Raw genomic sequence first — 114076 nt, 5'->3', positions numbered from 1 at the left:
ACTGAGCGTCGACAACGTCCCCGACCCAAAAATCGAGGAACCAACCGACGCGGTCATCAAGATCACCTCGACAGCCATCTGCGGATCCGACCTGCACCTTTACGAAGTCCTCGGACCGTTCATGGAGCAAGGCGATATCCTCGGACACGAGCCGATGGGGATCGTCGAGGAAACCGGCAGCGCCGTCACCAACCTCTCGGTCGGGGACCGCGTGGTCATTCCGTTCAACGTTGCCTGCGGCCACTGCTGGATGTGTGACCGCGGCCTGCAGTCGCAGTGCGAAACGACGCAGGTGCGCAAGTTCGGCAGCGGTGCGGCCATGCTCGGCTATTCCAAACTTTACGGTGCCGTCCCCGGCGGCCAGGCGGAGTATCTGCGCGTACCGCATGCGGACTACGGACCCATCAAGGTCAATGCCGGTCCCGACGACGAGCAGTATCTGTTCCTCTCCGACATTCTTCCCACGGCCTGGCAGGGTGTGAAGTATGCCAACGTGCCCGACGGCGGCACCCTCGCCGTGATGGGACTGGGGCCGGTGGGCCAATTCGCCGCCCGCGTCGGCAAGTATCTCGGTTACCGGGTCCTCGCCGTCGACCCCGTTCCGGAACGCCGCGCCATGGCCGAGCGTCACGGCGTCGAAACAATGGACCTGAACCGCCATCTCAAGGACGCCATGAAGGACAGCACCGACGGCCGCGGGCCGGATTCCGTCGTTGAGGCTGTCGGCATGGAAGCGCACGGATCGCCGGTTGGCAAATTCGCCCAGACTGCCGTTGGATTCCTGCCGGACAAGGCCGCCCAGAAGGCGATGAGCATGGCTGGGCTGGACCGGATGAATTCCCTGCACACCAGCATCGACGTCGTCCGGCGCGGCGGTACGGTCTCGATCAGCGGCGTGTTCGGCGGGCAGACGGATCCGATGCCGATGCTGTCCATGTTCGACAAGCAGCTGCAGTTCCGGATGGGGCAGTGCAACGTCAAGCACTGGATCGACGATCTGCTGCCGTTAGTGGAGGATCCCTCCGATCCGATGGGTGTGAAGGACCTGACCACGCACACCGTTTCGCTCGACGAGGCCCCCGCATACTACGAGAAGTTCCAGAAGAAGGAAGACGGCTGCATCAAGGTCGTCCTCAAGCCATAGGTTCGGAGATGCCCGCCGCGATAGGGCACACTTAAGGCAATATGACGAACAGTATCTCCGCGCTCCTGCCCGCCCAGACATCGGATCCCACGAACAATCTCTCCGGGGTTGCGCAGTGGGCGGTCGACCTGATGGAGACCATCGGTGCCCCCGGGGCAGGCTTGGCCATCGCGTTGGAGAACCTGTTCCCACCCCTGCCCAGCGAGGTCATCCTTCCGCTGGCGGGCTTTACCGCCAGCCGGGGCAATTTCACGCTCTTTGAGGCCATTCTCTGGACCACCATAGGCTCGGTCGTCGGTGCATGGGTGCTCTACGGAATTGGTGCAGCGCTCGGACGGCACCGGATGCGGGTGCTGGTCGGCAAGGTTCCCCTGGTGGACATCGAGGACATCGACAAGGTCGAGGCGTGGTTCAACCGGCACGGCTACATGGCCGTGTTCTTTGGCCGGATGATTCCGCTGTTCCGCAGCCTGATCTCCGTCCCGGCCGGCATTGAACGAATGCCGGTCTGGATATTCCTCGGACTGACGACGGCGGGAAGCCTGATCTGGAACACGATCTTCGTCCTGGCCGGATTCTACCTCGGGGAGAACTGGCACATCGTCGAGCAATATTCGGAGATCTTCAAGAACATCGTCATCGTTATCGTGGTGCTGGCGTTCGCCTACTGGCTGGCAACCGCGATCAGGAAATACCGCCGCAAGCGCGCCAGTGAAAGCAATGGTCCGCCGCTCTGATCTTTCGTCGAATCGCGATCCACGCCGTGCCGCTGGCAAGCTGAGGTTCGCTCCGGGGGTAGCCTTGAGGGCGTGTCACTGGACTTTACTGCGATCGATTTTGAGACGGCCAACGGATTTCGCGGCTCTCCCTGCGCAGTAGGCCTCAGCAAGGTCCGCGGCGGACGGATCGTCGAAGAGGCGTCCTGGCTGATGCGGCCGCCCGAGGGGCACGACTACTTCGATCCGCGCAATGTCCGGATCCACGGCATCGAATCGCACATGGTGGCGCGGCGGCCGCGCTTCTGTGACCTCTTCGCCGAAATTGGCGGCTTTATCGGCGGTGACACGCTCGTCGCCCATAATGCGGCCTTCGACATGGGCGTCATCCGTTCCGCCCTGGAGGTTTCCGAACTGGCCGGCCCCGCCTACGAATATGCCTGCACGGTGATGCTGTCCCGCCGCAACTACAGCCTGGTCTCGTACTCCCTGCCGTTCGTCGCGGAGGCGGCCGGCGTTCCGCTGCTCAACCACCACGACGCCGTCGAAGATGCCCGGGCGTGTGCCGGCATCATGATCGATATCGCGGCCAGGAATGAAGCCGCCAGCCTGGCCGAACTCTATCTGGCGATGAACCTGCAGGCGTCCAGGGCCGAGCAGTACGTCCCGGGAATGGGCCAGGTCTCCAAGCCCACCAGAACCGCACTCGAACGGCTGGCGAACGGCACTCCAGCCTTTACCGGCTGGAGCGGCTGGCCCGAGGAGGGCCCCAATCCGGAACCCAATCCCGACGCCGACAGCTCACACCCGCTGTATGGCCAGATCGTGGTGTTCACCGGAAACCTCGGCATGGCCAGAACCGAAGCGAAGCAACGCGCCGCCCACCTTGGCGCCCAGCCGGCCAGCGGCGTTACCCGCAAGACATCGGTGCTGGTGGTTGGTGACGGCTTCGTCGCCGCGGACCTCATGTCCGGCCGGGTGACCGCCAAGGCCCGCCGGGTGATGGATCTGCATAACCGGGGACAGCAGATCGAGGTGCTCTCCGAAGGCGAGTTCCTGCAGATGACGGGCGGCCACTGGCCGGCCGCGGCAAGCTAGGTTTGTTGACCAAGACCGTTGGCCACGGCGGTTGACCACGGCGGAGGCCATTACGATGCACCCTTACGATCCCGAGGTGGCCTTCACCAGGGAGCCGGCCATGGTCCTGATCACGTCCTGCCCCTCCAACCCATCGAGCCACTCCGGCGGCAGCGCTTCCCCGCCATAGAGTGCGCCCAGCAGGTTGCCGGTAATGGAACCCGTCGCATCTCCTTTGCCCTCGTGATTAACGGATAGAACGACGGCGGCACGGAAGTGCGCTTCGGCCGCGCCGGGTGCATCGGAAGCCGCCGATGCTTCGGAAGCCCCTGATGCTTCGGAAGCCGCGGTTGTTTCGGGAGCCCCTGATGCTGACTCCGTCTTGGCGACTGCCGCCGCGGTTTCGGTAGCGAGAGTTTCGGTAGCGAGAGCTGCGTAGAGACCGATTGCCAGGGCTTCCTCCGCCAGTTGTCCGGTTCCCAGTTCCGCATTCAGATCCTCCGGTTCGAGCGGCGCCTGGTTCCCCAGTTTGAGAGCCTGCTCAAGCCGCTGCAGGACGGCCGGCTCCGGTGATGGCTCCCGCCTGAGCCGCTCCACAGCCGAAGCGGTGGCGCTGGCCAGCGTGCCGCCGTCGTGCATGATGTGGTGGATTATCCAGCTGAAAGCTGCTGCACTTTGCCGGGCTGCAGGATGCCCGTGAGTCAACGATGCGGTGTCCGTGCTGAGCTTGTACGCCATTTCAGGGCCAACATATGGCAGCAGTCCGAACGGTGCGGAGCGGACCACCGTGCCGAAGCCGCGTTCGTCCGGATTCACCGGCCGGGCTGCGGTCCCCATCTCCCCGGAACCGAGCCCGGTCAGGCAGGCTTCGTCGGGGTCACGGCGGTGCTGCATTACCGGCTGCTGGTCAAGCCATTCCGGTGGCGGCACGGGTGCGTCCTCGGGAAGACGGACGTCCTGGGTCCGGAGCCAGCGCAGATAGGCGAGCCAGAGACATGCTTTCTCGTCGGCGGGAACTCCATCATTGGCCCAGCGCAGTGCCTCGAGCAATCCGTCGACGGCGAACAATGTCAGCTGTGTCTCATCGGAGAAGGCGGCCGGAGCAGCCAGTTGGGACAAGTCCGTATGCCGGCCCGTGCGGAAGTTTCCGCTAGCCTGCCCAAGACTGGAGGACCGAACGGCGTAACCGAGCGCGTCGCCCAGGGCCCCGCCGAGCAGGCAACCATGGACACGGGCGGCAAAGGCGGGTAACTGCTGCATGACTTCAGGCTACCAACGGACTCAACGGCCCCAATTAAGACTAGGCTTTGTGGAGCGACCACCATACCCGCCGCCGGCAACCGACGCGGACGGGGATGAGGAATGGCAGGATTGAACACGTCCGGACCGGAAACGTTCCGGACAACCGACGAGAAAGTTGACGAATCGTAATGGCAGAGAAGCACCACAGCGTCCCGGCGCGGCCCGCCACGCCTGCTGAACGGACCGGTTCCGAGCCCGGATCCACTGTCTCAACATCAGGTACCGGACCAGCGAAGCCATTGCACCAGTCCGGACTGCTGACCCGGTCGGCGGCCGAGGCCTTCGGCGCCTTCGTGCTGATCCTCGGCGGTGTCAGTATCTCCATGTTCGGTGGCCAGGCCGGGATCCCCGGTGCGTTGGCATTCGGTTTGCTGTTCATCGCCGCCATCATCGCCGTCGGACACGTTTCCGGCGGCCACTTCAACCCGGCGTTGACCCTCGGATTTGCCTTTGCCGGCCGGCTCTCCTGGAAGGATGTCCTTCCATACATCATCGCCCAGGTCATCGGCGGCATCGCAGCGATGGGTCTACTCTGGGTGGTGCTCAGCGGCGGGCCGCCACAGATTGTCGAGCAAATCGAGGCACTCTTCGGCTCCGTCTCAAGCGGATACGGCCAGAACTCTCCCAGCCAGTTCCCGCTGACCAGCGTGTTGCTGCTGGTGGTCATTCTCACCGCGATTCTGATGGGTATCTACCTGGGAGCAACGAGCAGCAGGGCCAACAAGGCCCTGGCGCCGTTTGCCGCCGGCCTGACTTACGCGGCGGTTCTGCAGGTCGCGCTCCCGGTCAGCGGCGGCGGATTGAACCCTGCCCGCGCCACGGCGACAGTTCTGTTCGGCGAAGCCGCTGCGGCCGGCCAGCTGTGGCTGTTCTGGGTCGCGCCGCTGGCGGGCGCCGCGATAGCCGGCCTGATCGCCCGCAGCTTCGAACCGGCTCCGGCCGCCAATGGCCTCGACGACTCCTACGACGACGAGACCACCGCGCCGGCCGCAGGCACCGCCACCGCGCCAGTCTCGGGCACGGCCAGCGCGCCAGCCGGCACGACGGACCGCGGCGTATCGGACGAGTCCGCCTCGCCGCAGAGCCCTGCGGGTGGCGCCCCTGTTGGGGGACCGATAGTCGAGGAACGCGACGGAAATCCGTATCGCCGGAGCGAGGAAAACCCGGATCGCCGGAACGAGAACGACGCCCGCGACTTCTTCGACGGCAAAGACAAAAAGTAGCTGCTGTACGCGGTTTACTCCGCCGGTATTCCCCGACACGGGAGTGCCGGCGGAGTTTTTGTCGGTGCCAGCATCTAGGTTAAAAATATGCGGATACTTCATACCTCGGACTGGCATCTCGGACGTTCGTTCCACGGCGTCGGGATGCTCGATGCCCAACGCCGGTTTGTCGACCAGCTCGTTACGACGGTGGTGGAAGAAGAGATCAGCGTCGTCCTGATTTCCGGCGACGTCTATGACCGTGCCCTGCCTGCGGTGGATGTGGTAAATCTGCTGGACGACGCGCTGGTACGGATCACCTCGACCGGGGCGCGGGTTGTACTCACCAGCGGCAATCACGACTCCGCTTCGCGTCTTGGCTTTGCGAGCCGCGTACTCGAACAGGGTGGTGTTCACCTGCGCACCCGTGTGGCAGACATCGATTCTCCCGTGATAATCGACGACGGCGAAGTCCAATTGGCGGTATACGGCATTCCGTACCTGGAACCACGCCTGGTGGCTGAGGAGCTGGGCGTGGAATCGGCGACGCACGCGTCCGTCACTGCCGCCGCCCTGCAACGGATCCATGCTGATCTGGAACGGCGCAGGGATGCTGGGGAACAACCCGTATCGTTCGTACTGGCGCACACATTCGCCAGCGGCGGGATCAGCTCCGACAGCGAGCGGGACTTGGCCGTCGGAGGAGTCGGAGCAGTGCCGCTCGACCTTTTTGACGACATTGATTATGTGGCGCTCGGGCACCTGCATGGACGGCAGCGGCTAAGCGAATCCGTGCGCTATTCGGGTTCACCATTGCCGTATTCGTTTTCGGAGGCCAGGCAGGACAAAGGCGGGTGGCTGGTCGAGGCCGGTCCTGCCGGCATCAAGAACGTGGAATCCATCGTCTGGCCCGGTGCGCGCCGGCTGGAAATCCTCCGCGGCACGCTGGACGATCTCCTCGGCACGGACCGATACGTTGCCGCCGAGGATGCGTTTTGCCAGATCACGCTCACCGACGCCGAACGGCCGAAGAATGCGATGGAGCGCGTCCGGTCCCGTTTCCCACACACTTTGGTGCTCGGTTTCGAGCCCGAAGGCGGTGATCAACGATCCGCGGAAACCTACGGTGCCCGGATTGGGCGGGCGGCCGATGACCTGGAGATCTGTTGCGGCTTCGTCGAACACGTCCGCGGACGCAGTATCGAGAGCGGCGAACGGGACATGCTGCGCGGCGCCCTCGAGCGGTCGCGGGAAGCCGAGCAAAGCCGATGAGGATCAGCAGACTCGAGATCCAGGCATTTGGCCCCTTTGCCAACCGCGAGGTCATCGACTTCGATCAACTGAGCTCCCAGGGGCTCTTCCTCCTGAACGGTCCGACCGGAGCAGGCAAAACCAGTGTGCTCGATGCGATCTGCTTCGCGCTCTATGGCACCGTGCCTGGGGCGAGGCAGGACGGCAAGCGTCTGCGCAGCGACCATGCGGATGCCGTCACGGTTCCGGAAGTAGTCTGTAAATTCAGCGCCAGTGGCCGCACCTTCGAGGTCACCCGCAGTCCCGCCTGGCAGCGGCCGTCGAGCCGCGCGGCCAAGGGTACGACGCCGGAGCAAGCCAAAACACTGTTGCGCGAGCTGGTCGACGGCGAATGGGTGGAGAAATCCAGCCGGAACGACGAGGCTGGCCAGGAAATCACTGACCTGTTGGGCATGACCGCTAAACAGTTCACCCGTGTGGTGATGCTCCCGCAGGGGGAATTCGCCGCTTTCCTCCGCTCGGATGCCAAGGACCGGCAGGAGCTGCTGCAGCAGCTGTTCGGCACGGAGCGCTTCAAGTCCGTCGAACAGCAATTGCTGGCGGACGCCGCGGCCGCGAAGGATCAGCTCTCCCGCGCCGAATCCGGCGTTGAACTCATCCTCCACAAAGCCGGTGACGAAGCAGCCAAGTACCCTGCACCCGAGGCAGTCGAAGTCGACGGGGACGGGACGACCGGGGAACTGGACGAAAGGGCTCGACTCGCCGGTTGGGTGCAGCAGATTGCCGGATTCGCCCAGGCTGCCGCAGATCAATCAGCACAGGCCCGCGCCCGTGCCGCTGCTGCCAGAACCGAGCATCAGGAACTATCCGGGCGGCTGGCCAGATTCGACAAATTAACCGCCGCCCGGCGTGCCCGGGAAGACCTGGCCGGCCAAGCCGAACTACATGCGGACAGAATTGGATACCGCCGCCTCCACCGCGCTGCAGAACTGCTTCAGAGCCGGCTGTCGTCGGCCGAAGAAGCTGTCTCCGCACACACAAAATGCGCAGAGTTGTCTGCCGACCGGCGGCGGTCCCTCCTGGGCCATCCCTCCTGCGCCGGGATCCTGACAAGTCCCGGCGGGGAAAACGGGCAGACGCTCAGCGTGGAACTGCTGAGTGAGTCCGAACGTGCTCTCAATGGACAGCTTGCAGTGCTCGAGGCACTTGTGCCTGAGGAACGGGACCTGCAGGAGAAGCAGGACCGGCTGGTCCGGCTGGAAGGCGAAGAAACCGCGGCCCTGGACAAAGCCGAACGGATGAGGCTCCGCGGTGCTGAGCTCGATCCGGAAATTGCAGCCGCGAAGTTGCGGTTCGACGAGTGCAGGGCACTGGCGGCCACGGTGGAACAGGCGAAGGCTGAAGAGCAACGTGCCCGCGCTGTCGTGGCAGCTATTCGCAGTTGTGCCGTGAAACAGGAGCAGGAACAGCAACTATCGGCCGAATACCGGCAGCTGCAGGACGGCTACCTTGGCGCGAAATCCCGGTGGCTGGAGCTGCTGCGGAAGCGGCTCGAACATGCAGCCGGCGAACTGGCTGCCTCACTACAGGATGACGCCCCCTGTCCGGTCTGTGGCAGCACGGAACACCCGAAGCCCTCCGAACTGAGAGCTGCTGCCCGCAATGCCGGAGAGGACGAGGAGAACGCGCGCCAGGAACAGGAAACGGCCGAGCTTCGGGCAAAGGAAGCCGAGACCCGGTGGCGCTCGGTGCAGCAGGAAGCCGCGGTCCTCGAGTCGCAGGGCGGGGGTCTGGACCTGGCGGATGCCGGGTCGCAGGCGGCACAGGCAACCGCTTCGGCCGAAGCGGCGGCCGAAGCGGAGCGGCAACAAGCAATTGCGGCGAAGACGCTCAGTGCGCTGGAAGAGGAGGCCCGGACGGTTGCGCAGTCCGGACAGGAGCTTACGGCCGCCGCAGCGGAGCTGCGGATGGAAATGAAGTCCATCAGGGCCGGAATACAGACTCTTGAAGAAAAGCTCACTCTCGCCCGCGGCAGCCATGGCAGTCTGCAGGAGAGGGTCGAGGACTTCCGCGGCCTGGGGCAGCAGATGGCAGGATGCCTGCAGGCGTTGCGGGCCGAAGAAAATGCTGCGATCCAAATGGAGAAGCTGTCCACGGAGCTGACTGACGCCATCGCAGGTTCTGCCTTCCAAAGCGCCGATGAAGCCAGAACGGCACTGTTGCCGGCTGACGATGCCGCCGATTTGGAGGCGGCAATCGACGCTTACGAATCAGAGCAGCACCGCGTTCGGGCACTCTTCGAAGATGCGGAGGTCGTCCGGGCGGTCGAGGAAGAGACGGCCGCTGAGACCGTGCCGGACGAGAGTCAGGTGACGCAACAGCTGGAAATTGTGCATTCCTGCACCGAATCTTCCGAGGAAGCGGCACTGGAGCAACGGATGCTGGAAGCATCATTGCTGCAACTGAACACGTTGCAGAGCAAATTGGACGAGGCGCTGACCGCCGTCGAACCGGTGCGTGAGCATTGCGGGTTACTCTCCGGCCTCGCCGACCTTGCCCGGGGCTCCGGTGAAAACGGCTACAAAATGACCTTGAACGCGTATGTTCTGGCTGCACGGCTGGAACAGGTTGCGCTTTGTGCCACGGAGCGTCTCGCCACCATGACTTCGGGCCGGTACAGTCTCGTTTACGATGATTCCCGTGCTGCCCGTGGCGCTAAATCCGGGCTGGGACTGCAGGTGGTGGACGAATGGACCGGACATCAGAGGGATACCTCGACGCTGTCCGGCGGCGAATCCTTCATGGCATCGCTGGCTCTGGCGCTCGGCCTGGCGGATGTGGTCCAGCACGAGTCCGGCGGAGTGGACATCGAGACGCTCTTCGTCGATGAAGGATTTGGCAGCCTGGATGAGGACGCGCTGGAGCAGGTCATGGACGCCCTCGAAGGACTGCGCGACGGCGGACGGGTGGTTGGGCTGGTCAGCCACGTGCCGGAGATGAAGTTACGTATTCCCGCCCAGTTGCAGGTCCTGAAGTCCCGGACCGGGTCCACATTGAGAATGCGCGAACCGGCGCTGGCCTAAGTCCTGACCTCCGGGCGTCGAATCGACCGGGGGCAGCCCAGGCAGTAGAATTGCCGTGTATCCGGGTCGTGCGCATCGGGTGGTGGGACGATGCGCTGCTACAAGGGAACCTGAACCAGTGAACGTCTCAATCAGTAAAGGCGCGTCCGAAAATGCCTCCCATCCACCGGAAGCTCCATCCACCCCGCATCCGCCTGATGCTCCATCCAAAAAGAGCCCACTCGGCCGCTTCGGCCGTCTCCCGGAGTTGGCCGGACCGGGCTTCCTGCCATTGGGCCTCTTTGCCCGGCTCCCGCTTGCGATGCTCACCATCGGTGCGCTGGCCCTGGTCCAAGCGGTCAGCCAGTCCTACGCCATCGGCGGTTATGCAGCCGGCGCAGTCGGCGTCGGTTCCGCCGTCGGTGCACCGGTCCTCGGTTTCCTCGCCGACAGATCCGGACAGCGCCCCGTCCTGCTGATCGCGGCAATGGCCAATACGCTGGCCATTGGTGGACTTATTGCTGCCACCTATCTGGTGCCGGACTTCAGCACACCATCCCTGCTGCTCATTCTGGCCGCGGCCCTGACCATGGGTGGGACATGTCCACAGGTGGGGCCGTTGGCCCGTGTGCGTTGGATGGCGTTGACAGGGAAGAGCCCGCGCCCAGGGGACCTGGATACCGCGATGTCCTATGAAAGCACCGCCGATGAGTTGACCTTCGTGATGGGACCGGCGCTGGTCGGGTTGCTGGCCAGTGCAATTTCACCATGGCTGCCATTGGCTTTGGCGGCGCTGATGACTATCACGCTGGTAAGTGCCTTCGCCATGCACCGCACCCATTATGCTGTGGTTCCCACCCGGAAGATCGTTGCGGGACATCAGCTCTCTGCTCCTGCCCGTACGACCAAGGCGGCCGACTGGTGGTTGGTCAGCATTCCGGTGCTTGGCATGGTCTGCATGGGGACATTCTTCGGCGGTACGCAGACGGCGTTGTTTGCTTTTGCCGGAGCCGGTTCCGGAACCGCGTCAGTGGGAGGCTTGCTCTATGCGGTTATGGGGCTCAGCTCGGCGGCGGCAGCCCTGAGCGTCGCTTACTGGCCCGCGAAGTTCCGCGATCCCGTCCGTTGGCTCGCCTCCGCCGCCGCGATGGCTGCCCTGACGCTGCTGTTGTTCCTGCCCGAGACGGCGGCGCCAATGTTGATTGCGCTTTTTGCCTTGGGTATTTCCGTTGGTCCGACGATGGTGACCATCTTCAACATCGGAGGCAAAGTTTCGCCGGAGAACCGGCTGGGGACAGTGATGACGATGCTCGCCAGCGGCATCGTGGCGGGCACGGCGATCGGCTCCGCCATTGCGGGGAGCCTGGCAGAGAACACTGGCCATGAGCTTGCGTTCCTGGTTTCAACCGGGGCAGCCACGGGACTTCTCATCCTCGGAGTGCTGACCGCCGTCGTCGTTGAACCGCGGGTACGCGCCGGACGTCAGCGCAACTGAACCTCGATTTCGCTGGCACTGCGGATCAGGCGTTCAGCGATGGGTGCCGTTTCCCTCGTGCCGCTGATATAGATGACGGCGATGGCCGCGGGCAGCTGCCCGGGAACGATAATCGGCACCGCCACGGATGATACGCCGGCTATGACCTCATCATGGCTGACGGCATAGCCGCGGTGTCCCGCTTCCTGCGCCTCGGTGCGGTACGGCAGACCAGGGGCAATGCGGTTCCAGTGCTCCTCGGTAAGCGCGGACTGGATGGCTATACCGGGTGCTCCGGCGCTGAATTGGTGCCGCGTCCCGGGCCGCTGTGCCAAGGTGGTTTCGGAATGCCGCGGCTCGACCGTCATCAGGGTGACGCAATCGTGCCGGTCCCATTCGGCAATAAAGGCCGTCATCTGCAGACCGTTGGCGACGTCGGTCAGCTCCGGCAGCGCCGCCGTCTGCAGGTCGCGTGAAACACCCCGGGCGAGGGCGGCCAGGCCTGGTCCGGCCTGCACCAGCCCCGCCTCGGTTCGCATCAATAGCGAGTGATCCTCCAAGGTCCGCAGAATCCGGTAGGCAATGGAGCGGTGCACCCCCAGGGCCGAGGACAGCTCGGCAATACTCATCGGCGCCTGGGCCTCCGCCAGGATCTCCAGGGCACGGATGCCCCTCGAAAGAGTCTGGGAATGCTTGGAACCACCTGATCCCTGAAAGGGTTCGGTCACCGTCATAGATGCCTCCTGATACTGCGCCGTTAGCGGGCGTTAAGACTGGCGGGAACCGGCTGCTTCGCTTTCGGGCGTTCGGTTCAGCAGGATGGGGGAGAAGAACGCTGCCAGCTCGTCCCTCGCGGTCAGTGGCAGCACGTTCGCCACATATTGATCCGGACGTACGACGACGACGACGCCATCGCGGCTGAGTCCCCGTGCGTCGAAGATATCGTCGTCGGCCAACGTGCCGTAGACCTTCTCCAGATTGGTCAGCTGGAAGGGACCGACCTGCGGTTTGAACACAGCAGGTACGGCGTTGATGTCCACGTTCTTGTGGTCCTGCTGGTAGATGACTTTCACATCGAACCAGGCGTCGCGGTCGGCGCCCTCCGGCGTTGCCGCCAGCGGTGAGCCCGGGGCGGTATCAAACCAATCAGCGAATTCCGCGGCACGCGAGGGCGCTCCGGCCGGTGGCTCGTCGGCGAAGACGTAGATCCGCCAGCGCCCGTCCGCACGTGCCTGGTGTCCAAGGTGCAAGGGGTTGGTGTCGCAGATCCGGACCACGTTTGCGGACTTGAAGCGCTTGCCAACCGGGAACCCGGTGGCCAAGTCCTGATGGGTAGCTTCAGCGGTGAGCATCGAGGGTGCATACTCGGTCATGAATCCGGCAGGGAATTCGGCGGTTTGCACGTAGAAGTTCTCGAGTTCGGAAGGGTCGTCGAACTCCTCCGGCTTCATCGCCATCATCGTTGACCACTTCTTATCGAAGTCAATGAGGTCCTTTGCGACCACCTGGCGCTCCGCCGAGTACGTGGACAGCAGTGACTCGGGCGCGCGGCCGTCGAGTACATGCCCGAGTTTCCAGCCCAGGTTGAACGCGTCCTGCATGGAGACGTTCATGCCTTGTCCGGCCTTGGCGCTGTGGGTGTGGCAGGCGTCGCCGGCGATGAAAACGCGGGGAGTTCGGGTGCCGATCTCCTCGAGCAGGACGTCGTCGAACCGGTCAGTCAGCCGGTGTCCCACCTCGTAGACGCTGTGCCAGGCGACACTGCGGACGTCGAGCGAATAAGGGTGAATAATCGCATTGGCATGGGCAATAATCTCGTCAATGGTGGTGCTGCGGATGGCCCGCTTGTTATCGGCTTCGACCTCGCCAAGGTCGACGTACATGCGGAAGAGGTAGCCACCTTCGCGCGGGATCAGCAGGATGGATCCGCCGGAGCCGGACTGGATGGCGCACTTGGTGCGGATATCGGGGAAGTCCGTGTTGGCCAGCACATCCATGACGCCCCACGCATGGTTGGCCTGGTTGCCCTTCATCGTGCAGCCGATCGACTCGCGGACCTTGCTGCGCGCACCGTCGCCTCCGAGAACATACTTGGCCCGGATGGTGCGCTCCTGACTCTCATTTTCACCTGAGGTGTGGGCGAGGGTCACTGTGACGGGGTACTCGCCCTCGTCCTCCACCTTCAGGCCGCGGAACTCGTAGCCGTAGTCCGGCTTCATCCGGGCGGGGGAGTTGGCCATGAACTTGGCGAAGTGGTCCAGAACCCGGGCCTGATTGACAATCAAGTGCCGGAATTCGCTGATGTCGCCGGTCTCATCGTCGACGGCGCGGCCGGAGCGGAAGATCTTGCTGGGGTCTTCGGGGTTCGGCTTCCAGAAATTCATCTCAGTGATCCAGTACGCTTCGGCCGTAAGTTCCTCGGCGAAGCCGAAAGCTTGGAAGGTCTCGACACTGCGGGCCTGGATGCCATCGGCCTGGCCGATCTCCAGCCGCCCGGGGCGACGTTCGACTATCCGCGTCGTCACATTCGGGAACTGTGCGAGCTGGGCGGCGGTCACCATGCCCGCGGGCCCGGTGCCCACAATCAGCACATCAACTTCGTCGGGCAGCTCTTCGGGCCGGTCGATTCCGACGCCGGTGGCGGGCTCGGTCTTCGGATCGCCGGATACATAGCCGTGGTGGTGAAACTGCACCGTTCTTCCTCACTTCGATGTTATAGCCTGTCTTGCGGATGTGTTCGCTATTAGAATTTAGCTTTCTATTATTGAACAACTCTGGTTGAAACTATACGATGAATATGACGTGGGTTACAAGGACGGCCATAGAGGTATTGGGACTGGGCAACGCGAATTGTTGTAACGATCCCCTTATATGGGTGTGCCGGAGCCCACATGTATGTATTATGTTCTGAGTCACACTAACTGACCGTTCTGTCAGTAATTCGGTTCGTGTTCCACCTACATGCCATTAACAACGGAGTTTTCCATGTCATCATCAACATCCGCAGTCGGGGGACGGCAGCGCATGTCGGCGGAGGACCGCAAGGTCGTCGCCGGAACCATGATCGGTACCACGATCGAGTGGTACGACTTTTTCATCTTCGCCCAGGCGGCGGGGCTGATCTTTGCCGGTCTCTACTTTGATCCCCTGAACGAGGGCAGCCCAGGACTGGCCCAGCTTGTTGCCTGGGCCACCATCGGCATCAGCTTCTTCTTCCGGCCGCTGGGTGCCATCGTCGCCGGACACCTCGGTGACCGTATTGGCCGCAAGACCATGCTGGTGTTCACCTTGGTGATGATGGGCGGCGCGACGGCGTTGATCGGCTTGCTGCCAACCTACGCACAGATTGGTTTCTGGGCGCCGCTGCTGCTCATCTTTCTCCGGATCCTGCAGGGATTCTCTGCCGGTGGCGAATGGGGCGGGGCCGCCCTGATGGCCGTGGAACACGCTCCAGTCAACAAGCGCGGCTTCTGGGGCGCCTATCCGCAGATTGGTGTTCCGGTCGGCATGATCCTGGCTACCCTGGTGATTCTTGTGCTGCGCGCCTCGATGACTCCGGAGCAGTTCCTCGCCTACGGATGGCGTATTCCGTTCCTCATTTCCGTGATTCTGATCGGCATTGGCTATGTCATCCGTAAGCGCGTCGCTGAGAGCCCGGTTTTTGCCGAGATGCAGCAGCGCAAAGCGGAGTCTGCCGCACCGTTGGGACAGTTGTTCAAGCACAATACGAAGCAGGTTGTCCTGACGGCCCTGATCTTCATCGCCAATAACGCGGCGGGGTACCTTCTGATCGCGTTCTTCTCGGCGTACGCCATCGGTCTGGGGATGAATCCGTCCGCGGTGCTGTTCGCAACTCTGCTGGCCTCATTCGGCTGGCTCATCTTCACCATGTACGGCGGGATGCTCTCCGACAAGATCGGCCGCGTACGGACCTTCAAGATCGGCTACGCCATCATCTTCGTCTGGATGATTCCGCTGTTCATGTTGATCGATACCCAGAACATCTGGTTGTACGGAATCGCCCTGTTTGTGTTGACCATCGGGCTCGGCCTTTCCTATGGACCGATGTCGGCCATGTACGCGGAGATGTTCCCCGTGCACGTCCGCTACTCCGGAATTTCGATTGGCTACGCACTGGGTGCCATTCTGGGCGGCGCGTTTGCCGCCCTAATATCCCAGTGGCTGCTCAACCAGACCGGATGGTCCGGATCCGTGGCGATTTACATCATGGTCCTCTGCGTCATCTCCTTCGTGGGTGTATCCATGGTCAAGGAGACCAAGGGCAACAACCTGCGGGTCAAAGACGTCGAGATTTAGCCTCCAGGGAATACACGTCACCGACTGACCGCAACTCAGTTACTGACTGCTCCATCTGTTGTGGCCATCAACCGTCCGGTTGATGGCCACAACTATTTGCGGCGCAAGACGGACCGTCCCACTCAACCCTGCTGCCGTCGTCGTCCGCTTAACGGCACTGGCTTCCTGCCGCAACACGGGCCGCTCCGCTTTGGTTGGCCGGGCAGAGCAGGATAAGAATAAGGAATGAGCAGTCACGACGATCCGGAAGCGCATGCGCCGGATCCGGCGCGTTGGCGGGTGCTGTCGGTCCTGCTCGTGACGATTTTCATGTCGCTGGTGGGAGTGAGCATCGTCAACGTTGCCCTGCCGTCCATCCAGCAGGGCCTTGGGGCAACTCAGTCCGATATTCAATGGGTGCTGTCCGGCTATGCGCTCACCTTCGGCGTCGTCCTCGTCGCGGCCGGACGTGCCGGCGACATTTTGGGTCGTGGGCCGCTGTTCATCGCCGGCGTCGCGGTCTTTACGCTGTCCTCGGTTGCGGCGGGGTTGGCGCCCGATCCGTTGTCGCTGAATATTGCCCGCTTCGTCCAGGGTGTGGGTTCCGGCCTGCTGAATCCGCAGGCGGTCGGCATGATCCAGCAGTACTTCCGGGGAGCGGAGCGCGGCAGGGCGTTCGGCTACTTCGGCACGGTTGTGGGCCTTTCGGTGGCGGTGGGACCGTTGCTCGGAGGTCTGCTCATCGAGCTCGGAGGAGTGGAGAACGGGTGGCGCTGGACCTTCCTGGTCAACGTTCCAGTCGGTATTCTCGCCATCGTCCTGGCCCTGCGGTGGTTTCCACGGCCGTTGCGGGCCAGCCTCATGGGCAGACGGCCGCGGGACCTGGACCCAATCGGGGCGTTGTTGCTTGGTACGGCGGTATTGACAGTTCTGCTGCCATTCGTGGAGACGGATTCATCTGCCTGGATCTGGGCACTGCTGCCTGCATCGGCCCTGCTGGTGCTGCTGTGGGCATTGTGGGAGCGCCGCTACAAGGCACGAGGCCGCAGCCCGATGGTCGACCTGGCTCTCTTCCGCACGGCGAGCTTCTCCAACGGTGCGTTGCTCGTCAGCCTGTACTTCATGGGAATGACGAGCATCTTCGTCCTGATCGCGCTCTACTTCCAGGAAGGGCTCGGACACAGCGCCCTGGAAAGCGGGGCAGTGGGTGTGCCAAGCGCTATTCTCGGTGCCGTTGCCGCGAATTGGGGCGGCAAGGTCGTGATGCGCTTCGGCCGGAAACTGGTGATCGGTGGGATGTTCTGCGCGTTGGCCGGGCTGGCCCTGAGCATTCTGGTGATCCAGCTGGCTGCGGCGGGCACGATCAGCGAGTGGTGGTTGCTGGCGAGTCTCGGTCTCGTCGGTGTTGGTCAGGGCGCGGTCATCACTCCTAACCAGACACTCACGCTGGCTGACGTACCGCTCGAGTATGCCGGAAGTTCGGGCGGCATCATGCAGACCGGCCAGCGGATCGGCACATCGGTCGGCATTGCCATGGTCACCGCCGTCGCCTTCGCCGTTCTGGGGGTGAGTAATTGGCCGCAAGCCATCACCGCCGGATTCATCGTGATAGGAATAGTGATCCTGCTGGCCCTGGCCGTGGCCTTCCACGATCTGCACCGGCGTCAACGGAATCTGGAGAAGGTGGTCTGAGTGGATCGTCCTGGGAAATGGGACCGGCTGTCGATAGCGGCGGCATCGCTGCCTGTCGCCGGCGCGCTGACGGTCGGGATCTTCGCTGAGTTTTTGCTCCGGTCATCCGGCGGTGCCGCGCTTCTTGCCGGATTGGCCAGCCTCCTCATCGTCGCCCTCATCGTGTTGGACGTGCCTGCGGCGATAGACGCCATCGAAGGCAACACCTTCAGTGAACTGTTGCGGATCGGCGGACGCCAGCTGGCTGTCTTTCCCTGGACAATTGGCATTTTCGCCGGCCGCTGGTTCCATCCCCTCGACGGGCTGGATCCGTTCGGCGCACAAGGCCATGTCGCCCTTATAGTGGTGACGTTCGTCGTCGTCGTTGGCAGCCACTTGATCCGGCGGCAGGACCGCTTTCTGCCGTCCTGGATTATCGTGGCGGTCGGATTGCTCGCCGGTGCTTTCCTGTGGCCGGTCGGATGATGCTGAACAGCCTGGTACAGGAGGCGCGGCGATGACGCGGAAGCTCATGACGACACTCGGTCTGGCCCTGGGGCCGGTGGCCCTGCTATTGGTGGATGTCATCTTCACCCAGACGAGTCCCGGTGAGGTGTTCAACGGTATCTTCGAACTGGTCCGTGCGACCGGGGTGGTGGCTTGGCCGGTCGGGGTCCTTATCGGCCACTGGTACGGGCCGCCGGGCATCGGGCCGGTTGTGCGTGGTGCCCTGAACTACGTCATATTGATTGGGGGCTCGCTGCTGGCTATGGGACTGTCCTTGTTCTTTCTCAATGTTCCCGGTGCTTCGCACATCGTTTCCACCATCGCTCTGTTCGCCGGCATGGTCGTTGGCGCCCTTTTCTGGACCATCGATGAACCCCGCGCGATCCGGGCGGACCGGGGACGTTCGGCCAATATCCGTCAGGACAGGGGCTGACGCTGGTACCTTAAGTTCATGCCGGAGATGCCTGAAGTGGCTGGACTCGTCGATTTTCTGCGCCGCAAACTGATTCCGGACGATGGGCCATCCGCCGTGGTCGCCGACGTCGAGGTGCTCTCCTTCTCCGTTCTCAAGACGGCCAAAGTACCGGTGGACGCGCTGCTGGGACTGGAGGTCGCCGCTGTCGAACGCTGGGGCAAATTTATCGCCGTGCAGGTGGGGGAGTTCTATCTGGTGATGCATCTGGCCCGGGCCGGATGGCTGCGCTGGTCCGACGCGTTCAAACCTGGGCGGCTCCGGCCGGGCAAGGGAGTTATAGCACTGCGGGTCAGATTTACGACGGCGGCCCCCGCCGGCGATGGACCCCCGGCTGAGGGTGCCGCGGCAAACCACGGCTTCGACTTGACCGAAGCCGGTACCAAAAAGTCGCTGGCGGTGTATGTCGTGGAGAACCTGGCGGAGGTTCCCGGCGTGGCACGCCTCGGACCGGATGCGCTGGAGCTGGACCGGCAGGCGTTTGGCGAGATTATTTCCGGACACCGGGGCCAGATTAAGGGGCTGCTGCGGGACCAATCAATCATCGCCGGAATCGGCAACGCCTACAGCGACGAGATTCTGCACGCTGCACGGTTGTCGCCCTTCACCCTGGTTACGGCCCTGGACGACGACCAGGTGACGAGTCTGTACGCGAGCATGCACGAGCTGCTGCGGTTCGCCGTCGAAACTGCAGCTGGACGTCCGGCCAATGAACTTAAGGATGCCAAGCGGCGGAACATGCGGGTCCATGGCAGGACAGGGGAAAGCTGCCCAGTTTGTTCGGACACTGTGCGCGAGGTGTCGTTCGCGGACTCGTCACTGCAGTATTGCCCGACCTGCCAGACCGGCGGCAAGCCGCTGGCCGACCGGCGTACATCGAAGTTCCTCAAGTAGCGCCGTCCGACGGAGCCTCCGTGGCCTTGGCAGGGTCAGTTCAACTCGGGCAGCCGTGCCTTGAGCCAGTCGAGGACCCATCGCTCGAGTCGCTCGGTGTCCCATCCCGGGGCGGTCACCAGCACCATCTCGCGGTCCTCCCTGTGCGCGGAGTCAACACCAGGTTGGGCAGCGAGGTCTTTGACCATCCGGTCCACCTTCCTTGAGTGCTCGTGGGCGATCTCATCGTGCAGCCCAACGTCGAAGACCCCTTCTTCTTCACCGACTTCAACGAGTGGTTCTTCCTCCGCCATGGGGATCTTCTCCACCTCGCCGCGCAGTGCGGCGATGAGTCTGCTTGCGTAGTCGGTGAACTCGCCCTCGGAGAACGGATCCATGCGCCGCCGCAGTCGGTTTGCGGTGACGGCGACCATGCCCGGAAGGTAGAGATGGCCGTCATTGTTGTCGGCCGGGCTAGTGAGCACCGGGTGGTTCTGAAGGTGGTAGGCCTTAATCCGGTGGTACCCGACCTGCCACGCTGCTTCCGGGGCGGCGGTCGTGACGACGTCTCCGAGATAGGAGATGAATCCGTCAAGCAGGGTCACGACTTCGTCCGGTGTGCCCAGGCGAAGGTCCGACGAGTACCGGGCCCACGAAGGCCACCGGGCAGGGGCCGGCGCATCCGGGTCGAAGGGGATGGGAGGATCGTCCTCCATCGTCATGATCCGGGTGGCAACCCACCCCCACAGCCGCGTGAGCGACGCGGGAGTGCCGTCGAGCAGCGTGTCCGGGTCCCGGTCGTCAGCGGTGAGCTCGTCCCGCAGGCGTTGCAGGGCCAAGGGGCGTTCGGCCAGGTACTCGGCCAGAGCAGTCGCAGCCTGACGTTTCGTCATCTTACGGTAGTAGGTCATCGCCATGCGGTGAACTCTACAGTGGCGTGTTGGGGGAGGAGGGTCTGGCTGCGGCAGAAGATGCAAGTGCCCGCTGTGGGACTTGCATCTTCTGCCGAATGAATCGCTGGCGGGTCAGGCCTGGTTGCCGAGCTTGAAGCCGGCGTCCACCTTCTGCCCGTCGGCTTCTTCCTTGCGGGTGTAGGAGAAACCGTCGGCGCCAATCGTCACATCGGATTCCCGGGTTTCCAGCCGTTCGACGACGTCGCGCACGTTGCCGTCCAGGTCCAGGACCTTGGATGCATTGGCATACCAGCTTGGCACCACGGGCGTGCCCCACCAGTCGCGTCGCTGGTTGTCGTGCACATCCCAGGTCAGCGTGGGATTGTCCGGGTCTCCGGTGTAGTAATCGTGCGTGTAGATCTCGATCCGGTGGCCGTCCGGGTCCAGCAGGTAGAGATAGAACGCGTTGGATACCCCGTGCCGTCCGGGTCCGCGCTCAATCTTGTCGCTCTCGCGCAGCGCCCCAAGGTGATCGCACAGGTGCAGGATCTGGCTGCGCTCATGCGTGGCGAAGGCGATGTGATGCAGCCGTGGCCCGTCGCCGCCGGTGAGGGCGACGTCGTGCACTGTGGCCTTGCGGTACATCCACGCCGCGTAGGTGGTGTCTTCTTCGTCCTTGATGTCCTCCGAGACCTTGAAGCCCAGACCCTCGTAGTAGCTGCGGGCAGCCGCGATATCCGGAGTCACCACGTTGAAGTGGTCCAGCCTGGAAATCGCGCCGGCGCCGTGGACGTCATAGCGCCGGGTAAAGCGCTCGACGTGGTCGGCATCGTAGAAGAATTCGACCGGGAAGCCGAGCGGATCCAGAATGCGGACGGCCTCGCCGATTCCGCGGGTGGCGCCGGCGGGACGGCGCTCAATACGCACGCACAGTTCGCGGTAGTACGCCTCGGCCACGTCCAGTTCCGCGGCGGAGCGGACCCGGTAGGCGATGACTGACATCGCGGCTTCCGGCCCCTTGCGCAGGATGAGGCTGTGGTGCAGGTATTCCTCGAAGGCGCGCAGGTAGATCGCGTCCTCGTCCTCGTGCGTGACGACCAGTCCCAGCACGCCGACGTAGAAGTCGCGGGACTTGGCCAGGTCGGTGACGATCAGTTCCGCGTAGGCGCAGCGGATAATATCCGGCGGGGAAATGCTTGGAGTGGGAATTGTTTCACTCATGGTGTGCTCTTTCTTGTCATGGCGGGGAGCCCAACGGCAATTGGTTACTGACCGAGTGTCTCGGCATCGGAGGCGCCGAACTTCGGGGTGTGCACCTCGTCGAGGGTGATGTGCACCGCCTGCTGGTCGGTGTAGAAATCGATGGAGCGGTAGCCGCCCTCATGGCCGAGGCCGGAGGACTTCACGCCACCGAACGGGGAACGCAGGTCGCGTACATTGTGGCTGTTGAGCCACACCATGCCGGCCTCCACGGACTGTGCGAAGTTGTGTCCACGCTTCAGATCGTTCGTCCACACGTAGGCCGCCAGTCCGTACTTGGTGTTGTTGGCCAGGTCCAGGGCTTCTCCATCGGTGTCGAACGGGGTGATCGCCACGACAGGACCGAAGATCTCCTCCTGGAAGATCCGGGCGTCGGGCGAGACGTCCGCGAAGACTGTCGGCGCCACGTAGGAACCGTTTTCCTGGCCCTCCGGCAGGTTCTCCGGACGGCCGCCGCCAGCCAGCAGTTTGCCTTCGTTCTTCCCGATCTCCACGTACGACATCACCTTGTCGTAGTGCTCGGGGTGCACCAGTGCGCCGACCTGCGTGTCGGGATCGTGCGGGTCACCGACCACGATGTTCCTGGCACGGGCGGCATACTTCTCGCAGAACTCGTCGTAGATGCCGCGGTGGACGAGGATGCGCGATCCGGCCGTGCAGCGCTCGCCATTCAGCGAAAAGACGCCGAACAGCGTGGAGTCGATGGCGGCATCCAGGTCGGCGTCGTCGAACACCACAGCCGGGGACTTGCCGCCCAGCTCCATGGACATGCCTTTAAGCCCCTCGGCACAGTTTCGGAAGATCGTCTGGCCGGTGGTGGATTCACCGGTGAAGGAGATCAGTGGCACGTCGGGATGCTTGACCAGGGCGTCGCCGGCGGTCTCGCCAAAGCCGTTGACCAGGTTGAACACACCTTCCGGCAGTCCAGCATCTTCGAAGATCTGCGCCCACAGCGATGCAGAAAGAGGAGTGAATTCGGCCGGCTTGAGGACCACGGTGCAACCGGAAGCGATGGCAGGGGCCAGCTTCCAGGATTCGAGCATGAACGGAGTGTTCCAAGGGGTAATGAGCCCGGCGACGCCGATCGGTTTCCGGTTCACGTAGTTCATCTGCGAGCCGGGGACCTTGAAGGCGTTGTCGTGCTGGGCGACGATCAGGTCGGCGAAGAAGCGGAAGTTCTCCGCAGCACGCCGGGCCTGGCCCCGGGCCTGGGTGATCGGCAGTCCGGTATCGAACGTTTCCATCTCGGCCAGCCGGTCCTCCTGGGCGACGACGGCGTCGGCGATCTTGTAAAGCACGTTGGCCCGCTCCCGGGACTTCATCCTCGGCCATGGGCCGTTGACGAAGGCGTCCCGGGCGGCTGCGACGGCGGCGTCGATGTCCGCCTGCTGGCCGGACGCAGCGGTGCAGTAGGTCTGGTTGGTGACCGGGTCGAGGATCTCGAAGGTCTCGCCGCCGGTTGAGTCGACGAACTTGCCGCCGATGTAGTGCTTCAGGTGTTCCGGCAGGTTCTCAGGAACGAAATGATTGCCTGTTGCCTGGGTCGTATTCTGTGTCATGGCCACTCTCCTTTATCTGTGGGGTGGTTACTTGGTGATTTGGAAGTCGTCGACGCTGGTCAGGTACTGCTCGCCCTCGGCCAGCAAGGCCTTGATCTTGGTTTGGCCGGCGTCGGTGGTGGTGATCAGCGGGGAGCGGACATGGTCTGAGGCGATTAGTCCGCGCTGGGCCATTACCCACTTGGACGGCGCCGGGTTGGTCTCCACGAAGAGCAGGTCGGCCAGTGGGTGCAGGCCGTAGTGAATCTCGCGGGCCTTCACCAGATCGCCGGCTTCCCACGCGTCATACATGTCCGCGATCGCCCGCGGCGCCATGTTGCCCAGTGCGGAGATGAAGCCAACGCCGCCGAGGGCCATCAACGGCAGGCAGAGCAGTTCAATGCCGGACCAGACGAGCAGTTCGGGGCCGCAGGCATGGATGACTCGGGAGAAGTGCTCGAAGTCCTTGGTCGTTTCCTTGATGCCGACAATGTTGTCGAAGTCCTTGAACAGCCGGGCGACAGTTTCCGGCGCGACGTCGACGGCGGTGCGGGAAGGCACGTTGTAAATGACGAACGGCATCTGGGGGAATTCGCGGGCGACCGTGGCATACCACTGGTACAGCGCTTCCTGTGTGGGTTTGGCGTAGTACGGCGTGATGATCATGGCCGCGTCGGCGCCGGCGTCGACGGCGGCCCGGGTCAGCTCGAGCGTTTCATCCATTTTGGCGGTGCCTGTACCGGGCATGAAGGGCGCCTTGTCGCCGATCTCGTCCGCGGCGGTCCGGATGGCAGCGGCGCGCTCTTCGATGGTCTGGGAGCCGGGTTCGCTGGTGGAACCGCCCAGGGTGATGCCGTCGGTGCCGTTGGCCAGCTGCCAGCGGATCATGTTCCGGAGGCTGTCGTGGTCCACCTCGCCCGTTTCGGTGAACGGGGTGAACAGGGCGGCCAGGGAGCCTTTGAGGTGCTGGGGGTCGTTACGGAATTTCATTTTTCTCCTTCGGCTGTGGATTCAGCGTGCTTCAAGTAGGCGGTTAAGGTTGCGGCGCGGTGGTTCCGCGCGGCGCGTTCAATCGAGTCGACGTCGGAGCCGGTCTCGATCAGGTGCAGCAGGTTTTCATGCTCGGCCACGGACTCCTGTGCGCGGCCCGGCACGTAGTTGAACGTGGATGAGCGAAGTGAGTTGAGCCGATTCCAGCCTCGGTGCACCAGGTCCAGAATGTGTGGATTGGGACAGTGCGTGAACAGCACGGAATGGAACTCAAGGTTCAGCGAGGTGAAGCGCACCGGGTCGAAATGGCTCAGGCACTCCCGCATCTGCTCGTTAATGGCGCGAGCCTTGGCGATTTCGACGTCGGTAATCAGCGGCGCTGACAACGCGGTCGCGGCCCCCTCGATAATGCTCAACGTCTGCATGGTGTGCAGGTACTCGGTGGGGTCGATTCCGGCAACGGTGGCGCCGATGTTGCGCTCGAAGGTGATGAGGCCCTCGGCCTCCAGCCGGCGGATTGCCTCCCGGACCGGAACGACGCTCACATCCAGTTCCTTGGCGATCCGGCCCAGCACCAGCCGGTAGCCGGCGCCGTAGGAACCGTCGGAAATCTTGGCCTTGACGGCGTCGTAGGCGAGCTGCGACTTGCTGGACTGCGGACTTCCGGCGGCAGTTGTTCCGGACGCCGCAGCCTGCACGCCGGTTCCAGCGTGCCCACTCCCCGCCCGAACGGTCATGATCCCGGCCGGCCCTGCTCATCGCCGGCGCGCACCTGCAGCCAGTCGTGGTACTTGGCTTTCCAGTGTGAGTTCATCGGGTAAAGGCCGTCGACGCTGTGTCCGGCTCCGACCATCTCGGCAATGAACGTCTCCTGGCGCTCCTGCTCAACCGAATCCTCGGCCAGCTCGGCGGCAAGCGCCGGCGGAATCACCAGGATGCCGTCTGCGTCGGCCACGATGATGTCACCCGGCTGGACCGTGGTGCCGCCGCAGCCGATGGTGGTGTCGACTTCCCAGGGAATGTGTTTGCGGCCAAGCACCGCCGGATGGGCGTTGGCGAAATAGGTCGGCATGTCCAGTGCTGCCACGGCTTCGACGTCGCGGACACCGCCGTCGGTAATGAGTGCCGCCGCGCCGTTGACCTGGGCCCGGAGCGCGAGGATGTCGCCAACGGTGCCGCAGCTCTTGTCGCCGCGGGCCTCCATGATCAAGATGTCGCCGTCGCCCAGTGAATCGATGACCCGCTTTTGGGCATTGAAACCGGCGCCGTGGGCCTTGAACAGGTCTTCGCGGTTGGGTACGTAGCGCAGCGTCCTGGCCACGCCGACCACACGCTGCTGCGGCCTGGTGGACTGCAGACCGTCGATGCTGACGTTATTGAGGCCGCGCTTGCGCAACTGCGAACTCAGCGTGGCCGTGGCGACCGAGGCGAGTTGTTCCTTCAGCTCCGGCGTCAGTACCTGTGCGGAATCCTGGGCGGGAGTTGAGGTGCCATAGGCTTCGGCCCTTTCCTTCTCGTTGATTTTCGGGCGCGCGCCGAATTCCGCCAGCTTGATATCGGAGTCGACCACCGTCGTCGAGAGCCGGCCGGTGCTCAGGCTCCTGCCGGGGTAATCCACTTCAACTTCGACGACGTCGCGGGGGACTGCGACGGAGGCGCCGGCCGGGGTGCCGGTCAGGATGATATCGCCGGGTTCCAGAGTGATCAGCTGGGACAGGTCCGCGACCAGGCGGGCGAAGGGGAACAGCAGGGTTCCGGTGCTGTCTTCCTGCACCAGTCCGCCGTTGAGCCAGGTGCGGACGCGCAGTTTGTCGGGATCGACGTCGGCGGCGTGGATCAGGCCCGGGCCGATCGGCGTGAAGCCGTCGCCTCCCTTGGAGCGCAGGTTGGAACCCTTGTCCGCATAGCGCAGGTCGTAGATACCCAGGTCGTTGCTGGCGGTGATGTGGCCGACGTGGCTCCAGGCATCCTCAAGGCTGACGCGGCGGGCACGGGTGCCGATGACGAGGGCGATTTCGCCCTCGAACGCGAGCAGCTCACAACCGGCGGGACGTTCGACGACGGCGCCCGAGAGGCTCAGCGACGAGCCAGGCTTGAGGAAGTAGGAGGGCTGCTCCGGGGTCCGGCCGCGCTGGGCGGCCCGGCTGGGATAGTTGATATGGACGGCGATGACCTTGCCCGCGTCCTCGATCGTCTGCTCGGAGACCTGCTCCATGAATGGCCTGCTTCCTATCGACTGCATCAGGTACGAAATCGTATACGATCTAGTTAACCTTGTGCAGGGAGTCGCGTCAAGAGGGGTTCAGCAGCTTGGTTGAGATTGATTCGGGAAATAGCCCCGCCCGCTGGCAGTGCCATCGGTGACGGTGGTGGGCCGCGAGGGTGGTCCGGCGCGCCGGGAACGGTGCTGCTCAGCACCGTTTTCGCAGGTGAGGACCGTCGTCGGTGCTGGTTATGTTCGGAGCTACATCTCCTGACGAAAGTGTGTCTAACCCGCGCCGACACTGGGCGCGCGGTTCGGCGGACTCGGAATGTGTACATTGCCCGTCGTGCTGCCGCCGGTGTGCGGATCGTCCCCTGCCGCATCATGGCTGGGGGAGCGGTGCAGATGGGACGGTGCGGTGGGTTCGGCATCGGAAGTCGAGTTGCCTTGGAACCATTGCCGCAGGCGCAGCGCAACCTGGTGTGCATCGGGACGATCCGCCGCGTCGCGGGCCGTCATGATGGTCAGCAACTCGACCCATTCCGGCCCCAGTGAGGCGGGAATTTCAGGATCGCGGAGCAGCCGCGCAACGGCCGCTTCCACCACGGGGCCGGGGAATGCCTTCTCGCCGGTCAAGCATTCAAGTAACACCAGCCCCAGTGAGTAAATGTCACTTGAGGCAACTACCTTTGTGCCTTCGGCCTGCTCCGGACTGAGGTAGTTCGCGGTTCCGATGGTGGCCCCGTGTGCGGTGGCCAGAGTCGATTCCATCACCCGGGCAATGCCGAAGTCGGTCAGCTTGGCGGTCAGTCTGGTGTCCTGCTCTTCTTCTCCGGAGACCAAGATGTTGGCCGGTTTTACGTCCCGGTGGACGACACCGTTTTGATGGATGTAATTCAGTGCGTCTGCGAGGTCGGCGCCGAGTTCCGCGACGGCTTCGGGCGCCAGCGGACCGGACTTCAGCCGTTTGCGCAGGTCCGCGCCCTCGACGAGTTCCATCACGAGATAGCTGGCCATGGCGCCGGTGTCGTCGGTGTGCAGGCCGGCGTCGTGCAGGGTTACCAGACCGGGATGGTTCAAGGTGGCCAACAGCTGCATTTCGGTGTGCTGGCGGCGGTAGTCATCGTCGTCGGCAGTGGCCGGTGCGAACATTTTCACGGCGACTTCGCGGCCGAGGGATTCATCCGCAGCCCGGTAGACCGAGGCACCCCCGCCGGTGCCCAAAAGGTCCTGCGCACGATAGCGCCCACCCAGAAGTAAATCCACGTAGTACCCTTGGTCTCTCATAAAAATAAGCGTGCTGACGATCCACCACAATCCTAACGTGTTACGCATGGGACTCCCATTGACTTGGCTAACGATTCGATCTCAGCCCGCATCAACGGTGTTCTCCAGCTCAGGCGCCGGGTCCGTGGCAGTAGTTCACCCCGGCACATCGGCCGGGGTGGACAGCATTAGTTTACCCCGGCCGATGGATTGGTCCGAATTCAGCGATCCCTCGGTGCGCGCGATCCCTCGGCGCGCGGAGACCGGACCACCGGCATTGCCCGCGAAACCGGGATGCCCGTCAGCTCTGCCGGGAGAGGAAGTCGATGGCGGCATTCTTGAAGCCGCGGGAGGTGACGGCATTGGTGTGCGAACGGGCCGGCAACACCAGCGTTTCGGCCTTGGGGCTCAGTCCGGCGAGGTCGTGCATCGTCGCCGCCAGTTCATCTTTTTCGCCCGCTACCAGGAGGATCGGCATGTGCGGCACCGCCTCCGATGGCGTAAACGGTTCGGATTTGATGGCCTCGACCATGCTCAGCAGCGAAAAGATGTTATTGGAGGGCACCATTTGCGCCATCTTCAACAGGCTGTAGCTTTGCTCATCGGCCATGGGCGTGCCATCCGCGAGGTACTTCTGGGCGCCGGCGAGGTCGAAATCGGCCAGCGGATCCTGGGTGGAAGGCCCGCCGAGGACCATGCGATGCACCAGTTCCGGTTGGGTGGCGCCGAACTCCCAGGCCAGCCGCGAACCGAGCGAGTAGCCGATCAGATCAACCCCCGAAGCGGCATTGCCCTCTTCGAACGGGCGGACATGGCTGTCGTATAGAACCTGCAGGATGTCGGCGCGCATCCGGCTCGGCGCGTAGGCATCGAGCTCGTCCGGCGAACCGCTCCGCCCGTGTCCGGGCAGGTCCACGGTGATCACACGTCGGCCGGCGCCGCTCAACGCCGTTAACCAGCCGGCGTCGTACCAGTTCAACTTTGATGAGGAGGCGAAGCCGTGGAGCAGCAGCACCGGCCGGGCGGGGCCGTCCGGCCCGGATCCTTCGGCTGGTTCGTGGATTTCGACATGCAACTGCGCGTCGGAACCCTCAACGATCTGGTGCTCGGGAACGGTCACTGCTTAGTCCTCGTCGTCGGGCAGGGCGCTGAGCCGGACCCGGCGCTTGGGTGCTTCTTCCTTGGGCACCGTGCCGACAATACCGGCGGTGTCGTCGGCAACTTCGAACACGATCAGCGGCTCACCGACATTGATCTTCCCGCCGGGCTCGCCGTACGTCTTGACGACCTTGCCGGCCTGCGGCGAAGGGAGCTCGACGGCGGACTTGGAAGTCTCAACCTCAACCAGAGGTTGATTGCGCTCAATCTGGTCGCCCTCGGACACCAGCCATTCCAGCACGGTTGCCTCAATCAGGCCCTCGCCCAGATCCGGGAGCGGGAAGGAAATTTCAGCCACGGCGATACTCCAATACTCGCTGGATCCCGAAGAGGATCCGATCAATGTTGGGGATGTACTCATCTTCGAGGTCACCTGATGGGTACGGTACATCGAAACCGGTGACCCGCTCAACGGGCGCGCGCAGCGTGCGGAAGCAGCGCTCATTAATAATGGAAGCTACCTCGGCGCCCAGCCCGGACGTCCGCGGAGCTTCATGGACGACGACGGCGCGCCGCGTCTTGGACACGGAAGCGGCCAGACCTTCGGCGTCAATGGGCTTGAGCCAGCGCAGGTCCAGCACTTCCAGCTCGATCCCGTCCTCGGCGGCCAGTTCGGCAACCTGCAGGCAGCGGGATACCATCGCGCCCCAGGCCACCAGGGTCGCATGCTTGCCTTCACGGACGACGAGGGACCCGGTGCGTTCACCGGCGCTGTCCAGATCGACCTTGCCCTTCTGCCAGTAGCGCGACTTCGGCTCCATGAAGATCACCGGATCGGGCCGGGACGCCGCGTACTTCAGCTGGTGGTATGCCTCGTGCGGGGTCGACGGCGAGACGACCTTCAGCCCGGGAACATGCGCGAACAGCGCCTCCAGCGATTCACCGTGGTGTTCGGGGGCGCGGATTCCGCCGAAACTGGGAACCCGCAGCGTGATCGGCATCGGCATGGTGCCGCGGCTGCGGTAGTTCATCCGGCCGATCTGGCAGACGATCTGGTTGATCGCCGGATAGGCGAAACCGTCGAACTGCACCTCCGGAATGGAGTGCCAGCCGGCCATCGCCAGCCCGACCGACATGCCAAGGATGCCCGATTCGGCCAGCGGAGTGTCGAAGACGCGGTCGGTACCGAACTTGGCCTGTAGGCCGTCGGTGATCCGGAAGACACCACCGAGCCGGCCCACGTCCTCACCGAAAACCAAGGTCTTCGGATCGCGTTCGAGGGTTTCCATCAGGGCACGGTTCAGCGCCTGCTGCATGGACATTTCGACGACGTTGGCCGCTGTGTCCTGCCGGTCCTGCTGCACCGGCGTCGTCGCGGCGTCCGTTCCGGCAGCGACTGCTGCGGCCGCGGCTTCACTCTGGGCAGCGTTCGCCTGCGCGGCCTGAGTGTCGCTGGTCGTTTCGTGCTCCATCGTCGTATTCTCCTGGTCGTCCTTATACATGCTCGGACTCCTCCCGCCACTGGCGTGCCTGCTCATCGAGGGCAGGGGTCGATTCCTGGAAGACGTAGTCGAACATCTCGGATCCGGGGCGGGAACCGAGTGCTTCGACGCCGGCACGGATCTGCTCCTCTTCCGCCTTGGCTGCTTCGAGCGCTTCAGCGAAGAACGCCGCATCCGCGACGCCGTCGGCCTCCAGCTGTTTGCGGAACCGTTCGACCGGGTCCTCGCCGGCGTCGTCCCGCTCTTCATCGAGGGTGCGGTACCGTCCGGGATCGTCGCTGGTGGAGTGAGGGCCGCGGCGGTAGGTCATTGCCTCCACCAACACTGGTCCGTTTCCTGTCCGGGCGTGTGCAAAGGCGCGCGACGTCGCTTCGGCAACCGCGACGACGTCGTCCCCGTCCACCTTGATTGATTCCATCCCGTAGCCGGCCGCGCGTGCTGCGACCGAGCCGCCGGCGACCTGGCGTTCGGTCGGGACGGAGATGGCCCAGCCGTTGTTCTGTACGAAGAACACGACCGGCGCCTTCATCACGGCGGCGAAGTTCATCGCCTCATGGATGTCGCCCTGCGAGCTTGCGCCGTCGCCAAAGTACGTCATGGCAACCGGGTACGTCCCGTCGTCGGCCGGTCCATTGAGCCTCGCCCCGTGGGCCCAGCCGACGGCGTGCAGCACCGAGCCGGCGACGACGGCCTGGATGGGGGCGAGGCGGGATTCGGCCGGGTTGTAGAGTCCGCCGTGCCAGGTTGCTTTGTGCGTGGACATGTACTCGACCATGTTCACACCCATCGCGCGGGCGACGCCCATTTCCCGGTAGGTCGGGAAGACGAAGTCGCGGGCGGTGTCGACGACGTAGCCGCTGCCGACCTGCGCGGCTTCCTGCCCTAGTTCCGGTGCGTAGCCGGGGATCAGGCCCTGCCGCTGCCAGGAAACCGCAGAACGGTCGAGCTGGCGGACGGTGACCATCAGCCGGTAGAGCTCCCTGAGTTGATCTTTACCGAGGTTCATACTGATTCCTTTCTACAGCTGCTCCGCCTGCTGCTGCTTCGCGGCGGGCGTTGCGCCGGTCGCGAAGCAGGCACCAGACGGCGATGCCGACGGTGAGGGCCGACGTCGCCAGAAGCTGGTTGCGGGCGGCCGGGTCGAAGAAAGCGAGGGTGACGATGGCGGCGAGGATCGCCAGTGCCGCGTAGGACAGGTAGGGGAAGGCCCACATCTTCAGCGGCAGTTTCACATCCGGGTCCCGGTCCGCCCGGCGGCGCAGGATAATCTGCGAGACGATCGCGGCACCCCAAATCACCAGGATGGTGGAACCCACTGCGTTGAGCAGAAGCCGGAGCACGGTTTCGGGCCAGAGATAGTTCAACACGACGGTAATGAAGCCGAAACCGACCGAGGCGAGCACCGCGGCCTGGGGCACTTTCCTGGCGGAGAGCTTGGACAGGCCGGCCGGAGCGCGTCCGCGCTGGCTGAGCGAGAAGATCATCCGTGAAGCACCGTAGAGATTCGCGTTCAGGGCGGAGAGCAGCGCGATGGCGATGACGACACCCATGGCGGTTTGCATGCCGGGAAGGCCGGCGAAGGTCAGGACGGCGACGAACGGGCTGGCGCCCAGTTCCTCGGATTTCCAGGGCAGGACGGTAATCATGATCAGCACCGAGCCGATGTAGAACACCAGGATCCGCCACACCACGGTACGGATGGCCTTGCCGACATTGCGCTCGGGGTTTTCGGTTTCTGCCGCCGCGACGGTCACGATCTCGGTGCCGCCGAAGGCGAAGATGACCACCAGCAGGCCGGCGGCGATACCGCTGAACCCGTTGGGCATGAAGCCGCCGTGGCCAACGAGGTTGCTGAAACCGGGGGAGTTGGCGGTGGGCAGCAGGCCCAGAATCAGCGCCGTTCCGATGGCCAGGAAGACCACGATGGCGGCAATCTTCAGGACGGCGAACCAGAATTCCATTTCACCGAACTTGGAGACACCGAAGAGGTTGATTGCGGTGAAGCCGGCGATGAACACCAGCGCCAGGGCCCATTGCGGCAGGACCGGCCACATCGTGTGCAGGATTGCCGCCGACGCCGTTGCTTCGGCCGCGACGACGACCACCAGTTGGATCCACCACAGCCAGCCGACGGTGGAGCCGGCGGTGCGGCCCATGGCCTTTTCCGCGTAGACCGAGAAGGCGCCGCTGTTGGGATTGGCCGCGGCCATCTCGCCCAGCATCCGCATCACGAGGATCACCAGCGTGCTGGCGACCACGAAGGACAGCAGCACCGCCGGGCCGGCGGCGGCGATTCCTGCACCCGTGCCCACGAAGAGGCCGGTGCCGATGGCGCTGCCCAGGCTCATCATGACCAGATGGCGGGACTTCATCTTCCGGCCGAGTCCACCGTTTTGGGTGGCGGGGGCGGCGTCGGAAGTGGTTTGTTGTGAAGACGTGGCTGTCACCGTTGAAAGCTCCGTAAGGCTAGGGGACGACGGGCGGGCTTCGCCCTGGCGTACAGTGTGACACTAGACACCCGGGTAAGTGGTTGCAATCTCACTCGATTCCTTTGTGCACTATGTGCAGTATGGATGGCTGGACCGCCAATATGGTGTGCAGAATGTATAGGAGGCGCAGTGGATATAGACGAGCTCGACGCAAGGATCATAACCCTGTTCACTGAGCAACCCCGGATTTCGGTTCTGGAGGCATCGCGGATTCTTGCAGTAGCCCGGGCAACGGTGCAGGCGAGGCTGGACCGGATGATCCGCAATGGCGTGATCAGCGGATGGGGGCCCAGGATCGACCCGTCGAAATTCGGTTACCCCGTCGTCGCATTCTGCTCCCTGACAATCATGCAGGACGCCGGCCACGATGCCGTCGCGGAAAAGCTCGCCTCGATCCCGGAGGTTCAGGAGATCCATACCGTTTCCGGCGGCAGCGACCTGCTGACCAAAGTGGTTGCGAAATCCAATGCCGACCTGCAACGGGTGATCGACAGCATCGTCGCCACCAAGACGGTGGAGCGTTCATCCTCCACGATCGTGCTGAACACGCACTTCCAGGACCGGACCCTGCCTCTTATCCAGACCTCGGGGTTGCCCTGAACCTTGGGGGGGGTACCATCGGGATATGGGAGCGGCCTCCAGGGCAGGTGCAGCGGGTGCGGCGATCCTTGGCGCGCTGCTGCTGAGCGGATGTTTCCCTGCCCACTGTCACAACTACGCTGCGGGGGAACCGAAGATGCGGGCCGCCTGTGCGGTGTCTTTGAACTTTGAGGGCGGGTGGTATTTGGCCCAGCCCGTGGACATCCGGGTAGAGGGGCGGCCGATGGATCGGGTGGCAACCAACCCACCGTGCCACGACCAAGGACGGCCATGTACCGAGGAGGATCCGTCGGATTATCCAACCCGGGAGATAGCGCGGATACCCGGGATTGATCCTGATCAGGCCTTTATTGCACCTTCCAGCGATCCGCGCGCGCTGTACATCAACAACCGGCTCAGCGATAAGCAGGCCAGGGATGTCTACGACCGGGCCGTCGAAGCTTTGAAGGAAGCCAAGTAACGCCCTGAGCCCCGGTGCCGGTCAGTTGTCCTGAGTATTCCGGTCGTCGGCGTCGTCCATCTGCGTCACATCCGCACCCGCACGTCACATCCGCACGTGCAATTGGTGCAGCCGGCACTCCGGGTCTAGAATGACTTAAAGTCAAACTGACCTTTACTCATGGAGCAGGCGTGTATTTCAGTTCAGCGAACGTTACCGAGCGGGAGTTCGTGCCGCCGTCGCTGGCTATTTCCACCGTTATCTTCGCCCTGAGGCCCAGCGCCACGTCCGGCCGGCCGACGCTGTGGTTGCCGCTGGTGCGCCGCATCCGCCAACCGTACCGGGGGCTCTGGGCACTGCCAGGAGGCCCGCTTGCCCGAAGTGAATCCCTGGTCGCAGCCGCCGCGAGGAACCTGAAGGAAACCACCCGGCTGGAGCCGCAGTATCTGGAGCAGCTCTACTGTTTTGGAGCGGTGGACCGGTCGCCCGCTGAACGGGTGGTGTCCATCGTGTACTGGGCGCTTGTGCATGCCGACCAGGCCGCCATCGCCCAGGAAACGGACAACGTCCGCTGGTTTCGGGCCGACCGGCTCGGTGAACTGGCCTTCGACCACAACGAGATCGTCGATTACGCGCTCTGGCGGCTCAGGAACAAGGTCGAGTACGGGTCGATCGCCTACCACCTGTTGGGCGAACGCTTCACGCTCGCGCAGTTGCGTGAAGTCTACGAAGCTGTGCTGGACAAGCGGCTGGACCCAGCCAATTTCCGACGACGGCTCCGGGACGCTCCGGACATCGAACCGACAGATGAATACCTCCAGGGCGGCCGGCACCGGCCTCCGCGGCTGTACCGCTACAAAGACGCAACCGGCCCTCCAACCACCGAAAGCGGCCCTCCCACCACCGAAAGCGGCCCAGCCGCCGTCGAACCTCTACAAACAGCAAACGATACGGAGTAGACCATGTCCGTCACGAGCACTATCGACCTCATCACCCGCGAGCAGGCTGAGCAGGCCGCGCAGGGAACAGCCGCAGCAAAGGAAGCCGCCACCTCAACCTGCAGCCCGGAGCTGGCCAAGGGCCCGTGGGACTTCGACCTTCCCGGCGCGCCTTCCTATGGTCCCGGGGCGTCGATGAAGGACACCGCGCCGCCGGCCACGCCCCGCCAGGGCCAGTTACCGGAGGAATACCGCAACGCCTCTCAGGAGGAACTGGATGCCAGAATCCGTGCCGCCAAGGAGACGCTGGGGAACAAACTGGTGATCCTCGGCCACTTCTACCAGCGCGACGAAGTGGTCCAGTACGCGGACTTCGTCGGCGATTCCTTCCAGCTCGCCCGCGCCGCCAAAGAGAAGCCCGAAGCGGAGGCGATCGTATTCTGCGGCGTGCATTTCATGGCGGAAACGGCGGACCTGCTGTCCGGCCCGGACCAAAAAGTGATCCTGCCAAACCTGGCCGCCGGGTGCTCGATGGCGGACATGGCCGATATCGACTCCGTCACCGAATGCTGGGAGGAGCTGGAGGAACTGTTCGGCACCGAGCCCGATGAGCAGGGCCGGATGCCGGTGATGCCCGTAACCTACATGAATTCCTCTGCTGCGCTGAAGGGGTTCTGCGGCGACCATGGCGGTATCGTCTGCACCTCATCCAACGCCGCCACGGTACTGGAATGGGCATTCGAGCGGGCCCAGCGGGTGCTGTTTTTCCCGGACCAGCACCTCGGCCGCAACACCGCCAAGGCAATGGGGATCGGACTGGAGCAGATGCCGATGTGGAGTCCGCGCAAACCGTTCGGCGGTACCGACGAACAGACCCTGCAGGACTCAAAGGTCATCCTCTGGCACGGATTCTGCTCGGTGCATAAGCGGTTCAACGTCGGCCAGATCGACAAGGCCCGGGCGGAATATCCCGGCGTGCGTGTAATCGTCCACCCCGAATGTCCGATGTCGGTGGTCGATGCCGCGGATGAGTCTGGTTCGACCGACTACATCCGCAAGGCCATCGCAGCGGCCACCGAACCAACCACGTTCGCAATCGGCACCGAAATCAATATGGTGAACCGGCTCAACAGCGAGTATCCGCAACACCACATTTTCTGCCTGGACCCGGTGATCTGCCCGTGTTCGACGATGTACCGGATCCACCCGGGCTATCTGGCCTGGGTGCTGGAGGGACTCGTCCGCGGCGAAGTGCTGAACCAAATCACCGTGCCGGACGACGTCGCCGGCCCCGCCCGTACTGCGCTCGAGCGGATGCTGGCGGCCAAGCCATGAGCGCGCAGTCACAGGTGCGGCACGTCGTCGTCGCAGGTTCCGGAATTGCCGGACTCTACGCCGCGCTCCTCGCTGCCGGGCAGGGCGATACCCGCGTCACGTTGATCAGTAAATCCGCGCTGCCGGAGAGCAACACCTACTTCGCCCAGGGTGGGATTTCGGCCGTCCTGCCGCAACAGCAGGCGGCGTCCGGCGACACCGTCCAGGCCCACATCGCGGACACCTTGGCCGCGGGCGCGGGATTGAACAAGTACGACGCCGTTGAGCTGCTGTGTGCCTCGGCGCAGGAAGAAGTCGGCCAACTGAGCCGGTTCGGCGTTGGGTTCGACGGGTCGACCTTCGGCACCGAACACTTTTACGCGCTGGGGCTCGAAGCCGCCCACTCGGCACCGCGGATCCTGCATTCCGGCGGGGACGCGACAGGCGCCTCCATGGCCAACGCGCTGATCGCCGCCGTCCGGCAACGTACGGACGACGGCGCGATCACCGTTCTTGAGCACACCTTCCTGACCGACATTCTCCGATCGGGTGAGCGTGCGGCCGGCGTTGCCGTGCTGCGCAATGGTGCCACTGAAGCGATCCCGGCCGACGCCGTCGTCCTCGCCACAGGGGGAGCCGGGCAGTTGTTCGAGCACACCACGAATCCGAAGGTCGCCACGGCCGATGGACTCGCGGCGGCGTGGCGTGCCGGTGCTGCGCTGAGCGATCTGGAGTTCTTCCAGTTCCATCCCACCGCCCTGGACGTTCCCGGCAGTTTCATGATTTCGGAAGCCGTCCGGGGCGAGGGCGCGGTGTTGCGGGATGCCAGCGGTCACCGGTTCATGTCTGCCGTCCACCCCGACGCCGAATTGGCGCCCCGCGACGTCGTCTCGCGCGGAATCGCCGAGCACCTGCGGACGCTTGCCGCGGCGGGCAAGGAATCACGCGTGTTCCTGGATGCGACCGGAGTGGCGGCGCGCCGCGGACCGGATTTCCTGGCCCGGCGGTTTCCGACCATTGACCGCCGCACGCGTGAGCTGGGGTTCGACTGGAACACCGGGTGGCTGCCGGTCCGGCCTGCGGCGCATTACTGGATGGGTGGCATCAGCACGGACCTGTGGGGGAGAACATCCGTCCCCAACCTGTATGCAGCCGGGGAAGCGGCCTGTACCGGCGTCCACGGCGCCAACCGTCTCGCCTCGAACTCGCTGCTGGAGGGGCTGGTTTTCGCCCGCCGCGCGGTCCAGTACATTTCAGGACAGGCGGCGGATCCGGGTAGGTGGCCGGACTTCGGTGCGAAGTCACTGCATCTGGGCGAAGACCTGAGCGGAGCAGCTTCTTCCATGGCTGGGACGTTATCCTCCCGCGAAGACGGCTCCCAGAGTGAAGATTTCACCCGAGCGGAACTGCAGCGCTTGATGGCAGCCAACGCGGCACTGGTGCGCGACGGCGGTGCACTGGCCGTGGCGGCGAAACAACTGGAACAGTGGCGGCGCCAACCGGTCACTGTTGCAGATCACGAAGACGCCAATCTGCTCCTCGCCGCCCGCCTGCTGGTGACTGCTTCACGACGGCGCGAAGAATCCGTAGGTGCTCATTTCCGCTCCGACCACCCCGGCCACGACTGGCCGCATACCCGGCACCTGACCTATGTCAATGCGGACCATTAGTAGAAAGCGGGCAGCAGAAACCGTGGCAGAACAACTGGAAATCCTCCCGATGGAAGCGGCCGCCGTCGACGCGTTGGTGTCGGCCGCCCTCGCCGAGGATGCACCGTGGGGCGACATCACCTCCACCGCTCTGATCCCCGCGCAGGCACAGGCAACCGCTCAGCTGGTGGCCCGCGAACCCGGTGTGCTCAGCGGCAGCGCTTTCTTCGCCGCCGCCATGCGGTTGACCGACGCCGGAATCCGCACCAGGTTCTGGATCGAGGATGGTGAAACGTTCGACGCCGGTACCCGGCTCGCGGAGGTGTCTGGACCGGCGCGGCCACTGCTGACAGCGGAGCGGGTGGGCCTGAACATGCTGCAGCGGCTGAGCGGCATCGCCACCGAGACCGCCCGCTACGTTGTGGAAACCGAGGGCACGAAAGCGCGGATCGTGGATACCCGGAAGACCACGCCCGGGCTGCGTTTCGCCGAACGGTACGCCGTGCGCTGCGGCGGCGGACACAACCACCGGTTCAGCCTTTCGGACGCGGTGATGGCCAAGGACAATCACCTGGCCGTCCTCACCCAGAACGGAACGGTCGACCTGACGCACGCCTTGCGGCAGGTCCGGGCGAAGCTCCCACACACCATGCACTTCGAGGTGGAGGTCGACCGGCTGGACCAGATCGAAGCCGTAGCCGCCGCCGGTGTGGATACCATCATGCTGGACAACTTTTCCCCGGCGGAACTGGTGGAGGGAGTGACGCTCATCGCGGGCCGGGCGCTGGTCGAGGCAAGCGGCGGGGTCAATCTGGAAACGGTCGGCGCCATCGCGCGGACCGGCGTCGACGTTATCTCCGTCGGCGCGCTGACCCACAGCGTCCGGGCGCTCGACCTGGGACTGGATATCGACGTCGAACCCCACCCGGCGGACCCAGCCATGGGCGCTCTGGGTTAGGACCGGCCATGCTCTATCTGGATGCCGCCGCCACGACACCGGTCCGCCGCGAAGCGCTCGAGGCCATGTGGCCCTACCTGACCGGAGACTTCGGCAACCCATCGAGCCACCACACTGTCGGCGAATCCGCGGCAGCGGCGCTCGAGACCGCCCGCGGACGGGTGGCGCGCATACTGGGCTGCCGGCCGGGCGAAGTAACTTTCACCTCCGGCGGCACCGAGGCGGACAACCAGGCAGTCAAAGGAATCGCGCTGGCGAACCCCGGCCCCCGTCACATCGTGACCAGCAGTATCGAACACCCCGCGGTGGAGGAGTCATGCGGGTACCTCGTCCGCCACCACGGCTTCCGCGTCACCAGGGTCGAGGTCGACGTCGACGGGCTGGTGAAACTGGACATCCTCCGCCAGGCGCTCGCCGAGGGCGCGACACTGTGCACCATCATGTACGCCAATAACGAGGTCGGAACCGTCCAGTCGATCGCGGGGATCGCGCGGCTCGCAAAGGAATACGGGGTTCCATTCCACACCGATGCGGTGCAGGCCGCCGGTTGGGAACCACTGAACGTCAAGGATCTAGGTGTCGATGCGCTGAGCCTGTCCGGGCATAAACTCGGCGCGCCGAAGGGATGCGGCGCCCTGTACCTGCGCGGCAGGCTGCACACGGAACCGCTCATCCACGGCGGCGGACAACAGCGGGGGCTCCGGTCCGGCACCGAGAACGTTGCCGGAGCTGTCGCGCTCGCCACCGCGTTGAGTCTGGCGGAGGAGCAACGCATACAAACCGCCGGATCAGTCACTGAGCTGCGGGACCGGTTCATCCAGCACGTGCTCGACGGCGTCGATGGCGCGATGCTGACCGGTCACCGGAACAACCGGCTGCCCTCCATCGCTTCGTTCTGCTTTCCGGGCACGAGCGGGGAATCAGTGCTGCTGGAGTTGGAGCGTCTGGGGGTCGTGTGCTCCAGTGGTTCCGCGTGCGCGGCGGGTTCGGACGAACCCTCGCCCGTGCTCACGGCGATGGGAATCGAGCCGTCAGTCGCACAGACCGCAGTACGGTTCAGCTTTACCTCCACCGTCACCACCGCGGAGCTGGATGCGGCGGCCGATGCAGTGATCGCCGCCGTCGCAACAATACGCGGACTAGGCTAGTCCGCTAGGGACTTCAGACCGCCGCGAGGTCCGGATACCTCACGCCGGTGAGTTCTTCGCTCTTTTCCCACAGCCGGCGCCCGGTTTCCTCGTCCAGTACCTGCTGTACCGGAGCGACCAAGGCCACATTCCCGCGCCGCTCGCCAACGCCGTCGGGCCCGTAAAAATCCCCGCCCTCGACTTCCGGAGCGGTGGCGGCGTAGAGAATGGGCAGTGCGCCGGCCGAATCCGACTGGCCCATCAACCGGACGAATCCGGCCATGACGTCCGCTGCGGGACGGAAGCCGCCGGTGTTGGCAAACAATCTGGTGCTGGCCAAACCCGGATGCGCGGCGACGGCGGTAATGTCCTCGCCGCGGGCCTGCAGACGCTTGCTGAACTCGACGGTGTAGTACAAATTGGCAATCTTGCTTTGGCCATAGGCACCCCACCGACGGTAGCGGCTCTCGCTGTTCAGATCGGAGAAATCAATCGATCCGCGCTTGTGCGCCAAGCTCGACACGGCCACAACCCGCGCGCTGCCTGCCTGGCGAAGGTTCTCCAGCAACAGCCCGCCGAGGGCGAAATGACCCAGGTGGTTGATGCCCAGCTGCTGCTCGAATCCGTCCTCGGTGCGGGTCAGGGGAGTGGCCATCACGCCGGCGTTGTTGACCAGAATGTCCAGCGGCCCTTCCCATCCCTCGGCGAAGGACCGGACGGAATCCAGACTGGCCAGGTCCAGCTCACGCGCATCGCAGACGGTGGACTCCGTTGCTTCGCGGACATGTTCCAACGCACGGGTGCCGCGGTCCATGTTCCGGCAGGCCAACGTCACGGCCGCACCTTTGGCGGCCAAAGCCAGGCTGGTTTGCAGCCCGAGGCCGCTGTTGGCGCCGGTGACAATCACACGTCGGCCGGTCAAATCCGGAATATCGCCGGGGCGGAAAGATTTCACGCGGATCTCCTGTTCGGTTCCTCTCAGCATAGGCGGGTAGGCTGGGCAATGGATTCAGCCGTTTCCGGAACAGTCCACGGAACCGTCCACATCCAACACCGCACCCCAAGGAGCACATTGCCGATGGAACGCGTCGTTTCGGCCCACCTGGCCTTCACCACCACACACAATACGTCTATTGCGATGGCTGTGGCGGCTGCCGGGAACAAAGGATTCCATTCCTTCGACGAAACGCTTAATGTCACAGTCGACGGCCTGCCCGCGACGATGCACGAAATCGCTGATCTACATAGTGGCCGGATGCACACGATCACGCTGGAACAGCCCGCGAAAGTGGTCGTGGACTACAGCGCTGAGATCGCCGGCACCGAACGGGCCGAACCCATCGACGAAATGGATCTGATCCGGTACGTCCGGCCGAGCCGCTACTGCGAATCGGACCGATTGCTGCCCGTCTCCTTTGCAGAGTTCGGCGACATGCAGGGTATGGACCTGCTTGTTGCTGTGCGCCAGTGGGTGAACCGGGAGCTGAGCTACGTCGCGGGTTCTTCACGGCCCACCGACGGCGCGGTCGAGACATTCCTGGGCCGCCAGGGCGTTTGCCGCGACTATGCCCATCTGGTCATCTCGCTGCTGCGTGCCAAAGACGTCCCTGCCCGGCTGGCCGCGGTGTACGCCCCCGGGCTCAGCCCAATGGACTTTCATGCTGTGGTCGAGGCTTATGTCGACGGCGTCTGGCACGTCATCGATGCCACCGGTCTCGCCCCGCGGGAGTCAATGCTTCGCATCACCACAGGCCGCGACGCCTCCGACACTGCGTTCCTTTCCACCGTCGGCGGCAGGCTGCAGTTGCAGGAGGTCCGCGTCACCGCGACAGTCAATGAACTGCCCATGGACGACGCCGGCAAGCTCACCCAATTGCGATAGTCACCGGATACTCGCACGTAGCTTCATCGTCAGCGCTTGGAGCTGGGTGAGTTCCTCCGGGCTCAAAGCTCCACCGACTATCCGGCCGATGCTGCGCACGTGTTCGCGTCCGATGGTCTTCTGCAACTCGGCGCCTTCCTGGGTCAAGCCAATCAGCACGCCGCGGTGATCCTCCGGCGCCTGCTTGCGGTCCAGCAGACCGCGCGCTTCAAGCCGGTCGACCATCCGGCTCAGGCTTGGCTGGCTCATCAAGAGCAGCGCGTTCAAGTCGTTGAGCCGGAGCCAGCCGGTGGGGCAACGGGAGAGATTGAACAAGACATCGTACTCGCGCATGTTCAGATTCCGGAACGCCGCATCGGCCTGGAGCAGCCGCATCACCGACACCTGTGCACGGAACAACGACTCCCAGGCGTCGGTGGCCGCGCGGATATGCGCGGTACCAACTGCGTGGTCAGAACTAGTTGAGGGACTGTTGCTGCTTCTCACGCTCCGCCTTCCTGCTCTCGAATGTTGGGGCCTCCGGAACATGTGCCGGCTTGCGGGCCTCGAATTCCTTCCGCAAGGTCGGCACGACCTCGGAGCCCAGGAGGTCCAGCTGTTCAAGCACTGTCTTCAGCGGCAGGCCGGCATGGTCCACCAGGAAGAGCTGGCGCTGGTAGTCGCCGAAGTACTCCCGGAAGGTCAGCGTCTTGTCGATAACTTCCTGCGGGCTGCCGACGGTAAGCGGCGTCTGTGAGGTGAAGTCCTCCAGCGAGGGGCCGTGACCATAGACGGGTGCGTTATCGAAGTAGGGGCGGAATTCGTTCACTGCGTCCTGTGAATTCCTGCGCATAAACACCTGACCGCCGAGGCCGACAATGGCCTGATCCGCCGAGCCGTGTCCGTAGTGTTCGTAGCGCTCCCGGTAGAGCCGGATGAGCTGGATGTAGTGCTCCTTCGGCCAGAAAATGTTGTTGGCGAAGAATCCGTCGCCGTAGTATGCGGCCTGCTCGGCGATCTGCGGACTGCGGATCGAGCCGTGCCAGACAAACGGAGGGAGATCATCGAGCGGGCGGGGTGTAGAAACGAAGCCTTGTAGCGGCGTGCGGTACTGCCCCTGCCAGTTCACTACTTCCTCATCCCAGAGCCGGCGCAGCAGGTGGTAATTCTCCACCGCGAGCTCGATGCCCTTTTGGATGTCCTTGCCGAACCAGGGATAGACCGGGGGAGTATTGCCGCGGCCCATCATGACGTCGACCCGGCCGTCGGCGAGGTGCTGGAGCATGGCGAAATCCTCTGCAATTTTCACCGGGTCGTTCGTGGTGATCAGCGTCGTAGATGTCGAGAGGATGAGCCGCTCGGTCTGTGCGGCAATGTAGCCGAGCATCGTCGTCGGCGAACTCGGGACGAACGGCGGATTGTGGTGCTCGCCGGTGGCAAAGACGTCCAGTCCAACGTCCTCGGCGTGCTTGGCGATTGTCACCATCGCCTTGATACGCTCATGTTCGGTCGGCGCGGTGTCGTTGGTAGGATCAGGCGTCACGTCTCCGACGGTGAAGATACCGATCTGCATGGGAAGTCCTTTCTCGGCTGTCGGAACGTTGGGGTATTTGCATCGCCTGTGAGCAATGTGGGCGTCGGTGTAAGTGCCCCAGGGCCAAGCTTAGTGCCGAAATCCATATATATGCATTTGCATCTACTGGTACAACTCGGCCATCGCCGAATATGTTCCCGCCCCTAATCGTCATCGTTGGAGACAATCCGGCGTCGTGCACTCAAAAGTTCGAGCTCCGGACGGTATGCCACAAACTGTTCCACCGCATCGAGGACTTCGACGACGTGAGCCCGGCTGTCAGCGACCAGCCCGGCCCCGATCACGGTGCGGCGATACAGGGCCTGGGCATCCACCTCCGCGGCGGAAACTGAATATTTGCGCTTGACATCGCTGACCAGCGGCCGGACGATGGAGCGTTTCCCCTTCAGGGAATGGACATCCCCAAGCAGCAGATCAAGCTCAATCCAGCCGATCCACATGATTTGGCTTAGCTGCCGCCGTCGCCGTCCCGCCTGTCCTTGGCATCGTCCGGTCCGTGTTCGGGATCTTCCTCTTCCTCGAAGGTGTTCGCCTCGTCGGTCGACGTTGCGCCGACGCCGTCCTTTGGATTGGGGATTGTGCCACCGGAGTCCTTCGTGCCCTTGGAGTCCGTGGCGCCATCGTCGTCGACTTTCTTGCCCGATTCCTGGTTCATTGCATCCTCCTGAAATGACGTTCTTTTCTATACAAAGTACCCTTATTACCGGGTACGGTGAAGATATGACTCCGTATTCGACCGTGGATCCCCCCGCAACTGCTGAAGCAAAGTACGGCATGGACGAATTCGTGAACCAGAAACTGATCCGAGACCCGGCGGTCAAGCCCTCCAAGCCGAAGAGTTGACGTATGCGGCCGGGGTAGAAGGATCCTGCAAGGTGCAAAAGAGGGTGCAGAACAATGAAGCAACGTTATCGGGACCGGCAGGAGGCTGGCCAGGCCCTTGCCGCCGACGTGAAGCAGACATTGGCTGAAGAAGCACCCGATCGGCCCACGGAAGGGCGTCCGCTGGTCCTCGCCCTTCCCCGCGGCGGTCTGCCGGTAGCGGCCGTAGTGGCGGAGGAATTGGGCGCCGAACTCGATGTCCTGGTCGTACGCAAGATTGGTGTTCCGGCGCATCCGGAACTGGCAATGGGAGCGCTTGCCCTGCTGGCCGACACCGTTGAAGTAGTGCGAAACGATACCGTGTTGGAGCAATTGCCGGGAGTCGATAAGCCCGGTGGCGCTTTCGACACGGTCGCCACAACGGAACGAGAAGAACTCCTGCGAAGGGAAGAAACGTACCGCAGCGGCCGTCCGCCTGTTGACCTCATCGGACGTGCGGTGATCATCGTCGATGACGGGCTCGCTACCGGTTCGACGATGAAGGCCGCATTGATTGTCGCCCGCCGCTACTCGCCCGGACGGTTGGTTGCCGCCATCCCCGTAGGTGCCCGGCAGACTTGCGCAGAATTGCAGGAGCTGGCCGACGACGTCGTTTGTACCTGGGCAACCGACGACCTGGGCTCGGTTGGCTCCGCCTACGAGAAGTTCACGCAAACCACCAACGAGGAAGTCCGCGAAATTCTCGACGCTCATTAAAGCAAGGTTCTCGAGTCCCAGCCATGCCATGGAGGGGTCGATTTCAGCAGACACTCGGGGCATGGGTGTGGGCATGGTTCTACCCTGTGGCTGGTAGTGGGAGACTCGTTTGGTGGTGGCCGGTTGTGTGGGGTTTCCGGTCGAAGTAGTGGTTCCGTAGTGGTTTTTGGTAGGGGTCGACGTATTGGGGTGGGATGAACCAGGGGACCCCGTTTTCGACGTGGATCCGCCATTTTTCTTTGTGTATCAGGTGGTGGTGGAACGAGCATGCCAGAACACCGTTGTCTGTGCTGGTGGCACCGTTTTTGGACCAGTAGTCGATGTGGTGTGCTTCGCACCAGGAGGCGGGCATGTAGCAGCCGGGGAACGCGCAGCCGCCGTCGCGTGCGATGAGTGCTTTGCGCAGGTGTGGCGGGAAGAGGCGTTGGCCGGGTCCGGCGTCGAGGATCCGGCCCTCGCTGCTGAGGATCACGGGCATGATCTCCGCGTCGCAGGCGAGTTTGCGGATGTTCTGCGCGGTGACCGGACCCGTGTATGTGTACGAACCCGTGCCGGAGTCAAGGTCGAGGTCGTTGATCAGGTCCTGGTAGTCGATTACGGCCATTACCTGCGGACGGTGCCCACCCGTGGCAGGCATCCCACCGGCGGCGAGGGCGGCTTTGCAGGCGGCGACGAGACCATCGAGCAGTTTCTGTGGCCGCGACCGGCCATCCACCACACCCGCATCAGCACTGGCTTCATCTTCGTCGGCCCGGCTGACATCTGCTGGGTCGGGGTCCTCGATGCCGCAGCCGCGGGCACGCGGATTCGCGGCGGTATTGACCGTGGTGATGAGATGTTCGTATTGGTCGTCGGTGGCGAAGATCTCCAAATGATGCAGCCCGGCCCGTTTGGTGCGGGTGAAGATCCCCTGCCGGTGCCGCAGCACTTCCTCGGATGGTTCGGCGCCGTCCTGGTCGATGTGGTTCATCCACCGGGCCGCGGCGATATTGACGAAGTCGGGGTCCTGTTCCGCGGCGGTCGCCGTCAACGACTCCTCCATCCGCGCCAACGTCACCGGGTCAGCCAACGGTTTGGCCTTCCGCAGGGCCATGGTCACGGCCGTGGCGGCTTTGGTGGAGACGTCCCCGTCGGCCATCGCCTCCGCCAAATGTTCATGCACCGGCGGAACCGGTGCCCCCGTCATCCCCGTCGTCGGCAGCAGGGTCGCGGCGAGGCGGACGCGTTTAGCCGCTTCGCTGCGGCCGATCCGCAACGCGGCGCGGAGGTAGTCGGCGGTGTGCCGGTATTCCTGCTGCACCTTCCCATCCGCACTCACCCAAGACGTGGTCTTACCCTCGGATTCGGCGTCGGAGCGGACTTGTTCGAGCCGGCCGGCCGCGACGACCTGCAAATGCTCCACGGTGCGGGAGAGTTCCTCCACCCGGTGCGCGAACAACGCCGCCTCACCAGCCTCCACCACGCCCGCGGTGCCCGCAGCCGCCTGATGCGAGAGCACCCGCAACTCATCAGCCATGCCCTCCACCACAGCAGAACCAGCGGCGGCGCGGGATGCGGCTGTCGAATGAGTACCGGCCGTCGAACGAGCCAGCGCAGCAGCAGCGGAGCCGGCGGCGGTGCCGGATCCGGTGCTGAAACCTGCTGCGTTGTCCATGTCACCAACGCTACGACCCACCACCGACAGTATTCGAATATCTGGATGGATACATATCACGAAACGATAACGAAAAGTTGATGTGTCGGCCATTGGTTCCATGTTGTGGCCAACGAGGTGGCATATACCTATCCATTAGCAGCGAACGGTCCATCACCAAAGGGTTGGTTTCCGTGAGGCGGCTTTAATAATTCGTGAGGAACGAGCGAATTTTCGTTGCCGCCGGCGGAAGCCACCCGACGGGAGCCACCCGGCGGAAGCCAGCCGAAGACGAACAACAGGCGAACGACCACGGGGGCCGCCCGCGGAAGCCACCGCCGTCGAAAGCTACCCACACCAACCGGTTCTATACGCGCGGTGCCCGCATCAGGAGCCCGGTTCCGCCAGTGAACGTAGTCGTGTGGAACTTCGATGCACGGGCTGCCTCTACAAAGTTCCATTTTCGGTGTAGCGCAATGGAGCTGAGGTTCCCGGCATTTACTACATACCAAGCATCAGCACTGCGTTGCCAGATCCACTGCAGGCGCGCTTCAGTCAGCGCGGTGCCGATCCCGCTTCGTCGCCATGCCGGCAGGACAGTCACTCCTCCAAGATAGTGCCCAGCGGGTGCGGGATCATCCGCGTAGTCCCAGTAATGGGTCTTTCCCCATCCGACGACGGAGCCGCCAGCTTCCGCAACGACGATGTGCCGGTTCGGATCGGCCACCGCCGCTTCAAGAGCAGAAGCGTCTCCAGGGGCTCGTCCACTTAGCTCGTCGACTGAATTGATCGCCTGGATGTCGCCGGGAAGGGCACTCCGTACGCCCACCTCAATCCGGGAGGAGCCGCCGCTCCCGGAGCTTTCCTCGAAGTCCGCGAATCCGTTGCTGCTCATGCGGAACTCCCCTCGGGCTCAGTGTTCAATGGTCCCCGGGCAACGCGGAATCCGAGATCGTCGATGCGAAGACCGGGGTAGCTGCCGCGCCGTACGGACGCCCGGCAACTCCAATGCTCGTCGAACCATCCACCGCCGCGCATCACCCTATAGGTACCGTACCGTTCGGTATCGGAGAAGTCCCAGCACCATTCCCAAACGTTACCCAACAGGTCATGCAGGCCCCACTCATTTGGCCTCTTACCGCCGACTTGATGTGGCCGCTCGTCCGAGTTGTGGCGATACCAGCCTATTGAGTCGAGGTCACCATAGCGTGGTCCCGTCGTTCCTGCCCTGCAGGCATACTCCCATTCAGCCTCCGTCGGCAACCGGTAGCCATTTGCCGAAACATCCCATACGACGTCGTCGCCAATTATGCGGTAGACGGAGACAAAGCCGGCCTGCTCGGATAGAGCGTTGCAGAACCGGGTCGCATCCCACCACGACACACCGTCGACCGGTAACCGTTCCCCGCGCGCAGCTCCTGGCCATTCACCAGTGATTCCGGCATACTCGTCCTGCGTCACTGGACTGATACCAAGTTCGAACGGAGCCACATCCACAAACCAGGTTCTGCGGCTGCGTGCATCGGACAAGGCAACTCGTCCCGCCGTGATGCCAGCCATCGCGGGGGATACGGTTACGTCCATCCTGAGAGCGTAGCTGAAGGGGTTGGCTCCCGTGAGGCGGCTTTAATAATTCGTGAGGAAGGAGCGAATTTTCGTTGCCGCCGGCGGGAGCCACCCGAAAGCGGACCGAACCGCACGATCAGGACGTAGCCGGAGCGTCCGGATCCGAAACGGAGGCATGGCGCCCGCGGTGGTGACTGCCGCCGTCGGCACCCCCGCGATGGTCGCCGTCAGAGTCCCCCTCGCGCTCGGCCCGCTCCAGAGCCCGCCGTTCACGCCGCCCCTCCAGCAGCCGGTACAACACCGGAACCAGGATCAGCGTCAGCGCGGTTGAGGAAATCAGCCCGCCCACGACGACGATAGCCAGCGGCTGCGAGATGAAACCACCCTCGCCCGTCAGGCCCAACGCCATGGGTGTCAGCGCGAAAATCGTCGCCAGCGCAGTCATCAGGATCGGCCGCAGACGCTGCCGGGCGCCATGGGTGATCGCGTCCGCGACGGACATCCCCGGTGAGCCATCGTGTGGCCGACGGTACTGGTTGATCAGGTCGATCAGCACAATCGCGTTGGTGACGACAATCCCGACGAGCATCAGCATGCCGATCAGCGAGGGCAGCCCGAGCGGAACCTGGGTCACCAGCAGCAGCGCGATGGCACCCGTCGCGGCGAAAGGCACCGACACGAGCAGAATCAGCGGCTGCGCGAGCGACTTGAAGGTGGCCACCATGATCACGTAGACAATCGCGACGGCGGCGAGCAGCGCCAGGCCCAGTTGTGCGAACGACTCCGCCTGTTCCGTCGTCGCACCGCCCAGTGTCGCCGTCGTCCCCGCCGGCAGGTCCGCCGAATCCACGCGTTCCTGGATTTCCGTGCTGAGTGCACCCAGGTTGTCGTTGGCTGGAGTGATCGATACACGTGCGGTGCGTTGGCCGTCGGAACTTGTGATGGTGGTCGGGATTTCGACTTCCCGGACCTCGGCGACGCTGGTCAGGGCGATCGGACCGGAGGCGGTGGGCAGCTGGAGGTTCCGGAGTTCGTCGACACTGTCGAATTCGCGTCCCTCGCCGATCAGCACCGGATAGTTATCGGTCTCGATGCGCACCGTTCCGGCGGGCAGCGGACTGACGGTGGAAGCGAGCAGCCCGGAAATCTGCTCCTCGTTCAGGCCGGCTTCGGCGGCAGCGGCGCGGTCCACGTTCACCTGCACCACCGGCTGCGAGGAGGACAAATTGCTGCTGATCTCGCCTGCCCCATCGACTCCGGTGACAGAGTCGACGACGGCGTCTGTCGCCGCGCGCAGGTCGTCGGCGTTGGAGGCGGTGATGTCGACGTCGATATTGCTTGCCGTGCCGAAGCCACCCCGCGCCGCGGACACGGTGATATCGCCGGGGACCTCATTCTCCAGGTTCTGCCGGACCCTGTCCTGCAATGCAGGCTGGTCTGCTTCCGGATCGGTGATGACGGTGAAATTCGCCTCCGAGGCGCCACCGGAAACCTGGGCGGCAAATCCGCCGGTGGCGTTGCCGATCGTCACCTGCACCTCTCTGATGCCGGTGGTCTCGGCGAGAACATCCTCCACATCCGCGGCCGCTTCCGACGTCGTCTCCAGACTTGTCCCCGGCGGCAATGCCTGCGTGATGCCGAAACTGTTCTGCCCGGAATCGCCCAACAGGTTCGTCTGCAGCAGGGGAGTCATCGCCAGCGTTCCGCCCAGCACCAGCACGCCCGCGATCAGGGTAATAACGGGGTGCTTCTGCGTCTTGCCCAGGACAGGCAGGTAGCCGCGCTGCAGCCAGGATTTCCGTTCCCGCTGCTCGGCTGCGGTGCGCACTTGGGCCGGATCGACGTCGTGCCGGGGGCTTTTCAGGAACCAGTAGGCGAGCACGGGAACGATGGTGAGCGCGACGGCGAGCGACCCGAGCAGCGCAATGGTGACAGTCAGCGCGAACGGCCGGAACAGCTCGCCCGCCAGGTCCCCGACGAACGCGATCGGCAGGAACACGGCGACGGTGGTCAGCGTCGAGGCGGTGATGGCGCCGGCGACTTCGCGGATGGCGGTGAGGATGGCGTGCCGCTTTTCCTCGCCGTAGCTCAGGTGACGCTTGATGTTTTCGATCACCACAATCGAGTCATCCACCACCCGGCCGATCGAGATGGTCAGCGCGCCCAGCGTGATGATGTTCAGCGAATACCCGAATGTGTAAAGCCCGATGAACGTCACCAGCAGCGACAGCGGGATTGAGATCGCGGTGACCAGGGTGGAGCGCACGGAAAGCAGGAAAACCAGGATGACGACGACGGCGAACGCCAGACCCAGCAGGCCCTCGGTGGTCAGGTCGTCGATGGACTGCTCGATGAACGGAGCCTGGTCGAAAATCGTGGTGAATTCGGCTCCGGATCCGAGCTCCGCTTCGAGCTGCGGGAGCATGTCCGTGATGGCATGCGAAATAGCCACCGTGTCGCCGTCGGGCTTCTTCGTGACGGAGAGGGCGAGGGTTTCTTCGCCGTTGGTGCGGGTGATCGAGGTGGCTTCGTCGTCGACAATGTCTACGCTCGCGACGTCGCCGATCGTCACGACGCCGGAGGCCGACTCAGTCTGGCCAGGCACTGAACCATCGCCAGGGAAACCTTGGCCGCCGGCGGCAGTGCCCGGGTCGTCCGCACCGGCGTCGCCGCTTTGCAGGGGGAGCGAGCGGATGGCCTCGAGGGAGTCGAGCGGACTGCCGATTTGCACGGTGAGGGACTTGTCGCCCTCTTCGATCGTGCCCACCGGCACCAGTTCACCGCTGTTCTCCAACGCCTCGCGAATATCGGTAACGGCCAATCCAGTGGCGGCGAGGCCGTCGTCGTCGGGCAGGATTTCGATGTGCTGGGTGGCACCGCCGGTGACTTCAGCGCTGCGTACGCCTTCGATTTTCTGCAGTGCAGGCACTGTTAGGCGTTCCAGATCCGATTTCAGCTGGCTGAGCGATTCGTTGGACGAGACTGCCATAAACAGGATCGGGAAGTCGCTGATACTTCCGGCAAGCGGCTGGGGGTCGACGTCGTCGGGCAGTTCCCGTCCGGCGTTGGAGATGGCGCGGTCGACCTGGCTGCGGGCGCGGTCAAGATTGGTCCCGTAGGCGAAAGTCAGGTTGATGGTGGAGACGCCGGTGCGGGAGGTGGCGCTGGAGGATTCGAGTCCTTCAACGGCCTGCAGGGCGCTTTCGAGCGGTTCGCTGACCTGCTCGTCGACGACCTGGGGCGAGGCACCTGGCATAGAGCTAATGACGGTGACCTGCGGGAACTCCAGGGACGGGATGAGCTCCTGCTTCAGCGAGCCCATGGAGATCACGCCGAACACCGCGACGAAAACGGTGATCAGCGCGATCAGCGCCCGGTTAGCGAGCGATAGTTTCGCCAATCGGAACATGGAAGTCTTTCAGGAGGACTTGAGCTGAGGGCTAGAGCTGAAGGACCTTGGCGGTTTCGGACATGATTTCACGGGCCAGTTGTGGGTTCTCGTTCAGCTTCACGCCGTAGCCGGGGATCATTTCCTTGAGCTTGGGCTGCCAGGACGCGGCCTGCTGCGGGAAGCAACGTTCCAGCATCTCGAACATGATCGGCGCCGCAGTGGAAGCTCCGGGGGAGGCACCGAGCAGGGCACCGATGGATCCATCCGCGGACGTGATCATCTCCGTGCCGAACTGCAGGATGCCGCCCTTCTTGGGGTGCTTCTTGATCACCTGCACACGCTGGCCTGCGGTGATCAACTCCCAGGCGTCGCCGTTGGCCTGCGGGTAGTAATCCTTCAGGCCCTCGTCTTTGGACTCACGGCTCTTGAGTACTTCCGTGATCAGGTACTTGGTCAGGTCCATGTTGTCTTTGCCGACCGCGAGCATGGGAATCAGGTTGCTGGGCCGCAAGGACAACGGAAGGTCGAGCAGGGAACCGCGCTTGAGGAACTTGGTGGAGAAGCCGGCGTAGGGACCGAAGAGCAGGGACCGCTTGCCATTGACGAACCTGGTGTCCAGGTGCGGAACAGACATCGGCGGTGCTCCGACGGAGGCCTGGCCGTAGACTTTGGCGTTGTGCTGATTGACGATCTCTTCATTACCGCAGCGCAGGAACTGCCCGCCGACCGGGAAACCGCCGAAGCCTTTGCCCTCGGGAATGCCGGTCTGCTGCAGCAGATGCAGGGCACCGCCGCCGGCGCCGATGAAGACGAAACGTGCCCGGACGGTGGTTTCCTCGTCGGTTGCCCGGTCCTTGACCGAGACTTCCCAGCGGCCATCCGTTCCCCGGGCGACGTCGGTGACATCCGTGCCGAAGTTGAGGTCGACGTCGTTCTTCTCCATGAAGCCGGTCAACTCACGGGTCAGGGAGCCGAAGTCAATGTCGGTTCCGCCTGCCACCCGGGATGCGGCGACGCGCTGCTGCGGATCACGGCCGCCCATCACCAGCGGGGTCCATTCCGCCAGCTTGGCGTGGTCTTCCGAGTGCTCCATCGTCTCGAACAGCGGCTGTGGCTTCAGCGCATCGTACCGGCGGCGCAGATAGTCGGCCGGGCCATCGCCCCAGACGAAGCTCATGTGCGGAATCGGATTGATGAATTTGCGGGGCGCGCCGATGTGGCCACCCGCGACCATGTGCGACCAGAACTGGCGGGAGACCTGGAACTGTTCGTTGATCTTGATCGCCTTGGCGGGGTCGACCGAACCGTCGGCTGACGCAGGGCTGTAATTCAGCTCGCAGAGGGCGGAGTGTCCGGTGCCGGCGTTGTTCCAGGGGTCCGAGCTTTCCATCCCTGCCCGGTCCAGGCGCTCGTACAACGAAATATCCCAACCCGGTTCCAGTTGCCGGATAATGGAGCCCAACGTGGCGCTCATGATGCCGCCGCCAATAAGAACGACGTCGGCAGTTTTGGTGTGTTTCACAGCATGGGTCCTGGCAGTCAAATTCTTCTCCAATGGCACGGCGCTAGCCTAATGAGCGTACCGCGCAGGCCGCCCGATCCATAAATTCGCCACCGCCCTGACGGCTGGCTATTCGACCAGGACGATGTCGTTAAAGACTTCATCCAGAACCGGGCTGACCGGGTAGCTTTCCACCCGCGGCGAGAGCGCGAGTGCCGAAATGGGATAGGCAAGCGGAACGGCCGGTATCCCGTCGGCGACTGCTTCCTGGATCTCCTTGTAGGCCTCCACCCGTTCTTCGCCGATGGGCAGCTTGCGCGCCCGGTCGATCATGCTGAACAACTGGGGGTTGGAGAAACCGAACTCCTCCGTTTCGGCCCGGAACAGCGGACTGACGAAATTGTCCGGGTCCCGGTAGCTTCCACTCCAGCCGAGGAGGTGGAGCCCGTGCGGCCCGTCCGACTGAACCTTTTGCAGGTAGCCGTCCGACCACTCAATCGGGACAGGTTCCAGATTGAATCCCGCTGCGGTGAGCTGGCGGCTGAGCTTGGCGTAGACCTTTTCCGGGCTGGGCAAATAGGCGCGGGTGACGTCCAGCGGATAGTAGAACGGGATTTCTTCACCGTCGTAGCTGGACTCTTCCAAAAGTGCCTTGGCCTCCTGCAAGTCGTATTCGTACGACGGCGATTCGGCGGCCTGCATGTCGAAAATCTGCGGCAGGAAGCTGTGGGCCGTTTCGGTGCCGTCGATAAACAAATCCTCAACGATGGCCTGCTTATCCACCGCATGGGCCATGGCTTCCCGGACCAGCGGGTCATCGAGGGGTTCGTAACCCTGGTTGATACCCATGTACAAAACGGAGAACGGGTCCCTGAGCAGCACCTTCATGCCGGCACGGGTCAGCGGTTCGAAATTGTCGACGGTAACCAGATCGTAGCCGTCGACGCGCCCGTCCTTGAGGGCTTCAAGCCGGAGTGCCGGGTCGGAGATCGTCGTGAAGATGACTTTCCGGACCTGGCCGCGGTCCCCCCAGTAACCCGGATAAGACTCAAGCACGACGTCGTCGCCCGCCCAGGATTCGAGGGTGAAAGGCCCGGTACCGACCGGATGCATCGCATATCTGGAAAGTTTCCGGGCCCCGCGTTTTTCGCTCAAGACGTCGGCTTCCTTGGCTTTGAGCGCAGTGGGGGAGGAGATGCCGAACGCGGGCATGGTGAGCGCGCGGATGAGGCCGGTATAGCGCTCGTCGAGTTCAATGCTGACCCGCAGGGGACCGTCCACGATGCAGTCCTGATAGATAGACAGTTCGGGCGTGTCGGCAAAGCCTTTGAAGACTGTTTGGAACTGCAGCCCGGCCCGTTCGTCCCGCACCCGTTCCGGAAGAGTGAACCAGCGCTCAAAATTGGCGCAGACCGCCTCGGCGTTGAATTCGGTGCCGTCGTGGAAGGTGACGCCTTCGCGGAGTTCGAACGTATAGGAGAGCCCGTCGTCGTCTTGGCTCCAGCTGGTGGCCAGGTTCGGGATGGGCCCTCCGGTGACCGGGTCCACTCCAACGAGGGTTTCGAGGACCTGGCGGGTGACGCGGTACGACTCCGCATCGACTTCCAATGCTGGATCCAGTCCGGCAGGCCGGGCGGCCGTGGCAAACGTAAAGGTGGTGTCGACTTCGGGTGCTGAGCTGCCGGAACCGGTGATGGTGGCAGGGCCGCGGCTTCCGCCCGGGGCCGGCGGATCGACGGGAGGTGTGCAGGCAGCGAGGGACAATGCTGTACCGACGACGGCGACCTTCAGCAGTGCGCGTTGCCACACCGTTCGTCGCACTGTGTTATCACCTCGTCTGCCCCCAAATCCTCGACTCTTTAGTGTAAAGGACGGCGGCTCGATGACGTGGAGGAGCGGACGCCCCGGCCCCCTGCCTGAAACGTCCGCCCCATTGTCCCTGATCAATAAGAGGAGTCGATTCAGGGAGTCTCACTACATACCCGCCACAGATATGTAGTAAAGGTACTTCGGAGCCTTGGCTCAACCGGATGGGTTGGACAGGAAAAGTTTCTGGTTGGTGCGCGAGGCGGGACTTGAACCCGCACGTCCGAAGACACCAGAACCTAAATCTGGCGTGTATACCAATTTCACCACTCGCGCATTGGCAAAAACCGGAACGATTTCGTCGCGGTTGAATGCCAGACCCCAGTCTACCCGTTTGGACAGAGCAGCCAGGATCAGAAAATGGGCCTCCGGAGCCAGAGAGATAACCGGTTCCGGAAGACGGCCGATAGGTGCGGCTGACCGGTCAGTCCAGCTTGAGGTCCCGCCGCAGTTTTTCGACGTGTCCCTTGGCTTTCACGTTGTACTGCGCCAACGCAACCTTGCCATCGCCGTCGACCACTACGGTCGAACGGATCAGGCCTTCGTAAACTTTTCCATAGTTCTTCTTTTCGCCCCAGGCGCCCCAAGCTTCCGCGACAGAATGGTCTTCGTCCGACAGGAGCGGGAAATTCAAGGACTGTTCCTCCACGAATTTCGCGATCTTCTTCTCCGGGTCCGGTGATATGCCTAGCACGGTATATCCTGCGGACTTCAACGAATTCAGGTTGTCCCGGAAGTCACAGGCCTCAGTCGTGCAACCTGGCGTGGAGGCTGCGGGGTAGAAATAAACGACGACGTTGCTGCCGCGGAAATCCGGGAGGGACACGGTCTGACCGGTCGAATCATTCAGTGTGAATTCGGGTGCTGCATCGCCTGTGGAAAGTCGGTCGCTCATAGTTCTCCCTGCGGTCGGATTCGGCTGTGCCAGGAACTCAATCCAAATAAATATAAGGTTACTTAGCAGTTTTGGGCGATTTAGGCCCTCTTGCGGGTTATAGTGGCAAGTATGCCAGATATGGAATTGTGGCCTACAGGCCGCCTTCTCTCGACCGCAGCGCGTCTTGTTGAGCATGCGTGGAACGAGCAGCTGGCAAGCATCGGGGTCACCCACGCTGGGGTAATTGCTCTGGAAGTGCTTGCCGGCCACGGCACGATGACGCAGGCTCAGCTTGCCCAAATCGTGCATGTGCAGGCTCAGACCATGGGCAAAACTTTATCGCGCCTCGAAACCTACGGGCACATTGAACGTGTGCGCAGCAGCCAGGACAGACGCAGCCACCAGGTGTCGATCACTGATCATGGGCGATCGGTGCTCGGTTCGGCGCAGCACCTTGAAAAGTCACTCGTTCCGGGTGGCCAGCTCTCATCGGACGATCTGAGGGGCAAGTTGCAGGCCGTTATCAAGTCGTTGGCTGACTCCCGCTGGGACCTCAACTCGGACAAAGGTGTCGAAGAGGCCGTCAAGCATGCCGCTCCGGTGGCGGGAACTCCACCCGAGTTGGAGGAAAGCGCCAAGAAGAAGCTGGCGGAGGAACTTCCGGCGGATTCTCCACCAGAGAATGACGACGAACTTGGTGTTCTTAAGCAAAAGAACGGGACCACCGGCCACAACGAGTCCTAAGCCACTCACCGCCGTCGTGTGTGGAAAAAAGAAAGACCGTCCGACCGGGCATAACGCCTGGTCAGACGGTCTTTTTCGCTGTGCGCCCCCCGGGACTCGAACCCGGAACCCATTGATTAAGAGTCAATTGCTCTGCCAATTGAGCTAGAGGCGCATCTCGTTCCGCAATCCAATTTCCGGCGTGAGCCAGGCTGATGAATTGCGGCAACGACAAGTAACACTAGCAGGAATTTTCCCCGGGAGGGAAATCGGTTTGAGCAGGTGTGATCAACGTCCCTCGACACGGAGAATCCGCTGATTTTCCGCCCCGTCGGTGACGACCCACAACGCGCCTGCCGGGCCAGTGATGACATCCCGGAGCCGTCCATATTCGTCCCGGAAGTGGCTGATCGGGTTCCCCGCGGCGCCGTCGTTCAGCGGGACTTCCCACAGCCGTTGTCCACGCAAACCACCAATGTAGGCAATGTCGTCGACTATGGTCATCCCGCTGGGGGATGACGTGGCCGTTGAAGGCCACACCACCTGCGCATCGACGAATCCCTCAACACCGGGTGCTCCGGTGACGTCCGGCCAGCCGTAATTGTTTCCGGGTTCAATCAGGTTCAGCTCGTCATCGATGTCAGGACCGAATTCACTGGCCCACAGCCGCCCAGCGGAGTCCCATGCGAGTCCCTGCACATTGCGGTGTCCGAGACTGTAGACCGGATTGTCGCCGTACGGATTTCCTTCCGCCGGTTCGCCGTCGGGGGAGAGCCGCAGGATTTTGCCGGCCAGCGAATCCTCGTCCTGTGCTTCGTTCTGCAGAGTGGCATCGCCGGTGCCGGCATACAGCATTCCATCCGGACCGAACTTGATCCGGCCGCCGTTGTGGATGAACGACTTTGGGATGCCGTCCAGCAGCACTTCCTGCTCACCGAGTCCGCCGTCCGCACCTGTCCCGTCGTACTTCATCCGGACGATCCGGTTGTCGTTGGCGCTCGTGTAATACGCGTAGAGGTAGCGGTCCTGCTCGAAGGTGGGGGCAACCGCGATGCCGAGCAGGCCGCCTTCGCCGCCGGGCTGAACGTTGGCCACTGTTCCGACCATGCTGGCTACGCCGTCGTCGATGAGCTTAATGGCGGCGGTATCGCGCTCGGAGAGCAAGACCGTTCCGTTCGGCAGGAGTGCCATCGACCACGGCGAGCTGAGCCCATCGACTACCGTGCCGGTGACTGTCAGCTGACCGGCCAGGACACCGGTGCCGGTTTCGGGCGGGGTGTTTTCTGATGATCCGGGAGTGGAAGGAACTTGTGCGCCGCCGTCGCCGTTCGAGGACGCCGAACCGGTGCTTTCGGGTGCGTTGGGCGCGATCGGATCCGGCGAGCTGCAGCCGGAGAGCACGACGACGGCGATGGCCGCGGCGGCGAGCCAGCTCCGCCGTCGTGCCGGCAGGGGATTAGGGCGTTCCCTTGTCCCGGTCAGAGTCATTCCCGTTCTCCTGCGCGTCCTGCCTGGTCTGGCGGCGGGTACTAGGGGGAGTGGGGTCCTCTACTGCCGCATCATCGCCTTCGCCGAGGTTATGTGAACCGAGACTGTGGTGTCCGCGCTCGGTCTTTGGTCCGCCGATATTGCTCGAACCCATGCTGTCGTAATCCGGATCTCCCGGTTGATCTTCACCGATATTGGCTGAGCCAAGGCTGTCATCGTCCCGGTCGCCCGGGAGGTCTTCGCCGAGGTTGTGCCGGCCCATCGCGTTGTGTTCATCCTCCTGCCCGGCAGCTGGCACAGCACCCCGTCCGGCGGTATCGTCGACGGTTCCGTCAGCGGCCGTGGTGTGGCGTGAGCCGCGGTCCGGCGCGGTGGGGCGGTCGACAGGGTCAGACGAAGCGGTCTGCCAGCGCTCGTCATTGGCAGTGGCGGCATTGGTATCCCGCTCTGCTCCGGCTGCGGTTACTGAGCCAGCGGCGCCGGCTCCGGCTGTGCCGGCTGCGGGAGTGTTGCTTACCGGTGGTCCGGCCTCGACAATCGGTTCATTGGCACCGGACCCTGGCTGATTTCCCGGATGGCGCTGTTCAGGCGAGTTGCCACCCGAAGCCGGACCGGAATTCTTCCGCAGCATCCATACAACAATCGACACCACCGCAATGATTACGAGAATCCAGATAATCCACTCCATGACAAAAGCCCTTCTGTTGGGTCCGGCGTAATTGCCTTAACCCTGAACCTACGACCCAGCAGGGTTCATGTCCAGACCTTCCGCGCTTGAGACGCCGGATTCAGCGGTTCCCGCCGCCGTGGTTAAAGTAGCTGTTATGGCACTGAGCGAACAGATCATAAAGACCGTTACATTTCCCGACCGGGAATTGCTGGAAGCGGTTCGGCCGCTGCCTGAAGGAATGCGCGCCGCTGTTTGGGATTTGCAGAATCAGCCCGAAGATGTGGCGCTCGAGGAAATTGACGCCGTCGTACTTCCTTATATGGGGGCAAAGAATTTGGACGCCCTCGCCACCGCGCCGAACCTGAAATTGGTGCACACACAGACGACTGGTTACGACGGCGTTCCGCAGGCTGTCGGCGAGGATGTCGCCGTTGCCAGTGCCGCCGGAGTGCACGCGGCGTCGACGGCGGAGCTGGCCGTTGCGCTGATGCTCGCTTCGCTGCGCGGCATCGATACCGCGGTTAAAGATCAGGCCGAGTCGCGCTGGAACCCGCAGCGGTGGCTTTCACTGGCGGACAGGAAAGTGCTGTTGGTCGGTGTGGGCGGCATTGGGCAGGAGATCGCGAAACGGCTGGAACCGTTCGAGGTTGAACTGACACGGGTTGGCAGCACGGCGAGGGACGACGACGGCGGTCACGTCCATGGCGCGGACGAACTCGTGGAGCTGGCAGGGAAGACCGAAGTCATGGTTGTCATTACGCCGCTGTCGAAGGCGACGCATCAATTGATCAGCGCCGAGGTGCTGGCGGCCATGCCGGATGGTGCACTGGTTGTAAACGTGGCCCGCGGGGCAGTGGTGGATTCGGAGGCGCTGACCGCTGAGGTGTTATCCGGCAGGTTGCGGGCGGCTCTTGACGTATTCGATCCGGAACCAATCCCGGAGGATCACCCGCTGTGGAAGGCCGAAGGCGCCCTGATTACTCCCCACAATGGAGGCAATACATCGGCCTTCTCACCGCGGATCGTGAAGTTGTTGAAATCGCAGTTCGGCCAACTGGCCAGCGGGCAGGGTTTGGAGAATCTGGTGCGTCCCGGGCCCTTTGCCTGACCGTTTCGCTAGCCGGCAGCCCCGATCATGAAGAGGATGGATGCGATACCGAAACCGATAAGTCCGATGATCGTCTCCATCACGGTCCAGGTCTTCAACGTGGTTTTCACATCCATCTCGAAGAACTTGCCGACCAGCCAGAATCCGGAGTCGTTGACATGGCTGAGCATGACCGAACCGGCACTGAGCGCGAGCACGACAGCGACGATCTGGAGGGCGCTGTAGTCTCCGCCCGCCAACAGGGGCTGCATCAGGGCCGCCGAGGTAACCAAGGCGACAGTGGCCGATCCCTGGGCGACGCGTATGAGTGTGGAGACTACGAAGCCGGCCACAATCACCGGCAATCCGATGTTCTCCAGCGAACCGGCCAGGGCATCGCCAACACCACTGGTGACGAGAACTCCACCGAACATTCCGCCTGCACCGGTAATCAGGATGATCGCACAAATCGGGCCGAGTGAAGAGTCAAGCAGTTTCTCGATCGTTTCCCTGTTGCGGCCACGGCGCGTTCCCAGCACATACATTGCAACCAGCACCGCGATCAGCAATGCGACCGGGGTGGCGCCAAGTGTCGACAGCACACCTACCCAGTTGGCTTCCTCGTTCACGATGCCGGAGGTTCCCAGCGTGTCGAGGACCGTGTTGAAAGTGATCAGAAGGATCGGCAGCAACAGGATCAGCACCACGGTCATTGCCTTGGGCGGGTTGTCGTCGTGCGGGGCTTCCTTACCGCCGCTGATGAAATCAGGAACCGCCACGTCAATGCGCTTACCCGTCCAGATACCAAACAAGTAGCTGCTGAGATACCAGGTCGGGAGGGCGACAACGAGACCCACCAGCAACAGGATACCCACGTTGGCGTCCAGCAGTCCGGCCGCGGCGACAGGACCGGGGTGAGGCGGAACGTAGACGTGCATAACGGAGAATGCACCTGCCGCGGGAAGCCCATAGAGCAGGAGGCTTCCACCGAGCCTGCGAGCAACGGCGAAGACTACCGGCAGCATGACTACCAGACCGGCGTCGAAGAAGACCGGGAAACCGAAGATCAGGGAGGCAACGCCGAGGGCCAACGGCGCCCGTTTTTCACCAAACTTTCCCAGCAGGGTCTCGGCGAGTATCTGGGCACCACCACTGACCTCAACCATCCGGCCGAGCATGACACCCAGGCCGACCAGCAACGCGACGCTGGCTATGGTGTCCGCGAAACCGAATATCAGCACATCGACGATGCTGCTGGGCGGGATGCCGGTGACGAAGGCCGTAATCAAGCTGACCAGGATGAGCGCGACGAACGCGTGCATCCGCACCTTCATGATCAGGAACAGCAGCAGGGCTACTGCTGCGGCAGCGATCAGGAGCAGCGGTGCTGTCCCCAACGCCTGCGTCCAGTTTTCGATTTCCATACCTGTTTCCTTTGCCGCATTGTGTGCTTCTGGCTGATGGAGTTGGTGTTGGTTGTAGTCGTTGGGTTAAAGAGGGGAGTCAGGGTCCGCCGGCTGACGCCTGTGAATCGAGGTTCAGCTCTTTAAGGACTTTCGCGACGATCTCGTCGGGAGTGTTAGAGACGTCGGCCTTCACCCCGGCCTCCTCGGGGGCGAGTTCCTCCAACGTGTCGAACTGGGATTGCAGCAGGGACTTCGGCATGAAATGACCGCTGCGGCCTTCCATCCGCTCGGCAATCAGATCGATAGGACCGGTCAGCTCGATGAAAATCACCTTCGCGCTGGTTTCACGCAGCACGTCGCGGTAGACCCGTTTGAGAGCCGAACAAGTCACGACAGAGTTCTGCTCTTTGTCCTCCTGTTCGGAAAGATGATCACGGATGCTCCGAAGCCATGGCCACCGGTCCTCGTCGGTCAGGGGGATGCCGCGGGTCATCTTGTCGATGTTGGCAGGCTGATGAAACTCGTCGGCTTCGAAAGTGGCCCAGCCCAGCCGTTCGCCGAGCAATTCAGCAACGGTGGTCTTGCCGGTCCCGGATGGACCCATAACTACGAGTGCGGTCGTCTTTGGGCCTCCAGCCATGGGGCTCCCTCCGTTGGGCGTGCTTCTCTTGAGTAGTATCACCACATGAGAGAGGCCCGCAATGGGACGCGCAGGCGTTGTGGATAAAAGGGAAACTCAGGCCATTGCCACGAAAGCGGTCATGAAGGCTACGAAGTCCTCGTGATCCTCGCGCTGGTCGACGGTGTGCTCTGCTTCCGACGACGGTATGCCGCCGTACGGCTCGACGCCGAACCGGAATGTCTTGCCGGTGCTGGTGCCGACCTCGTAGTCACCGTCGGCCAATTCGAAGGCGTGGGACAGATTGGTCATATTGATTTCTGTCGGATCCCCGCCTGGGGTCAGTGTCCTGCCGTTAAACGGTGCGACGACGATTTCAGCCGGTTGCCACCGGTAACCGACAACGTAGTACTTGGGCGCACGCCCGCCGTGCGATTCCTTTCCGTTGTCTCCGGAGCGCTCGTTTGAGGCATAGACCAGGTTGTAATCCCCGTAATTGGGTATCTGGCTGTCAAAAATTCCGCGCAGGGCATCCTTGAATTCGTCGCTGGATGTCATTTCTTAGCAAACCTCGATTGCCCGGCCGCCTGTGAGCCGGAGCAATTGCTGATAGTCGGTGGGAAAGACGGTGTTCGGATGGCCAGCGGCTGCCCAGATTTCCGGGTACTGCTCCAGCGTACGGTCCACGAAGGTACGGACTGGAGCCGGATGGCCCAGCGGCGCAACGCCCCCAATCGGTTGCCCGGTCGCCTGGCGGACCACATCCGCACTTGCGCGCTTAAGCCTACCGCCCAGCTGCCGTCCGACCATTTCCGTATCCACACGGTGGCTGCCGGAGGTCATGATCAGCACCGGCTCGCCGTCGAGGGTGAAGACCAATGAATTGGCGATGGCGCCGACGTCGACCCCCTGCGCAGCCGCTGCGAGGGCGGCGGTGTGGACCCGGTCCGGCAGGATGGTGATGTCTGTGTGGTGCCCGGCTGCTTCGAGCGCCGCCACGACCTTCCGCACATTCCGGTGCTGGGAAGCTGGCGGCTGCACGGTTTCGTCCGGGTCGGAGTTGCTCATGAAGCCAGTCTATGAAAAAAGCGCCGTGCACTCCGCGGATATTACCCGGGGAGTACCGGCGCTGTAGTCAGCTAATTGGTGTCAGCCGCCGGGCGGAGGTGCATCCTCACGCCCGCAATACGTCAGAAGCGGGGGCGAAGGGTCTCGGCCTGCACAGGGCTGGCGGGAGCGTCGGTGTTGTCCCAGTTGGGGTAGACCGGAGAGGGCTGGAGCATGCGGTCGGCACGCAGGAAGGCGAAGATGCGGTACACGGCAACGGCGAGGGCGAGGATAGTCAGGATCGGGAGAATCAGTGCGGCAGTCATAGGTTAAGTGTCGGAAGTTCTTATGTTTAGCACAAGCTCACTTAACTTATCCTATTGTGTAGGATAGCTACATGGATCTCCGCCGCCTGCGCATTCTCAGGGAACTTGCCGACCGGGGCACTGTCGGTGCCACGGCCGACGCGATGAACATCACAGCTTCGGCCGTCTCCCAGCAGCTGAAAGTGCTGCAGGAAGAGGTCGGTATTGCCCTTGTCGAGCGTGAGGGCAGAGGCGTCAAACTCACCGAAGCCGGACTCGCCATGGCCGCGGCAGCCTCTGAAGTTTCGACGGCGATGGAGCGGGCCCAGGCGACGGTCGACTTCTACCGCAAGGGTTGGCAGACGCAGATCCGGGCCGCATTCTTTCCCAGTTCGGCGGAGATGTTCCTGCCGGGGCTCCTGCACCGGATCAAGGAGATCGAAGGACTGCAGTTCGACGCTTTCCATCAGGATCCGATGGTTGCCGGTTTCGTGCCTCTGACGGCGGATTATGACTTCGTGGTGGCCCACAGCGGGCTGGGGTCGGATGTCTTCGCCCAGCCCGGCGTCGTCGTCGTTCCATTGCTGCGTGAACCTCTGGATGTGGCGATGCCGACGTCGCACCCACTGGCGGAAAAATCAAGGCTGACGCCTGAGGACATTGTCGATTACACTTGGATCGGCGTTCCGCACGGTTACCCGTTTGACGCGATTCTGTCGCAGGTGGAGGCAAAGACCGGCCGGCTCGCTACTAGATCGCAGCGTTACCCCGACCTTCGCGTGATGGAGGCGTTGGTCAGCGCGGGACATGGGCTGGCCTTCCTGCCCCGATATACGGCGTTGGCCAGTGGTGGCCGCGGCTATGTGCTCCGGCCCCTGGAAGGTGTAAAAGCAGGACGCAGTATCGTCGCGCTGGCACGGACCGACGTCGCCGAGCGCACCACCGTCCGGCAGGTGCTCGGCATGCTCAAACGCGTCGCGCGGAACGTGGCTGACGACGTCGAAATGGTGGAAAACTGACAACTTTAATAGCTCCACAGGGCCGCCCAGGATTTATTATGTAGCTGTGACCTGTTGGCATTCCGCCCGCAGGCACGACCGGGCCATAGGGAGCAAACCATGGGTTGGACGAGCAGGATTAAAAGCGCTGCAGACAAGTACGCGGGCAAAGGAAAAGGCGCTACCGGGCATACGACCGGTCGTGGCGTGGGACGAACTCCGGGTACGGGAGGCCCCACGGGCGCAGGACGCACCAGCGGCTTCGGCGGTATGAAACCACGCGGTGCCGGCGGGAGCACGCACGGCGAAACGGGCGGCATCGGCGGAAAGATTAAGCGTGCCCTGAAGAAGAGATGACCGGCGGGCCGGCTATGGGCGACCGTGGCCGGCAGGCTGGGTTGGCGGCTGCCTGAGGCGGAAATAGTTCACAGGGGCGAAATATTCTGTCCCGATTCGAAGGCTGTCGGAGCGTCGGCGTAGTCTTTGAATCATGAGCGTGGATATCAAACCCAGAAGCCGGCAAGTCACAGATGGTATGGAACGCGCGCCAGCACGAGGCATGCTGCGCGCCGTCGGAATGGGGGATGAGGATTTCGCCAAGCCGCAGATTGGTGTGGCGAGTTCCTGGAACGAAATTACGCCCTGCAATCTTTCCCTCGACCGCCTGGCCCAGGGCGCCAAAGAAGGCGTGCATGCCAATGGCGGATTCCCGATGCAGTTCGGCACCATTTCGGTCTCGGACGGCATTTCCATGGGACATGAGGGCATGCACTTTTCCCTGGTCTCCCGTGAGGTGATTGCGGACTCCGTCGAGACGGTGATGCAGGCCGAGCGGATTGACGGCTCGGTGCTGCTCGCCGGCTGCGACAAGTCCCTGCCCGGCATGCTGATGGCTGCCGCCCGGCTGGATCTGGCGAGCGTCTTCCTTTACGCCGGTTCCATCATGCCTGGCTATGCCAAGCTGGAGGACGGTTCGGAAAAGCAGGTCACGCTGATCGACGCCTTCGAGGCCGTCGGTGCATGCGCCCGCGGCAAGATGAGCCGCAAGGACCTGGACACGATCGAAAGGGCCATCTGCCCGGGCGAAGGAGCCTGCGGCGGAATGTACACGGCCAACACGATGGCCTGCGTCGGCGAGGCGCTCGGCATGTCCCTGCCCGGTTCGGCTGCTCCGCCATCGGCAGACCGCCGCCGCGACCTTTTCGCCCGCCGGTCCGGCGAGGCCGTCGTCGAATTGCTCCGCCTCGGCATTACCGCCCGGGACATCATGACCCGCAAGGCATTCGAGAACGCGATCGCCGTCGTCATGGCCTTCGGCGGCTCCACCAACGCCGTGCTGCACCTGCTCGCCATTGCACGCGAGGCTGAGGTCGACCTCACGCTGGATGACTTCAACCGGATCGGCGACAAGATTCCGCACCTCGGTGACCTGAAGCCGTTTGGCCAGTATGTAATGACCGACGTCGACCAGGTCGGGGGAGTGCCGGTCGTCATGCGTGCGCTGCTCGACGCCGGACTGCTGCACGGCGATGCGCTCACCGTCACCGGCAAGACCCTGGCGGAGAACCTCGAGGCCATCAACCCACCGGACCTGGATGGAAAAATCCTGCGTTCCATGGACAACCCGCTTCACCACAATGGTGGCGTGGCCGTGCTGAAGGGCTCACTGGCACCCGACGGTGCTGTCGTGAAGACCGCCGGATTCGACGCTGAAGTGTTTGAGGGCCCGGCGCGGGTGTTCGAGCGGGAGCAGCCGGCGATGGCCGCGCTGGAGGCCGGCGAGATCAATCCCGGCGATGTCATTGTGATCCGCTACGAAGGCCCCAAGGGCGGTCCGGGCATGCGGGAAATGCTCGCGATCACCGGCGCCATTAAAGGCGCGGGTCTGGGCAAGGACGTTCTACTGCTCACCGATGGACGCTTCTCCGGCGGAACGACCGGACTGTGTATCGGCCACGTTGCACCCGAAGCGGTCGACGGCGGGCCGATTTCCCTGGTCCGCGATGGCGACAACATCCGTGTGGACATTGCCAACCGCAGCATCGACCTGGATGTGGACGAGGCTGAGTTGACCAAGCGCCGTGTTGGTTGGGAACCGGTCCCGCACATTTACCACAAGGGTGTGCTCGCCAAGTACGCGAAGCTGGTGCACTCTGCAGCCGAAGGCGCGTACTGCGGCTGACCTTCCGATGTCGGTCGCAGGCGGCCGACTGGCAGTTGACGGCAGCGGCACCCACTGGTGGTGCCGCCGTCGTCGCCGTTGCAGTGGACTGAAACCCGGCGTAACAGCCGTGGACGGTAAGTCCATATAATGAGACGAGGAAGTCTCCCGGTTTGACAGCCGGCGTTGGGGACGGAAAACTACTGATATGCAGTTCGTATCCGTAGTACTTCTTACCAAGCGCGTGACGTAGGCCAACACCTACCGCCTGGTAACACTTCGTTACGCGCTTACCCCCGATGCCGGCCACCGGCTGAGGGGTTTTTTTGTATCCAAATGAAGATCCACGCCGGCCCCGCACCGCCTGAGGCGCCCGGGACCGGTACCGCGAGATGATCCGCAAAGGAAGAGTCTGATGAGTAAAGGTTCGCCTATCAGCCCAACGCTGATGGCCTCGAAAGCTCCGGCCGCAGCCGGTGCCGTGACGAAAAAGGCGGCCGCGAAGGTCGTCAGTGCAACTCACTCGGCCTCTCCCGTCCCGGGCCCGAACAATTCCGTCGAGGCCATCGGGATGAGCGGCTCGCAGGCGATTGTCCGCTCACTGGAGGAGCTCGGTGTCGACGACGTCTTCGGACTGCCAGGCGGGGCGATCCTCCCCACCTACGACCCGCTGATGGATTCGGACCGGATCAACCACATCCTGGTCCGGCATGAGCAGGGCGCCGGGCACGCTGCGCAAGGCTATGCCATGGTGACCGGCCGCCCCGGTGTCTGCATCGCCACTTCCGGGCCGGGCGCGACGAACCTGGTGACGGCGATTGCCGATGCGCACATGGATTCGGTTCCGATGGTTGCCATCACCGGCCAGGTCGCCAGCAGCGTGATCGGCACGGACGCGTTCCAGGAAGCCGACATCGTCGGAATCACCATGCCGATCACCAAGCACTCCTACCTGGTCACCGATCCGCAGGACATTCCGCGTGTGATGGCAGAGGCATTCCACTTGGCCTCCACAGGCCGGCCCGGCCCGGTGCTGGTCGACGTCGCCAAGGACGCCCAGGTTGGGCCGATGACGTTCTCCTGGCCACCGAAGATCGACCTGCCAGGCTACCGGCCCACCGTCAAGGGCCACCCCAAGCAGATCCGCGAAGCTGCCCGACTGATTGCCTCGGCGCAGCGGCCGGTGCTCTATGTCGGCGGCGGTGTGGTCAAGGCGCATGGTTCGGCTGAATTGATGGAGCTGGCGGAAGTGACCGGCGCGCCGGTGACCACGACGTTGACCGCCCGCGGCGCGTTCCCCGACTCGCATGAACAACACGTCGGAATGCCGGGTATGCACGGATCGGTTTCCGCCGTCACCGCGCTTCAGCAGGCAGACCTGTTGGTCACCCTCGGTGCCCGTTTTGATGACCGCGTCACCGGTGTGCTCTCCTCCTTTGCACCCAATGCCAAGGTGATTCATGCCGACGTCGACCCCGCCGAAATCTCCAAGAACCGGAACGCCGATGTGCCGATTGTTGGTTCGCTGAAGGAAATCCTGCCGGACCTGTCGAAGGCCGTCGCGGAGGAATTCGAGAAGACCGGCCAGCCTGATCTCGCTCCGTGGTGGTCCCAGCTGAACCGGCTGCGCGATACCTATCCGCTCGGCTGGACCGATCCCGAAGACGGGCTTTCCTCGCCGGAAAACGTGATCAAGCAGGTCGGTGCGCTGACCGGACCGGAAGGCGTCTACGTCGCCGGCGTCGGGCAGCACCAGATGTGGGCGGCGCAGTTCATCAAGTACGAGCGCCCGCATGCCTGGCTGAACTCCGCCGGCCTGGGAACCATGGGCTACTCGATTCCGGCCGCGATGGGCGCGAAGGTCGGCAATCCCGACCGGACCGTCTGGGCCATCGACGGCGACGGCTGCTTCCAGATGACCAATCAGGAACTGGCCACCTGCGCGATCAACAACATCCCGATCAAGGTCGCCATCATCAACAACTCCTCGCTGGGCATGGTCCGGCAGTGGCAGACGCTGTTCTACGAGGGCCGCTACTCCAACACGGACCTGAACACCGGACATAACACGCGCCGGATCCCGGACTTCGTGAAGCTCGCCGAGGCGTACGGCTGTGCCGGACTGCGCTGCGAACGCGATGAGGACATTGAAGCGACGATCAAGCAGGCACTCGAGATCAACGACCGTCCCGTCGTCGTCGATTTTGTGGTCAGCCCGAATTCGATGGTGTGGCCGATGGTTCCCGCCGGTGTGAGCAATGACCTGATCCAGATTGCACGGAACATGACCCCCCAGTGGGAAGAGGAGGACAGAGCATGAACCGCCATACGCTTTCCGTGCTCGTAGAAGACAAGCCCGGCGTCCTGACCCGCGTTGCCGGTTTATTCGCCCGCCGTGCCTTCAACATCCATTCTTTGGCCGTCGGCCCCACCGAGATCACGGGCATGTCCCGGATCACCGTGGTGGTCGACGCCGAGGGCGACCTGCTCGAACAGGTCACCAAACAGTTGAACAAGCTCATCAACGTCATCAAGATTGTTGAGCTTGCCTCAGATGCTTCCGTGCAGCGCGACCACATCATGGTCAAGGTCCGCGCGGATGCCACCACCAGGCTGCAGGTCACCCAGGCTGCAGATCTGTTCCGGGCCTCAGTGATCGATGTGTCCACCGACTCGTTGATCATCGAGGCCACCGGCGTCGCCGAAAAGCTCAGTGCACTGCTGGCAGTGCTGGAGCCCTTTGGCATCCGCGAAATTGTTCAATCCGGGACACTGGCCATCGGCCGGGGTGCGAAGTCGATGAGCGACCGCGCCCTCCGTTCCGCGTAATCAACCAAAAAGAACTACCCTGAAGGCGGCCGGAATTTCGCCGGCTGCACACTATCCGGGGCAGATATTAGGAGATATTTAAGTGGCTGACATTTTGTACGACGACGACGCAGACCTTTCGATCATCCAGGACCGCCATGTCGCCGTGATTGGCTATGGCAGCCAGGGCCATGCGCATGCCCTCAGCCTGCGCGACTCCGGAGTGGACGTCCGCGTCGGGCTCCGCGAAGGTTCCAAGTCCCGCGCGAAGGCCGAGGCAGAGGGCCTGCGCGTCGTCTCCGTGGCGGAGGCCGTGGAGGAAGCCAACCTGATCATGATCCTCACCCCGGACCAGGACCAGCGCAAGGTCTACGCCGAGCACATCGAGCCGAACATCGCCGCCGGTGACGCCCTGTTTTTCGCGCACGGCTTCAACATCCGCTTTGGCTACATCCAGCCGCCGTCCGACGTCGACGTCGCCCTGGTTGCGCCGAAGGGACCGGGCCACATTGTGCGCCGCGAGTTCGAAGCCGGCCGCGGCGTGCCGGACCTGATCGCCGTCGAGCAGGACGCTTCCGGAAAGGCCTGGGACCTTGCTCTGTCCTACGCGAAGGCCATCGGCGGAACCCGCGCCGGCGTCATCAAGACCACCTTCACCGAAGAAACCGAGACGGACCTCTTCGGCGAGCAGGCGGTTCTGTGTGGCGGTACCTCACAGCTCGTCCAGTACGGCTTCGAGACGCTGACCGAGGCCGGCTACAAGCCCGAGGTAGCCTACTTCGAGGTGCTGCATGAGCTGAAGCTGATCGTCGACCTGATGGTTGAGGGCGGTATCAACAAGCAGCGTTGGAGCGTTTCCGACACGGCCGAATACGGCGACTACGTCTCCGGTCCGCGCGTGATCGACCCGTCGGTGAAGGAGAACATGAAGGCTGTGCTGTCCGACATCCAGGACGGCTCCTTCGCCAAGCGCTTCATCGATGACCAGGACGCCGGTGCTCCGGAGTTCAAGCAGCTGCGCGAGAAGGGCGAGGGCCACCCGATCGAATCGACCGGCCGCGAGCTGCGCAAGCTGTTCTCCTGGATCAAGACCAGCGACGACTACACCGAGGGCTCCGTCGCCCGCTAAGTCCTTTGGGATTGGTGGAAGACCGCGTTGAGCGGACTTCCACCCTCTATCGGAATCTATCCAGCAGTAGATGCACTTTTCAGCCGCGAATCGTGCATCTACTGCTGACTCCATTGCGTACCACCCGGATATGAGCTTACGTTCCACCGTGATGTGAGCTCCGTACCACTCCCGAATTAGCCGAGCAACCGCCTGAGGAACCCTGTGCCAACAGCCAACGCCACCCGTCCCGTCGTCCTGATCGCCGAAGAACTCTCACCTGCCACCGTTGAGGCGCTCGGTCCCGACTTCGAAATACGCCAGACGGACGGCGCGGACCGTTCACAGCTCCTCGCAGCCATTGGCGACGCCGATGCCATCCTGGTCCGTTCAGCGACGAAGGTCGACGCGGAAGCCATTGCGGCTGCCAGGAACCTCAAGGTCATCGCCCGCGCCGGCGTCGGCCTCGACAACGTTGATATCAAGGCCGCAACCCATGCCGGCGTCATGGTGGTCAACGCGCCGACGTCGAACATTGTGTCCGCCGCGGAACTTACCGTTGGGCACATCCTCAGCCTCGCCCGGCACATCCCGCAGGCCAGCTCCGCTCTGAAGAACGGTGAATGGAAGCGGTCCAAATACACCGGCACCGAGCTGTATGAGAAGAAGATCGGGATCATCGGCCTCGGCCGTATTGGCGCGCTCATTGCGGCCCGGCTGCAGGCGTTCGAGACCACCATTCTGGCCTACGATCCCTACGTGACGTCGGCCCGTGCCGCGCAGTTGGGCGTTCAGCTGGTGACCCTCGACGAGCTGCTCGAGCAGAGCGATTTCATCTCCATCCACATGCCGAAGACCCCGGAAACGGTAGGCATGATCGGCGCGGAGGCGTTCGACAAGATGAAGGACACCGCCTACGTCGTCAACGTCGCCCGCGGTGGGCTGATCGATGAGGATGAGCTGCACAAGGCGCTGAACGAGAGCAAGATCGCCGGCGCCGCCGTCGACGTCTTCGTGAACGAGCCGAGCACCGACCTTCCGTTCTTCGAGCACGACAACGTCATCGTCACCCCGCACCTGGGCGCATCCACCGCCGAGGCGCAGGAGAAAGCCGGCGTTTCCGTCGCGAAGTCCGTCCGGCTGGCCCTGGCCGGAGAGCTGGTGCCGGACGCGGTCAACGTGGCCGGCGGCATTATCGCCCCTGACGTCCGCCCCGGCATTCCGTTGATCGAGAAGCTCGGCCGGATTTTCACCGCCCTCACCCACGACTCGGTGACCCAGATCGACGTCGAGGTGGCCGGCGAAATCGTCGAGTTCGACGTGAAGTCGCTCGAACTGGCCGCGCTCAAGGGTGTGTTCAAGGACGTCGTTTCCGAACAGGTTTCCTACGTCAACGCGCCAGTGCTGGCCGAACAGCGGGGCATCACCACCCGGCTGATCACCACCCCGGATTCGCCCGAGTACCGCAACGTCCTCACCATCCGCGGCGCGCTCTCCGACGGCTCGCAGATTTCCGTGGCGGGCACGCTTACCGGCCCCAAGCAGATCGAAAAGATCGTCAACGTCAACGGCTACGACGTCGAAATCCCCATCAGCGAGCACCTGCTGTTGATCGCGTACCAGGACCGCCCCGGCGTCATCGGCACGCTCGGCCGCATCCTGGGGGAGAACGGGACCAACATTGCCAGCATGCAGGTTTCCCGGAACGACGACGGCGGCGCGGTGATGTGCCTGCTGACCGTTGACAGCGCGGTTTCGCAGGAGGTTCTCGAAAGCATCCGCGATGAAATCGGAGCCAGTGCCGCCCGCGAGGTCGATCTGGCCGAGTAAGCCGTTCGGCCGGGGAGTAGTTTAGGGTCAATTCTTCAGATCCGTGGACTATATCCCGCTCTTTTACTCCCCGGCCGAACCGATGTTTTCCCGACCCGCCCCTTCGAAGGGTCACGAAGCGACAAGCAGGACCGAAAGCAGGTAATTTCTAAGAGTGCAATCTTCTGAGCAGACCCCGTACTACATCACGACCGCCATCTCCTATCCGAATGGGCGGCCGCACATCGGCCACGCCTACGAGGTCATTGCCACCGACGCGATGGCACGCTTCAAGCGGCTCGACGGTTACGATGTCAGGTTCCTGACCGGGACGGATGAACATGGCCAGAAGATGCAGCAGACCGCGGACAAGGAAGGGATCGACGTCCGCGATCTGGCGGAGCGGAATGCCCAGGTGTTCAAGGACATGCAATCAGCTCTGAACATCTCCCTGGACCGCTTCATCCGCACCACGGATGAGGACCACGTCAAGGCGGCCCAGGCCATCTGGGAGCGGATAGAAGAAGCCGGCGATATTTACCTGGACGCCTATGCCGGCTGGTACTCGGTGCGTGACGAGGCCTATTACGGCGAGGACGAAACCGAGGTCAGGGAAGACGGCCAACGGTATGCCACCCAGAGTGGCACGCCGGTCGATTGGACCGAGGAGCAGACGTACTTCTTCCGCCTGTCCGAGTACCGGGAGCGGCTGCTGGCCCTTTACGAGGAGAATCCCTCCTTCATCGGGCCTGCCCAGCGGCATAATGAGGTTTCCAGTTTTGTCCGTGGAGACCTGCGCGACCTTTCGATCAGCCGCACCACGTTCGACTGGGGCGTTCCCGTGCCCGGACACCCGGAACACGTGATGTACGTCTGGGTCGACGCGCTGACCAACTACCTCACCGGCGTCGGATTCCCCGAGACAGAGTCGGAGTCGTACAAGACCTACTGGCCGGCTGACCTGCACGTGATCGGCAAGGACATAGCCCGGTTCCACGCCGTCTACTGGCCGGCGTTCCTGATGTCTGCCGGGCTGCCGCTGCCCAAACGCGTCTACGCCCACGGCTTCCTGTTCAACAAGGGCGAGAAGATGTCCAAGTCCGTGGGCAACGTCGTGGATCCGTTCTCGCTCGTCGGCACGTACGGCTTGGACCAGCTGCGCTACTTCCTGCTCCGTGAAGTTCCGTTCGGCCAGGATGGTTCCTACAACCATGACGGCATCGTCGGGCGGATGAATGCGGACCTGGCGAACGACCTGGGCAATCTCGCGCAGCGTTCGCTTTCCATGACTGCCAAGAACTGCAATGGGCAGGTTCCCGAACCGGGCACCTTCGCCGAGGCTGATGAAGCACTGCTTGCCAAGGCCGGAACGCTGCTGGAGAAGTGCAGGACCGACTTCGAGGTCCAGGATTTCCACCGGGCGCTGGAGTCGATCTGGACCGTCATCGCTGATACCAACCGGTACTTCTCCGCACAGGAGCCCTGGGTGCTGCGCAAGACGGATCCGGAGCGGATGAACACCGTTCTCTACACGACGCTGGAGGTACTCCGGGTCGCGGCCATCCTGGTCCAGCCGGTGATGCCGGAGTCGATGGCCAAGCTGCTCACCGTGCTTGGCCAGAACGACGACGCCCGCAGCTTTGCAGCGCTGGGCGCCAGGATTGTGCCGGGCACGGAACTGCCAAAACCGACGCCGATCTTCCCGCGCTACGAAGAGCCGGCCGAATAACGCCTAGAGCGACATGTCGTCCCGGAAGCGGATCTCGGCGGTTTCGAGTACCAGTTCCATAATGCGGTTCTGCTGATCTTCCGCGCGCTCGGCCAGCCGTTTCTGTTGCTCGGCGTTGATCCGCGTATCCCGCTGTGCGATCCGCTCAAGCGTCCGCCACAGGCATTCCTTCCCGGCAACAGCCGTGTGCAGTCCCTCGAGTTCAAGTTGCCCGGGCAATCCGGACCGGGAACCCGTCGGGTTGAGTGGGTTGAGGTGCGAGAGCGTCCGGCCGACCCGTGAGACTACCGTCTTGAGCGGCGGAAGGTGCGTTCCAAGACTGCGGCCAATGGCCCGTAGCTCCTGGCGGTCCTGTTCAATGTCCGCGGACAGTTGCTGGATCCGCTCGCCATAGGGAGTTCCAGCCCACAGCTTCCGCGCTTCCTCGAAGACCTGCGCCCCGGAATCGGCCGCCATAATGTGGTCCTGCAGATATGCAGCCAGAATCTTATCGTCGGTTTTGCCAGCCTGGGTGTCTGCCATTCGCTCTCCTCCAGATACACAATTGCCGTATGTGACCAGGACTTCCCCGGTCACATACGGCAATTATAAGCCTACTTAGTGGCCTGCCTGCTCCTTCCGATCCTCACTCCATCGCAAGTCCTTCAACGGGGGAGAGCCGTGCCGCGCGCCGTGCCGGCATCACTGATGCCACCAGACCGGCCACGACGGCGACAGCCAGGACACCGGCGAGCTGCAGCCAGGGCAGCTGTGGCGTCACAGCGGCGAACAATCCGAGGGCGGACTGCGCACCGAGCCAGCCGTAAAGCGCCCCGAGACCGATGCCAATCAGAGCGGCCACCCCGGCGATGAGCACGGCCTCGACGGCGAGCATCGCGCGCAGTTGATTGCGCGTGAGCCCGAGCGCCCGCAGCAACGACGATTCCCGCGTTCGCTCCAGGACCGACAGCGAGAGTGTGTTGGCTACGCCAATCAAGGCGATCAGTACGGCAACTCCCAACAGGGCCGTCACGACCAGCAGCAGGATATCGATGATTTGATTGAACATCGCTTTCTCCACAGCGGCGCCGGAGACCTGGAAGTCATCCACGCCGAGAACGTCAGCCAGCGTCGTGCGCAGCTCCATCAAATCTGCCGAAGCCATTCCGGGTGTAATACCCAGCCAGATTTCCGGCACCCCGGCGGCAGCCATCCCGCCGGCCGGCATGCCATCCGAAGGCGCACCGCTGGCCGCTTCCTGTTGCAGGAGCGGACCGCCGAGTTCCTGCATCACTGCTGTACTGACCACAGCGGGCATGTTTTCCGTATCCGCCGTGACGACATCCAGGGTGACTTCTCCGGAGGCGCCGACGACGGTGAGCGTCTTCTCCGTGGTCCCGGCGGGCATGATGATCGTCGAATCGTTGATCTCAATCGCATCGTCCCGCAACACGTCATCGGCCGCAGAGGGCTCAAGCGCAAGCACCGCACGGCCGAATATTCCGTTGCTTTCCGGTCCACCGATGGCTCCTCCTTCGGTTATGCCGACGTCGTTAGCCCCGTTGCTGCCAGTCTCGCCGCCTGCTTCACGGCTTGCCTCACTGCCGGTTTCGCTGCCCGCCGAATCGCCAGGTTCACCACCTGCCTCGCCGTCGTCGTCGATCTTCAACGTTCCCGCGACCGGCAGGAAAACCGCGGCAGTCACGCCCTCGACCGCCCTGGCCGCAGCGGCCGTTTCCGCATCCAACGGTGTGCCGGTGCCCGATGGTCCTGAAACCGTCATTTCCACCGGGTAGCGCGCGTCGAGTTCGGCGTCGAAAGTGTGGCGCGCGGTTTCCGCACCTGTCATCATCATCGTCACCAGCGTCACGCCTATCAGCAGCGCCGCCGCCGTCGACGAGGTCCGGGCGGGATTGCGCACGGCGTTCACGGCGGCGAGTTTGCCGGGAACGCCAAGAGGCGCCGCCAGCCGCCCGAACGCGGCGACGACCTTCGGAACAAACAGCGTCGCGCAGAGCAGGAAGCCGATGAAGGTGAACGCTCCACCCGGGACGGCGACCAACAGGCTGGATGTCACCGCCCCGCCCACAAGCATCACAGCACCGGCAACGAGCAGGAACATCCCGATGCCGAGGCGGACCTTTCCGCGTTTGTTGCCAACCGAGACGTCCTCGGCCGGGCGCAGGGCTGCCAATGGTGCGACGGCGGTGGCCGCCTTGGCGGGGGCCAGTGCAGCTATCAACGTCATCAGCACTCCGACGACGATGCCGGCAATGACTGCCGACGGCGGAACGGCCAGTGTTGCGAAACCGCTGCCCGGGATGGTGCGCGCCCAGCTGACGAGGCCGAACATGACGCCAACGGCCAACAACACGCCGAGACCGGACGCGGCCAGCGCCACCAGGAACGCTTCGGTCAGCACCGACAGCCGGATCTGTGCCCGGCCGGCGCCGACGCAGCGGAGCAGGGCGAGTTCCCTCGTACGCTGGGCCAGCAGGACCGAGAAGGTGTTGGCGATAACCAGGCCGGAGACGAGCACGGCGATGACGGCAAATGCGAGCAGGACGACCGTGAGTTGGTCCGTGCCTCCGGTCAAGGCGGCGACATCGGTGAGGATCTGCTGTTCGGCGGTTAGGACAGCGACAGTTTCGCCATTTCCAGAGCCGTCCAACTGTGAGCCGATCGATTCCGCTGCTGCGGCCGCATCGGTGCCGGGCGCCAGCGAGAGTTGAATTGCCGTATAGGAGGGGGTCCCCGACGAGATCTGCTGAACCTGCTCGCTCGTTGCGAGAAGCTGAGGTTGGCTGGCCGTCATTGGGTTGTTCGACGCCGCGACAATGCCACTCACGGTGAGGGTTTCGCCGGGGCGTGTGCCGCCGTCGTCCCCGCTGCCCGCCGTGCCGCCGTCGTCGCCTGACGACTTTGGTGCCGACGGAACCGGTGCCATGGAATTGAGGAGGATCTCGTCGCCGGGAGCCAGATCGTATTGCTCTGCGGTATCTTCGTCAACGCTGACCTGCCCGGCGCGGGTGGGCAGCTTCCCCTTGAGCAGTTGCGCGGCTTCCAGTTCCGCCGTTGGGGCGGTGTTCGTCAGCGACGCGTGTCCGGTTTCGCCGCCGGCGGTGAACGGAACGAAGGTCCGCATCTGCCCATAGGCAGCTTCGACCGGATCCAGTCCGCCGGCGGTCTCCAACGTATTACCGGTCAGCATCCCGCCGCCCTCGGGGGGAGCAGTGATGACCAGATCCGCACCGGCATAGGATTCACCGAGGCTCGCCTGCAGGGACGCTTTCGTCGTGGCGTTGACGGTGAGCGTGGCGGTCAGGAATCCGACGGCCAGCATCACGGCGAGCCCGACGGCGATGAACCGGCGGGCGTGCATTCTGAGTTGGGACAGGGCTACCTGCAGCATTCCTAGCCTCCCAGCTTGGTCAGCGCGGCGAGGATGTCTTCGGTGCGGGGATCGTGCAGTTCGCCGACCAGGGCGCCGTCGTTCATCAGCACCACCCGGTCCGCGTAGGAGGCCGCAATCGGGTCGTGGGTGACCATGATGATTGACTGGCCCATTTCCTGCGAGCTGCGGCGGAGCATGGACAGCACCTCAGCACCGACCTTCGAATCCAGGTTGCCGGTTGGCTCGTCGCCGAAGATGACGTCGGGCCGGGTCAACAGGGCGCGGGCGACGGCGACGCGCTGCTGCTGGCCGCCGGAGAGTTCGTGCGGGCGGTGGGTGAGGCGGTTCCCCAGCCCCAGCGTTTCGGTGACATGGGTGAACCACTGCTGGTCGACCTTGCCGTTCGCGAGGGAAATCGGCAAAGTCATGTTCTGCTCGGCCGTAAGCGTGGGCACGAGGTTGAAGGCCTGAAAGACGAAGCCAACCCGGTCACGGCGGAGCCGGGTGAGCTGCTTGTCGCTCAGGCCGGTAATTTCGGTGTCCCCGATCCAGATCTGACCGGACGTTGCGTTGTCGAGGCCGGCCAGGCAGTGCATCAACGTCGATTTGCCGGAGCCGGATGGCCCCATAATTGCCGTGAACTTGCCTCGTTCGAAGCCCACGTCCACGTTTTGCAGGGCGTGGACCTGGGTGTCGCCTTTGCCGTACGTCTTCGACAGGCCCCGGGCGGCGCTGGCCTGGGTCCGGGATAAGGCGGGCGACGCCGTCGTCGTGGGCGACGCTGAATGATCGGGCACAGGAATAGCTCCTTTATCGGTTGGGTGTTGGTTCAAACCTATTGCCGCGGCCATGGCCAGCGGATCGGGCCGGGGGTTGAACTGTCCGGCCTCTTTGGACCGCGGTCTCATACCCCGGTAGGAGAAGCGCCTCAGCCGGGCTTGACCAGGCCGGTTTCGTACGCGATCACGACCGCTTGAACTCGGTCCCGTGCCTGGAGTTTCGCCAGAATATGGCCGACATGCGTCTTGACGGTCGCCTCGGACAGGTAAAGTTGCCTCGCGATCTCCGGATTGGACAGACCCTGTGCTATCAGAATGAATACCTCGCGCTCGCGGACGGTCAGGGTGTCCACAGCCGCCCGATGCTTGTCCTGTTCCGGGCTCGGCTGACGCAGCAGGGGAGCGACATGATTGAGCAGCCGCCGTGTCGTCGACGGCGCAATCACGGCATCGCCACGGTGCACGGTCCGGATCGCCTCCAGCAGCTCTTCCGGCGGCGCATCCTTGAGCAGGAATCCGCTGGCTCCGGCCTGGACCGCCGACAGCGCGTACTCGTCCAGGTCGAACGTCGTCAGTACCACGATCCGCATCGCCGCCGACGCCCGGTCCGGATTTCCCACAGCGCGCTCCAGTAGCCGGCGTGTGGCTTCGATTCCATCCATGCCCGGCATCCGGATATCCATGAGTACGACGTCGGCACGCGTCGCTGAGAGGCGGGCGACGGCGTCCGCCCCGTTGCCGGCTTCAACCACCACTTGAAGGTCCGGCTGGGAGTTGATCAGCATGCCAAAACCGCTGCGCACCAGCTGCTGGTCATCCACGAGGGCGACCCGGATCGGGTGGGCCTCAGGCCGGTCCGCCGGTTGGGCCGCCTGCTGGTCAGCTTCCCTGGACCCGGTTTCCTGGTCCGGCCCGGTCTCTTGATGTGCGCCTTGTTGAGCTCCATCGTCGTCGGTCATAAATTCTCTTTCGCCCATCACGCCTCGGTATACGGAATCAGCGCCGACACCCGGAACCCTCCGCCGGTCCGCGGCTGCGCCGACAATGATCCATCGTAGAGCTTCGCCCGCTCCGCCATTCCACGGATGCCTTGACCGGCGCCGGTCGTGTTCGGATCAGCCGCAGCCCCGCGCCCGTCGTCGGAAATCGTCAGCTCAAGTCCTCTGCCGTTCCAATCCAGTTCCACGGAGGCCATCGCCCGCGGACCCGCATGCTTGAGGACGTTCGTGAGTGATTCCTGCACGATCCGGTAAGCCGTCAATTCGGCGCCCGGAGGCAATTGGCGCCGCGGCTCACCGTGCCGCGAACACTCAACTTCCAGTCCGGTACTCCGCAGCGTATTTACCAACTCGTCGACATCGGCCAGCGTTGGAAGCGGCCGTGTGGTTGTGTCGTCGTCGCCGCGCAGCACACCGAGCAGCCGCCGCATCTCACGCAACGATGTCCGGCCGGTTTCCGCGATGGTCTCCAACGTCTTCGGCGCCACATCGGGATCCGCTACGGCTGCATACCGCCCACCATCGGCCTGGGTGATGATGACCGAGAGCGAATGTGCCACGATGTCGTGCATCTCCCGGGCGATGTGGCTGCGTTCGTCCGCCGCCGCCAGCTCCCGCTCATGCTGGCGCTCGATCTCCAGCCTGTGCGCCCGGTCCTCGAGCGCCTGCATCTGCAACCGGCGGGTACGGGCGAGATCGCCGAACGTCCAGGCGAGCAGCACCAGCGTGTCCACCATGACGATTCCCAGCACCACCACCGGAATGTCGGCGAGGCTCGAAGTCGCCGGGAAGTAGAAGTACCTCGTAATCCCCAGCACGCCGCCGATGAGACCAGCAATCAGGGCCCAGACACTGACCCGCTTCGGAGCGTATGCGGCCGCGGTATAAAGGAAGACCAAAACCGCGAATTGGGCCGGCACGAGCGGAACGGCAAACACCCATTGCACCAGGCAGACGACGACGGCGGCCCCGGTCGCCGCAGCGGGGCGGCTTCGCCGGAAAGCCAGCGGAATAATCAGGCAGGCCGACACCACGAAACCCGGAACGTCGTCCATGAAAAGGTACGGTACGGCGGCAAGGAGGAAGAGGCCGAGCATGATGAATAGGTCCACCTGCTGGCCATGGTCCCGGAACCACTGATAGATCGCATGCCGCCTGTTCACGATATGCAACACTATGGCCTCCCGACCGGTCGAGGCATCATGCTGTGGGCTGAGATCCGACGGCGGCTGGTCGGTCCGGTTGCTGCCGTCGGCCGCCGCCGTCGCCGTTCCAAAACGTGAGACGTGTTGACCATCATGTGATATGTCGGATTAGGCTATTGCCTATGAGCGAGACGATGAATTTGGCAGTTATTCCCGGCGACGGCATTGGCCCCGAGGTAGTGGCCGAGGCGGTGAAGGTACTCCGCAAGGTGGCCTCGGACGAAGGCGCGAACCTTGAGCTGACTGAATATCCGCTGGGCGCCGAGCACTGGAAGGCAACGGGGGAGACGCTGCCCGACGAAACGCTGACCAAGATCCGCCAGCATGATGCCATCCTGTTCGGAGCGGTCGGTGCGGCACCCGGAGACACCTCGATCCCTTCCGGCCTGATCGAGCGCGAAATGCTGCTCAAGCTGCGCTTCAACCTCGACCATTACGTTAACCTTCGGCCCACCAAGCTGTTCGCAGGCGTCCCCAGCCCGCTGGCCGAGCCAGGCGAAATCGACTTCATCGTCGTCCGCGAAGGCACCGAGGGACCCTACGTCGGCAACGGCGGCGCGCTCCGGGTTGGAACCGAGCATGAGATCGCCACCGAGGTGTCCGTCAACACGGCCCACGGCGTCGAACGCGTGGTCCGTGACGCCTTCCGACGCGCGAGCGAGCGCCCCCGCAAGAAGCTGACCCTGGTGCACAAGCACAATGTCCTGATCCACGCCGGCCACTTGTGGAAGCGCACGGTCGAGGCCGTCGCACCGGAGTTCCCCGACGTCGAACACGATTACCTGCACGTGGATGCAACCATGATCTTCCTGGCCACCGATCCGTCCCGCTTCGATGTCATCGTCACCGACAACCTTTTCGGCGACATCATCACCGACCTCGCCGCGGCCATCAGCGGCGGAATTGGTCTCGCCGCGTCGGGGAACATCAATATGGACCGCACTGCGCCGTCGATGTTCGAGCCTGTCCACGGTTCCGCACCGGACATCGCTGGTCAGCAGAAGGCGGATCCGACGGCGGCCATTCTCTCCGCGGCGCTGCTGCTGGAGCACCTCGGCCATACCGATGCGGCGACCCGTGTGCAGAAAGCTGTCGAGAGCGACATCGCCAGCCGCGGGACCAAGCCGCGTTCGACGTCGGAAATTGGTGACGCGGTACTGGCAGCGTTGTAGGGGAGCGCCTGCGCGCGTGTCGAAGAGGTACTAGTCTTGTGACAAACCCAACCGGTACACGAAGACGTGTAGAAGTACGTGGAGGAATCATGACCGAAACCGCTACTGGCCTGGAATTCACCCAGCAGTTGTCCAACAGCCCTAAAACTGCGGAGCAGCGGACGCAGGTTCTCGCCGATCCCGGCTTCGGGAACCATTTCACCGACCACACGGCAGTGGTGGACTACACGGCCGGCATCGACGGGCAGGGTTCCTGGCACGACGCGCGGATCGAGCCGTATGGGCCGATCGCGATGGATCCCGCCGCGAGCGTGCTGCACTATGGCCAGGAAATCTTCGAGGGCATGAAGGCGTACAAGCACGCCGACGGGTCGGTCTGGACCTTCCGCGCTGAGAAGAACGCCGCCCGGCTGAACCGCTCGGCGCGCCGCCTGGCCCTGCCGGAACTGCCCGAGGAGACCTTCCTCGAGTCGCTGCGCCAGTTGGTTGGCGTGGACAAGGAATGGATCCCCACCCGCGAGGGCGAAAGCCTTTACCTGCGCCCGTTCATGATTGCCACCGAAGCCTTCCTCGGCGTGCGCCCCGCCCGCGAAGTTTCCTACCGGGTGATCGCCTCGCCGGCCGGGAATTACTTCGGCGGCGAACTGAAGCCGGTCTCGATCTGGCTCTCCCGCAACTACGCCCGCGCCGGCCGCGGCGGCACCGGCAACGCCAAATGCGGCGGCAACTACGCTGCGTCGCTGGCCGCGCAGATGGAAGCCGAGGCCCAGGGCTGCAAGCAGGTGCTGTTCCTGGATCCGTTCAACGACGACGCCGTCGAGGAACTGGGCGGCATGAACGTCTTCTTCGTCTTCAAGGACGGACGGCTTGTCACCCCGGCACTCAGCGGCACCATCCTTGAGGGCGTCACCCGTTCCTCTGTGATCCAGCTCGGCAAGGACCGCGGCCTGGACGTTCAGGAACGCAAGATCACCATCGACGAGTGGGAAAGCGGCGTGAACTCCGGCGAAATCACAGAGGTGTTTGCCTGTGGCACTGCTGCCGTGATCACGCCGATTGGGGAGCTGAAGACCGAGAATGGCGTTATCGGCTCGCCTGACGCAAAGCCCGGTGAAGTCACCATGTCCCTGCGCGAGCAGCTTCTCGGGATCCAGACCGGTGTGGCCGAAGACCCGCACGGCTGGCTCACCCGCCTGGCGTAACACCCCCACCGCCTCACCCGCCTGGCGTAGCACCCACCGCCTCGCCCGCCTGGCGGCTCCATCTAGATCCCGCAACATCACGAACGGCAGGCCCGGACTCGTAGCGAGTCCGGGCCTGCTGTTCGTCTGGGGAGTAAAACAACGTACCGAGATGGCAATAGTGAGCATTTTCAGCGCTTCCTACTCCTGGGCCGAACACGCCACTGAAGGGTGTCGCGAATGACGTCCGCTACCCATTCCGGCTCGAGCATTATGTGTTCCCAGCTGAACCGCAGAATCAGCCAACCTCTGCGTGTAAGTTCACAGTTTCTGGTGCAGTCATAGCGAAGGGCACTACGGTGTCCGTGATGTTCGAACCCATCTGCCTCCAAGTCGATCATTCTGTCTTCGTCAGCCAAGTCAAGGCAGTATCTGGTTTCGCCATCCCGGATCCAGAACTGCGGTGTGAAGTTGCCGAATCGGTTTTCGATGCAGATGGCGCGGAGGGCCGATTCCATAGGGTTTGCAGCTAAACGGGACGCATGCTCAGCTATTTTTCGCACCTTCGCAGCTCCACGCCCTCGGAAGGCGAATGCTTCTGCCTGGAGGTCATGCGACGATACCTTTCCCATCCGCAGGGCCGAGTCTGCGATTGCCAATGCTTCCTTGAATGGCATTTCAGCCCCGCAATCGAGGACTGTCCTTATTGGCGTGGTGACCCAAAGACCTGTGGTTGGACTATAAACTTCATGACTGCCAAGCGGCCTCTTGTGGAGTGTCACTTCCGGAAGGCGAACCGGGTGGGCATTCGGACGTACGGTTACGTGGGCAAGTCGAGCTGTGTCGATCATGTCGAATTCCCATTTCTGGGCAGCACTGGCATGAGACAGCACACCCGCACTCTTGATGGCTAATGCTGGTCCCTGGGGAAGGTTTGGCAACGCATAGTGGCCAAGCCGTACACGTAGAATGCGGCCGCTCTGCACGCTTGCGGTAATTGATCTGGAAGTACTGTGGCGGAGCAGTTCGTTCCGGGTGCTGTTGCCTCCAAGAAGCCGGAGGACCTCTTCGGGAGGGTACATGATCCAAGCTTTGGATAGAGATGCCTGCTGGGGCCAGTTCAACAACCGTTAAGTGGATAACGGGGCCGACTTGTCCAGGTGTGGAGGACAATCTACGGGAATCTCGGACCTGACTGGAGGAAGACAGGTTCGGCTCGGGAGTACTTCTTTCGTTTCTGGAGCGCCTTGCCTCAGGGAAAGCCGAGTTTTACTCCTCAGCCGAACACAGAAGCCTTGGGACGAAGTGGAGTCCGCGGAAGGGGGAGCAGCGGAAGATAGCAGGAACCGGCTGAGAAATTTGTCCGGCTCGAGGCGTTGGTTTTCGACTCACTGTCTGCCCACCGGTACTGTTGAGCCCATGCGTATAGCCCGTTTTGTTGTGGACTCCGATCCGATGTTTGGCGTTGTGGAAGGCGAATCCGGCAGCGAGGAAGTAGCCGTCATCAATGGCGACCCCTTCTTCGGCAAGGTCGAAGTCACCCAGGCACGTCACAAACTCGACGACGTCCGCCTGCTCGCGCCGATCATCCCGCGCAGCAAGGTCGTCGGTATTGGGCGTAATTACGCTGAACATGTGAAAGAACTGGGCAACGACGTCCCTCCGGCACCGCTGATGTTCCTGAAACCGAACACCTCGGTCATCGGCCCGGGCGATCCCATCTCCCTGCCGTCCTTCAGCGAGGAAATCTCCTACGAGGCGGAGCTCGCCGTGGTCATCGGCCGCATCTGCAAGGATGTCCCGGTCGAGCGCGTGGACGAAGTCGTCTTTGGCTACACCTGTGCGAATGACCTCACCGCCCGCGACGTTCAAAAAACGGATAACCAGTGGGCCCGGGCAAAGGGCTTCGACACCTCGTGCCCGCTCGGCCCCTGGATCGAAACCGAACTCGACACCGAGGACCTGGCCATCCGCGGCTACCTCGACGAGGACCTCAAGCAGGATGGCAACACAAACCAGATGATCTGGGGCGTGAAGGAGCTCGTGGCCTACGTGTCCCAGGCGTTCACCCTGCTGCCCGGCGACGTCATCCTCACCGGCACACCCTCGGGCGTCGGCATGATCAAGGACGGGCAGCGGTACGAGGTCGAGATCGAAGGCATCGGCGCCCTCTCCAACCCTGCCGTGCGCCGCTGATCACCTCACAGCCAATACACGCACATGGGATTTGATGCATACCTGACGCTCGCTGTCGTCGTCGCAGTACTCGCCGCGCTCTCGCTCACGAGGCTGGCGGCCGACGTCATTCTCGTCGCCGCGATGGTGATCCTTATGGTCAGCGGCGTCCTCACGCCGTCGGAGGCGCTGTCCGGTTTCGCCAACACCGGCGTGATCACCATCGCGGTGCTCTACGTCGTGGCAACGGGCCTAAAGGAAACCGGCGCCGTCCAATGGATCGCCAACCGGCTGCTCGGCCAACCCAAAAACGTGAAGCAGGCCCAATTGCGGCTGCTGGCACCGGCGTCGGGCCTCAGCGCATTCATGAACAACACCACGGTGGTGGCCATGTTCATCCCCGCGGTGCAGGAGTGGGCAGGGAAACTGCGCCTGCCGCCGTCGAAATTGTTGCTGCCACTGAGCTATATGGCCATCGTCGGCGGTACCTGTACGCTGATTGGCACCAGCACCAACCTGGTGGTCGACGGGCTGCTGCAGAGCCGCCAGGGTGTCTCGCTGCAGATGTTCGAGCTGGCCTGGGTCGGCGTTCCGCTGGTCATTGTGGGCGGCACCTTCCTGTACTTCTTCGCCGATAAGCTCCTGCCGGACCGTGAAAGTGTGCTGGAACAGTTCGGCTCGGCGCGTGAATATGCGGTGGAGGTCGACGTCGATCCCCGCGGGCCGCTGGTGCGCCAGACTATCGCTTCGGCCGGCCTGCGCAGTCTGCAGCACGGCTACCTCGCAGACATCGAACGCGAGGGCCGGCTGATGCCGGGTGTACCGCCCGAGACGCAGCTGCAGGCGGGGGACACTCTGATGTTCATCGGCGCCCCGGAATGCGCCCGGGAACTGCGCCGGATCCGCGGCTTGATTCCCGCCAACGGCGACGTCCACAAGCTGCAGATCGACCACCATAAGCGCCAGCTCGTCGAAGCCGTGATCGGCCCGGATTTCGCCGGACTGAACCAAAGCGTGCGCGAATCCCGTTTCCGCTCCCGCTACCAGGCGGTGATCCTGTCCATCTCCAGGAACGGCGAACGGCTCCCCGGCAAGGTCGGCGATATCGAACTGGAGGTCGGTGACACCCTGCTGCTGGAAACCGGTCAGGACTTCGTGGACCAGTACCGTTACCGTCGCGACTTCCTGCTCGTCAGCGCCCTGCAGGATTCCACTCCGCCGGACTTCAAGCGGGCACCCTGGGCGCTCGGAATCCTGATCGCGATGGTCGTCGTCAGCGCGGTCGGCATTCTCAGTATTCTGCACGCCGCGTTCCTGGCCGCCGGGGCAATGCTTGCGGTCCGCTGCATGCCCTACAGCAAGGCCCGGCGCTCTATCGACCTCTCCGTGCTGATCGTGATCGCGTCATCGTTCGCGCTCGGAGCCGCCATGTCCAAGACCGGGGCGGCCGAGCAGATCGCGAATTGGCTGCTGTTCAGCGACGGCCTACCGCCATGGGTCGGCCTGCTGCTCGTGTACGCCATGACGGTCGTCTTCACCGAGCTGCTCAGCAATAACGCCGCCGCGGTGCTGATGTTCCCGATAGCCGTTTCGGTCGCGGAACAGCTGGACGTGAGTTTCATGCCATTCGTCCTCGCGATCATGTTCGCCGCCTCGGCCAGCTTCATGACGCCGATCGGGTACCAGACCAACCTGATGGTGATGGGTCCCGGCGGCTATCGGCTCAGCGATTACTTCCGGCTTGGCGGGCCGTTGAGCATCCTGATGGGTGTTACCGTGCTGGGAATCGTGCCGCTCGTCTGGCAGTTCTGAAACGCGGCTCCATTAGACTGGCCTCATCATGACTAATTCTGCCTCTGCCGTCACGCCCACCGTCACCGAAGATACGCCCGTGCGCGTCCGGTTTTGCCCGTCGCCAACGGGCACTCCGCATGTCGGGCTGATCCGGACGGCGTTGTTCAACTGGGCCTACGCGCGGCACACCAAGGGCACGTTGATCTTCCGCGTCGAGGACACCGATGCCAAGCGCGACAGCGAGGAGAGCTACCAGCAACTGCTCGACGGACTCAAGTGGCTCGGCATCGACTGGGACGAAGGCGTCGAGGTCGGCGGACCGCACGAACCGTACCGGCAGTCGCAGCGCTCGGACATCTACCAGGAGGTGATCGGCAAGCTCAAGGCGGCGGGTCATATCTACGAGTCCTACTCCAGCCCGGAGGAGGTCGAGGAACGACACCGTGCCGCCGGCCGGGACGTGAAGCTCGGCTACGACAACTACGACCGGAACCTGACCGACGACCAGATCGAGGCCTTCAAGAAGGAGGGCCGCGAGGCCGTGCTCCGCCTGCGGATGCCGGACGAGGACGTCACCTTCACCGACCTGGTCCGCGGCGAAATCACCTTCAAGGCAGGCACGGTGCCGGACTTCGCCGTCGTCCGCGCCAACGGAGCCCCGCTCTACACGCTGGTCAATCCGGTCGACGACGCACTGATGGAGGTCACGCATGTGCTGCGCGGCGAAGACCTGCTCTCCTCCACGCCGCGGCAGATCGCGCTGTACCGGGCGCTGGTGGATATCGGCGTCGCGAAGTACATCCCGCAGTTCGGCCATCTCCCTTATGTGATGGGCGCCGGCAACAAGAAGCTGTCCAAACGCGATCCGGAGTCGAACCTGTTCCTGCACCGGGAACGCGGCTTCATCCCCGAGGGCCTGCTCAATTACCTGTCGCTGCTCGGCTGGTCGCTTTCCGCCGACGAGGACATCTTCACCGTCGACCAGCTCGTGGAGAAGTTCGACATCCATGACGTCCTCGGCAACCCGGCGCGGTTCGACATCAAGAAGGCCGAGGCCATCAACGGCACGCATGTCCGGATGCTCGATGCCGACGATTTCCGCAACCGCCTGACCCCGTATCTGCAGGACGCCGGCATCCTCGGCGAAGCGCTCAGCCCGCGTCAGGAGGAGATCCTGACCGAAGCCGCACCGCTGATCCAGGAACGCATCGGGCTGCTGGGAGAGGCCCCGCAAATGCTCGGCTTCCTCTTCGCCGATGACGCTGAGATTGCCATTGCCGACGATGCGCGCAAGGGAATGCCGGAGAACCTGACCGAGGTGCTCGACGCCGGCATCGCAGCCCTGGAACCGGTCCAGCTGTGGACGGCGGAGACCATTCAGGAAGCGCTGCGGTCAGCGCTCGTGGATCAACTGGGCATCAAGCCGCGCAAGGCATTCGGGCCGATCCGCACCGGCGTGTCCGGCCAGCGCATCTCGCCACCGTTGTTCGAATCGATGGTCATCCTGGGCAAGGAATCCTCGCTGGCCCGCATCCGGGCTTTCCGCGACGACTCCGCGGCGAGGTAGCGGGAGACGTGAAGGACGATATGAGCACGAAACGCGGCGCAGCAGATTCCGGCACCAACGGCGCCCTTTCCGAAACCAACGGTGTCGACGGCACCCTTTCCGGTACCAACGGCGCCCTTTCCGGGGTCGACGGCGTGCTGTTCGACATCGACGACACCCTCGTCGACCTCAAGACCGCGATGGACAAAACCGTCCGCCACGCCAGCGCCGAACACGCGCCCGGACTCAGCGAAGAGCAGTGGATCGAGTACACGCACCTCTACTCAAAGGACCCGCTCGGCCACTATGACCGCTTCCTCTCGGGCGAACTGAGCTTCGTCGAGCAGCGGCTGCAGCGGATCCGGCATGCCCACAAAAGTGTCCACGGCAGCCTGCTCGACGACGAATCGTTGCTGGTCTGGAACAGGGCGTATGAGCAGACGCTGCCCATCCACTTTGTGGCGTTCGACGACGTCGTGCCCCTCCTTGATGCGCTGGAGGCTGCCGGAATTGCCTACGGCGCGGTGAGCAACAACGTCGAGGCGTACCAGCGGGTTAAGCTCGACAAGGCCGGGCTGCAGCGCGTCGAAGCGCTGGTCGGAACCGACACGGTCGATTGCCCTAAGCCGGATCCGCAGATCTTCCACGAGGGCGCGCGCCAGCTTGGCACCGAGCCGGCCCGGACCATGTACATCGGGGATAACCTTCTGGTTGACGCTGAAGGTTCGACGGCGGCAGGGCTGGTGGGCGTGTGGCTGAGCCGTCCCGGGGTGGTCGGCACGCCGGGGCCCGACGATCGCGAATTCGACGGCCCGACGATTGGCTCCCTGGATGAAATCCCTGCGCTGCTCGGCCTCGTAAATTCGGGATCTGAGGCATGGTGAATTCACCGTTCTGCCAGCGGTTTTGAACCACCGCAGTTGATCGGGTAAAGTTATCTGTCGGCGCTTGAGCGTGCGGAGTAGCAGGATTCGTCTTGTTTACCGAGACGGAAAGTGCCATTGGGGTATGGTGTAATTGGCAACACACTGGTTTCTGGTACCAACATTCTAGGTTCGAGTCCTGGTACCCCAGCGCTTCATTTCGGCCGGAGATCCGGTCGAATATGGCAGGCGCCACTGGATTGGCGCAGGCAACAAACTATGTGTAATACTCATTTAGCTTGTTGAGCAAAACAAAGTACGGCCCCATCGTATAGCGGCCTAGTACGCCGCCCTCTCACGGCGGTAACGCGGGTTCGAATCCCGCTGGGGTCACAGCTGGAAGCCTCCGGACTGCATCACGCAGACCGGGGGCTTTCTTCTTGCCCGCGCGGCATCCTTCCCCGCGCGGCACCTTGCCCGCGATCCTTGCCCGCACGGCAGCTCAGTGCACCTGGATGTCCCGTATCTTTCCGAATGGAACATCGTCAGACACCATCGCCTGCGTCTCGTGCAGCGGACCCCGGATCAGCACGCCATGCTCGCCTTCGGCCACGGACTGCTCGAAGACCGGATAAAGCGCCTCCTGCATTTCCGGATCCAATTTCGCCAGGAACTTCGCGTACTCCCGGGGCAACTCATGTAACCGTATTTCAGCCATGTGCTTAGCATAGACGGGCCGGACCGAATCGATAAGGGGTAAATCGGACCTGCCTCCCGGTCAACCCGCCGGTTGGCTGGCAGAATAGAAACGTGAGATCTGAAACGGGCGATGCGCCGCCGCTGAACCCGGATAGCGATCCCGTCGCTCTGCTTGAATCCGTCCGGCGGGAGCTGGAAACGGCGGTGCTTCCTCTTGAGCTGCCTGGTGCGGCCGCCGCCCGGCTCGACGTCGGTAATGCCCTCGCGCAGCTCGACGACTATGTCCTCCCGCGCTACCGCAGCCTGGACGCGCCGCTGCTCGCCGTCGTCGGCGGTTCCACCGGTGCCGGAAAATCCACGCTGGTCAACGCCCTGGTCGGGCATCCCGTCACGCGCGCCGGCGCCATTCGCCCGACCACCCGCCAGCCAATCCTGCTGCACCATCCCGAGGACCGGAGCTGGTTCTCCGATCAGCGCGTGCTGCCCAATCTGAGCCGGATTACCGTCAGCGTCGTTGACCCCGCAGGCCCGCAGCGCGCGGCCGAAAATGTGGGCACGGCAGCTACTGCAGGCACAGCGGACGGGGACGGCGCTGGTCTCGAACCGGGCGCGGTGACGTCCCTGGTGATGCTCGGCGACGACGTCGTTCCCCGCGGTGTTGCGGTGCTGGACGCGCCGGATATCGATTCCATCTCCGACGACAACCGCAGGCTCGCCGGTCAATTGCTGGCGGCGGCGGATCTGTGGCTGTTCGTCACCACCGCCAACCGCTATGCCGACGCCGTCCCCTGGAAACTGCTGCTCGAAGCCGCCGGACGGGATATTACCGTCGCGGTGGTGCTGGACCGGGTGCCGGAAGGTGTTGGCGACGAGGTTGAGGCGGACCTGCGCGCCCTGCTGGAGCGGCAAGGGCTCGGTGCCGCGAACGTTTTCGTGATCCCCGAATCGCCCCTTGACGAGCTCGGCATGGTCCCGTCCGACCTTGTGTTGCCGATCCGGAACTGGCTGGAGGAGATCGCCGCCGATGCCACTTCCCGTGCGGAAATTGCCCGCCGCACCTTGAACGGCGCGGTGAAGGCGCTGGGCCGGCGGATTGAGGACATCGCCAAGGCACAGGTGGCACAGCAGCGTGCCGGTGAGCAGTTGGCAGCGGATGTGAAGAACGCGTACGACGACGCCGCAACCCGGGTGCTCGACTCCACCAAAGACGGGACGCTGCTGCGCGGCGAGGTGCTCGCCCGCTGGCAGGACTTTGTCGGCACGGGTGACTTCTTCCGGGCGGTCGAGTCCAACGTGGGTCGCCTCCGGGACCGCATTGGCGCGTTCATGACAGGCAAACCCGCTCCAGCAGTAAGAGTGGAATCCGCCATCGAATCCGGATTGCAGGCGGTGATCGTGGACGAAGCAGCCAAGGCAGCCGAGCACGCGGACCAGCGCTGGCGTTCGGACCCCGCGGGCCGTCAGCTGCTCGGCGGGGACGACCTGTCACGGGCCAGTAAGGATCTGTCGGAACGCGTCGCCGTCGAAATCCGCGGCTGGCAGTCCGACTTGATGGAGCTCATCCGCACCGAGGGCCAGGACAAACGCTTCCGGGCGAGGATGCTGTCCTTCGGCGTTAACGGTCTCGGCGTCGCCCTGATGATCGTTGTCTTTGCCTCCACAGCCGGACTGACGGGACTGGAGGTCGGCATCGCCGGTGGCTCCGCCGTCGTCGGGCAAAAACTTTTGGAAGCCATCTTTGGTGAAGACGCTGTCCGCCGGCTGGCAGAACGTGCACGGAACAATTTGAAAGTGCGGTGCGAATCCATCCTGACCAGCGAATCGCAGCGTTTCCTCACCCGGCTCGACGTTTTGAAGGCCGGTTCGGATAAGAATCTGGACCGCTACGCCGCGGCACTGCAGAAACTGGGGGAGCGTGCATGAGCCGGCACCGCAAGAAGTCCGAGAGCTCGGATCTTAGTGAGCGGCTGTCGGCACTGGATGAAGCGCGCCAGCTGGGCGAAGGACGGCTCCCGGCCGCGTCGCTGGCAGACGTCTACGATGTCCTCGAACGTGCAACTTCGCGCCGATCGCTGTCGGCCGGGCACACCGTTGTTGGGTTCTTCGGCGCCACGGGCAGCGGCAAATCGTCACTGTTCAACGCCGTCACCGGAAGCAGCGCAGCCACCGTCGCGGCGCGCCGGCCCACCACCTCCGAGCCGCTGGCCGGGGTGTGGGGGATCGAGGGAAGCGAGCCGTTGCTGGACTGGCTCGACGTCAACAACCGGCAACACATGGACGACGGCGAGGGGCCGGGCGGCGATGCAGCCGACGGCGGCGATGGTCGCGGCGGGGGAGCGGCGGATGGCACACATGACCTGATTCTGCTTGACCTGCCTGACTTCGACTCCACAGCGCACGAGCACCGTAAGATCGTCGAGAAAATGGCCGGACAGGTCGACGTACTGGTCTGGGTACTCGATCCGCAAAAGTACGCCGACGCCGCGGTTCACTATGGCTTCCTGCGTCCGCTTGCCTCGCACGGTGCAGTCACGCTGGTGGTGTTGAACCAGGTGGACCGGCTCCAGGAGCGGGAGGTGGAGCCCGTGGTGAAATCCCTGCGCGGTCTGCTCGCCCAGGACGGCCTTGTCGACGCCGAAGTCCACCCGGTTTCTGCGGTGACCGGTGCCGGCGTCGACGTTCTGCGGCAGAAGATCCAGCAAGTCGCCGCCCGTCGTGAAGCCGCAACGCAGCGGCTCATGGCGGACGTCGGCCGCGCGGTGAAGCAACTGGAGGCGGCCTCAAACGAGGAAGGCGCGCCGACCGGCCATCTGCCCGCCTCCGCCTCGAAGAAACCGGTGATGTCGAAGGGCGGACCTTCGACAGACGCAGCGAAACAGAAATCCTCGGCGAAAATGCCCTCTCCGTCGGTGGGAAAAAGCGAGCGGCAACAGCTGGTCGATCAGCTCGCCGGAGCGGCACGGGTGGAGGCCGTCGTCGACGCCGTTGCCCGATCTTACCGCCGGAGGGCGCGGGCGCAGACCGGCTGGCCGGTGACCCGCTGGCTCGGAAAGTTCCGCCCGGATCCGCTGCGCAGGCTCAATTTGGGCCGCGATGACGTGAATCCGGAGCTGAACCGGACTTCGATGCCGGAACCCGGTGCCGCGGAGCGGGCCAAAGCGGATTCGGCGGTGCGTGCCTTCGCGGAGTCTGCGAGCGACGGAGCACCTGAACCGTGGAAGGCATCCATCCGGCGCGCGTCCCGTGCCTCGCAGGCGGAACTTCCCGACGCGCTCGATCAGGCGATTGCCGGAACGGATTTGCGCGCTAACCGGAAGTCCTGGTGGTGGCCGGTGATTGGCTTGGTGCAATGGCTTGCCCTCGCCGCGGCGGTGGCGGGAGCTGGCTGGCTCGGTTTCATCGCCGTGATGGGCTACCTGCAGCTGCCGGTCCTGGAGACGCCGAGGGTGGAAGGATTTCCGCTGCCGACGCTGCTGCTCCTGGGAAGTGTCCTGCTCGGGATTCTTCTGGCCATCACATCCGGTTTCTTTGCCCGCCTCGGTGCGCGGAGCAGGGCCAGGAATGCCCGACGGCGGCTCCGGGCTGCTGTTGGTGCGGCAGCCGACAAGCATGTAACGGAACCGGTTCAGGAAGAGATCGACCGGCTGGGGCGGTTCAATGCGGCATTGGTCCGGGCGAGGGGTCTGTAGGTCCATACGGGCCCGCCGCCAGCTGGCTGGCTGCTTAACCAGTCTGAACGGCAAGCCTGCTTACTATTTCATAACATTTTGGCCTCAATGTGAAGACCTGTGCGCATGCGTTGCGTCACGGACCTTGACCAGCGTGCGCAAGTTGCGGGTCGTCGTCGTACGTTTGTACGTTGCTTTGGCGGTCAATTTGCTGATTTCAGAGTCCAGTGTTCTCCCGACTGGTACCTGCCAGGACATCGCTTCGGCGCCGAGGCGATACTGCTGCGCATTCGCTTCGCCGCCGGCTGCCTGGTACAACTCATCCAGCATTTCGATATCGGACGAGAGGGTGATGTAGGCATGCCTCTCCTTCGAGTCCGCCGGATACGGGCACGCTTCGACCAGTTCGGCCACCCTCTCCGCTGTCAGAACGACCACCCATGCGTCGTAGCCGAAGTTGTCCCGCAGGCAGGTCTCGATCATGTCCTTGACCTCGTCCGATCCGGCTTTGGAGGCGCAAAGGATATTGCCGGTGGCCAGCAAGGTGGACACGTCCTGCAGGGGCAACGAAGCCAGGGCCTTTCTCAGATCGGCCATCTTGATGTTGATCCCGCCGACGTTGATTCCCCGCAAAAACACCGCGTAAGTGGTCATGTCTGAAAGCGTAGCGGCCTATACCGACATTTCCCGCTGGGCGGCAGGAGCGATCCGCTGTGCACGGAGCAGCAGGGCGGCCGAGGGTGTCACCTTGCCGTTCAGATAGGTGGAAAGACGCGAAGCGGATGTCCCGAGTCGCTCTGCGAATTGCGCTCTCGTCATGCCGGATTCCTGGAACGCGGCCCGCATGGCGCCAGCTGCGGCTTTCTTATCCAGTTCGTCCTCATCCTTCACGGCTTCATCGAGAATCCGCGCGAGTACGGCCGCTATCGAAATGTCTTCGGCCACCGCGATGACTTCCCGCAGTTCTCCCGCTACTTTTCCGCGCGGATTGATCCGTACAGCATGGGTTATGCGGCGCCATTCGGGTACTGCACCCCGATCGACAGCAGCCAGCAGACCTTCGAATCCCCAGTTTTCAACCGGATCCTGGGGCGAAACGTTCAGGTTGCGGAACTTCAAACTCATGGCAGTTCCCCGTGCTTCACGATTTCTGCGGCCAGTGTCTGACATACCTCGACCACACTGTTCCAGTCATGCCAGCGAGGTTCCAGGCCCTTGTACTCGGGAAGTTGATTCGTGGTGCGGGAGTCTTTGGGCCGTGGAAGTCCAAGCTGCCGTACTATCTGGGACACGACCGCGATGCCGTCCCGGTTCTGGCCTGCATAGAACTCGTCGATTCTGGATAAGACTCCTGCGGCATGCGGAATTCCCATCCGCTCTGCGAGCCCGACGACATCAAGATAGTCCCGGGTCTGGTTCCTTTTGGTAACCAAAAACGCCTTGATCCGGAGTGTTTCTTCCAGAGTTGGCACCCGGATGGTGCCGCCGGAGGAAATCTCAATCCGGGTTACCTCAAGGGGCTGCAGCCGGATCAATTGACGAATTCCGGTCTCGATCCCGCCAAGCTCGCCGAGGATGATTTTGCCGTAGGTGGTCCGATTCGTCGCCCATGCGCTATCGGACTCAAGAGCATCAAGCACCATGTCGTACCTGTCGCGCAGCTTGGCTAGGACGTGGTCATGGTCATAGGACGCCCGGTGGTGCGCATAATAGGCCGCGGCCGAACCGCCGACGAGGATTGCGTCGGGGACGAGTTCCTGCAGCCTTGCTGCAGATTCGAGGACTTTTACAAGATCCGGATGTACGTCACCCATTCAAGGATTGTATCAAATCTGATAACGTTATGCCCCTTCACGGGGACGCCCTTGCTGAGTAAGTCAGGCCGCACCTCTGCCGGGGACGACGGACGGCCGGGTAGTGGTCGACCGTCGTACCGGCGGAAGGGAAAGCTGTTAGTCGTGTTTTTCGCGCAGCTCAGGCGGGAGGTAGGCTTCCATAGCGCTTGCCGGGATGCGGAAGGAACGGCCGAAATGCACGGATGGCAGCTCGCCGGAATGGACCTTCCGGTAGACCGTCATTCTGGAAACGCGCAGTGCCTCCGCAACCTCGTCGACGGTCAGCAGTTCCACCCCGTGGAACACTTTATTCACCGCGTCGGAAGGTTTGGGACTGTGGCTTGGCTTCCGATGGTGTGGATGTGATGATTCGGCACTCATGATGTCTCCCGACTCGCTCGCCCTATCGGTCCGGCCGATAGCGTATGTCTAGGAATAGTCGTCAGAGCTTGGGGTTTCCTTGTTACTGGCGTTAATAGGGATACTCAGCGTCGTAGAAGCGCTACGGCCCGCGGATGCGCCTACCGCTGGTGGATGATGCGCCTACCAGCGGTAGATTCTGTCCAGAATGTCGTGCCGAGGGGCCTGCACGGGACCGGGGTACGTCACCACAACCGGCACGTCGTCCGGACCCCGGCCTTCCAGCATCGTGAAGCCATCGATCTTCTGGCTGGTGACGTTCGGTGACTGTTTCCGCATTACTTGTTCGCAGCGTTGCAGGTCGCGTTCGTTCTCCGCTGTCCACACCAAATATTGAATGCCGACCGAGCCGAGCCAATGGTGCGTCCGTTTACCCATTTCGCGCAGGTATAGCTGGTAGCCATCGGGGCTGACCAGCAGTGCGGCACTTTCGTTCCGGACCGTCGCCTCCAGCCCTAGGAGCTCTTCGTAGAAGGGGACCGACCGGTCAAGACTGACTACGAACATCACTGCTGAGGCGAGCTTCAGCCGCGGCCTCGTCGGCCCGTCCCGTGTGGCAGATTGGCTCGGCGTGTCCGGCGTCATTGGTGGCCATCTCCATAGGATTCATAGTGCGTTCTGAGCCAGTGCAGGACCTTCCAGGTGATCCCTGCTGCCGCGATGAGTACTCCGATAAGACTGAGAGTGGCTGTGGAGAGTGCCATTCCGGCAATAAGTACAGCGGCGCCGATGCCGATCAGGAGCAGCCCGAGAATGAGTGACTCTTTTGCAGGTCTCGTGCTGCCGGGTGGCTTGGTGCTACCGCGCGGCCAGAACGAGGCCGCTAACTCCGGATCCTCGGCGGTAAGCTGCTCCTCCAGGTAAGCCAGCTCTTGACGCTCATGTTCAGACAAAGGCACAAATCTCGACCTGCCAATCGTGACTTTTAAGGTCCAGCATCGTTGCCGGATAAATAAACCATCGTGCGGGTGGTCATTTCCATTCTCCCACCGGTACAATGCCCGGGGGACGGGAATGTAGCCAATATCACACATCCTATATGGTGCAGGACAGGGCCGCCATCGGTAATATGAGAAGTACGTAGGGGAGTATCCCGCAGCACTGCAACCGTCAACACGTCAGGCGATAAGCCTCACCGAGTGCAGGGTGCCGGTGTTTCGATGCTGGTGGAGAGACTTACAGCTCATCCACAGCTCTCTCGAAAGCCGGTTGACATGACTGTTTCTCCATTCGTCTGGTCGCTCACCATTGCGTTGATCCTCGCGTTGCTGGCGTACGACTTCTTCTTCCACATCCGCAAGGCACACGTCCCCACCTTGAAGGAAGCGGCCGTCTGGTCCGCCGCCTACGTCGGGATCGCGCTGCTTTTCGGCGTCGCGGTACTCATCTTCGGCGGAGCCACACTGGGTGCCGAATACTTCGCCGGTTATGTGACCGAGAAAGCACTCTCTGTCGATAACCTGTTCGTTTTCCTGATCATCATCGCCAGCTTCAAGGTACCGAGGGAGGACCAGCAAAAGGTACTTCTGATCGGCATCGTTTTCTCGCTCATTGCCCGGACCGGGTTCATTTTCCTTGGCGCCGCCCTGATCAACACTTTAGCGTGGGTGTTCTACATCTTCGGCCTCATTCTGCTGGTAACTGCGGGGAACATGCTCAAACCCCAGAGCGAAGAGAGCCACAAGGCAGACAATTTCATGATCCGCCTCGCCCGGAAAATGTTCCGCACCAGCGATGAGTACGACGGCGACAGGCTCTTCACCGTCGAAAATGGCAAACGCGTCATGACTCCGATGCTGTTGGTGATGGTCGCAATCGGCGGTACGGACATCCTGTTTGCGCTGGATTCGATTCCGGCGATCTTTGGCCTGACCCAGAACGTGTTCATCGTGTTCACTGCGACCGCGTTCTCGCTGCTCGGCCTGCGACAGCTCTACTTCCTGATTGACGGACTGCTGGACCGGCTCATTTACCTTTCCTATGGGCTGGCCGCCATCCTGGCATTCATCGGAACCAAACTGGTCCTGCACGCGCTGCATGAGAACACGCTGCCATTCATCAACGACGGTCAGTCGGTCCCGGTCGCGGAAATCAGCACCGGTCTGTCGCTGAGCGTGATCCTCAGCGTGCTGGCGGTAACGATCATTGCGTCCATCATGAGTCCGGCCGGCAAGGCCCAGACGGCAGTGTCCAACGCCCGCCGCCATGCGGAGAACTACCTGGATCTGTATTACACCACCGACCCGGCCGAGCGGGAGCGTGTCTACAACGCCCTGGCCAAGGAGGAGCAACACATTTCGACGATGGATCTCAAGTACCGCAACAAGGTCAAGGACATTGAAGTCATCAGAGAACGACGGCGGCAAGCGCACCGCGTGCACGAGGCCTACCTGGCGGGCAACCTCCCTGTCGAGTGACCCCGGCCCGCCCAGGTCAGCCCGCCGAACCTGAACGTAATGTGCGAGAGCTGTGGGTGCCTTCGCCGAGGCGGTACCTAAAGTGCAGAGGCAGTGGTTCCTTACCGTGCTTTCGCGCTAAGGGTTCAGGTTCGCGATGTGAACGCCGCCGAGTGGGGGGCTGACCCTACTCGATGGGAACGGGTGGGTGGCGGAGGAGCCGGCGAGTGAACGCACGCGGCCCGGGGCCGTTATTCGCCGGATTTGCGGAGCGCTTCGGTGAGGATCCGGGCGGAATTGCAGACGACGTCGGAATGCAGCCGTCCGGGCTGGCGGGTGAGCCGTTCAATCGGGCCCGAAATGGAAAGCGCCGCGATGACCCGCCCCGACGGTCCGCGCACAGGAGCCGAAACCGAGGCGACGCCGGGCTCGCGTTCGCCGAGGCTCTGTGCCCAACCGCGGCGGCGGACCCCGGCCAGGACGGTCGGCGTGAAGCGCGCGTTGGTAAGTCCTTCGAGCAATCGGTCGTGATCCTCCCAGGCGAGCAGCACCTGCGCGGCGGATCCGCCTTTCATGGACAGCTGAGTGCCGACGGGAATCGTATCCCGCAAGCCCACGGGCCGTTCGGCGGAGGCAACGCAGATCCGCGAATCACCCTGCCGGCGGAAGATCTGGGCGCTCTCGCCGGTCGCGTCGCGGAGCTGCAGCAGCACGGGCCCGGCGGCGGCGGTCAACCGGTCCTCGCCGGCGGCGGACGCGAGCTCCACCAGCCGGGTTCCGAGCACGAACCTCCCCTGGATGTCGCGGTTGACCAGCCGGTGATGCACCAAGGCCACGGCCAGCCGGTGCACGGTGGGCCGCGCCAGTCCGGTCGCCGTCACCAGTTGAGCCAACGACGCCGGCCCGGACTCGAGCGCGTCGAGCACCATGGCTGCTTTATCGATGACGCCGACTCCGCTAGAATTGTCCATAGACTGATATTGCCGTCTCAGATAATGAGATGCAAGTCCACACAGTGGCGCAGACACGCGCGGGTGCTGTTCAGTTGGTTTTACGTTCAGTTGGATTGAACACACATCAGGTGAAGGGAAGAGACCATGGATCCGGTCGTTCAAGGCAGCGCAAGCAAAACAGTAAAGACGCTGCCGGAAAAGGTATGGGCTGACCATATTGTGAGCAAGGGCGAGGACGGCAAGCCGGACCTGCTCTACATCGACCTCCACCTCCTCCACGAGGTCACGTCCCCGCAGGCCTTCGAGGGCCTCCGCCTGGCCGGCCGCGATCTGCGCCGCAAAGACCTCACCATCGCCACCGAGGACCACAACACTCCGACGCTGGAAATCGACAAGCCGATTGCGGATGCCACCAGCCGGACCCAGATCCACACCTTGCGCGCCAATGCCGAGGAGTTCGGTGTCCGCATCCACTCGCTGGGTGACGCGCAACAGGGGATCGTGCACATTATCGGCCCGCAGCTCGGCCTTACCCAGCCCGGCATGACGGTGGTCTGCGGCGACTCGCACACCTCCACCCACGGCGCTTTCGGCGCGTTGGCATTCGGCATCGGCACGTCCGAGGTCGAGCACGTGATGGCCACCCAGACCCTGCCATTGAAGCCGTTCAAGACGATGGCCATCACGGTCGAAGGGGACCTCAAGCCCGGCGTCTCCAGCAAGGACATCATCCTGGCCGTGATCGCGAAGATCGGCACCGGCGGCGGACAGGGCTACGTGCTCGAATACCGCGGCTCAGCCATCCGGGCGCTGTCCATGGAAGCCCGGATGACCATCTGCAACATGTCCATCGAGGCAGGCGCCCGTGCCGGCCTGATCGCTCCGGACGAGACCACCTTCGAGTATCTGAAGGGCCGCCCGCACGCTCCCGAGGGCGAGGACTGGGATGCCGCCGTCGAATATTGGAGGTCACTGACCACCGATGATGACGCCGTGTTCGACGCCGAGATCTTCCTCGACGCCAATGAGCTCGAGCCGTTCGTCACGTGGGGAACCAACCCCGGCCAGGGCGTTTCGCTCTCCGGCTCGGTCCCGTCCCCGGACGACTTCGCCGACGAGAACGACAAGGCCTCCTGCGAACGCGCGCTGACCTACATGGACCTGAAGGCCGGCACGCCGATGAAGGACATCCGCGTGGACACCGTCTTCCTCGGCTCCTGCACCAACAGCCGTGTCGAGGACCTGCGCCTCGCCGCCGACGTCATCCGCGGCCGCACGAAGGATCCGAAGGTCCGCATGATGGTCGTGCCCGGGTCCGCCCGTGTCCGTCTCGACGCGGAGGCCGAAGGACTGGACCAGGTATTCAAGGATTTCGGCGCGGAATGGCGTTTCGCCGGCTGTTCGATGTGCCTGGGCATGAACCCGGACCAGCTGCAGCCGGGGGAGCGGTGCGCATCGACGTCGAACCGTAACTTTGAAGGCCGCCAGGGCAAGGGCGGCCGCACCCACTTGGTTTCTCCGGTGGTCGCCGCGGCGACGGCGGTGCGCGGCACCTTGAGTTCGCCGTCGGACCTGATGGATTACGACGACGGCGGCCCGGGCGGCAGCGTGGGATCCGGCAGCCATGTGGCTGAGCCGGGCAGTGTCAACGCCGACGAAGCAGCGCAGAAAGTGAGCCAGTAATGATTGAGAAAATCAACACCCACACAGGCATCGGCGTTCCGCTGCGCCAGTCCAATGTGGACACCGACCAGATCATTCCGGCCGTGTACCTCAAGCGGATCACGCGGACCGGCTTCGAGGACGCGCTCTTCGCCAGCTGGCGGAAGGATCCGGAATTCATCCTCAATAAAGAGCCGTTCAACAAGGGTTCCGTGCTGGTGGCCGGGCCGGATTTCGGCACCGGGTCATCGCGCGAGCACGCAGTCTGGGCGCTGAAGGACTTCGGCTTCAAGGCGGTGCTGGCATCGCGGTTTGGCGACATCTTCCGCGGCAACTCCGGCAAGCAGGGGCTCGTCACAGCGCAGCTGCAGCAGGACGACATCGAACTGATCTGGAAGATCCTGCAGGAGGCCCCGGGCACGGAAATCACCGTCGACCTGGAGTCGCGCATGGTCACCTGCGGCAGCTTGGTCGCGCCGTTCGAGATCGACGAATATACCCGCTGGCGCCTGATGGAAGGGCTGGACGACATCAGCCTGACCCTGCGCGATGAGCAGGCGATCACGGACTTCGAGAACAAGCGGCCTTCTTTCAAGCCGAAGACGCTTCCCGCGAAGGTCCAGTAGCGCCTGGCCGGGTGCAGTAGTACGTTCGGGTTGCGGCCCGCCGCGGCACCGGGCGGATGTCGGCTGTTCTTGGGTAGGAGCGTCCGGCAGATGATAATAGTCCGCCGGAGCTGGCGATTCTGACCGTGAGTTAGAGTTGATAGCCGGCAGTTTTGATGGTTTCAGGTTCCATCCGCAGAGAGCGCCGACAATCTTCGGAAGGATCAGTACGCCAATGAGCGCGAGTACGACGTCGGAAACACCCGGCGCTGAAGGTGGTGCGGACGCTACGGTCGCCGGCGGATCGGCAGAAGCTACGGTTCCTGCCAACGCCGCCGCACGCACTTCAGCGATCGCTGCGGAAGTCCGTGGCGAGGCGGACCGCCGTCGTACGTTTGCTGTCATTTCGCACCCGGACGCCGGTAAATCCACGCTGACCGAGGCACTGGCCCTGCACGCGCGGGTGATCCAGGACGCCGGTGTTACGCACGGAAAGTCGAGCCGCCACAGCACGGTGTCCGACTGGATGGGCATGGAGCAGGAACGCGGGATCTCCATCAGCTCGGCGGCGCTGCAGTTTGAGCACCGCGACACTGTCCTGAACCTCGTCGACACTCCCGGTCACGCCGACTTTTCCGAGGACACGTACCGGGTTCTCGCCGCCGTCGACTGCGCCGTCATGCTCATCGATGCCGCCAAAGGATTTGAACCGCAGACACTCAAGCTGCTCGACGTCTGCAAGCAGCGCGGTTTGCCGATCGTGACCGTGATTAACAAGTGGGACCGGCCGGGACACGATGCGCTCGGGCTGATCGACGAGATCGGTGAACGCACCTCGATGGTCCCAGTGCCGCTGACCTGGCCTGCAGGGATCGCCGGCAGTTTCGAGGGCCTGATCGACATCCGCGAGGGCCTTTCCCTGAAGCTCGAGGCGGTCGAGGGCGGCGCGCTGCCGGCCCGCGAAGACCCGGTGAATGCCTCCGAACTGGATGCCACGGAAGCCGAGTTATGGGAAACTGCGGAAGAGACGGCCGATCTGGTGGTTTCCTCGCACGGCGGATTCGACCGGGATGCGTTCCGGGCCGCCGAACTGACGCCCGTGCTGTTTACCGCGGCCGCGCGCAACTACGGTGTGCGGCAGTTGCTTGACGTCCTGGTGGAGCTGGCGCCGCCGGCCGTGGCAAGGACCTCGAGCGACGGCGACGTCCGGGATGTCGACGGCGATTTCTCCGGCTTTGTTTTCAAGGTCCAGTCCGGCCAGAACGCCTCGCACCGCGACCATATTGCCTTCATGCGCATCTGTTCCGGGGTGTTCGAGCGCGGCATGGTGATCAACAACGCCCGCACCGATAAGCCGTTCGCGACAAAGTACGCGCATCGGGTTGTGGGACGGACCCGCCAGGCACTGGAGACGGCGTGGCCCGGCGACGTCGTTGGCCTGGTTAACGCCGCAAGTCTCCGGGTCGGCGACAGCCTGTACCGGGGGATGCCGGTCGAGTTTGCCGGGATCCCGCACTTCGCTCCCGAACACTTCGTCGTTTGCCGGGCCACTGATCCCGGACGGTACAAACAGTTCCGGCGGGGGATCGGGCAATTGGAGCACGAAGGCGTTGTCCAGGTGTTCCGTTCGGACCTGCGCGGAGATCAAGCACCGGTGCTGGCCGCCGTCGGGCCTCTGCAGTTTGAAGTTGCCGAGCAGCGCATGCGGGAGGAGTTCCGCGCTCCGGTCAGGCTCGAGTCGATGGAATACACCTTGATCCGGCGTGTAACGGAGGGCGTGGACACCGCGCCGCAGGCCTTCCGCGGCGGCGAGATCCTGTACCGCGGCGATGGAGAAGCCGTCGCGGTCTTCGCCGACCGGTACAAGATTGCCCACTTCAAGGAGTCGCACCCAAAGGCAACGCTGACCGCGATCGGCTCTTGAGCTGACGGCTATCGGCTCTTGAGCTGACGGCTACCGGTTCTTGACCGGACCGGCAATGCGGTAGGACTCCTGGAGCAGTTCCAGGAGTTCGTCGTCGGGAACCTTGTCGAGCCGGATGAGGACCAGCTGCTGCGAGCGTTCGTGGTGCGGCGTCCAGTAGTAGATGTCCGGCGCGGTCGCGGCCAGGGCATCGCGCTCGTCGGATTTCACAGTGAGTACGCCTTCGTCCCAGATCCGCGCCATCAGCGTGCGCGCGAACCAGGCAGGCTGCCCCCAACTGGGACGCTCAGTGACGCCGGCCATGGCCAGGCAGCTGCGGCGGACATCGTCCTCGGTTGCCATCGCGCCTCTCGGGGGTGCCCGGTCGCCTTACGGAACCATGCTGGCGGCAGCGGGCTCGAGCCCGCGCAGACCCTTGGCGCCGAGTACCGAGGGGTTCCGCTGCAGAAACGCCAGTCTGGCGGCGTCGGCGTTATGCAGTACCTTCAACGCCGGGCAGAGCGGCAGCATGCCCGGAATCTCGATGGTGACGGTGTCGTCGGGCCGGCCGGCGCGGTCATCCCGGTTGAACCGGTCTCCTGACACCTCGTCGGCGACGACCTTGCGGAAATCGTCGGCGCACAGTTCCTGCAGATAGCCCAGCGCATCCTCTTCGATGTGCCGGGCTTTGCGGAGATTGACGACGACGGGCATGCCACCGGAGAGGTGACGTGCGCGGCGGATAATAGGTAGCAGGGCGTCGCAACCGTGATAGGTCAGGCACCCGCGTACTTCGACAGAAGCACAGTTGAGATCAATATTGAAACGAACAAGAACGCGAAGCTTATGTTCCACGCGGCGCTCCCCCAAGGAAGTAGTGCAAAGAGGCGATCTACATCACCTGAGTGAGAGATTACACACACTGTTTTGTTACTGTCGAGTACTATTGCCGGCGTGACTTCCGCTACCCTGTTTACACCCTGCGGAGGCATGGATCCGCACAGGAATGCGGATACCGCACGTTCACCTGGCTGTAAACGCCGGGACACGTGCTCCGGTTATTTCGGAATGGTTACAGGTCCTCTTACACTTGGAGGAGTCTCTCAGCAGTCCGGGACGGATTTTATCTAGGAAACAGGTGTTCATGAGTAGTGTCTTAACCGTTCGCGGCGGCGTGCCGCTCGCGGGCCGTGTCGAGGTCCGCGGAGCCAAGAACTTGGTTCCGAAGGCTATGGTGGCCTCGCTGCTCGGCTCCGAACCTTCAATCCTGCGCAACGTTCCGGAAATCAAAGATGTCGACGTCGTCACCAACCTGCTGAAACTCCACGGTGTCGAAGTCGCGAAAGACGCAGTTACCGGCGATCTGTCGCTCGACCCGGTCAACGCGAAGACGGCCAGCACAGCCGACATTGATGCGCACGCTGGTGACTCCCGGATTCCGATCCTGTTCTGCGGCCCGCTGATCCACAGCATCGGCGAAGCCTTCATCCCGGACCTGGGCGGCTGCAAAATCGGCGACCGGCCCATCGACTTCCATCTGGACGTTCTGCGCCGGTTTGGCGCCGTCGTCGAAAAGCTCCATACCGGAATCCACATTTCTGCTCCCAAAGGGCTCAAGGGTGCAAAGCTGTCGCTGCCCTACCCGTCGGTCGGAGCAACCGAGCAGGTACTGCTGACCGCCACCCGCGCGGAAGGCATCACCGAGCTGCGCGGCGCCGCCATGGAGCCCGAGATCATCGACCTGATTGCCGTGTTGCAGAAGATGGGTGCGCTCATCACCGTGCAGACCGACCGCACGATCAGGATTGAAGGCGTTGCCCAGCTCTCCGGCTACAAGCACCGGGCGCTGCCGGACAGGATTGAATCGGCATCGTGGGCCTCGGCCGCGCTGGTGACCCGCGGGGACATTTACGTCCACGGCGCCAGGCAGACCGACATGATGACCTTCCTGAACACGTATAAGAAGATCGGTGGCGCCTTCGACATCGACGACGAAGGCATCCGGTTCTACCACCCCGGCGGCAAGCTTTCCCCGCTGGTGCTCGAAACCGATGTCCACCCCGGCTTCATGACCGACTGGCAGCAGCCGCTCGTCGTCGCACTCACGCAGGCCGAAGGCGTCTCGATCGTGCACGAGACCGTGTATGAGAACCGGTTCGGCTTCACGGATGCGTTGGTGCGCATGGGCGCGAATATCCAGGTCCACCGCGAATGCCTCGGATCCGGCGAGTGCCGTTTCGGCCAGCGCAACTTCCTGCACTCGGCGGTCATCTCCGGCCCGGCTCAGCTCAGCGGCACGGATATCGACATTCCGGACCTGCGCGGCGGCTTCAGCCACCTGATTGCAGCCCTCGCCGCCACCGGAACTTCACGCGTGACCGGCATCGACATCATCAACCGGGGGTACGAGCGTTTTCCGCAGAAGCTTGCGGCTCTGGGCGCGGACTTTGATCTGACCGACAGCTGAGCGGAGCGCGTCCTTAATGACCCCCACGATCCGCAACACTTTCCGGGTGCTGGCGTACGTTTTGCGACCGCTGATCAATCTCCTGCTCGGTAAGAAGTGGTCGGGGGCGGAGAACCTCCCGAAGGATCAGGGTTTCATCATCTGCCCCAACCATGTCACCGAAATCGACCCCGTCGTCGTCGGGCACTTCATTTACAACCAAGGGGTCCTGCCGCACTTTCTGGCCAAGGAGTCGCTGTTCAAGGTTCCGGTCTTCGGAGCGGCATTGCGCGGCTCCAAGCAGATTCCGGTGTACCGGGGGAGTGTCGGCGCGCAGGAGTCGTTGCAGGTGGCCAAGGAAGTGCTGGACGACGGCGGCGGGATCATCATCTATCCCGAGGGCACCTTGACGCGGGATCCGGATTACTGGCCGATGCAGGGCCGCACCGGTGCCGCCAGGCTCGCCCTGGAGACCGGCGCGCCGGTGGTGCCGATTGCACATTGGGGCGCGCAGCAGTTGTTTCCGCGCTACGCCAAGCGGCTCTACCCCTTCCCGCGCAAGACCGTGCGGCTGCTGGCGGGCAAGCCGGTGGACCTATCCGCTTTTGCCGACCGGCCGCTGGATAAAGCAACGCTTCAGGAAGCCACCGACGTCATTCTGGATGCCATCACAGCCCTGCTGTCGGAACTGCGCGGCGAGCCGGCTCCGGCCGAACGCTGGGACCCGAAGAACAAAAACCAAACGCCGTATGGCAGGGTAATCACCAGAACGGCTGAGAAGATAGAGAACGATAAGACGTCGAAGGATCCAGGGAGCACTGCATGAAGCCCGCACCACAGACGATTGCCGTACTGGGCGCAGGCTCTTGGGGTACAACATTCGCCAAGATCGTCGCCGACTGCGGCGCACCGTTCGACCGTCAGATCCGCCTCTGGGGCAGGCGTCCGGAAGTAGTCTCCGAGATCAACACCGGACACCAGAATTCGCAGTACCTTCCTGGTATCGACCTGCCGGAAAACATCACCGCCTCGACCGACATCGGCTGGGTCCTGACCGGCGCCGAACTGGTCGTCCTGGCCGTTCCGGCGCAGTCGCTGCGCGGTCAGCTTCCGGCCTGGGCGCCTTACTTGAGCAGTTCCGCCGTCGTCGTCTCCCTGATGAAGGGGCTTGAGGTCGGCACCGATGCGCGGATGAGCGAAGTCATCAAGGCGGAGCTGGGCCTGGCGGACGAGCGCGTCGTCGTCGTCTCCGGACCCAACCTGGCCAAGGAGATTGCCCGCGAGGAGCCGACAGCATCCGTGGTGGCCTGCACCGACCATGACGTCGCCTGCTGGGCCGCCGAACTGTGCACCACTCCGTACTTCCGCCCGTACACGAACACTGACGTCGTTGGCGTGGAAATCGGCGGAATCGTCAAGAACATCATCGCGTTGGCCGTCGGCGTCTGCGAAGGCAAGCAGATGGGTGACAACACCAAGGCGTCGGTCATTACCCGCGGACTGGCTGAAACCACCAGGCTCGCGATTGCGCTCGGTGGGCATGCGGAAACCATGTCCGGCCTGGCTGGTCTCGGCGACCTGGTCGCGACCTGCTCGTCGCCGCTGTCGCGCAACCACACGGCCGGCCGGCTGCTCGGCAAAGGGTTGACGCTGGAGGAGGTAGCCGCGGAGATGACGCAGACCGCCGAGGGCATCAAATCCGCCCAGCCGGTCCTCGACGCAGCCCAGCAGCGGGGGATCGACATGCCTATTACCGAAGCGTTGTGTGCGGTGCTGCGGCGCGAGATTTCCGTCGACCAGCTCGGACCGCTGTTGCTGGCCCGGGAGCTGAAACACGAGGGTGTGCGGTGAGTGCGGCAACGCCTGCCGGTTCAACGCCGTCGGACTCCAACGGTCGGAAGCCGCGGGTCGCCGTGCTGTTCGGCGGCCGCTCCTCGGAGCATGCCGTTAGTTGCGTGACTGCCGCCGGTGTCCTCCAGTTCATTGACCGGGACAAGTACGACGTCGTCCCCGTCGGGATTGCCAAGAACGGCCAATGGTCGCTGGTCGCCGATGATCCTGCGCAGTGGTCGCTGTCGTCGGACACGCTGCCTGAGGTGACCGCGTCGGTGGAGTCGCTGACCGTGGGGCAGAGCCTGGACGACCGCCAGCTCGTCGCCGTGGCGCCGGAACAGATGCCGCGCCAACTGGGCGAGATCGACGTCGTGCTGCCGCTGCTGCATGGCCCGTTTGGCGAGGACGGCACCATCCAGGGACTTTTCGAGCTGGTGGACCTGCGCTATGTCGGGGCCGGCGTGCTGGCCTCGGCCGTGTCGATGGATAAGCACTTCATGAAGGTTATCTTCGAGTCGGTCGGCCTGAGCGTCGGCCCGTATGCCGTGATCACTGACAAGCAGTGGAACCGTGACGCCGAGGAGGCGATGAGCCGGACCGCAGGACTCGGGTTCCCGGTTTTCGTGAAGCCAGCGCGTGCCGGTTCGTCGGTGGGAATCAGCAAGGTCGCTTCGCGGGACGGCTTGCTTGCTGCGATTGAGGCAGCGCGTGAACATGACCCGAAGGTGCTGGTGGAAGCCGCCGTCGAGGGCCGGGAAATTGAATGTGCCGTGCTTGGCGGGCGGAACAGCTTCGATGCCCGGGCCAGCATGCCGGGGGAGATCGTCGTCGACCATGCCGGAGCCCACGAGTTCTACGACTTTGAAGCCAAGTATGTCGATGACACCGCTGCGGCGCTGACCTGCCCTGCCGATCTGCCCGACGAGGTTACCGAGCGGATCCGTATCCAGGCGGTGCAGGCATTCGATGCTGTGGAGGCGGAGGGGCTGTCCCGCGTGGACTTCTTCTACACCCCGGACGGGCAAGTGGTGGTCAACGAGATCAACACGATGCCCGGCTTCACGCCAACCTCGATGTATCCGCAGATGTGGGCCAAGTCCGGCATCGGCTATACAGAACTGATCGACGAACTCATTTATCTTGCCCTGAACCGGAAGACCGGCCTGCGCTGAGCTTGATCGTTCCGCTCGGGAGTAAAACAAGACCGTATGTGCCGCAAATCTCCGGATCAGCGTCGGTTTTACTCCCGGCGCGAACCAGACTGCGCAAAGAAAAACCGCCGCTCCCGCCCGAAGGCGGAAGCGGCGGTCCTCTTCACCAAGAATCAGGTCATGTCCTGGTTCCCAGTGGCTGTTGCCTTACTCTCCGGCGAGTGAGCGGCGGCGGACGGCGTAAGCAGCGCCGGCCACGGCCAGAAGGCCACCACCAAGGGCGATCATGCCCATCTCGTTTCCGCCATTGCCACCGTTGGTGGCAGCGGCGGTAACACCGGTGTCAGCGCCACCTGCGGGCATCATTTCCAGTGCACCACACAGAGCCGGTGCCGTTGCTGCCAGCGGCAGTTCGGGAACCAGGTTCGAGGGAGCACTGGCGGCTGCCTCGCTCAGGCCGGCAGGATCAATGCCGTGAACGACGATGACTCCGGTTCCTGCAGCCAAGGAGTCCTGGGTGGCCTGGCTCAGCTCGAAGGTCTCTTCGTAGGTGAATGCTGAACCGGAAGGAGCAACGCTGATGTCCGTGGCTGCTGCCGGGCTCTTGTCGGCATCGCCGAGGGACAGCGTGGTGCCGATTTCACCGTAGGAGGGCACACCTTCAACGGTGTCAACGATTCCGTCGCCGTTGGCATCATCGGCGGCGATGGTCGGGCAGGTTCCCTGCGCAGCGATGTGGATGTGCTGCACGTGTGGGAACGCGGCGTCGTTGAACGTCTCGGCCAATCCGGCAGCCTCAACCGTGACGGTCGCGGTGGAGCCCTCAACCGTGATCCAGGCACCGCCGCTGGCACCGGTCTCGTTGATGTCCTGGAACGTGGTGGAGTAGGTTCCCGTGGCATGGTCGGCCATGGCGGGCGCACCGGCCATGGCGGTCAGGCCCAGCGCGACGGCGGGGGCCAGCAGGAGTGTTTTCTTCATGTTCATAAACGCTTCTCCTCATGAGGTTTATGCGGCCCAAATCTTGGACGCACATGCAGGTAATGCGCGGTGGTCACCAGCGCTGACAAGCGATTGGATGTCGCTGCCCCGATGCTGATGGAGACACCTAATTCCCGAGCCTGCCACGCTCAAAGCCGGAGCGATATAGCAAGCGCACTGATTGTTACCGCGCCGTTACCAAACCCCCGCCGGGCCCGACCAAACAACGCCGGGCCTGAGCAAACCCCGCCGGGCCTGAGCAAGTCCCGCCGGGCCCGACCAAACAAGCCGGGCCCGACCAGACAATCCGGGAGAGTCAGACCTTCCTTGTGCCTCGAGTGCGCAACAACGCAGCAAGGCCGGCGATCAAGCCCAGTACACCGATACCGAGCGCAACCCACCCCAACGTCTGTCCCGTGGTATCCGTAGTTGACGTGGAGGCTGCCTCTGAGTTCGCCGTCGCGGATGCGGACTCGGACTCCGGTGCGTGGTGCCCGCCGGTGCCTTCCGAAGCGGTGGTAACGAAGGACGGGGCAGGGCTTTCGGGCTCTTCCTCGCCTTCAACGGCCGGCTCCGACCACTTGCGGACCTCTCCGTCGGTGTAATGCTGCGCGGTTGGCAGCATCACAGTTGTTCCTGCCTCCGGCAGCGTCCCTACCGAGATGGAAAACGTCTGGTACTGCTCCTGCTGGATCGCATTGCCATTCTCAGCGGTCCAGACGACGGCGGTAGGCGCCTCAGTCACTTTGGTGCCCTGGACCTCGACCGGCTTGGGCAGCTCGCCCGTGACGACCTTGGCCGTCCAGCCTGGAACCGGTTTGGCCCGGACTGAAGTGAACGGGGTGTCGGTGGGCAGTTCGACCTTTATTTTGTTGGTGCCGGCCGTTTCTGATTCATTAGGGACGCTGAAAGTCAGCTCCGTGTAGCCGCCCTCCGTTGTCGACTCGGGCGTGACCCCGACGTGGGCCGACGCAGCGCCGAGGCCGAAGGCCATCAGGGAGGCGGTGGCGACGATAACGGCCGCGGCCCTCTTAGTGCGGGATGTGGTGGTTTTTTGCATGACTGAATACCTTTCGTGGTGCCTGTAGGCACAAAATCCGGTGCGCGAACGCGCTATTTAGAGCTGGATAGTGCGCAGAAGCGGCGGGCCACGAAGTGGGTGGATCTTGAGCTGGCGCCACTGGACCGGCACGCGCCGGCCTGCGGGCGCCGGCCGCATGGGAGGTGTAAGGGCCGGAGCTTGCACTTCCGGCAGTTGGATGAGCGGGCGCAGCCAGGCCAATAATGCGAACAGTGCGGCCTCATTTTTTGCCAGTACGACGGCGGTGGCCACCGTGGCGAGGCAATGCGCACCGAGCATGACGGGGGAGCTCAACATGGCGGAGCCGAGCAGGGAGGGGGAGCTTCCGTGGGCCATGCCGTGGCCATGCGCCGCCATTCCCATGGAATGCGCCGGGCCGAGCAGAACGAACGCCTCATGCAGGATCACTTGGCCGATGCCCAGAACGGCCATCATGGCCGGCGTGGACACCTTGCGCGCCGTCAGGCCGGCAATTGGAAGGATGACTAATCCGGCGAGGAGCAGGAAGACGTCAGGTTTGGGCAAGCTACCGCCACCGAGAACGTGTGCGGCAGCCGCAAGGGCGATGGTGGAGGCGGCCATCACAGCGGTACGCGTCCGGCGGAACGGCGCAACTGCTGACTTCACGTTGCCCTCCTCCGCTCTCGCGTCCGCGCTTTTCCCGCTACCGGACTCAACTTCTACCTGCAGTAGAACCGTTTCCAGCCTACCCACTCTTCTGATGGTTATGGTCCCTTGTCGACGTTGGGAAATTCTGGCGCCAGCACAAGACCACATCCAGTATTCGAAGCCGGTCACCTCGCGGACTGCACTCACCCGTGGCGTTCCACACATTGCGTTCCTGCAACTTTGCAGTCATGCAATAATCTGCGAGAATGGTTGCGTGACTGAACTAATTTCGATGCCGCTACGCGAGCGCAAACGCGCCGAAACATGGACCGCGATTCATAACGCCGCGGCCGGAATGGCCCTCGGGAAAGGGTTGCAGACCGTGACGATCGAGGCGATCGCGGAGCAGGCCAACATCTCCGCGCGCACGTTCTTCAATTACTTCAGCACGAAGGAAGACGCGATCCTCGGCCTGCAGGAGCCAAGCATCGCAGACCACATCCGGAATGACTTCGCTATCACCGAGAGCCTTCTGGACAGCGTTTCCACGCTCCTGCTCACGGTTGCCCAGTCCACCTTTGGCGGGGACCGCGCCACCAGCCGCCGTTTCGAAGTCCTGGAGCAATATCCCGAACTCGTTCAGCGCCGGATCTCCTATATCAGCAAGGTCGAAACCCTGGTCACCGCTTTGGTTGAAGAGCGGCTGGAGGAATCGGCCGAATGGCGCGCCGGCATGGAGGATGTGCCTCCCCGCGAGATTGCGCTCGTCATGGTCCTGACCGCCAGCGCAGCGCTGCGATTCGCAATGAAGCAAGGAACGCCGTCGGAAACCGTCGCCCAGTTCGACGCCCTCGACCGCGCCGCCACCCTTTTTCAAAGAACGTTGAGGAAAGCCCTATGACCAGAACCCCCGCACTGGAGAAACCCACGCAAACACCCGCCAACACCACGCACGAAAAGTCGGGTCTGGTCCTGCTCTTCATCGGCCTCATGCTGTCGATGCTGCTCGCCTCACTGAGCCAGACGGTCCTCAGTACCGCCCTGCCCACCATGGTCGGCGAGCTCAACGGCGTCGACCAGATGCTGTGGGTAATGACCGCCTTCATCCTGGCGTCCACCATCATGATGCCGGTCTACGGCAAGATGGGCGATCTCATCGGCCGCAAGAGCCTGTTGATCATCGCCATCGTGCTGTTCATGGCCGGGTCCATCGTCGGCGGCCTGGCCGGAAATATGTCCTGGCTGATTGTTGGCCGGGTCATTCAGGGTCTCGGTGGGGGTGGGCTGATCATCCTGTCGCAGGCCATCATTGCCGACGTCGTTCCGGCCCGTGAACGCGGAAAGTACATGGGCATCATGGGTGGCGTTTTCGCCGTCTCTTCGGTGGCCGGACCGCTGCTGGGCGGCTGGTTCACGGAAAGCATCGGCTGGCGCTGGACGTTCTGGATCAACCTTCCCCTTGGCGTGCTGGCCCTGCTGGCCGCGGTTTTCTTCCTGCACCTGCCCACGGGCAGCAACTCCCGGCCGCGCGTCGACTTTGGCGGTATGGCTCTGTTGGCCATTGCGACGACGGCGCTCGTCCTCGCCGCGTCCTGGGGCGGCAGCGAACACGCGTGGCGATCGCCCGTCATTCTCGGCCTGCTGGCTCTCACAGCGATTGCGGCCGTCCTGTTTGTCCTGGTGGAACGCCGCGCGGCCGAGCCGATCATTTCGATGCACCTGTTCAAGGAACGCAACTTCATCCTCACCACGGGCGCCGGCCTGCTGATCGGCGTCGCGATGTTCGGCGTCCTCGGCTACATGCCCACCTACATCCAGATGGTCACGGGCATATCCGCTACCCAGGCCGGATTCGTGATGATCCCGATGATGCTGATGCTGCTCATTACCTCGACGGCTTCCGGGTTCGTCATCAGCAAGACCGGCCGGTACAAGTGGATGCCGATCACGGGCGCGGGCGTCCTGGCCGTGGCCCTGGTGCTGCTGTCGACGCTGCAGGTTCAGACGGACCTATGGGTGCTGTGCGTGTTCCTCGGCGTGATGGGCTTCGGTCTTGGGCTGAGCATGCAGGTCCTGGTGCTGATTGTGCAGAACACCTTTCCGAACTCGCAGGTCGGAACCGCGACGGCGTCGAACACCTATTTCCGGCAGATCGGCGCCTCACTCGGGGCGGCCGTGGTCGGAAGCCTCTTTACCACGCGGCTGACCTCGCTTTTGGTTGAGCGCATGCCCTCCGGTGCATCGGGCGCGACCGGTGGGCCCGAAAGCCTGACGCCGGGCGTGGTTCACGGACTGCCCGAGGCTCTGCGCGTGCCCATCATCGAGTCCTATAACGACGCGCTGGCGCCGCTGTTCCTCTACATGGTTCCACTTGCGGTTATCGCCGTGGCGCTCCTTTGCCTGGTCAAAGAGGTTCCGCTTGCGACGACGATCCAGCGTGACGCTCCAGGAAAGTCACCGCTCGACGACGACCGGAATAGCGCCGTCGAAGTCGATGCGGCTGCCCCGGATGTCCGGCCCGAGCGAGTCGACGCGCCGGTAAGCTAACCGGCAAGCCGGACTTTCGCTTAGCACAGAGGGTTGTAGGGCCCGCGGCCCCTGGTATAGGTTACAAACCAAGCCGACTTATCATCCACCGCAGAGGCACGCGTCATGGACAGGGAAATCAACCTTCGGGTGGATGGTCAGCAGCGCTCCGCCATCGTCGACACCCGCACCACGTTACTGGACGCTCTGCGGGACAGATTCGGCATTACATCGCCCAAGAAGGGCTGTGATCACGGCCAGTGCGGCGCCTGCACGGTCCTGCTCAATGGCCGGCGGGTTACTTCGTGCCTTATTTTTGCCGTGGCGCATGACGGTGACGAGGTCACCACCGCCCAGGGTCTGGCCGGAGGCGGAGTGGCCACCGGCGGAACGCTTCATCCCGTGCAGCAGGCATTCCTGGACCAGGATGGTTTCCAATGTGGTTACTGCACCCCGGGGCAGATATGTTCCGCCGTCGGCATGTTCGACGAGGCGGCGGGCGGCCACCCCAGCCATGTCACCGAAGACCTTAACAGTCCGATTGAATTGACCGACGCCGAGATCCGCGAGCGGATGAGCGGTAATCTTTGCCGCTGCGGAGCCTACGTCAATATCGTCGCCGCCATCCGCCAGGTGGCAGACCAGAAAACGGGCCAGGCATGATCCCGTTTGAATACCAACGGGCCGACGGGGCCGCCAGCGCGGTGGCAACGGTGACCGGCCGGCCGAACGCGAAGTTCCTCGGCGGCGGTACCAATCTGGTTGACCACATGAAACTGGGCATCGCCGCTCCGGAATTGCTGGTGGACGTCAGCAGGCTGCCGTTGGACAGAGTGGAGCAGCTCGACGACGGCGGCGTGCGGATCGGCGCCACCGTCCGCAACAGCGATCTCGCGGCCCACCCACTGATCCGCGAACGTTATCCGGTCCTCGCCGAGGCGCTGCTGGCCGGCGCCTCTGGGCAACTGCGTAATATGGCGACCACCGGCGGCAATCTCCTGCAGCGCACCCGGTGCGTGTACTTCCAGGACGTCACTACTCCATGCAATAAGCGCGAACCCGGCACGGGCTGTTCGGCGCTGGAAG

103 protein-coding genes and 4 tRNA genes (2 of these 107 cut by a window edge) are annotated in these 114076 nt (G+C 63.3%); 52 read left to right on the top strand and 55 right to left on the bottom strand.

Going from position 1 to position 114076, the window contains the following annotated elements; translation table 11 throughout:
* The 3 genes from ACX80B_RS02445 to ACX80B_RS02435 all read left to right on the top strand — a co-directional run.
* Positions 1-1144, top strand: the 3' portion of a protein-coding gene (locus ACX80B_RS02445; protein WP_459292649.1) for a zinc-dependent alcohol dehydrogenase. The gene continues 32 nt to the left of window position 1, outside the view; 1144 of the gene's 1176 nt are visible here — the last part of the coding sequence; its start codon lies off the left edge, out of view; the stop codon is at positions 1142-1144.
* Positions 1145-1185: 41 nt separating this feature from the next.
* On the top strand, positions 1186-1881 hold the full coding sequence (locus tag ACX80B_RS02440) for a DedA family protein (RefSeq protein ID WP_459292647.1): 696 nt from the start codon (positions 1186-1188) through the stop codon (positions 1879-1881).
* A 72-nt stretch (positions 1882-1953) separates the two neighbouring features.
* Complete coding sequence (locus ACX80B_RS02435; protein ID WP_459292645.1) at positions 1954-2958, top strand: 3'-5' exonuclease; 1005 nt, start codon at positions 1954-1956, stop codon at positions 2956-2958.
* 63 nt (positions 2959-3021) lie between these two features.
* Here ACX80B_RS02435 and ACX80B_RS02430 read toward each other — a convergent pair whose 3' ends face one another.
* Positions 3022-4197, bottom strand: a complete 1176-nt coding sequence (locus ACX80B_RS02430; protein WP_459292643.1) for an ADP-ribosylglycohydrolase family protein — start codon at positions 4195-4197, stop codon at positions 3022-3024.
* A 170-nt stretch (positions 4198-4367) separates the two neighbouring features.
* Between ACX80B_RS02430 and ACX80B_RS02425 the strand changes: the two genes are divergently transcribed.
* The 4 genes from ACX80B_RS02425 to ACX80B_RS02410 all read left to right on the top strand — a co-directional run bounded on the left by ACX80B_RS02425 (position 4368) and on the right by ACX80B_RS02410 (position 11249).
* Positions 4368-5462: an aquaporin gene (locus ACX80B_RS02425; RefSeq protein WP_459292641.1), complete on the top strand. Its 1095-nt coding sequence runs from the start codon at positions 4368-4370 to the stop codon at positions 5460-5462.
* Positions 5463-5549: 87 nt separating this feature from the next.
* Positions 5550-6713 carry an exonuclease SbcCD subunit D gene (locus ACX80B_RS02420; RefSeq protein ID WP_459292639.1) on the top strand — a complete coding sequence of 388 codons (1164 nt, stop codon included), beginning with the start codon at positions 5550-5552 and terminating at the stop codon, positions 6711-6713.
* Complete coding sequence (locus ACX80B_RS02415; RefSeq protein WP_459292637.1) at positions 6710-9775, top strand: AAA family ATPase; 3066 nt, start codon at positions 6710-6712, stop codon at positions 9773-9775. The genes ACX80B_RS02420 and ACX80B_RS02415 overlap by 4 nt, the downstream gene beginning before the upstream one ends.
* 118 nt (positions 9776-9893) lie before the next feature.
* Positions 9894-11249: an MFS transporter gene (locus ACX80B_RS02410; RefSeq protein ID WP_459292635.1), complete on the top strand. Its 1356-nt coding sequence runs from the start codon at positions 9894-9896 to the stop codon at positions 11247-11249.
* On the opposite strand, the gene ACX80B_RS02405 is transcribed toward ACX80B_RS02410, so the two are convergent.
* Together ACX80B_RS02405 and ACX80B_RS02400 are read right to left on the bottom strand one after the other, a co-directional pair.
* Entirely contained in the window at positions 11237-11962 is a 726-nt protein-coding gene (locus ACX80B_RS02405) for an IclR family transcriptional regulator (protein WP_459292633.1), read from the bottom strand. The two genes, ACX80B_RS02410 and ACX80B_RS02405, sit on opposite strands and share 13 nt — an antisense overlap.
* 33 nt (positions 11963-11995) lie before the next feature.
* The gene (locus ACX80B_RS02400; RefSeq protein WP_459292631.1) at positions 11996-13921 is read right to left on the bottom strand and encodes an FAD-binding monooxygenase; all 1926 of its coding nucleotides are present in this window, start codon (positions 13919-13921) and stop codon (positions 11996-11998) included.
* 292 nt (positions 13922-14213) lie between these two features.
* Here ACX80B_RS02400 and ACX80B_RS02395 point away from each other — a divergent pair, with 292 nt between their 5' ends.
* The 5 genes from ACX80B_RS02395 (at position 14214) to ACX80B_RS02375 (ending at position 19068) form a co-directional block, all read left to right on the top strand.
* A complete protein-coding gene (locus tag ACX80B_RS02395; protein ID WP_459292629.1) occupies positions 14214-15545 on the top strand; it encodes an MFS transporter in 1332 nt (443 codons plus the stop codon).
* 225 nt (positions 15546-15770) lie between these two features.
* Complete coding sequence (locus ACX80B_RS02390; protein ID WP_459292627.1) at positions 15771-17216, top strand: MFS transporter; 1446 nt, start codon at positions 15771-15773, stop codon at positions 17214-17216.
* Complete coding sequence (locus ACX80B_RS02385; protein WP_459292625.1) at positions 17217-17681, top strand: hypothetical protein; 465 nt, start codon at positions 17217-17219, stop codon at positions 17679-17681.
* Positions 17682-17712: 31 nt separating this feature from the next.
* Entirely contained in the window at positions 17713-18135 is a 423-nt protein-coding gene (locus ACX80B_RS02380) for a hypothetical protein (RefSeq protein WP_459292623.1), read from the top strand.
* A gap of 18 nt (positions 18136-18153) precedes the next feature.
* Complete coding sequence (locus tag ACX80B_RS02375) at positions 18154-19068, top strand: DNA-formamidopyrimidine glycosylase family protein (protein WP_459292621.1); 915 nt, start codon at positions 18154-18156, stop codon at positions 19066-19068.
* Positions 19069-19103: 35 nt separating this feature from the next.
* Here ACX80B_RS02375 and ACX80B_RS02370 read toward each other — a convergent pair whose 3' ends face one another.
* The 12 genes from ACX80B_RS02370 to ACX80B_RS02315 form a co-directional block, all read right to left on the bottom strand.
* A complete protein-coding gene (locus ACX80B_RS02370) occupies positions 19104-19964 on the bottom strand; it encodes a hypothetical protein (RefSeq protein WP_459292619.1) in 861 nt (286 codons plus the stop codon).
* A gap of 108 nt (positions 19965-20072) precedes the next feature.
* Entirely contained in the window at positions 20073-21161 is a 1089-nt protein-coding gene (gene hpaD, locus ACX80B_RS02365; RefSeq protein ID WP_459292617.1) for a 3,4-dihydroxyphenylacetate 2,3-dioxygenase, read from the bottom strand.
* 44 nt (positions 21162-21205) lie between these two features.
* Positions 21206-22759 carry a 5-carboxymethyl-2-hydroxymuconate semialdehyde dehydrogenase gene (gene hpaE, locus ACX80B_RS02360; RefSeq protein WP_459292616.1) on the bottom strand — a complete coding sequence of 518 codons (1554 nt, stop codon included), beginning with the start codon at positions 22757-22759 and terminating at the stop codon, positions 21206-21208.
* A 27-nt stretch (positions 22760-22786) separates the two neighbouring features.
* Complete coding sequence (dapA, locus tag ACX80B_RS02355) at positions 22787-23728, bottom strand: 4-hydroxy-tetrahydrodipicolinate synthase (RefSeq protein WP_459292614.1); 942 nt, start codon at positions 23726-23728, stop codon at positions 22787-22789.
* Entirely contained in the window at positions 23725-24465 is a 741-nt protein-coding gene (locus tag ACX80B_RS02350) for a GntR family transcriptional regulator (protein ID WP_459292612.1), read from the bottom strand. Before ACX80B_RS02350 ends, dapA begins: the two co-directional genes overlap by 4 nt.
* Positions 24462-25943: a fumarylacetoacetate hydrolase family protein gene (locus tag ACX80B_RS02345; RefSeq protein ID WP_459292610.1), complete on the bottom strand. Its 1482-nt coding sequence runs from the start codon at positions 25941-25943 to the stop codon at positions 24462-24464. The genes ACX80B_RS02350 and ACX80B_RS02345 overlap by 4 nt, the downstream gene beginning before the upstream one ends.
* A gap of 273 nt (positions 25944-26216) precedes the next feature.
* Positions 26217-27218, bottom strand: coding sequence for a serine/threonine-protein kinase (locus ACX80B_RS02340; RefSeq protein ID WP_459292608.1), 1002 nt, complete (start codon positions 27216-27218; stop codon positions 26217-26219).
* Between the two features lie 280 nt (positions 27219-27498).
* Positions 27499-28317, bottom strand: coding sequence for an alpha/beta fold hydrolase (locus ACX80B_RS02335; protein WP_459292606.1), 819 nt, complete (start codon positions 28315-28317; stop codon positions 27499-27501).
* Positions 28318-28320: 3 nt separating this feature from the next.
* A complete protein-coding gene (locus ACX80B_RS02330; RefSeq protein ID WP_459292604.1) occupies positions 28321-28653 on the bottom strand; it encodes a biotin/lipoyl-containing protein in 333 nt (110 codons plus the stop codon).
* Positions 28646-29617 (bottom strand): alpha-ketoacid dehydrogenase subunit beta, encoded by a 972-nt coding sequence (locus ACX80B_RS02325; protein WP_459292869.1) that lies wholly within the window; start codon positions 29615-29617, stop codon positions 28646-28648. The genes ACX80B_RS02330 and ACX80B_RS02325 overlap by 8 nt, the downstream gene beginning before the upstream one ends.
* Before the next feature lie 172 nt (positions 29618-29789).
* Positions 29790-30803, bottom strand: coding sequence for a thiamine pyrophosphate-dependent enzyme (locus ACX80B_RS02320; RefSeq protein ID WP_459292602.1), 1014 nt, complete (start codon positions 30801-30803; stop codon positions 29790-29792).
* Positions 30790-32169 (bottom strand): amino acid permease, encoded by a 1380-nt coding sequence (locus ACX80B_RS02315; protein WP_459292867.1) that lies wholly within the window; start codon positions 32167-32169, stop codon positions 30790-30792. The genes ACX80B_RS02320 and ACX80B_RS02315 overlap by 14 nt, the downstream gene beginning before the upstream one ends.
* Positions 32170-32415: 246 nt before the next feature.
* On the opposite strand from ACX80B_RS02315, the gene ACX80B_RS02310 reads away from it, so the two are divergent.
* From ACX80B_RS02310 to ACX80B_RS02280, 7 genes are all read left to right on the top strand, one after another.
* The gene (locus ACX80B_RS02310; protein ID WP_459292600.1) at positions 32416-32886 is read left to right on the top strand and encodes an Lrp/AsnC family transcriptional regulator; all 471 of its coding nucleotides are present in this window, start codon (positions 32416-32418) and stop codon (positions 32884-32886) included.
* A gap of 25 nt (positions 32887-32911) precedes the next feature.
* Complete coding sequence (locus ACX80B_RS02305) at positions 32912-33346, top strand: hypothetical protein (RefSeq protein WP_459292598.1); 435 nt, start codon at positions 32912-32914, stop codon at positions 33344-33346.
* Between the two features lie 170 nt (positions 33347-33516).
* On the top strand, positions 33517-34284 hold the full coding sequence (locus tag ACX80B_RS02300) for an NUDIX hydrolase (protein ID WP_459292596.1): 768 nt from the start codon (positions 33517-33519) through the stop codon (positions 34282-34284).
* Between the two features lie 3 nt (positions 34285-34287).
* Positions 34288-35598 (top strand): quinolinate synthase NadA, encoded by a 1311-nt coding sequence (gene nadA, locus ACX80B_RS02295; protein ID WP_459292594.1) that lies wholly within the window; start codon positions 34288-34290, stop codon positions 35596-35598.
* Positions 35595-37247, top strand: a complete 1653-nt coding sequence (nadB, locus tag ACX80B_RS02290) for an L-aspartate oxidase (RefSeq protein WP_459292592.1) — start codon at positions 35595-35597, stop codon at positions 37245-37247. The genes nadA and nadB overlap by 4 nt, the downstream gene beginning before the upstream one ends.
* A gap of 49 nt (positions 37248-37296) precedes the next feature.
* Complete coding sequence (nadC, locus tag ACX80B_RS02285; RefSeq protein ID WP_459292865.1) at positions 37297-38184, top strand: carboxylating nicotinate-nucleotide diphosphorylase; 888 nt, start codon at positions 37297-37299, stop codon at positions 38182-38184.
* Positions 38185-38192: 8 nt separating this feature from the next.
* Positions 38193-39332, top strand: a complete 1140-nt coding sequence (locus tag ACX80B_RS02280; RefSeq protein ID WP_459292590.1) for a cysteine desulfurase family protein — start codon at positions 38193-38195, stop codon at positions 39330-39332.
* 13 nt (positions 39333-39345) lie between these two features.
* Here ACX80B_RS02280 and ACX80B_RS02275 read toward each other — a convergent pair whose 3' ends face one another.
* On the bottom strand, positions 39346-40266 hold the full coding sequence (locus tag ACX80B_RS02275; RefSeq protein WP_459292588.1) for an oxidoreductase: 921 nt from the start codon (positions 40264-40266) through the stop codon (positions 39346-39348).
* 123 nt (positions 40267-40389) lie between these two features.
* On the opposite strand from ACX80B_RS02275, the gene ACX80B_RS02270 reads away from it, so the two are divergent.
* Positions 40390-41193: a transglutaminase-like domain-containing protein gene (locus ACX80B_RS02270; RefSeq protein ID WP_459292586.1), complete on the top strand. Its 804-nt coding sequence runs from the start codon at positions 40390-40392 to the stop codon at positions 41191-41193.
* On the opposite strand, the gene ACX80B_RS02265 is transcribed toward ACX80B_RS02270, so the two are convergent.
* The 4 genes from ACX80B_RS02265 to ACX80B_RS02250 form a co-directional block, all read right to left on the bottom strand.
* Positions 41194-41679 carry a MarR family winged helix-turn-helix transcriptional regulator gene (locus tag ACX80B_RS02265; protein WP_459292584.1) on the bottom strand — a complete coding sequence of 162 codons (486 nt, stop codon included), beginning with the start codon at positions 41677-41679 and terminating at the stop codon, positions 41194-41196. It lies immediately after the preceding gene.
* On the bottom strand, positions 41651-42745 hold the full coding sequence (locus ACX80B_RS02260) for an LLM class flavin-dependent oxidoreductase (RefSeq protein WP_459292582.1): 1095 nt from the start codon (positions 42743-42745) through the stop codon (positions 41651-41653). Before ACX80B_RS02260 ends, ACX80B_RS02265 begins: the two co-directional genes overlap by 29 nt.
* A gap of 164 nt (positions 42746-42909) precedes the next feature.
* On the bottom strand, positions 42910-43206 hold the full coding sequence (locus ACX80B_RS02255) for a DUF503 domain-containing protein (protein ID WP_459292580.1): 297 nt from the start codon (positions 43204-43206) through the stop codon (positions 42910-42912).
* Between the two features lie 8 nt (positions 43207-43214).
* Positions 43215-43421, bottom strand: coding sequence for a hypothetical protein (locus ACX80B_RS02250; RefSeq protein WP_459292578.1), 207 nt, complete (start codon positions 43419-43421; stop codon positions 43215-43217).
* 242 nt (positions 43422-43663) lie between these two features.
* Between ACX80B_RS02250 and ACX80B_RS02245 the strand changes: the two genes are divergently transcribed.
* Positions 43664-44344: a phosphoribosyltransferase gene (locus tag ACX80B_RS02245; protein WP_459292576.1), complete on the top strand. Its 681-nt coding sequence runs from the start codon at positions 43664-43666 to the stop codon at positions 44342-44344.
* Positions 44345-44423: 79 nt separating this feature from the next.
* Here ACX80B_RS02245 and ACX80B_RS02240 read toward each other — a convergent pair whose 3' ends face one another.
* From ACX80B_RS02240 to bcp, 8 genes are all read right to left on the bottom strand, one after another.
* Positions 44424-45998: an HNH endonuclease signature motif containing protein gene (locus tag ACX80B_RS02240; RefSeq protein ID WP_459292574.1), complete on the bottom strand. Its 1575-nt coding sequence runs from the start codon at positions 45996-45998 to the stop codon at positions 44424-44426.
* Between the two features lie 346 nt (positions 45999-46344).
* Positions 46345-46872, bottom strand: a complete 528-nt coding sequence (locus tag ACX80B_RS02235) for a GNAT family N-acetyltransferase (RefSeq protein WP_459292572.1) — start codon at positions 46870-46872, stop codon at positions 46345-46347.
* Positions 46869-47561, bottom strand: a complete 693-nt coding sequence (locus ACX80B_RS02230) for a formylglycine-generating enzyme family protein (RefSeq protein WP_459292570.1) — start codon at positions 47559-47561, stop codon at positions 46869-46871. The genes ACX80B_RS02235 and ACX80B_RS02230 overlap by 4 nt, the downstream gene beginning before the upstream one ends.
* A 118-nt stretch (positions 47562-47679) precedes the next feature.
* On the bottom strand, positions 47680-50952 hold the full coding sequence (locus tag ACX80B_RS02225) for an efflux RND transporter permease subunit (RefSeq protein WP_459292568.1): 3273 nt from the start codon (positions 50950-50952) through the stop codon (positions 47680-47682).
* 31 nt (positions 50953-50983) lie between these two features.
* Positions 50984-52456: a malate:quinone oxidoreductase gene (locus ACX80B_RS02220; protein ID WP_459292566.1), complete on the bottom strand. Its 1473-nt coding sequence runs from the start codon at positions 52454-52456 to the stop codon at positions 50984-50986.
* Positions 52457-52564: 108 nt separating this feature from the next.
* A complete protein-coding gene (locus tag ACX80B_RS02215; protein WP_459292564.1) occupies positions 52565-54256 on the bottom strand; it encodes an ABC transporter substrate-binding protein in 1692 nt (563 codons plus the stop codon).
* Positions 54257-54492: 236 nt separating this feature from the next.
* Positions 54493-54577: transfer RNA gene (locus tag ACX80B_RS02210), tRNA-Leu, on the bottom strand.
* A gap of 148 nt (positions 54578-54725) precedes the next feature.
* Positions 54726-55196: a thioredoxin-dependent thiol peroxidase gene (gene bcp, locus ACX80B_RS02205; protein WP_459292562.1), complete on the bottom strand. Its 471-nt coding sequence runs from the start codon at positions 55194-55196 to the stop codon at positions 54726-54728.
* Positions 55197-55307: 111 nt separating this feature from the next.
* On the opposite strand from bcp, the gene ACX80B_RS02200 reads away from it, so the two are divergent.
* Complete coding sequence (locus ACX80B_RS02200; protein WP_459292560.1) at positions 55308-55922, top strand: MarR family winged helix-turn-helix transcriptional regulator; 615 nt, start codon at positions 55308-55310, stop codon at positions 55920-55922.
* Between the two features lie 81 nt (positions 55923-56003).
* Here ACX80B_RS02200 and ACX80B_RS02195 read toward each other — a convergent pair.
* The 3 genes from ACX80B_RS02195 to ACX80B_RS02185 form a co-directional block, all read right to left on the bottom strand.
* Positions 56004-56076 (bottom strand) — tRNA-Lys (locus ACX80B_RS02195).
* A 113-nt stretch (positions 56077-56189) separates the two neighbouring features.
* Positions 56190-57389 carry a PQQ-dependent sugar dehydrogenase gene (locus ACX80B_RS02190; protein ID WP_459292558.1) on the bottom strand — a complete coding sequence of 400 codons (1200 nt, stop codon included), beginning with the start codon at positions 57387-57389 and terminating at the stop codon, positions 56190-56192.
* Positions 57358-58077 (bottom strand): hypothetical protein, encoded by a 720-nt coding sequence (locus ACX80B_RS02185; protein ID WP_459292556.1) that lies wholly within the window; start codon positions 58075-58077, stop codon positions 57358-57360. The genes ACX80B_RS02190 and ACX80B_RS02185 overlap by 32 nt, the downstream gene beginning before the upstream one ends.
* Positions 58078-58213: 136 nt before the next feature.
* Between ACX80B_RS02185 and ACX80B_RS02180 the strand changes: the two genes are divergently transcribed.
* Positions 58214-59167: a 2-hydroxyacid dehydrogenase gene (locus ACX80B_RS02180; protein WP_459292863.1), complete on the top strand. Its 954-nt coding sequence runs from the start codon at positions 58214-58216 to the stop codon at positions 59165-59167.
* An 8-nt stretch (positions 59168-59175) separates the two neighbouring features.
* On the opposite strand, the gene ACX80B_RS02175 is transcribed toward ACX80B_RS02180, so the two are convergent.
* From ACX80B_RS02175 to ACX80B_RS02155, 5 genes are all read right to left on the bottom strand, one after another.
* On the bottom strand, positions 59176-60570 hold the full coding sequence (locus tag ACX80B_RS02175) for a GntP family permease (RefSeq protein ID WP_459292554.1): 1395 nt from the start codon (positions 60568-60570) through the stop codon (positions 59176-59178).
* Between the two features lie 79 nt (positions 60571-60649).
* Entirely contained in the window at positions 60650-61192 is a 543-nt protein-coding gene (locus ACX80B_RS02170) for a gluconokinase (RefSeq protein ID WP_459292553.1), read from the bottom strand.
* A 96-nt stretch (positions 61193-61288) separates the two neighbouring features.
* Positions 61289-61729: a hypothetical protein gene (locus ACX80B_RS02165; RefSeq protein ID WP_459292551.1), complete on the bottom strand. Its 441-nt coding sequence runs from the start codon at positions 61727-61729 to the stop codon at positions 61289-61291.
* A gap of 3 nt (positions 61730-61732) precedes the next feature.
* Positions 61733-62239, bottom strand: a complete 507-nt coding sequence (locus ACX80B_RS02160) for a YbaK/EbsC family protein (protein WP_459292549.1) — start codon at positions 62237-62239, stop codon at positions 61733-61735.
* A 122-nt stretch (positions 62240-62361) separates the two neighbouring features.
* The gene (locus tag ACX80B_RS02155) at positions 62362-62544 is read right to left on the bottom strand and encodes a hypothetical protein (protein ID WP_459292547.1); all 183 of its coding nucleotides are present in this window, start codon (positions 62542-62544) and stop codon (positions 62362-62364) included.
* 71 nt (positions 62545-62615) lie between these two features.
* On the opposite strand from ACX80B_RS02155, the gene ACX80B_RS02150 reads away from it, so the two are divergent.
* The 7 genes from ACX80B_RS02150 to metG all read left to right on the top strand — a co-directional run bounded on the left by ACX80B_RS02150 (position 62616) and on the right by metG (position 73136).
* Positions 62616-63542, top strand: coding sequence for a LysR family transcriptional regulator (locus ACX80B_RS02150; protein ID WP_459292545.1), 927 nt, complete (start codon positions 62616-62618; stop codon positions 63540-63542).
* Between the two features lie 469 nt (positions 63543-64011).
* Positions 64012-65703 (top strand): dihydroxy-acid dehydratase, encoded by a 1692-nt coding sequence (gene ilvD / locus ACX80B_RS02145; RefSeq protein WP_459292543.1) that lies wholly within the window; start codon positions 64012-64014, stop codon positions 65701-65703.
* A gap of 394 nt (positions 65704-66097) precedes the next feature.
* Complete coding sequence (locus tag ACX80B_RS02140) at positions 66098-68002, top strand: acetolactate synthase large subunit (protein ID WP_459292541.1); 1905 nt, start codon at positions 66098-66100, stop codon at positions 68000-68002.
* Positions 67999-68511 (top strand): acetolactate synthase small subunit, encoded by a 513-nt coding sequence (gene ilvN, locus ACX80B_RS02135; protein WP_459292539.1) that lies wholly within the window; start codon positions 67999-68001, stop codon positions 68509-68511. The genes ACX80B_RS02140 and ilvN overlap by 4 nt, the downstream gene beginning before the upstream one ends.
* An 82-nt stretch (positions 68512-68593) precedes the next feature.
* Positions 68594-69619, top strand: coding sequence for a ketol-acid reductoisomerase (gene ilvC, locus ACX80B_RS02130; protein WP_459292537.1), 1026 nt, complete (start codon positions 68594-68596; stop codon positions 69617-69619).
* A 204-nt stretch (positions 69620-69823) separates the two neighbouring features.
* A complete protein-coding gene (gene serA / locus ACX80B_RS02125; RefSeq protein WP_459292535.1) occupies positions 69824-71428 on the top strand; it encodes a phosphoglycerate dehydrogenase in 1605 nt (534 codons plus the stop codon).
* A 154-nt stretch (positions 71429-71582) separates the two neighbouring features.
* The gene (gene metG, locus ACX80B_RS02120; protein ID WP_459292533.1) at positions 71583-73136 is read left to right on the top strand and encodes a methionine--tRNA ligase; all 1554 of its coding nucleotides are present in this window, start codon (positions 71583-71585) and stop codon (positions 73134-73136) included.
* Positions 73137-73139: 3 nt separating this feature from the next.
* Here metG and ACX80B_RS02115 read toward each other — a convergent pair whose 3' ends face one another.
* From ACX80B_RS02115 to ACX80B_RS02095, 5 genes are all read right to left on the bottom strand, one after another.
* Positions 73140-73658, bottom strand: a complete 519-nt coding sequence (locus ACX80B_RS02115; protein WP_459292531.1) for a hypothetical protein — start codon at positions 73656-73658, stop codon at positions 73140-73142.
* A 103-nt stretch (positions 73659-73761) separates the two neighbouring features.
* Entirely contained in the window at positions 73762-76527 is a 2766-nt protein-coding gene (locus ACX80B_RS02110; protein ID WP_459292529.1) for an ABC transporter permease, read from the bottom strand.
* A gap of 2 nt (positions 76528-76529) precedes the next feature.
* On the bottom strand, positions 76530-77360 hold the full coding sequence (locus tag ACX80B_RS02105; RefSeq protein ID WP_459292861.1) for an ABC transporter ATP-binding protein: 831 nt from the start codon (positions 77358-77360) through the stop codon (positions 76530-76532).
* 77 nt (positions 77361-77437) lie between these two features.
* A complete protein-coding gene (locus ACX80B_RS02100) occupies positions 77438-78247 on the bottom strand; it encodes a response regulator (protein WP_459292527.1) in 810 nt (269 codons plus the stop codon).
* A gap of 17 nt (positions 78248-78264) precedes the next feature.
* The gene (locus ACX80B_RS02095) at positions 78265-79449 is read right to left on the bottom strand and encodes a sensor histidine kinase (RefSeq protein ID WP_459292525.1); all 1185 of its coding nucleotides are present in this window, start codon (positions 79447-79449) and stop codon (positions 78265-78267) included.
* A gap of 164 nt (positions 79450-79613) precedes the next feature.
* On the opposite strand from ACX80B_RS02095, the gene ACX80B_RS02090 reads away from it, so the two are divergent.
* Together ACX80B_RS02090 and ACX80B_RS02085 are read left to right on the top strand one after the other, a co-directional pair.
* The gene (locus ACX80B_RS02090) at positions 79614-80663 is read left to right on the top strand and encodes a 3-isopropylmalate dehydrogenase (RefSeq protein WP_459292523.1); all 1050 of its coding nucleotides are present in this window, start codon (positions 79614-79616) and stop codon (positions 80661-80663) included.
* An 89-nt stretch (positions 80664-80752) separates the two neighbouring features.
* The gene (locus ACX80B_RS02085; protein ID WP_459292521.1) at positions 80753-81865 is read left to right on the top strand and encodes a branched-chain amino acid aminotransferase; all 1113 of its coding nucleotides are present in this window, start codon (positions 80753-80755) and stop codon (positions 81863-81865) included.
* Between the two features lie 170 nt (positions 81866-82035).
* On the opposite strand, the gene ACX80B_RS02080 is transcribed toward ACX80B_RS02085, so the two are convergent.
* Positions 82036-82362: an endonuclease domain-containing protein gene (locus tag ACX80B_RS02080; RefSeq protein ID WP_459292859.1), complete on the bottom strand. Its 327-nt coding sequence runs from the start codon at positions 82360-82362 to the stop codon at positions 82036-82038.
* 901 nt (positions 82363-83263) lie between these two features.
* Here ACX80B_RS02080 and ACX80B_RS02075 point away from each other — a divergent pair.
* The 6 genes from ACX80B_RS02075 to ACX80B_RS02050 all read left to right on the top strand — a co-directional run bounded on the left by ACX80B_RS02075 (position 83264) and on the right by ACX80B_RS02050 (position 88615).
* Positions 83264-84040, top strand: coding sequence for a fumarylacetoacetate hydrolase family protein (locus ACX80B_RS02075; protein WP_459292519.1), 777 nt, complete (start codon positions 83264-83266; stop codon positions 84038-84040).
* Between the two features lie 24 nt (positions 84041-84064).
* Complete coding sequence (locus ACX80B_RS02070; RefSeq protein WP_459292517.1) at positions 84065-85831, top strand: SLC13 family permease; 1767 nt, start codon at positions 84065-84067, stop codon at positions 85829-85831.
* Positions 85832-85859: 28 nt separating this feature from the next.
* The gene (gene gltX / locus ACX80B_RS02065; protein ID WP_459292515.1) at positions 85860-87380 is read left to right on the top strand and encodes a glutamate--tRNA ligase; all 1521 of its coding nucleotides are present in this window, start codon (positions 85860-85862) and stop codon (positions 87378-87380) included.
* Positions 87381-87400: 20 nt separating this feature from the next.
* Positions 87401-88243, top strand: coding sequence for an HAD family hydrolase (locus tag ACX80B_RS02060; RefSeq protein ID WP_459292513.1), 843 nt, complete (start codon positions 87401-87403; stop codon positions 88241-88243).
* Positions 88244-88361: 118 nt separating this feature from the next.
* Positions 88362-88433: transfer RNA gene (locus ACX80B_RS02055), tRNA-Gln, on the top strand.
* A 109-nt stretch (positions 88434-88542) separates the two neighbouring features.
* Positions 88543-88615, top strand: a tRNA-Glu gene (locus ACX80B_RS02050).
* Positions 88616-88724: 109 nt separating this feature from the next.
* On the opposite strand, the gene ACX80B_RS02045 is transcribed toward ACX80B_RS02050, so the two are convergent.
* Positions 88725-88940, bottom strand: coding sequence for a hypothetical protein (locus tag ACX80B_RS02045; RefSeq protein WP_459292511.1), 216 nt, complete (start codon positions 88938-88940; stop codon positions 88725-88727).
* Between the two features lie 92 nt (positions 88941-89032).
* Here ACX80B_RS02045 and ACX80B_RS02040 point away from each other — a divergent pair, with 92 nt between their 5' ends.
* Positions 89033-90844, top strand: coding sequence for a dynamin family protein (locus ACX80B_RS02040; RefSeq protein ID WP_459292509.1), 1812 nt, complete (start codon positions 89033-89035; stop codon positions 90842-90844).
* Positions 90841-92610 (top strand): GTPase, encoded by a 1770-nt coding sequence (locus ACX80B_RS02035; RefSeq protein WP_459292507.1) that lies wholly within the window; start codon positions 90841-90843, stop codon positions 92608-92610. Before ACX80B_RS02040 ends, ACX80B_RS02035 begins: the two co-directional genes overlap by 4 nt.
* An 84-nt stretch (positions 92611-92694) precedes the next feature.
* On the opposite strand, the gene ACX80B_RS02030 is transcribed toward ACX80B_RS02035, so the two are convergent.
* The 6 genes from ACX80B_RS02030 to ACX80B_RS02005 form a co-directional block, all read right to left on the bottom strand.
* Positions 92695-93243 (bottom strand): DUF1697 domain-containing protein, encoded by a 549-nt coding sequence (locus ACX80B_RS02030; protein ID WP_459292505.1) that lies wholly within the window; start codon positions 93241-93243, stop codon positions 92695-92697.
* Positions 93244-93261: 18 nt separating this feature from the next.
* Positions 93262-93714, bottom strand: coding sequence for a helix-turn-helix domain-containing protein (locus tag ACX80B_RS02025; protein WP_459292503.1), 453 nt, complete (start codon positions 93712-93714; stop codon positions 93262-93264).
* Entirely contained in the window at positions 93711-94403 is a 693-nt protein-coding gene (locus ACX80B_RS02020) for a hypothetical protein (protein ID WP_459292501.1), read from the bottom strand. Before ACX80B_RS02020 ends, ACX80B_RS02025 begins: the two co-directional genes overlap by 4 nt.
* Positions 94404-94541: 138 nt before the next feature.
* Positions 94542-94805 (bottom strand): helix-turn-helix domain-containing protein, encoded by a 264-nt coding sequence (locus tag ACX80B_RS02015; RefSeq protein ID WP_459292499.1) that lies wholly within the window; start codon positions 94803-94805, stop codon positions 94542-94544.
* Positions 94806-94967: 162 nt separating this feature from the next.
* On the bottom strand, positions 94968-95429 hold the full coding sequence (locus ACX80B_RS02010) for a VOC family protein (RefSeq protein ID WP_459292497.1): 462 nt from the start codon (positions 95427-95429) through the stop codon (positions 94968-94970).
* Positions 95426-95737 (bottom strand): DUF3040 domain-containing protein, encoded by a 312-nt coding sequence (locus ACX80B_RS02005; RefSeq protein ID WP_459292495.1) that lies wholly within the window; start codon positions 95735-95737, stop codon positions 95426-95428. Before ACX80B_RS02005 ends, ACX80B_RS02010 begins: the two co-directional genes overlap by 4 nt.
* A 321-nt stretch (positions 95738-96058) precedes the next feature.
* Between ACX80B_RS02005 and ACX80B_RS02000 the strand changes: the two genes are divergently transcribed.
* The gene (locus ACX80B_RS02000; protein WP_459292494.1) at positions 96059-97261 is read left to right on the top strand and encodes a TerC family protein; all 1203 of its coding nucleotides are present in this window, start codon (positions 96059-96061) and stop codon (positions 97259-97261) included.
* Positions 97262-97491: 230 nt separating this feature from the next.
* Here ACX80B_RS02000 and ACX80B_RS01995 read toward each other — a convergent pair whose 3' ends face one another.
* Positions 97492-98211, bottom strand: coding sequence for an IclR family transcriptional regulator (locus ACX80B_RS01995; protein WP_459292492.1), 720 nt, complete (start codon positions 98209-98211; stop codon positions 97492-97494).
* A gap of 126 nt (positions 98212-98337) precedes the next feature.
* Here ACX80B_RS01995 and leuC point away from each other — a divergent pair, with 126 nt between their 5' ends.
* From leuC to ACX80B_RS01980, 3 genes are all read left to right on the top strand, one after another.
* A complete protein-coding gene (gene leuC / locus ACX80B_RS01990; RefSeq protein ID WP_459292490.1) occupies positions 98338-99876 on the top strand; it encodes a 3-isopropylmalate dehydratase large subunit in 1539 nt (512 codons plus the stop codon).
* Between the two features lie 2 nt (positions 99877-99878).
* A complete protein-coding gene (gene leuD / locus ACX80B_RS01985) occupies positions 99879-100481 on the top strand; it encodes a 3-isopropylmalate dehydratase small subunit (RefSeq protein WP_459292857.1) in 603 nt (200 codons plus the stop codon).
* 214 nt (positions 100482-100695) lie between these two features.
* Complete coding sequence (locus ACX80B_RS01980; RefSeq protein ID WP_459292488.1) at positions 100696-102384, top strand: peptide chain release factor 3; 1689 nt, start codon at positions 100696-100698, stop codon at positions 102382-102384.
* Positions 102385-102414: 30 nt separating this feature from the next.
* On the opposite strand, the gene ACX80B_RS01975 is transcribed toward ACX80B_RS01980, so the two are convergent.
* Together ACX80B_RS01975 and ACX80B_RS01970 are read right to left on the bottom strand one after the other, a co-directional pair.
* Positions 102415-102726 (bottom strand): MmcQ/YjbR family DNA-binding protein, encoded by a 312-nt coding sequence (locus ACX80B_RS01975; RefSeq protein WP_459292486.1) that lies wholly within the window; start codon positions 102724-102726, stop codon positions 102415-102417.
* Positions 102727-102753: 27 nt separating this feature from the next.
* Positions 102754-103218, bottom strand: coding sequence for a hypothetical protein (locus tag ACX80B_RS01970; RefSeq protein WP_459292484.1), 465 nt, complete (start codon positions 103216-103218; stop codon positions 102754-102756).
* Between the two features lie 289 nt (positions 103219-103507).
* On the opposite strand from ACX80B_RS01970, the gene murA reads away from it, so the two are divergent.
* From murA to ACX80B_RS01950, 4 genes are read left to right on the top strand one after another with little or no spacing between them, the layout of a single operon-like run.
* Positions 103508-104830 (top strand): UDP-N-acetylglucosamine 1-carboxyvinyltransferase, encoded by a 1323-nt coding sequence (gene murA, locus ACX80B_RS01965; RefSeq protein WP_459292482.1) that lies wholly within the window; start codon positions 103508-103510, stop codon positions 104828-104830.
* Between the two features lie 16 nt (positions 104831-104846).
* Entirely contained in the window at positions 104847-105635 is a 789-nt protein-coding gene (locus ACX80B_RS01960) for a lysophospholipid acyltransferase family protein (RefSeq protein WP_459292480.1), read from the top strand.
* A complete protein-coding gene (locus ACX80B_RS01955) occupies positions 105632-106660 on the top strand; it encodes an NAD(P)H-dependent glycerol-3-phosphate dehydrogenase (RefSeq protein WP_459292478.1) in 1029 nt (342 codons plus the stop codon). The genes ACX80B_RS01960 and ACX80B_RS01955 overlap by 4 nt, the downstream gene beginning before the upstream one ends.
* Positions 106657-107814 (top strand): D-alanine--D-alanine ligase family protein, encoded by a 1158-nt coding sequence (locus ACX80B_RS01950; protein WP_459292476.1) that lies wholly within the window; start codon positions 106657-106659, stop codon positions 107812-107814. Before ACX80B_RS01955 ends, ACX80B_RS01950 begins: the two co-directional genes overlap by 4 nt.
* A gap of 186 nt (positions 107815-108000) precedes the next feature.
* Here ACX80B_RS01950 and ACX80B_RS01945 read toward each other — a convergent pair whose 3' ends face one another.
* The 3 genes from ACX80B_RS01945 to ACX80B_RS01935 all read right to left on the bottom strand — a co-directional run bounded on the left by ACX80B_RS01945 (position 108001) and on the right by ACX80B_RS01935 (position 110482).
* Positions 108001-108774, bottom strand: coding sequence for a hypothetical protein (locus tag ACX80B_RS01945; protein WP_459292474.1), 774 nt, complete (start codon positions 108772-108774; stop codon positions 108001-108003).
* A gap of 316 nt (positions 108775-109090) precedes the next feature.
* A complete protein-coding gene (locus ACX80B_RS01940) occupies positions 109091-109834 on the bottom strand; it encodes a YcnI family copper-binding membrane protein (protein ID WP_459292472.1) in 744 nt (247 codons plus the stop codon).
* Between the two features lie 57 nt (positions 109835-109891).
* Positions 109892-110482, bottom strand: a complete 591-nt coding sequence (locus ACX80B_RS01935) for a hypothetical protein (protein WP_459292470.1) — start codon at positions 110480-110482, stop codon at positions 109892-109894.
* 256 nt (positions 110483-110738) lie between these two features.
* Between ACX80B_RS01935 and ACX80B_RS01930 the strand changes: the two genes are divergently transcribed.
* The 4 genes from ACX80B_RS01930 to ACX80B_RS01915 all read left to right on the top strand — a co-directional run.
* A complete protein-coding gene (locus ACX80B_RS01930) occupies positions 110739-111365 on the top strand; it encodes a TetR/AcrR family transcriptional regulator (protein WP_459292468.1) in 627 nt (208 codons plus the stop codon).
* Positions 111362-113011 (top strand): MDR family MFS transporter, encoded by a 1650-nt coding sequence (locus ACX80B_RS01925; protein WP_459292466.1) that lies wholly within the window; start codon positions 111362-111364, stop codon positions 113009-113011. The genes ACX80B_RS01930 and ACX80B_RS01925 overlap by 4 nt, the downstream gene beginning before the upstream one ends.
* Before the next feature lie 105 nt (positions 113012-113116).
* Positions 113117-113653, top strand: coding sequence for a 2Fe-2S iron-sulfur cluster-binding protein (locus ACX80B_RS01920; RefSeq protein WP_459292464.1), 537 nt, complete (start codon positions 113117-113119; stop codon positions 113651-113653).
* Positions 113650-114076, top strand: the 5' end (the start) of a protein-coding gene (locus tag ACX80B_RS01915) for an FAD binding domain-containing protein (protein WP_459292462.1). It continues 617 nt past the right edge of the window; the window shows 427 of its 1044 coding nt (coding positions 1-427); it begins with the start codon at positions 113650-113652; its stop codon lies off the right edge, out of view. Before ACX80B_RS01920 ends, ACX80B_RS01915 begins: the two co-directional genes overlap by 4 nt.

The organism is Arthrobacter monumenti (assembly GCF_054511255.1).
This window is presented reverse-complemented; position numbering and strand designations above follow the sequence as displayed.

What these genes read in the sequence shown, in the direction of transcription:
- ACX80B_RS02115 (WP_459292531.1), bottom strand. Translation starts at nt 73,658, where the DNA reads ATGGCAGACACCCAGGCTGGCAAAACCGACGATAAGATTCTGGCTGCA.
- ACX80B_RS02425 (WP_459292641.1), top strand. Translation starts at nt 4,368, where the DNA reads ATGGCAGAGAAGCACCACAGCGTCCCGGCGCGGCCCGCCACGCCTGCT.
- ACX80B_RS02230 (WP_459292570.1), bottom strand. Translation starts at nt 47,561, where the DNA reads ATGGACGTAACCGTATCCCCCGCGATGGCTGGCATCACGGCGGGACGA.
- ACX80B_RS02185 (WP_459292556.1), bottom strand. Translation starts at nt 58,077, where the DNA reads ATGGAGTGGATTATCTGGATTCTCGTAATCATTGCGGTGGTGTCGATT.
- ACX80B_RS02245 (WP_459292576.1), top strand. Translation starts at nt 43,664, where the DNA reads ATGAAGCAACGTTATCGGGACCGGCAGGAGGCTGGCCAGGCCCTTGCC.
- ACX80B_RS02270 (WP_459292586.1), top strand. Translation starts at nt 40,390, where the DNA reads ATGGAACGCGTCGTTTCGGCCCACCTGGCCTTCACCACCACACACAAT.
- ACX80B_RS02160 (WP_459292549.1), bottom strand. Translation starts at nt 62,239, where the DNA reads ATGAGCAACTCCGACCCGGACGAAACCGTGCAGCCGCCAGCTTCCCAG.
- ACX80B_RS01940 (WP_459292472.1), bottom strand. Translation starts at nt 109,834, where the DNA reads ATGCAAAAAACCACCACATCCCGCACTAAGAGGGCCGCGGCCGTTATC.
- ACX80B_RS02175 (WP_459292554.1), bottom strand. Translation starts at nt 60,570, where the DNA reads ATGGAAATCGAAAACTGGACGCAGGCGTTGGGGACAGCACCGCTGCTC.
- ACX80B_RS02025 (WP_459292503.1), bottom strand. Translation starts at nt 93,714, where the DNA reads ATGAGTTTGAAGTTCCGCAACCTGAACGTTTCGCCCCAGGATCCGGTT.
- ACX80B_RS02070 (WP_459292517.1), top strand. Translation starts at nt 84,065, where the DNA reads ATGGGATTTGATGCATACCTGACGCTCGCTGTCGTCGTCGCAGTACTC.
- ACX80B_RS02170 (WP_459292553.1), bottom strand. Translation starts at nt 61,192, where the DNA reads ATGGCTGGAGGCCCAAAGACGACCGCACTCGTAGTTATGGGTCCATCC.
- nadC (WP_459292865.1), top strand. Translation starts at nt 37,297, where the DNA reads ATGGAAGCGGCCGCCGTCGACGCGTTGGTGTCGGCCGCCCTCGCCGAG.
- ACX80B_RS02320 (WP_459292602.1), bottom strand. Translation starts at nt 30,803, where the DNA reads ATGAACCTCGGTAAAGATCAACTCAGGGAGCTCTACCGGCTGATGGTC.
- hpaE (WP_459292616.1), bottom strand. Translation starts at nt 22,759, where the DNA reads ATGACACAGAATACGACCCAGGCAACAGGCAATCATTTCGTTCCTGAG.
- ACX80B_RS02075 (WP_459292519.1), top strand. Translation starts at nt 83,264, where the DNA reads ATGCGTATAGCCCGTTTTGTTGTGGACTCCGATCCGATGTTTGGCGTT.
- ACX80B_RS02030 (WP_459292505.1), bottom strand. Translation starts at nt 93,243, where the DNA reads ATGACCACTTACGCGGTGTTTTTGCGGGGAATCAACGTCGGCGGGATC.
- ACX80B_RS02235 (WP_459292572.1), bottom strand. Translation starts at nt 46,872, where the DNA reads ATGAGCAGCAACGGATTCGCGGACTTCGAGGAAAGCTCCGGGAGCGGC.
- ACX80B_RS02350 (WP_459292612.1), bottom strand. Translation starts at nt 24,465, where the DNA reads ATGACCGTTCGGGCGGGGAGTGGGCACGCTGGAACCGGCGTGCAGGCT.
- ACX80B_RS02420 (WP_459292639.1), top strand. Translation starts at nt 5,550, where the DNA reads ATGCGGATACTTCATACCTCGGACTGGCATCTCGGACGTTCGTTCCAC.
- leuC (WP_459292490.1), top strand. Translation starts at nt 98,338, where the DNA reads ATGGATCCGGTCGTTCAAGGCAGCGCAAGCAAAACAGTAAAGACGCTG.
- ilvD (WP_459292543.1), top strand. Translation starts at nt 64,012, where the DNA reads ATGAGCGTGGATATCAAACCCAGAAGCCGGCAAGTCACAGATGGTATG.
- ilvN (WP_459292539.1), top strand. Translation starts at nt 67,999, where the DNA reads ATGAACCGCCATACGCTTTCCGTGCTCGTAGAAGACAAGCCCGGCGTC.
- nadB (WP_459292592.1), top strand. Translation starts at nt 35,595, where the DNA reads ATGAGCGCGCAGTCACAGGTGCGGCACGTCGTCGTCGCAGGTTCCGGA.
- ACX80B_RS02370 (WP_459292619.1), bottom strand. Translation starts at nt 19,964, where the DNA reads ATGGCGATGACCTACTACCGTAAGATGACGAAACGTCAGGCTGCGACT.
- ACX80B_RS02340 (WP_459292608.1), bottom strand. Translation starts at nt 27,218, where the DNA reads ATGAGAGACCAAGGGTACTACGTGGATTTACTTCTGGGTGGGCGCTAT.
- ACX80B_RS02035 (WP_459292507.1), top strand. Translation starts at nt 90,841, where the DNA reads ATGAGCCGGCACCGCAAGAAGTCCGAGAGCTCGGATCTTAGTGAGCGG.
- nadA (WP_459292594.1), top strand. Translation starts at nt 34,288, where the DNA reads ATGTCCGTCACGAGCACTATCGACCTCATCACCCGCGAGCAGGCTGAG.
- ACX80B_RS02325 (WP_459292869.1), bottom strand. Translation starts at nt 29,617, where the DNA reads ATGTCCATGCAGCAGGCGCTGAACCGTGCCCTGATGGAAACCCTCGAA.
- ACX80B_RS02440 (WP_459292647.1), top strand. Translation starts at nt 1,186, where the DNA reads ATGACGAACAGTATCTCCGCGCTCCTGCCCGCCCAGACATCGGATCCC.
- ACX80B_RS02165 (WP_459292551.1), bottom strand. Translation starts at nt 61,729, where the DNA reads ATGACATCCAGCGACGAATTCAAGGATGCCCTGCGCGGAATTTTTGAC.
- ACX80B_RS02405 (WP_459292633.1), bottom strand. Translation starts at nt 11,962, where the DNA reads ATGACGGTGACCGAACCCTTTCAGGGATCAGGTGGTTCCAAGCATTCC.
- ACX80B_RS02395 (WP_459292629.1), top strand. Translation starts at nt 14,214, where the DNA reads ATGTCATCATCAACATCCGCAGTCGGGGGACGGCAGCGCATGTCGGCG.
- gltX (WP_459292515.1), top strand. Translation starts at nt 85,860, where the DNA reads ATGACTAATTCTGCCTCTGCCGTCACGCCCACCGTCACCGAAGATACG.
- ACX80B_RS01980 (WP_459292488.1), top strand. Translation starts at nt 100,696, where the DNA reads ATGAGCGCGAGTACGACGTCGGAAACACCCGGCGCTGAAGGTGGTGCG.
- ACX80B_RS02140 (WP_459292541.1), top strand. Translation starts at nt 66,098, where the DNA reads ATGAGTAAAGGTTCGCCTATCAGCCCAACGCTGATGGCCTCGAAAGCT.
- ACX80B_RS01920 (WP_459292464.1), top strand. Translation starts at nt 113,117, where the DNA reads ATGGACAGGGAAATCAACCTTCGGGTGGATGGTCAGCAGCGCTCCGCC.
- ACX80B_RS02045 (WP_459292511.1), bottom strand. Translation starts at nt 88,940, where the DNA reads ATGGCTGAAATACGGTTACATGAGTTGCCCCGGGAGTACGCGAAGTTC.
- ACX80B_RS02280 (WP_459292590.1), top strand. Translation starts at nt 38,193, where the DNA reads ATGCTCTATCTGGATGCCGCCGCCACGACACCGGTCCGCCGCGAAGCG.
- ACX80B_RS02190 (WP_459292558.1), bottom strand. Translation starts at nt 57,389, where the DNA reads ATGACTCTGACCGGGACAAGGGAACGCCCTAATCCCCTGCCGGCACGA.
- ACX80B_RS02080 (WP_459292859.1), bottom strand. Translation starts at nt 82,362, where the DNA reads ATGGAATCGGCCCTCCGCGCCATCTGCATCGAAAACCGATTCGGCAAC.
- ACX80B_RS02225 (WP_459292568.1), bottom strand. Translation starts at nt 50,952, where the DNA reads ATGTTCCGATTGGCGAAACTATCGCTCGCTAACCGGGCGCTGATCGCG.
- ACX80B_RS01975 (WP_459292486.1), bottom strand. Translation starts at nt 102,726, where the DNA reads ATGGCAACCGAGGACGATGTCCGCCGCAGCTGCCTGGCCATGGCCGGC.
- ACX80B_RS02200 (WP_459292560.1), top strand. Translation starts at nt 55,308, where the DNA reads ATGCCAGATATGGAATTGTGGCCTACAGGCCGCCTTCTCTCGACCGCA.
- ACX80B_RS02260 (WP_459292582.1), bottom strand. Translation starts at nt 42,745, where the DNA reads ATGCAGATCGGTATCTTCACCGTCGGAGACGTGACGCCTGATCCTACC.
- hpaD (WP_459292617.1), bottom strand. Translation starts at nt 21,161, where the DNA reads ATGAGTGAAACAATTCCCACTCCAAGCATTTCCCCGCCGGATATTATC.
- ACX80B_RS02255 (WP_459292580.1), bottom strand. Translation starts at nt 43,206, where the DNA reads ATGTGGATCGGCTGGATTGAGCTTGATCTGCTGCTTGGGGATGTCCAT.
- ACX80B_RS02345 (WP_459292610.1), bottom strand. Translation starts at nt 25,943, where the DNA reads ATGGAGCAGGTCTCCGAGCAGACGATCGAGGACGCGGGCAAGGTCATC.
- ACX80B_RS01960 (WP_459292480.1), top strand. Translation starts at nt 104,847, where the DNA reads ATGACCCCCACGATCCGCAACACTTTCCGGGTGCTGGCGTACGTTTTG.
- ACX80B_RS02315 (WP_459292867.1), bottom strand. Translation starts at nt 32,169, where the DNA reads ATGAAGTCCCGCCATCTGGTCATGATGAGCCTGGGCAGCGCCATCGGC.
- ACX80B_RS01945 (WP_459292474.1), bottom strand. Translation starts at nt 108,774, where the DNA reads ATGAAGAAAACACTCCTGCTGGCCCCCGCCGTCGCGCTGGGCCTGACC.
- ACX80B_RS02090 (WP_459292523.1), top strand. Translation starts at nt 79,614, where the DNA reads ATGAGCGAGACGATGAATTTGGCAGTTATTCCCGGCGACGGCATTGGC.
- ACX80B_RS02375 (WP_459292621.1), top strand. Translation starts at nt 18,154, where the DNA reads ATGCCGGAGATGCCTGAAGTGGCTGGACTCGTCGATTTTCTGCGCCGC.
- ACX80B_RS01925 (WP_459292466.1), top strand. Translation starts at nt 111,362, where the DNA reads ATGACCAGAACCCCCGCACTGGAGAAACCCACGCAAACACCCGCCAAC.
- ACX80B_RS02380 (WP_459292623.1), top strand. Translation starts at nt 17,713, where the DNA reads ATGACGCGGAAGCTCATGACGACACTCGGTCTGGCCCTGGGGCCGGTG.
- ACX80B_RS02000 (WP_459292494.1), top strand. Translation starts at nt 96,059, where the DNA reads ATGACTGTTTCTCCATTCGTCTGGTCGCTCACCATTGCGTTGATCCTC.
- ACX80B_RS02430 (WP_459292643.1), bottom strand. Translation starts at nt 4,197, where the DNA reads ATGCAGCAGTTACCCGCCTTTGCCGCCCGTGTCCATGGTTGCCTGCTC.
- ACX80B_RS02415 (WP_459292637.1), top strand. Translation starts at nt 6,710, where the DNA reads ATGAGGATCAGCAGACTCGAGATCCAGGCATTTGGCCCCTTTGCCAAC.
- ACX80B_RS02180 (WP_459292863.1), top strand. Translation starts at nt 58,214, where the DNA reads ATGGCACTGAGCGAACAGATCATAAAGACCGTTACATTTCCCGACCGG.
- ACX80B_RS02150 (WP_459292545.1), top strand. Translation starts at nt 62,616, where the DNA reads ATGGATCTCCGCCGCCTGCGCATTCTCAGGGAACTTGCCGACCGGGGC.
- ACX80B_RS02155 (WP_459292547.1), bottom strand. Translation starts at nt 62,544, where the DNA reads ATGACTGCCGCACTGATTCTCCCGATCCTGACTATCCTCGCCCTCGCC.
- dapA (WP_459292614.1), bottom strand. Translation starts at nt 23,728, where the DNA reads ATGAAATTCCGTAACGACCCCCAGCACCTCAAAGGCTCCCTGGCCGCC.
- ACX80B_RS02085 (WP_459292521.1), top strand. Translation starts at nt 80,753, where the DNA reads ATGACCGAAACCGCTACTGGCCTGGAATTCACCCAGCAGTTGTCCAAC.
- ACX80B_RS02105 (WP_459292861.1), bottom strand. Translation starts at nt 77,360, where the DNA reads ATGGCCGCGGCAATAGGTTTGAACCAACACCCAACCGATAAAGGAGCT.
- ACX80B_RS02240 (WP_459292574.1), bottom strand. Translation starts at nt 45,998, where the DNA reads ATGGACAACGCAGCAGGTTTCAGCACCGGATCCGGCACCGCCGCCGGC.
- ACX80B_RS02100 (WP_459292527.1), bottom strand. Translation starts at nt 78,247, where the DNA reads ATGACCGACGACGATGGAGCTCAACAAGGCGCACATCAAGAGACCGGG.
- ACX80B_RS02305 (WP_459292598.1), top strand. Translation starts at nt 32,912, where the DNA reads ATGGGAGCGGCCTCCAGGGCAGGTGCAGCGGGTGCGGCGATCCTTGGC.
- ACX80B_RS02015 (WP_459292499.1), bottom strand. Translation starts at nt 94,805, where the DNA reads ATGAGTGCCGAATCATCACATCCACACCATCGGAAGCCAAGCCACAGT.
- ACX80B_RS01955 (WP_459292478.1), top strand. Translation starts at nt 105,632, where the DNA reads ATGAAGCCCGCACCACAGACGATTGCCGTACTGGGCGCAGGCTCTTGG.
- murA (WP_459292482.1), top strand. Translation starts at nt 103,508, where the DNA reads ATGAGTAGTGTCTTAACCGTTCGCGGCGGCGTGCCGCTCGCGGGCCGT.
- ACX80B_RS02060 (WP_459292513.1), top strand. Translation starts at nt 87,401, where the DNA reads ATGAGCACGAAACGCGGCGCAGCAGATTCCGGCACCAACGGCGCCCTT.
- ACX80B_RS02250 (WP_459292578.1), bottom strand. Translation starts at nt 43,421, where the DNA reads ATGAACCAGGAATCGGGCAAGAAAGTCGACGACGATGGCGCCACGGAC.
- ACX80B_RS01995 (WP_459292492.1), bottom strand. Translation starts at nt 98,211, where the DNA reads ATGGACAATTCTAGCGGAGTCGGCGTCATCGATAAAGCAGCCATGGTG.
- ACX80B_RS02010 (WP_459292497.1), bottom strand. Translation starts at nt 95,429, where the DNA reads ATGACGCCGGACACGCCGAGCCAATCTGCCACACGGGACGGGCCGACG.
- ACX80B_RS02390 (WP_459292627.1), top strand. Translation starts at nt 15,771, where the DNA reads ATGAGCAGTCACGACGATCCGGAAGCGCATGCGCCGGATCCGGCGCGT.
- bcp (WP_459292562.1), bottom strand. Translation starts at nt 55,196, where the DNA reads ATGAGCGACCGACTTTCCACAGGCGATGCAGCACCCGAATTCACACTG.
- ACX80B_RS02020 (WP_459292501.1), bottom strand. Translation starts at nt 94,403, where the DNA reads ATGGGTGACGTACATCCGGATCTTGTAAAAGTCCTCGAATCTGCAGCA.
- ACX80B_RS02110 (WP_459292529.1), bottom strand. Translation starts at nt 76,527, where the DNA reads ATGCTGCAGGTAGCCCTGTCCCAACTCAGAATGCACGCCCGCCGGTTC.